Here is a 108,044-nt window from a genome sequence, read left to right as displayed (position 1 = left end):
GGGGACCCTGTGGGAGAGTAGGACACCGCCGAACAAATTTTGGGCCTCAACCCCCGAGTGGAAACTCGGGGGTTGAGGCTTTTTTTGCGTTCCCCGTTTCCTGGCCACGTCCTCGGTTTCCTATGCTGTTGGGCATGCGCTATGACCTCGTGATCTTCGACAACGACGGTGTACTTGTGGACAGCGAGCCCTTGTCGAACACGGTCCTGGCCGACTACCTCACCGAGTTGGGACACCCCACCTCCTACGCGGAATCCGTGCGCGACTACATGGGCGCCGCCGTGCACCGGGTGCATGACCTCGTCCTGGAGCGGACCGGGAAGCGGCTTCCCGACGACTTCGACGAGACACTGCACGCCCGCGTGTTCGCCGCCTTCGAGCGTGAGTTGACGCCCGTCGCAGGGGCCGTCGACGTACTGGGCAAACTCACGGCCGACGGAATGCCGTACTGCGTCGCGTCCTCCGGGAGCCACGAACGCATCCGGGTCGGGCACCGCAAGACGGGACTGGACACCTGGTTCCGCGCGGAGAACGTCTTCAGCGCCCAGGACGTGGGCCGCGGAAAGCCGGCGCCGGATCTGTTCCTCCACGCCGCCGAGCGGATGGGCGTCGCACCCGCGCGATGCGTCGTGGTCGAGGACAGCCCCCTCGGTGTCACCGCGGCCCTGGCGGCGGGGATGGACGTGTACGGCTTCACCGCGATGACGCCGGCCGCGAGGCTCGCAGGGGCGCGTGGAGTCTTCGCCGACATGGCCGAGCTCCTCGGATTGCTCGCCTGATCCGTCTACCCATGGGTAGTTGAGCGCCCTACGCTGTGCGGCCATGACGGACGCGCGGTTGCGGCATGGTCGGGCCTCGTTGGCGCTGAGTTTCTTCGTCCAGGGCGTGGCCTTCGCTCTCCTGGTGACGCGGATACCGGCCATCCAGGACCGCTACGGGATATCCGACGGGCTGCTGCCGGTCTTCCTGGCGGCCGTGCCGATCCTCGCCGGGGTCGGCAGTGTGGCGACCGAGAAGATCGTCGCGCGCCGTCCGCCGGGAGCGGTACTGCGGTGGTCGCAGCCGGTCGTGTTGCTCTCCCTGCTGGCAGTGGGCGCCGGCGGCAGGGTGTGGCAGGTCGCCCTGGCACTGGGGGTGTTCGGGCTCGCCGTCGGCGCACTGGACGCCTCGATGAACATGCTCGGCGTCAGCCTGCAGCAGTCGTACGGCCGCAGCATCATGCTCGGCTTCCACGCCGCTTACAGTTTCGGGGGGATTCTCGGTGCCTCCCTCGCCTGGGCGGGTGCCCACTGGGACCTGCCGCTCGTGGTGTCGTACCTGCCGGTGGTCCTCGTGCTGCTGCCCGCGGCGCTGTTCGGGAGCCGGTGGTACGTGGACGCCCCCGGTCCGGAGTCGGGAAGGGGCCCGGCGTCCGGAAACCGCTCGGCGGATGCGGAGGGCGCTGGAGCCGCTTTGCCGTTCAGGCTGCTCCTGCCGCTGTGCATGGTGATGGCCTTCGCCTACATCGGGGACTCCACCGTGTCGAATTGGAGCGCGAAGTACCTCCAGGACGTGCTGGGGAGTTCGGAGGAGCTGGCGACGGTCCCGTACAACGCCTACATGGTGACCACGCTGCTCGGGCGGACCGTGGGAGACCTCGGAGTCCGGCGGTTCGGGGCGGCGGCGGTCGTGCGGTGCGGGACGGTCCTGGCGGCGGGAGGCTTCGCCGTGGTGGCGGTGGCGCCCGGACCGTGGGCGGGTCTCGCCGGATTCACGCTGCTCGGTCTGGGCCTGTGCGTGATCGTGCCGCAGACGTTCGCCGCGGCGGGCCGGCGCGCTGTTGCGCACGGCGGTCCCGGGGCGAGCAACGCGGCTGTCGCACGTCTTAACGTTTTCAACTACGTGGGGTTCCTGATCGGGGCACCGTTGGTCGGAGGATTGGGGGACGCGTGGAACTACCGGGGAGCGATGCTCGTCCCGATGGTGTTGGTGCTCGTGACGTTGCTGTACGCCAGGTCGTTCGAGCCGGAGCCCGACCGATACGGTGTCGACCATGAGCGGCCGCGCACTGTTGATGTGGGACGAAGCGGTAACGAAGTATGACTTCGGGGCCAGTCATCCGATGGATCCGGTACGGCTCGCGTTGACCATGGCGTTGGTGCGAGCCTACGGGCTGGACCGCGAGGTGGACGTGGTGGCGGGCAGGCCCGCCGGCGAGTCCACGCTGCGCCTCGTCCACCGCGAGGACTATGTGGCGGCCGTGCGGTCCGCGTCCGGGAATCCGGGTGCCGCTGACCAGGCGTACGGGCTGGGAACGACGGACGACCCGGCCTTCGCGGGCATGCACGAGGTGTCCGCGACGATCGCGGGCCAGTCGGTTGGGGCGGCCGAGGCGGTGTGGCGGGGCGAGGCCCCGCACGCCGTGAACTTCGCCGGCGGGCTGCACCACGCCATGCCGGGTGCCGCCTCGGGCTTCTGCATCTACAACGACGCCTCGCTGGCGATCGCACGGCTGCTGGAGCTGGGGGCCGAGCGGGTCGCGTACGTCGATGTCGACGTGCATCACGGCGACGGTGTGCAGGCGGCCTTCTGGGACGACCCGAGGGTGCTGACGATCTCTCTGCACGAGCATCCCAGGATGCTCTTCCCGGGCACGGGATGGCCGGAGGAGACGGGCGGCCAGGGGGAGGCCGAGGGCTCCGCGGTGAACGTGGCCCTGCCCGCGGGGACCGGGGACGAGGGATGGCTGCGCGCGTTCCACGCCGTCGTACCCGAACTGCTGGCGGACTTCCGGCCGCAGGTCCTCGTGACGCAGCACGGGGCGGACACGCACTTCGAGGACCCGCTGGCGCATCTTGCGGTGTCGCTGGACGCCCAGCGGCTGGTGCAGGAGGCCTGCCACGTGCTCGCCCACGAGCACGTGGAGGACGGGCGCTGGGTGGCCCTCGGCGGAGGCGGCTACGCGGTCGTGGACGTCGTACCGAGGTCCTGGACCCATCTCGTCGGGATCGCGGCCCATGCCCCCGTGGACCCGGAGTCGGTGATCCCGTCCTCGTGGCGCGACGAGGTGTACGCGCGGACGCGGCAGTTGGGGCCCGGGCGGATGACGGACGGGCGGACTCCGACGTGGCGGTCCTGGGAGGACGGCTACGACCCGGCGGACCGGCTGGACCAAGCGGTGCTCGCGACCCGGAGGGCGGTCTTCCCGCTGCGGGGCCTGCTGCCCTGACCGGTGGGCGCGCGGCCGCGGAGGGCCATTCGCGGCCGTTACGCCGACTGTGGGGATCTGTCCGGTTTCCGGGGTGCGGTGCCGGATGCTGCGGGACCATCGTCGTTGTGTTGAGCAGAGGGGCGCTGCGGGCGCATCTGTTGTCGGCGCGGCTGGCCGGCCCCGTGGCGACGTCCCGGGAGCGGAGCCTGCGGAGCTACCGGCTGTTCGCGGCGCGGGATCCGAGGGCCACGCTCGGGCTGGATCCCGAACGGGTCTGGAGCGAGCGGGATCTGATCAGGTTGATGGCGCACAGGTGCGGGGTCTCCGGGGACCCGGCCCATGTTTCCGGTCAGGACGTCATCGACCCGGAGCGCACGTTGAGCGGGCTCGACGCGTTCGCCGGGCGGTTGGCGGCGGTCGCTGAACGGAGCGGGAGCGTGCTGTTCGGGACCGGGCATCCGCACAGGCTGCTTGGGTTCTACGCCTCGCTGGCAGACGCCCTGTCGGCGGCGGGCTGTCTGGTTCTCACACCCGCGCAGGGGCGATGTGTCGACATAACGACCCGGTTCGGTGTACGCACGCACACCATCGACTACGTACGGGGAGTCGCGATGGTGCGGGAGCCCGGAGCGCGTGAGCCGGGGAGTGCGACCGGCGTGCACACCCATTCGCCCCTGCCGGTACGGGCAGCGCTGGAGGGTGCCGCGGAGTCCGGGGGCCCTCTGCCGGAGTTGGTCGTCGGTGACCACGGCTGGGTCTGCGGTGCAGGTCAGCTCGGTTTCGAGGTCATCGGCCTGGGGGACACGGACGATCCGGCGCTGTTCGTCGGCGAGGCCGAGGGGCGTGTCTCCGTCGCCGTGCCCCTCGATGACGCTGTGCGGTCCGATTACTACCGGCCGCTTACTCGCTATGTACTCAATCGAGCGTGTCTGTCACAGTAAACGGCCGATGGCTGCTCCTCTTCCCCACTCGCACCACCCGCCCCTACTCTGGGAGTGAGCGCACCGCGACGAAGAGTCACCGGAGGGGAAGCCGGTGTGCGTCGTGTGCGGAAGGTACAGGTGGGTCATGGCTGCTGGCGAAAGGCCTCTCAACGAGGTCAAGTTCCTGACCGTGGCGGAAGTCGCCTCGGTGATGCGCGTGTCGAAGATGACCGTGTACCGCTTGGTGCACAGCGGTCATCTGCCGGCGATCCGGGTGGGCAGGTCCTTCCGGGTCCCGGAGCAAGCGGTTCACGAGTACCTCCGGGAATCCTTTGTGGGGGTCGAATCGGCCTGAGATGTCCCTCGGATTACAAGCTCGGAGCTCGGGCCGGTAGGCTAGGCCGACGTAGGTCGTGTGGGCCCAGACGCCCCGCACCGAGTGAAGAGAAGTGAGCGAGGGTAGTCGTGGGCTCTGTTATCAAGAAGCGGCGCAAGCGGATGGCGAAGAAGAAGCACCGCAAGCTGCTCAAGCGCACGCGCGTTCAGCGTCGCAACAAGAAGTAAGCGGCGGCTGTCCGCACACGTCGTGGCCCCTTCCACCTGCGCGGTGGAGGGGCCACGGTGCTTTTCCGGCCGGCCGTGTCGTGCGTTGGGATCAAAGAGCCGGGAAGAAGGCCCTGCGGTCATCACAGCGCAACGTCAACCCGCTACGGTGACGCATAGCCAGGACCGAACGGAAGGCGCTGATCTTGGGCAAGGTCGTGCTTGTCACCGGTGTGGCCCGGCAACTCGGGGGCCGCTTCGTACGCCGTATCCAGCGGGACCCCGAAGTGGCGCGGGTGGTGGGCGTCGACGCGGTGACTCCCGAGCACCGTCTCGGCGGAGCCGATTTCGTACGGGCCGACATCCGGCAGCCCGCCATAGCGCGCGTCCTTGCCGAGCACGACGTGGACACCGTGGTCCACCTCGACGTCACGGGCACACCCCTCGGGTCCGGGGGCCGTACGGCGGTCAAGGAGACCAATGTCATCGGCACCATGCAGCTGCTCGGCGCATGCCAGAAGTCGCCGACCGTCCGGCGCCTGGTCGTGAAGTCCAGTACCAGCGTGTACGGCTCCGCCTCGCGCGACCCGGCCGTCTTCACCGAGACCACGCCCCCCAAATCCCTGCCGAGCGGTGGCTTCGCCAAGGACGCGGTCGAGGTCGAGGGGTACGTACGCGGTTTCGCGCGCCGCAGGCCGGATGTGGCGGTGTGCGTGCTGCGCTTCGCCAACATCCTCGGACCGCGCGCCGATTCGCCGCTGGCGGACTACTTCTCGCTGCCCGTCATGCCGACCGTCCTGGGCTACGACCCCCGACTGCAGTTCGTCCACGAGGACGACGTCCTCGACGTGCTGCGGATCGCCTCCCACGAGCCCCGCCGCGGCACGCTGAACAGCGGCACGTTCAACATCGCGGGCGACGGCGTGCTGCTGCTGTCGCAGTGCTCGCGGAGACTCGGCCGCCCCACGGTGCCGGTGCTTCTGCCGGCCGTGACCTGGGTCGGTTCGGCGCTGCGGACGGTCGGCATCACCGACTTCTCGCCGGAGCAGATCCGGCTCCTCACACACGGCCGGGTGGTCAGCACCGTGCAGATGCGCGAGACACTGGGCTTCGACCCTGTCTACACGACCGCGGAGACGTTCGCGGACTTCGCGCGCAGCCGCGGGCCCGGTCTGCTGCCGCCGGAGACCCTGGCAAGGGCGGTCGACAAGGTCGCCGCGCTGTCGCCGGCAGGTGGCGCCACCCCTCAGAGCGCCGGATAAGGAGCGCGAGCAACGATGGCGGACGCCAAGGTCATTCCGTTCGACGACGACCGGTCGCGCAACGGCGCACCTCAGCGGTCGGTGCGGCGCCGCGCCGGATCGGGCCGGCGGAAATCCGTGGCCGAGTCGGCGCGTGAGATCCCGGTCGGTTCCGTGCCCGGGCAACTGGTTGGGGAGCGGGCGGTGCCGAAGAACGCCTCGGCCGGTGGCGGTACGGGCGCGCCCGGGGCGTCCGCGCGGCCGCCGCGCGGTTCCGGGGCTGTCGGCGCGGACGTCGGCTGGGACCAGCGCATCGCGGGCGGACTGGCGTTTCTGCGCCGCCGGCTCACCGGTGACTACGACGTCGACGAGTTCGGCTACGACGAGGAACTCACCGACCAGGTGCTGATGTCGCTGCTGCGGCCGCTGTACGCGAAGTACTTCCGGGTCGAGGTGAAGGGCATCGAGAACATCCCGTCGGACGGCGGGGCGCTGGTCGTGGCCAACCACTCGGGGACGCTGCCGCTGGACGGGCTGATGATGCAGGTCGCCGTCCACGACAACCACCCGGCCGGGAGGCATCTGCGGCTGCTCGCCGCGGACCTCGTCTTCGTGCTGCCGGTGATAAACGAACTGGCGCGCAAGGCCGGGCACACACTGGCGTGCACGGAGGACGCGGAACGCCTGCTGCAGCGCGGCGAGGTCGTCGGGGTGATGCCGGAGGGCTTCAAGGGCATCGGTAAGCCCTTCAGCGAGCGCTACAAGCTCCAGCGCTTCGGGCGCGGCGGTTTCGTCTCGACGGCGCTGCGGGCGGGCGTGCCGATCGTGCCCTGCTCGATCGTCGGGGCCGAGGAGATCTATCCGATGATCGGCAACGCGAAAACGCTCGCGCGGCTGCTGGGGTTCCCGTATTTCCCGATCACTCCGACGTTCCCGTGGCTCGGGCCGCTGGGCGCGATGCCGCTGCCGACGAAGTGGACGATTCAGTTCGGGGAACCGATTCCGACGGACGGCTATCCGCCGGAGGCGGCGGAGGACCCGATGCTGATGTTCAACCTCACCGACCAGGTGCGGGAGCAGATCCAGCACACGCTGTACAAGCTGCTGGTTCAGCGGCGTTCCGTCTTCTTCTGATTNTGATGTTCAACCTCACCGACCAGGTGCGGGAGCAGATCCAGCACACGCTGTACAAGCTGCTGGTTCAGCGGCGTTCCGTCTTCTTCTGATTTCTTCTGATCGACTGCCCGCCGGTCGCCCTGCCGGTCCCCGACAAAGGGCGGGGCCGGATACGCGCAACGCGTATCCGGCCCCGCCCTTCGCCTTTCACCGGCCTCCGGGCCGACGGGCTACGGACTGTCCTCGCTGTCGAGGCCCAGGCCGGGCAGCAGCCCCGGCAGCAACGGCGGGATCGTCACGTCCGGCACCGGCGCAGCCGGGTCGGAGAGTCCGCCGGACGGTGACGGTGAGGCGCTGTTCTGCGGGGGGCTGAGCAGCCCGCCCGTGTTGCCCCCGATCAGCTGGTCGTCCTCCACCGCGCCCGAGCCGGACGGCTGCGGCAGGTGGTCGGCGGCCGAGCTGCCGACGGACGGCAGGGAGGGCGCCGACGGGTACGTCGCCGAGGAGCTCGAGGAGTCCTGCGGGGACGATCCGGGCCGACTGGAACCCCGCCGCTCCCCCTCGGGGGCACGGGGCAACAGCGACCGGAGCGGACCGACCTCCTGGTCTATGGCGTCGAAGATTGAGCTCACCTCGTCGCCGACGTCCGTGAGCTGGGCGGGCAGCCTGTCCCGCAGCCCGTTCCACACGTCGCGGTGGCTGGTCGCGAAGGAGGAAAGGGTGGCGATGGGGTCCAGCGAGCCGTCCCGCTCGTACGCCTGGTGCAGCAGCCGGTGACCTTCGGAGGCGTCGTGGCGCATGCCGCTGAGGGTGCGTCTGACCTCGTTCATCGACTCGGTGTCCAGCTCGCCCGCGCGCCCGCGCTCCATGAGGCGGCGGGCCTCGTTCAGCCGGGTTGAGGCCTGGCCGAGGTAGAGCCCGCCGCGGTCCGCGTCGTCGTCGGCCATACCGAGTCTCAGATCCTCCATGCCCCGCTTCAGCCCGTAGAGGGAGTCACCGGGGAGGGCGTCCGAGCTGGCGGCCGCCACACCGCCGAAGGCGCCGGCGGCCACCCCCACGGTCAGTCCGCCGGCCGCGAGGCCCTTGGACCACCGGGAGCGCGGACGGAGTCTCCGGAGTGGGGAGGCCCGATGGGCACCGCGGCGGGAGCTCCGCTGCTCCGGAACGGTGGGGCTCCTGGACGCGGAGCCCTCCGCGAACATGGCTTCCATGGCGGCCACGAGCTGGGCTCGCTGCACCACCTTGACATCGGGATCCAACTCCGGCTTCGGCAGCTCGCCGAGGCCGTTCGCCAAGGCCAACAGCTGCCCCTGTTCGGCCGGCTCGGCCGAACTCTCGGGCTGCTCGGCCGCCGTGCCCCGGAGCGTCTGGTTCTCCAGGTCCTGGGCGAAGGCGTTCGCCCGCCGGTGCGCCGAAACATTCGCGATCACTGGCGGCACCTCCTCTCGTCATGACGGTCGACTCCCCGGGGGGTCCGGAAGGTTGCACGACTTGAGCACAACCACACGAAAGAGTGGGCGGTTGCACACACGACGTGACCGCAGGGAGCCTGCATTGCGCACAACGAGCGGCTCGGCAGTTGGGTTACGCGCGGAGGATGATCGGACCAGTGCGTCATCAAGTGCTCACGGATGGTGAGTTGAGGGTGGACGGGCCGGGGACGGGCGCATGGGGGGGGAGGGTGCCGGTGTGGCTGTGGTGTGGGGGACGGTTCACCGCGCTTCGGGCGCGGCGTCAGCGGGCGTCGTCGGGCAGGAGCCGTGCCAGGGTGCGCACGGCCCGGTACTGAAGGGTCTTGATCGCGCCCTCGTTCTTGCCCATCACGCGGGCGGTCTCGGCGACGGAGAGGCCCTGGAGGAAGCGGAGGGTGACGCACTCCTGCTGCTGCGGATTCAGCTTGCGGACCGCTTCGAGCAGCGCGGCGTTTGAGAGCGACTCCAGTACCGACTCCTCGGGGCTGCGCTCCACCTCGTTGGCGTCGAGCATCTCGCCGGTGGTCACTTCCAGCCGGAATCGGCTCGACTTGAAGTGGTCGGCGACCAGGTTGCGGGCGATCGTGACCAGCCAGGCGCCGAAGTCGCGGCCCTGCCAGGTGAACGTGGAGATGCGGCGCAGGGCGCGGAGGAAGGTCTCGCTGGTGAGGTCCTCCGCCGTCGCCTTTCCGCCGACCCGGTAGTAGATGTAGCGGTAGACGGTGTCGCTGTACTGGTCGTAGAGCCGGCCGAAGGCCTCGGCCTCGCCCGCCTGGGCGCGTTCGACCAGTTCCATCATTCGCGCGCTGTCGCTGTCGGCACTCGGCCGGCGGGCGGTGGTCGAGGTGGCGGCGTGCCGGCCGCCTCGTCTGCCGACCTCGCGCTCGCCCGATCGCGCGTCGACCGCACCGCTGCGGGCCGGCACCTTCTCGACGCGGTCGGCCAGGGCGTAGCAGGGACCGGCCGGGCCGAGGGCGGCAGGGCTCGCGGCGAAGGCGGGGACGGCGTACGCGGTGGGGACGAAGCCGCGCAGGTGGTCGAGGACCACTGCGCGGAGCGTAGCCAGGCCCGAGGCGTCAACCCCGACGTGTGGGTACACGGGACTCCCAGAGGCAGAGCTTCCATCACGTGCTGTGCGGGACCTTTCACTCGTCGTGGCGACGTGTGGGGGTCCATGTGCGTCTGAGGAGAATAACGCTTCGTACAGGCAGTGCTACACCCAGTTGCTCAAATCGTCGAATCCGTCGCTTCTGTTACGGCGAGGCAGCACAATCAGTCGCAGATTGTGATCGCTTGCTGATCGGATTACTTCGCCTTCTATGGGGGGGCGTGATGGGTTGTGTTCGTCCGGAGGCATCGCGACTGGCGGGCGCCGTGGAGGCGTATGGCCCCCGGAATGCCGCGTACCGCCTGCTGTGCGTCGTCACGGGACATGCGGGTGTCGAGCGTTCGGGACCGCGGCGGAGGGCCCGGACACGGGCGGTCGGATCCGTAACGCGGTCACTGATACGCAGAGTGGCGGTGGGGGGCCCGGTCGCCCGCGCGTCCGGTGCCGCCCGGGTCAGCGCCGGCGGCGGTGCAGGGCCACGGCTGCCGCCGTACCGCCCGCGAGGGCGCCGACTCCCGCCGCGGCCGGGATGCCGACCTTCGCCGCCTTGCGGCCCGTGCGGTAGTCGCGCAGCCGCCAGTCGCGCTCACGGGCGTGCTTGCGCAGTTTCGTGTCCGGGTTGATGGCGTACGGGTGTCCCACGAGGGAGAGCATCGGGATGTCGTTGTGCGAGTCGCTGTAGGCCGCACAGCGGGCGAGGTCGAGGTTCTCGGCGCTCGCGAGGGCCCGCACCGCCTCGGCCTTGGCCGGGCCGTGCAGCGGCTCGCCGACGAGCCTGCCCGTGTAGACGCCGTCGACGGACTCGGCGACCGTGCCGAGCGCGCCGGTCAGTCCGAGCCGGCGGGCGATGATCGTCGCGGTCTCCACCGGCGCGGCGGTGACCAGCCACACCTTCTGGCCCGCGTCGAGATGGGCCTGGGCGAGGGCGCGGGTGCCCGGCCAGATGCGGTCGGCCATGTACTCGTCGTAGATCTCCTCGCCGATCGACATCAGTTCGGAGACCCGGTGGCCCTTGACGATGGACAGCGCCGACTCGCGCACGTCCTGCATGTGCTCGGGGTCCTCGACGCCGGCGATCCGGAACCACGTCTGCTGCCAGGCGAACCTCGCCAGCTCCCGGCGCTGGAAGAACTTCCGCTTGTACAGCCCGCGGCCGAAGTGGAAGATCGCGGCGCCCTGCATGACGGTGTTGTCCAGGTCGAAGAACGCGGCGGCGCTGACGTCCCCGGCCACGGGGAAGTCGGGCTCGGCCGGTGCGGTGTCCGCTTCGGTCCGGGCCCGGGCGTCCGCCTCGAACTGCTGTGACGTCTTGCGTGCTGCCTCGGCAGCGGCCTCGCCGGCGAGAACGCTCCGGGCGGTCGAGGAGCGCCTGCGGGGGGTGAGCCATCCCAGTGCGGCCATGTCGTGAGCATAGCCAGTCCGTTCGGCAGTTCCCGACTCGCCGGGATGCCAAGGCGTGAACTCTCCGCGGCCGGATTGTTAAAGGGGCCATTCGGGCGCGTCGCGCGCGGGCGGAGAATGGAGGGCATGAGTCCTCTGCTGCGGCGTAGCAAGAAGAAGGCCGGTGACCGTGTGGTGACCCTGATCGGGAAGCCCGGGTGCCATCTCTGTGACGACGCGCGGTCCGTGATCCAGCAGGTGTGCGCCGAGACGGGTGCGTCCTGGGAAGAGAAGGACATCACCCAGGACGAGGAGTTGCACCGCGCCTACTGGGAGCAGATCCCCGTGGTGCTCGTGGACGGGGAACAGCACACGTTCTGGCGCGTGGACGCCGGCCGGCTCCGCCGCGAACTGGGGGCGTGACCGGAAAGGCGGCTACCATCGTGGGCGTTTTGTTGTGGTCTCGGGGGCGTGGCCGTGAGGAGTGTGTAGCGCTTTGCCCTCTTCGGATTCGCAACGGGTGCCGGTCGTCCCCGGTTCCGGAATGGCGCGATCGACTCGCGTGACCCCGGTCACTTTGCACGGACAAAGCGGACACCATCTTTGTGCACGTGTTCACAAAGACATAGCCTGCTTTCGACGGGGCGGTCCTGGGACGCATGGCCGCCAGCCTCGCTCATCCCGCAGGAGCACCGTGGCAACTGGCCGAACCCACCGACCGGCGACTCGCAGCCGAGGAATCCCCGAGGCCACCGTCGCCCGGCTTCCGCTGTATCTGCGCGCGCTGACCGCGCTGTCGGAGCGCTCCGTGCCGACCGTCTCCTCCGAGGAGCTCGCGGCCGCCGCGGGAGTCAACTCCGCGAAGCTGCGCAAGGACTTCTCGTACCTCGGCTCCTACGGGACCCGCGGCGTCGGGTACGACGTCGAGTACCTCGTCTACCAGATCTCCCGGGAGCTCGGCCTGACCCAGGACTGGCCGGTTGTGATCGTCGGCATCGGTAACCTCGGCGCCGCGCTCGCCAACTACGGCGGCTTCGCATCCCGCGGATTCCGCGTGGCCGCGCTGATCGACGCCGACCCTGCGATGGCCGGCAAGCCGGTCGCCGGCATCCCCGTCCAGCACGCGGACGAGCTGGAGAAGATCATCTCGGACAACGGCGTGTCCATCGGGGTCATCGCGACCCCCGCGGGCGCCGCCCAGCAGGTGTGCGACCGGCTCGTCGCCGCCGGTGTGACGTCGATCCTCAACTTCGCCCCCACCGTGCTCTCGGTGCCGGACGGCGTGGACGTGCGCAAGGTCGACCTCTCGATCGAGCTGCAGATCCTCGCCTTCCACGAGCAGCGCAAGGCCGGCGAGGAGACCGAGGGCGAGGCCGCCGTGCCGCCCGTCGCCCCGGCCGGCACCCCCGCCACCGCCGACGGCCGGAAGGGACCCGACGGGGACGTGCCCGCCGTGATGCCGGCATGAGTCTCCTGGTCGTCGGCCTCAGCCATCGCAGCGCCCCCGTCAGCGTCCTGGAGCGGGCCTCCCTCTCCGCGGACACCCAGGGCAAGCTGCTGCAGGACGCCCTTGCCGCGGAACCCGCGGCGGAAGCGGCCGTCCTCGCCACCTGCAACCGCATCGAGCTCTACGCCGACGTGGACAAGTTCCACGCCGGGGTCGCCGAACTGTCCACCCTGCTCTCCCAGCACAGCGGCGTCGGCCTGGAGGAGCTCACCCCCTATCTGTACGTGCACTACGAGGACCGGGCCGTCCACCACCTGTTCTCGGTGGCCTGCGGGCTGGACTCGATGGTCGTCGGCGAGGGCCAGATCCTCGGCCAGATCAAGGACTCCCTGGCGCTCGGTCAGGAGCTGCACAGCGCGGGCAGACTGCTGAACGACCTGTTCCAGCAGTCCCTGCGGGTCGGCAAGCGCGCGCACAGCGAGACCGGCATCGACCGGGCCGGGCAGTCGCTCGTCACCTTCGGCCTGGAACAGCTCGCCGACGGCACTCCCACCGGGGAGTGGGCCGCGGGCAGGAGCGCGCTCGTCATCGGTGCGGGCTCGATGTCCTCCCTCGCGGCCGCCACGCTGGCGCGAGCCGGGGTCGCCGAGATCGCCGTCGCGAACCGCACCCGTGAGCGTGCCGAGCGGTTGGTCCAGATCCTGACCGAACCCGGTGGGACGGGCGTTCGCGCCCGGGCGGTCGACATGGTCTCGGTCGGCGACGAACTGACACGTGCCGACGTCGTCGTCTCCTGCACCGGCGCGACCGGGCTGGTGCTGAGGACCGAGGCGGTCGAGGCCGCGATCGAGGGCCGTACGGGACGGCTGGCGCTGCTCGACCTCGCCATGCCCCGGGACATCGACGCCGCGGTCCACCGGCTCGACGGAGTCCGCCTCGTCGACATCGAATCGCTCGCCGAGGCGTCCGCGGGCGCCCCCATGGCCGCCGACGTCGACCGGGTGCGGACCATCGTGGCCGCCGAGGTCGCCGCGTTCGGCGCCGCCCAGCGCGCCGCGCACATCACGCCGACCGTGGTCGCCCTGCGCACCATGGCCGCCGATGTCGTCGCGAGCGAGATCGCCCGGCTTGAGGGCCGGCTGCCCGACCTCGACGAGCGCCAGCGCGCCGAGGTCTCCCAGACGGTCCGCCGGGTCGTCGACAAGCTCCTGCACGCGCCCACCGTGCGGATCAAGCAGCTCGCGGCCGAACCCGGCGGCGCCGGGTACGCGGACGCGCTGCGCACACTCTTCGACCTCGACCCGGAGACGGTCGCCTCCGTCAGCCGGGCCGACGTCACCGACGCCGACATCAAGAACCGAGGGCGAGTATGACCGAGAGGGCATCGGGGACCGAGCGGCCCCTGCGGCTCGGAACCAGGCGCAGCAAGCTCGCCATGGCCCAGTCCGGGCATGTGGCGGAGGCCGTGCGGCGGCTGACCGGCCGCCCCGTCGAGCTGGTGGAGATCACCACGTACGGCGACACCTCGCGCGAGCAGTTGGCACAGATCGGCGGCACCGGTGTGTTCGTCACCGCGCTGCGCGACGCGCTGCTCGCGGGACAGGTCGACTTCGCGGTGCACTCCCTGAAGGATCTGCCGACCACGCAGCCGGACGACCTCGTGCTGGCCGCGATCCCGCGGCGGGAGGACCCGCGTGACGTCATGGTCGCCCGGGACGGGCTGACGCTGGACCGGCTGCCGCGGGGCGCCCGGGTGGGCACCGGCTCGCCGCGCCGGATGGCGCAGCTCAACGCGTACGCCCGCTCGCACGGGCTGCAGATCGAGACCGTGCCGATCCGCGGGAACGTAGACACCCGCATCGGTTTCGTGCGGAACGGGGAACTGGACGCGGTGGTTCTCGCCGCGGCCGGCCTGAACCGTATCGGCCGGATCGAGGAGGCGACCGACTTCCTGCCGGTCGACGCGATCCTGCCCGCCCCCGGTCAGGGGGCCCTGGCGGTGGAGTGCCCGGCGGCCGACACCGCCCTCGCCGCCACGCTCGCCGAGCTCGACGACCCGTACACCCGGGCCGCCGTGACCGCCGAGCGGTCCCTGCTCGCCGCCCTGGAGGCCGGCTGCAGTGCGCCCGTGGGCGCACTGGCCGACCTGCCTGCCGGCGAACAGGCTGTTCATGAAATGCGCCTGCGGGGCGTCGTCGGTACCACCGACGGTTCCACGCTGGTGCAGCTGTCCATCACCGGTCCCGTGCCCTCTTCGCACGACGAAGCGGTGGCACTCGGGCGCGAACTCGCCTCCGAGATGCTCGCCAAGGGCGCGGCCGGTCTTATGGGGGAGCGAGCACTTTGAGCCCCACCACCTCGAACGTCCCGGCTGGTCCCGTACACGGGCAGGTCACCTTCCTCGGCGCCGGTCCCGGCGATCCGGGCCTGCTGACGCTGCGCGCCGTCGAGGCGCTGGCGGGCGCGGACGTATTGATCGCCGAGCCGGAAGTCCTCGACGTCGTGCGCGGTCACGCGCGCGCCGGAGTGAGCACGCCTGAGCTGACGGTTGTTGACGATGCCTCAACAACCGCCGGTGTCCCGGTGTTGAGGGACGCGGCCAATCTTGTCATGGAGGCCGTGCGGGGCGGCAAGCGGGTGGTCCGTGCCGTGAGCGGGGACCCCGGGCTCGACGGCGACGTGGGCGCCGAGATGCTCGCCTGCGCCGCTGAGGGCATCCCCTTCGAGGTCGTGCCGGGAGTGGCGACCGCCGTGGGCGTGCCCGCCTATGCCGGTGTGCCGCTGCGTGACGCGCAGGGCACGGACGTGCGGTTCATCGACGCCCGGACGGCGGACGCCCGCTGCTGGACCGAGGTCGGCGCCTCCGACGGCACCGTCGTCGTGTCCACGACGCTGGACGCCGTGGCGTCGGCGGCCGGAGAGCTGGTGACGGCCGGGCGCAAGCCCGACACTCCGCTGACGGTGACGGTGGCCGGTACGACGACGCGGCAGCGGACGTGGACCGCGACGCTCGGCACGATCGCCCAGGTCTTCAAGCAGGGCAAGGTGCTGCCGTCGCCCGAGGGCCACCTGCCGGTCATAGCCGTGGTCGGTGAGCGCAGCGCCGCAGCGCAGCGCGACCAGCTCGCCTGGTTCGAGTCCAAGCCGCTGTTCGGCTGGAAGGTGCTCGTGCCGCGCACGAAGGAGCAGGCCGCGTCGCTCTCCGACCAGCTCAGGTCCTACGGCGCCGTGCCGCACGAGGTCCCGACGATCGCCGTCGAGCCGCCGCGCACGCCGCAGCAGATGGAGCGCGCGGTCAAGGGACTGGTGACCGGCCGCTACGAGTGGATCGCCTTCACCTCGGTCAACGCCGTGAAGGCGGTGCGGGAGAAGTTCGAGGAGTACGGACTGGATGCTCGTGCCTTCGCCGGGATCAAGGTCGCGGCGGTGGGCGAGCAGACGGCACGCGCCCTGATCGAGTTCGGGGTCAAGCCGGATCTGGTGCCGAGTGGTGAGCAGTCGGCCGCGGGACTGCTGGAGGACTGGCCGCCGTACGACCCGGTGTTCGACCCGATCGACCGGGTGTTCCTGCCGCGGGCCGACATCGCGACCGAGACCCTGGTGGCAGGGCTGATCGAGCTGGGCTGGGAGGTCGACGACGTCACGGCCTACCGGACCGTGCGGGCCTCCCCGCCGCCGGCGGAGACCCGGGAGGCGATCAAGGGCGGCGGTTTCGACGCCGTGCTCTTCACCTCGTCGTCCACCGTGCGGAACCTGGTCGGTATCGCCGGCAAGCCGCACAACGTGACGGTGATCGCCTGTATCGGACCCGCGACCGCGAAGACGGCGGAGGAGCACGGGCTGCGGGTGGACGTGCTGTCGCCCGAGCCGTCGGTCCACAAGCTGGCCGATGCGCTCGCCGAGTTCGGTGCGAGACGCCGGGAGGCGGCTCGGGAGGCAGGCGACCCGGTGACGCGGCCGAGCGAGCGTCGTCCGGGCGCACGCAGGCGCCGTACCACGTGAAGTAGTCGGACATGATCGGAAGGGGTCGCGGGGTTGTTCCCCGCGGCCCCTTTCCGTTTGCCCCGGACCGGATCGCGCGGGGGCGGTTCGCCCGCTCCCGGGGACAACGTGTCGGCAAAAGCGGTCTCCGCACGGGCGTAGCGTGGTGGGCATGACTGTGTACGGATCCTTCCCCGGATCGCGGCCGCGACGGCTGCGGACCACCCCCGCGATGCGGCGCATGGTCGCCGAGACGAGGCTGAACCCCGCCGATCTGATCCTTCCCGCGTTCGTGCGGGAGGGCGTGAGTGAGCCCGTGCCGATCGCGGCGATGCCCGGGGTCGTGCAGCACTCGCTGGACACGCTGAGGAAGGCCGCGGTCGAGGCCCGGGAGGCCGGAGTCTCCGGGATCATGCTCTTCGGCGTGCCGGAGGACGCGAAGAAGGACGCCGCCGGGACCGCGGGCACGGACCCGGGCGGGATCCTCCAGGTCGCCGTCCGAGCGGTGAAGGAGGAGGTCGGCGACGAGCTGGTCGTCATGTCCGACCTCTGCCTGGACGAGTACACGGATCACGGCCACTGCGGGGTGCTCGACGCGGACGGCCGGGTCGACAACGACGCCACGCTGGAGCGCTACGCAGAGATGGCGCAGGTCCAGGCGGACGCCGGCGTCCATGTCGTCGGCCCCAGCGGGATGATGGACGGCCAGGTCGGGGTGATCCGGGACGCGCTCGACACCATCGGCAGGGAGGACGTGTCGATCCTCGCGTACACCGCGAAGTACTCCTCCGCGTTCTACGGGCCGTTCCGCGAGGCGGTCGCCTCCTCCCTGACGGGCGACCGCAAGACGTACCAGCAGGACCCGGCGAACCTGCGGGAGTCCCTCCGGGAACTCGCGCTCGACCTGGAGGAGGGGGCGGACATGGTGATGGTCAAGCCGGCGGGGCCCTACCTCGACGTGCTGGCGAAGGTGGCGGAGTCCGTGGACGTGCCCGTCGCCGCGTACCAGATCAGTGGGGAGTACGCGATGGTCGAGGCCGCTGCCGAGAAGGGCTGGATCGAACGCGACAAAGCCATCCTGGAGACCCTGACCGGCATCCGGCGCGCGGGCGCGCGGATGATCCTGACGTACTGGGCGACGGAGGCCGCACAGAAGCTCGGCCGCGCGTAGCGGCCCGGGAGCGAGCGGAGACCCGACGGCCGCGCGACCACAGGCCGCGCGGCCGGGGTGGGGGTCCTCAGTCCCACGAGAACGTCCAGACGGGTGCTCCGAGGAGACGCTGGGCATGGGACCCGAGGCCGGGGCGCGGTCCCTGCCGGACGCTGTCCGGGCAGAACGCGAGGTGCTCGGCCGCGAGAGCCTCGGCGTCCGCGGTCCTGGTGGGCGGCGCGGCCACGGAGAGGACCAGCCGGTCGAAGGACAGACCGACGACCCGTATGCCGTAGCGGTCCTCCCACGACCGCAGGACCGAGCAGAGGCGGGCCACGTCCTGCTCGTGGTGGAGCGGGCCGGACCAGCCGATGGCCGCCGGTATGTCGGCGCTGCGGCGGGCGCGGACCAGTGCGGGGCGGGCACCCTTCAGCACGTCGCCGCCCTCGCCGGCGGACAGCGCGTCCGCGGCCTCGGCGGCGAGCCGGTCCGGATCCTCCACGAGCGTGCCGCCCGGGGCCAGTCCGGGCCAGTCGCCGTCGGCGTCCGACTCGTCCGCCGCGCCGGAGTCCCAGAACTCCGCGAGCACCTCTTCGGCGTCATGGTCCCCCGGATACGACACCCGCCGCGGCGACAGCTCCCACTCGTGCGGGTCGCCGTCGCCGCCGATCAGCACGGGATGCAGTCCGCCCACCCGTCGGGCCGGGAGGAGCCGGTCCCAGGTGCCGGGAGCGGCGGGCTCGTCGCCGCACCAGAGGAGGGGCTCGTGCCACGGGCCGTCGACGGTGGTGTCCACCAGGCGGCCGGGAGGCAGATCGAGGCCCAGGGTCCGGCCAGAGGGATCGGTGGCCAGGGCCGGCAGAGGGTTGGGAAGCATCGCCATGGTCCGAAGGTAGAGGCCGCCACTGACAACGGAGGCCGCCGTGTGGGAACGGCGGCCTCCGGGTCCGGCGTGGGTGGCCGGCGGGCGGCGGGGCGGTCGGTGGGCGAGCGCGTCCGACACGTCGCCCTGCCAGTCGTCCCTGCCGCGTTGCCGTCCCTGCAAGCCCCCGCGGGGAGCGCGAGTTCGGCGGGGCACCGGTCGAGCCTCCGCCGTCGCGCGGGGCGGAGTGCATCGTGACCGTCGCTTCGCGGCAAGGCGTGCGAACCCGTCTCGGGCCCGGGAGCGGGGCACGACGGCGATCTCGGGGCCGTCTGCACGGATGGGGAAGGGGTGGTGATCAGCCCGTGGTCGGCGCACCCTGGGAGAAGTACCGCTGTGGAGGTGATCCGTCATGCAGACTCTCGTCGGCTGGCATGTCGAGATGGAGTTCCTCGAGGAGGGCGACAAGACCAGGGCGGCCGCGATGCTCCGGCTCGCCGACGGCACGGAAGTGCGCGGTCACGGGCACGCCAGCCGCCATCCGTCCGACCCGGCCCAACTGCGCGTCGGCGAGGAGATCGCCGGCGCCCGGGCGCTCATGGACGTCGCGCAGACACTGCTCAAGAAGGCGCACGACGAGATCGAGGAGACCACGGGAAGGTCGGCGCACCCGCTGAACCGCTGACGAGGTGACGCGAGGCGAACGGAGGACGGCCCCCGGCGGTTCGCTCGCCGAGGGCCGCCCGTGCCGGATGCGCCCGGACGCGCCGGGGCCGGGCGCCGCGCGTCAGAGGCGCGCGGGGGTGCGGATGCCCAGCAGGGCCATGCCCTGGTGGAGCGTGCGGGCGGTCAGGTCGCACAGGAACAGCCGGTTCTCCACCTGCGCAGGGGTGTCCGCCTTGAGGACCGGGCACTCCGAGTAGAACGTCGTGTACAGCGACGCCAGCTGGTAGAGGTACGCCGCCAGCTTGTGCGGCTCGTACGAGGACGCGGCCTCCTCGACCGTCTCGCCGAACCGGTCGATGTGCAGACCCAGCGCGCGCTCGGACGGGGTAAGCCCGATCTCCGCGTGGGCCTGCGGCTTCGCGTCCCCGGCCTTGCGCAGGATCGACTGGATACGGGCGTACGCGTACTGCAGGTACACCGACGTGTCGCCGTTGAGGGACACCATCTGGTCCAGGTCGAACTTGTAGTCCCGCGACGCAGACGTGGAGAGGTCCGCGTACTTCACGGCGCCGATGCCGACCTGTGCGCCCCGCTCGGCGATCTCCTCCTCCGACAGGTCCTGGGCCTTCTCCCTGACGACGGCCGCCGCCCGTTCGATCGCCTCGTCCAGCAGGTCGACCAGCCGCACCGTCTCGCCCTCACGGGTCTTGAAGGGCTTGCCGTCCTTGCCGAGGACCGTGCCGAACGCCAGCTGGACGGCCTTGACCTCGTCGTTCAGCCAGCCGGCCCGGCGAGCGGTCTCGAAGACCATCTTGAAGTGCAGGGACTGCCGGGCGTCGACGACGTAGATCAGGTTGTCGGCACCGAGGTTCTGCACCCGGTCCCGGATCGCGGAGAGGTCGGTGGCCGCGTAGCCGTAGCCGCCGTTCGACTTCCGCACGATCAGGGGGACGGGCTTGCCGTCCGGGCCCTTGACGTCGTCGAAGAACACGCACAGCGCGCCCTCGGAGCGCACGGCGACGCCGGATTCCTCGAGGATGCGGCAGGTCTCGTCGAGCATGTGGTTGTAGCCCGACTCGCCCACGACGTCGGGGTCGTGGATCTCCATGTCGAGCTTGTTGAAGACGGAGTAGAAGTAGATCTTCGACTCGTCGACGAACCTCTGCCAGAGGGCGAGGGTCTCCTCGTCGCCCGACTGGAGGTCCACCACCCGCCGCCGCGCGCGCTCCTTGAAATCCTCGTCGGAGTCGAAGAGGGCGCGCGAGGCCTTGTACAGCCGGTTCAGGTTGGACATGGCCTCCTCGCCGGAGACGGCGGCCTCGTCCTTGTGGTCCAGCTCGTGCGGGTGCTCGATCAGGAACTGGATGAGCATGCCGAACTGGGTGCCCCAGTCGCCGATGTGGTGGCGCCGGACCACCTTCTCGCCGGTGAACTCCAGGATCCGCACCATGGCGTCGCCGATCACCGCCGAACGGAGGTGGCCGACGTGCATCTCCTTGGCCACGTTCGGCTGCGCGTAGTCGATCACGGTGGTGCCCGCGGTGTCGGCGAACGGCACCCCGAGGCGGTCGTCCGCCGCGCGGGCGGCGAGCGTCTCGGCGATCGCCTCGTCGGAGACCGTGATGTTCAGGAATCCGGGGCCCGAGACCTCGATCTCCCGCAGTACGTCGTCGGCCGGCACGAACTCGACGACCTTGGTCGCGAGCTCACGCGGATTGCCCTTGAGCCTCTTGGCGAGCGCCAGGATGCCGTTGGCCTGGAAGTCGGCCCGGTCGCTGCGTCGCAACAGCGGATCCGCGGAGCCAGCCTCCGGCAGGGCTGCCGAGAGGGCGTCCGCGAGGCGCTGCTGCACGGTCGAAGCGAGGGAAGGGACCGAGGCCATGAGCTTCCGTTTCCTGTGAGTGTTCCTGCGAGTGTTTCCTGTGAGCGGGGCGTCGTGGGTCGTCGGGGTGTGATCGGCGCCGCTTTTCGGTAGTCAAGTGTCCCACGGGGGAGCAACCCGTTTCTCCCACGGACCCCGGACCTGTGGACGAAGCGGTGCCTGTGGACGACCGGGGCGGAGTTCGGGCCGAACGGCGTCGGCCTGTGGACAACCAACGGGCGCCGTGTTCCGTCTGGGAGAATGGCAGACGCCAGCTTCGACAGACTCAAGCAATCAAGGACGTGCCGATCGTGGCTCAGAGCAGCACCGAGACCGACTGGGTCTCCCGTTTCGCGGACGATGTCATCGCCGAGTCGGAACGGCGTGCGCCCGGGAAACCGGTCGTGGTTGCGTCTGGCCTGTCGCCGTCCGGGCCCATCCACCTGGGCAACCTGCGTGAGGTCATGACGCCGCACCTGGTCGCGGACGAGATCCGCCGCCGCGGGTACGAGGTGCGGCACGTGATCTCCTGGGACGACTACGACCGTTACCGCAAGGTGCCGGCCGGAGTGGAGGGCGTCGACGACACCTGGGCCGAGCACATCGGCAAGCCGCTGACCTCGGTGCCCGCGCCCGCCGGCTCCCCTTACCCGAACTGGGCGGAGCACTTCAAGGCCGCGATGGTCGAGTCGCTCGCCGAACTCCGTGTCGAGTTCGACCCGGTCAGCCAGACCGAGCAGTACACCTCGGGTGCCTACCGCGAGCAGATCCTGCACGCCATGAAGCACCGTGCCCGGATCGACGGCATCCTCGACCAGTACCGGACGAAGGCCAAGGTCCAGGCGAAGAAGCAGCAGAAGCCGGTCGACGAGGCCGAGCTGGAGGCCGCCGAGGGCTCGGGCGCGGCGTCCGAGGACGACGGCAGCGGCGGCTCCGCGGGCTACTTCCCGTACAAGCCGTACTGCGGCAACTGCGAGAAGGACCTGACGAGCGTCACGGAGTACATCGACGCCACCACGGAGCTGACGTACTCCTGCACGGCGTGCGGCTTCTCGGAAACGGTCCGGCTGAGCGAGTTCAACCGCGGCAAGCTGGTCTGGAAGGTCGACTGGCCGATGCGCTGGGCCTACGAGGGCGTGATCTTCGAGCCGAGCGGTGTCGACCACTCGTCTCCGGGGTCGTCGTTCGTCGTCGGCGGTCAGATCGTCCGCGAGGTCTTCGACGGCGTCCAGCCGATCGGCCCGATGTACGCCTTCGTGGGCATCTCCGGCATGGCCAAGATGTCGTCGTCGCGCGGTGGTGTGCCGACGCCGGCGGACGCGCTGAGGATCATGGAAGCCCCCCTGCTGCGCTGGCTGTACGCACGCCGCAGGCCCAACCAGTCCTTCAAGATCGCCTTCGACCAGGAGATCCAGCGGCTCTACGACGAGTGGGACAAGCTGGAGTCCAAGGTCGCGGAGGGTTCCGCGCTCCCGGCCGACGCCGCCGCCCACGCACGCGCGGCCCGCACCGCCGCGGGTGAGCTGCCGCGCACGCCCCGCCCGCTGCCGTACCGCACACTCGCCTCGGTCGTCGACATCACCGCCGGCCACGACGAGCAGACGTTGCGCATCCTCAGCGAGCTGGACCCGGCGAACCCGCTGTCCTCGCTCGACGAGGCCCGTCCTCGGCTGGACCGCGCGGAGAACTGGATCACGACCCAGGTCCCGGCCGACGCCCGCACCGTCGTGCGTTCCGAGCCGGACGCGGAGCTGCTCGGCTCGCTCGACGGCGAGGCGCGCGAGTCGCTGCGCCTGCTGCTGGAGGGGCTGGACACCCACTGGTCACTGGACGGTCTGACGACCCTCGTCTACGGAGTGCCGAAGGTGATGGCGGGCCTGGAGCCGGACGCCAAGCCGACGCCGGAGCTGAAGACCGCCCAGCGTTCCTTCTTCGCGCTGCTCTACCGGCTGCTGGTGAGCCGCGAGACGGGCCCGCGTCTCCCGACGCTGCTCCTGGCCGTCGGGGCCGACCGGGTGCGCAAGCTGCTGGCGGCCTGACCGGCCGGGGCCCGAGGGGTTCCGGCGGCCGGACGGAAGAAGGGCTCTCCCCCTCGGCGGGTGGGAGCCCTTCGGCGTCGCTGCGTCGTGCGGACTCGGCCGACCGGCAGTGCCGCCCGGGACCGCCGGTTCACGGTGCCCCTCGGCGCGCCGGTGTACGCGGCGTACCCGGTCCACACGGCCGTCCGGTGGCCACGTGGGCGTCCTACGCGATGTGGTCTTCCATCAGCTCGTTGTTGAAGCGGGTCGTGAACCGGTCCATGTACTGGTTCAGCTCACGGGGCTGGAGGTGCAGCCCGTACGCGGCCTCGACGTTCGACGCGAAGGCGCCGGGCGTCGGCATGCCCTCACCCTCTATCGAGCGCCGGAACACCTGGTACAGGTTCTCGTCCGAAGGCAGGGCGTCCTGCACGCCCTCCCCCAACGGCCTTATGCCGCCCGCCCCGTTCGGCACCGGGAACGTCGGCTCCGGCGCCTGGGTCCGGACAGGCACCGGTTCGGGCTCCGACGCCTGCGGCTGCGCCACCGGTTCGGCCTCCGCCGGCTGCGGCTGCGGGACGGGTCCGGGCTCGGCCGCGCGAGGCTGCGGCACCGGGATGCGCTGCGGCTGCTCGTCGTACCAGGCCCGGTGGTCCGGGCCCGGGACGTACGTGGCCGGCTCGTAGTCCGGGTCGTAGTCGCCCTTGTACTGGACACGCTGCGGAGTGGCGAACCACTGGCTCGGCTCCTCCTCGGCGGCCACCACCGGCTCCTGCGCCCGTGCGGGCCCGCTGGGCTCCAGCTCCGCCGCCGCGGGCTGCGGCGGCAGCAGCATCGGCTCGATGCCGGCCGAGGCCAGGCCCGCCGGCGCGGTCTCCGCCAACGGCACGCCGTACTTCGCGAGCCGCAGCGGCATCAGGGCTTCGACCGGGGCCTTGCGGCGCCATGCCCGTCCGAAGCGGGCCTGCAGCCGGGCCTGGTAGATCAGCCGGTCCTGCTCCAGCTTGATGACCTGCTCGTAGCTGCGCAGCTCCCACAGCTTCATCCGCCGCCACAGCCGGAACGTCGGTACCGGGGAGAGCAGCCAGCGGGTGAGGCGCACGCCCTCCATGTGCTTGTCGGCGGTGATGTCCGCGATCCTGCCCACCGCGTGGCGGGCGGCCTCGACGGACACCACGAACAGGACGGGGATGACGGCGTGCATGCCGACGCCGAGCGGGTCGGGCCAGGCGGCCGCGCCGTTGAAGGCGATCGTCGCCGCGGTGAGCAGCCAGGCCGTCTGGCGCAGCAGCGGGAAGGGGATGCGGATCCAGGTCAGCAGGAGGTCGAGTGCGAGCAGTACGCAGATGCCGGCGTCGATGCCGATGGGGAAGACCAGGGAGAACTGGCCGAAGCCCTTCTTCTCGGCGAGCTCGCGCACGGCGGCGTACGACCCGGCGAAACCGATCGCGGCGATGATCACCGCACCGGCGACCACCACGCCGATGAGTATGCGGTGCGTGCGTGTCAGCTGCATCGCGGCCACCCGCGATCCCCTCCCTCTTCTGTTCATGGCGCCCGTGGCGCGGCCCAAGCCTGGCACATGAATCCGGAGTCCGGCCCTCCGGGGAGGGCCGGACTCCGGCCGGATGCCGGGCCGACCGGGCCGATCGGCAGAGCGTGCGGGGGCCGGTCACCGTGCCGGGCGATTGGACACCGGGGCCGGGGCGGCAGGTGCGCCTGACCCCTCCCGGGCCCGGTGCCGTGACCGGATGGGTTCACCGGCTCGGCGAACCCATCCGGTCACGACACCTGGTTGGCCTTGGCGACGGAGGCGACGGCCTCCTTGGCCGCGGTCACCGCGTCCTTCATGAGCTGCGACGGGTCCGGGTTCTTGGCGCCGGCGAAGCCCGTACCGTTGTAGCCGACGGTCACCACGACATTGCCCGTGCGGGCCACGATCGTTGCGTACTTGAAGTCCTCGCCGGACTTGGTGAGGCCGTAGCTGACCGCGGTGGCATCCTCGCCGACACCCGACGCGGGCGAGGAGTTGACGCTCTCGGCCTTCTCCGTGGCCCGGACCGCGGCGACTTCCTTCTTGTAGGCGTCGCCGGCGCGGTCCTCGCCGCTGCCGATGCCCGACTCGGACTCGAAGCGCTGGAACGACACGTCGAGCCAGCGGTAGTTCGAGCCCTTGACGCCCTTGTCCTCCAGACCGTTCCAGGAGCAGCTGCCGCGGGCACCGGTGTCGTTGGAGGTGCCGGCCGTGCCGGACTTGTTCTTCACCTTCGGCACCAGCTCCTCGACCGTCTTGGAGGTCAGTGCCTTGCAGGGCTCGGGAAGCTTGGCGTACTTCGCCGGCTCCAATGCCGGCGGCGACTGCTCGCCGCCGGGGGAGGAGGTCTCGGACGAGGTGGACGAGCCGCCGTCCGAACCCGAGCCCTTGCTGTCGGAGTCCGACGAGCAGCCGGCGACGACGAGCATCACCGGGACGGCGGCGCAGGCGAGTATGCGGGTGAGTCGCGGGGCTGATCGGTGCATGGTTCCTTCAGTCGGTTGTCGTACGGTCCTCCGGAGTACCGGACGCGGACGGTCCGGTGCTCCCGGGCGGCCACGGTACGCCGACACGGTACGACGGCGGGTCGCCCGAGGGGACCGGGCGGCGGAACCGCCGGATGGCGCCGGCGGGCCGGCGGTCGTGCTACTCGTTGAACCGTTCGGCCAGCTTCCGGGCCAGTCCCCGGGCTTTTTCCTGCAGTTCCTTGCTGTCCGGGATCTCCGTCACACGGGCGGGCTGCTCGCCGTACTCGACGGTCACGATCACGTTGGATGTGCGGAACACCACGCTCACCGTGCGGTGCCGGGCGGTGGAACCGGCCCGGGTGAGGACGTCGTCGAGGAACGCGGCGTCGCCGAGCCCGTCGAGTACACGCGGTTCCAGGCCCTCAGGCGGGGTCGGGGAACCGGAGGCGGTTCCGCCGGACGGTGCGGGGGTGCCCGAGAGGGACGCGGCGCCGGTGGCGGGGGAACCCGTCACGGGGGTCCCGGTGTCGCTCTGGCCGCCTGCGGCGGGCGCCGGCAGCTGGGCCGCGTCCTGCTTCCTCGTGTACACCTCGACGGCACGCTGGTCGTCGCTGACGTCCTGGGCGTAGGACACCACGCGCTCCACGTCTACGCGGAGGTTGTGCGAGGCGTCCGGGGAGTCGGCCTTCCAGCTGCAGCCGACGCGGCGGTCCGTGTCGTAGGTGACGGCGGCCGTACCGCGGAAGACCTTCTCCTGCTGCTCCTCGGGCAGCTCGGCCGCGCCGGGCAGCAGGTCCCTGAGCATCGAGCGTTCGACGGCGCCGCAGGGCTCGTAGAGCGTGCGGTACTTGCCCGGGGTGGCGACGGGGCCGGCGGTCTCGCCGGCCTTGGCCTCGGTGGTGGCGCCGCCGTCGGTGCTTGCGCCGGTACAGCCGGTGACGAGCGCCGCGAGAAGCACCGCAACGCCGGGCACGAACCCCTTTCGCCGCACGTTCCCAGGCTCCCTTCTCTGCCGTCCTGCGCTTCCGGCCCGGTCGGGTCGCCCACTGGCTCCCGGCCCCGGCCGTGGCCGCCCGCGGCGAAAACGTGTTGCCGCCCGATGCGTGCCGGTGGACACAATGTGTATCGCACGCGCAGCTGTGAACGCCGGTTCGATATCCCTTTTCTTGAGCTTGGCGCTGGTTTTGCGTTATCAGGGTTTTCGGGGGAATCGAGGAAGTATGTCGTATGTAGAGGTGTCCGGCGCCAAGGTCCCGATCCGGATGTGGGCCGACCCCGCCACGGTCGAGGACGGCGCGATGCAGCAGCTGCGGAACGTCGCCACACTGCCCTGGATCAAGGGGCTCGCCGTGATGCCGGACGTGCACTACGGCAAGGGCGCGACGGTCGGCTCGGTCATCGCGATGCACGGCGCGGTCTGCCCGGCGGCTGTCGGCGTCGACATCGGCTGCGGGATGTCGGCCGTGAAGACCTCGCTCACCGCCAACGACCTCCCCGGCGATCTGTCCCGGCTCCGGTCCAGGATCGAGAGCGCGATCCCGGTCGGGCGCGGTATGCACGACGATCCGGTCGACACCGGGCGGGTGTACGGATTCCCGTCGACGGGGTTCGACGACTTCTGGTCCCGGTTCGACGGCGTCGCCGGCCCGGTGAAGTTCCGCCGGGAACGGGCGGCCAAGCAGATGGGGACGCTCGGCTCCGGGAACCACTTCATCGAGTTCTGCCTGGACGAGAGCGGTTCCGTCTGGCTGATGCTGCACTCCGGCTCGCGGAACATCGGCAAGGAACTCGCCGATCACCACATCGGCGAGGCCCAGAAGCTGCCGCACAACCGGGGCCTGGTCGACCGTGATCTCGCGGTGTTCGTCTCGGACACCCCGCAGATGGCGGCCTACCGGAACGACCTCTTCTGGGCGCAGGAGTACGCCAAGTACAACCGCGCGATCATGATGGGGCTGTTCCAGGAGGTCGTCCGCAGGGAGTTCAGGAAGGCGAGGGTCACGTTCGACCCGGTCATCTCCTGTCACCACAACTACGTGGCGGAGGAGCGGTACGAGGGCATGGACCTGCTCGTCACCCGCAAGGGTGCGATCCGCGCCGCGTCTGGCGACTTCGGGATCATCCCCGGCTCGATGGGCACGGGCTCCTACATCGTGAAGGGCCTCGGGAACGAGAAGTCGTTCAACTCGGCTTCGCACGGTGCCGGTCGCCGGATGAGCCGCAACGCGGCCAAGCGGCGCTTCTCGACCAGGGACCTGGAGGAACAGACGCGCGGAGTGGAGTGCAGGAAGGACTCCGGGGTCGTGGACGAGATCCCGGGCGCGTACAAGCCCATCGAGAAGGTGATCGACCAGCAGCGGGACCTCGTGGAGGTCGTCGCCAAGCTCAAGCAGGTCATCTGCGTGAAGGGCTGACCGCCCTCATGCCACCGTGGGCTGAGGGCCTCGGACTTCCGCAGTCCGGGGCCCTCAGCCGTGGGCGGCCGGTGTCGTGGGGCCGGCGCGCACCGGAGCCGCTCGGGGCCGGCGACTGCCCGGGCCGTAGGACGGCCGCCGGCTGCGCAGGGCTCAGGGAAGCGTGCCGGCCAGCCCTCCGCCGCCGGTGGCGATGCCGCCGCTCGGCCTGGGAGCGGAGAACGGGGGTGTGGTCGGGCGGCACGTCGTTCCGGCCGGAGGGAGCGTGCCCTCGATGAAGTACCGGCTTTCGTGCGCCTGCACGCAGGCGCTGGGGTTGACCAGAGCGGTGTGTCCGTATCCGTCGTGGGTGAGCAGACGGGCGTTCGCCAGCTCGTCGGCCATGGCACGCGCGTCCGCGTAGGGGGTTGCGGGGTCGTAGGTGGTGCCGACCACCAGGACGGGGTGGGCCGTCCTTCTGTTCCACGGGCCGGTGTAGCGGTTCGCGGCGACCGACGGCCAGGTGGCGCACCCCTCGGCGGCCCAGGTCCAGAAGCGGCCGGCGTGGCCCGCGCGGCGGGCGGCCGTCTCTTCCAGCGAGTGGTAGGCCCCTGGGTCACGTGGATTGGGACTGTCGCCGCAGAGGACCGCGGCGGCCTGTTCGTCGCCGAGGTACGGGTCCGGATGCGGGACCGGTGGCGCGGGCGGGAGCGGGGACGGTTCCGGAGCGCGGCCCTGCCACAGGTCCTGGAGTCTGCGGGCGAGGTCCGTCCAGCCGGGCTGGACGACGTAGAGCCCGTTCACGACGTCGCCGACCGTGCGGCCGTAGGTCCACGGGCCCACTGGACGCTCCCGGAGCCTCTCCAGAAGCCGGTCGAGCTTGCCGCGGGTCGCCTGCGGGCTCCCCGCCGAGAAGGCGCAGCGGGAGACGGTGGTGGATCCGCACAGAGTGAGGAACCTGTCCACGGTCGAGGCGGCGCTGCGGTCCGATCCCATGCGCAGGAATGTCGGGAGCCGGGCGTTGTCGGAGGCGTCGTTCGTCCACGCCCGCGGGTCGATGTTGCTGTCGAGGGTCATCGCGCGGACCTTGCCGGGGAAGAGGTTGGCGTAGGTGGCGCCGAGGATCGTCCCGTAGGAGATCCCGAGGTAGGTGAGCCGCGCGTCGCCGACGGCCTCGCGGAGCAGGTCGAGGTCGTGAGCGGTGTCGGCGGTCGACACATGGCGCAGCAGCTCGGGGTCGCGTTGCCGGCAGCGGCGGGACAGGCCCTTGTACGCGGCGATCCACTCCGTCCGCTGCTGTTCGCCGACCGGGAGGCCGGCCGGTTTGCCGGAGGCCCAGGCGTCCGCCTCCTCGCGGCTGCCGAAGCAGTTCACCGCGGTGCTGCTGCCGATCCCTCGGGGGTCCCAGCTGACGATGTCGAACCGCTCCCGTACTTTCCGGGGGAAGGCCTCGTAGTTCTGCGGCATCTGCACCGTGCCGGGCCCACCCGGGCCGCCGGGGTTGAAGAACAGGGTGCCGATACGGCGTCCGGGGTCGGTGGCCCTCCGTCTGATGACGGCCAGCTCGATGGTGCGGCCGCCCGGCTTCGCGTGGTCGAGCGGCACTCTCGCCGTCGCGCAGTCGAACGGACTGCCCTGGACGCAGGGGTTCCAGTCCAGCTTCGGGGCGCGCGCCGACGGCGGGGGCGCGCCGTCGGCCGGAGCGAGGTCCGGCCCGACGAACAGCGTCGAGCAGAACACCGTCGCGGCAAGGGCCGCCGCGTGATGCCGACGGCCCGCTTTACGTCCTGGTATGTGCATATTCCGCCCTTCCTTGAGAAGGGCTGAGCACCCGATGCCGCCCAGGTGTTGGAGGCCGGTGCACAACCGCGTCCACACCATCGCGACCTGACGGGGCACGCCAGCGGACCGCAGCCGAATGGCCGAGCCACCGGGACGGGCCGGGCCGCGGAGGCCGGCGGTCGCGAGGTCCCGGGAGCGGTCGCGAAAGCGGGGGACCACCGAGCCCGACACCGTTCGGGACACAAGGCCGAGCGCGAGTCCCGGCGACAGGTCTCACTTCCGCTCATGCCGAGGAACGGTCAGCGCTCCCGGTGGACCTTCGTGTTCGACGCCTGGGCCCGGGGGCGGACGATCAGCAGGTCGACGTTGACGTGGGGCGGGCGAGTGACCGCCCAGGTGACGGTGTCGGCGACGTCCTCGGCGGTGAGCGGTTCGGCCACGCCTTCGTAGACCTTGGCGGCCTTCTCGGTGTCGCCCCGGAAGCGCGTGGTCGCGAAACCCTCCGTCCTGACCATGCCGGGAGCGATCTCGACGACGCGGACCGGCGTGCCGACGATCTCCAGGCGGAGGGTCTCGGCGAGGACGTGCTCGGCGTGCTTCGCGGCGACGTAGCCCGCGCCGCCCTCGTACGTGCCGTGGCCGGCGGTGGACGAGAGGACGACGACCGTGCCGTCGCCGCTGGTGGTGAGCGCGGGGAGCAGGGCCTGTGTGAGGTTCAGCGTGCCGATGACGTTGACCTCGTACATCTGGCGCCACTCGGCCGGGTCGCCGGTCGCGACCGGGTCGGCGCCGAGGGCTCCGCCCGCGTTGTTGACCAGGACCTTCACCGGGCCGGTGCCGTCGAGGGAGGCCGCGAAGGCATCGACGGCGGCACGGTCGGTGACGTCGAGGGGGCGGGCGGTGGCCCGGTGCCCGGCGTCCGTCAGCTCGGCGGCGAGGGCTTCGACCCGGTCCTTGCGCCGGGCGGTGAGGACCACGTGGTAGCCGGCCGCGGCGAGACCCCGTGCGGTGGCGGCGCCGATTCCGCTGCTCGCTCCGGTGACGACGGCGATGGGCGTGGCGGTCATGACGGCTCCTCGGGCAACTGATCGATAGCAGAAGTCAGGATAGGCAGAGGTCACCGGCCGCGCGGTGCGTACATGATCACCGCCATGCCCGCCAGGCAGATCAGGGCGCCCAGGACGTCCCAGCGGTCGGGACGATAGCCGTCGGCCACCATGCCCCAGGCGATCGAGCCCACGACGAACACGCCGCCGTAGGCTGCCAGGACCCGTCCGAAGTCACCCTGCGGCTGGAACGTGGCCACGAACCCGTACGCGCCGAGCGCGAGGACGCCCGCGCCGATCCAGAGCCAGCCCCGGTGCTCCCGCATGCCCTGCCAGACCAGCCAGGCGCCGCCGATCTCGAAGACGGCGGCGACGGCGAACAGGAGGACGGAGCGGGCGACGACCATGAGGTCAGCCTGGCACGTCCGGCCGCGGTGACCGGGGCGCGGGGTCGCGTCCGCGTCGGGGCGCCGCGGCGCCGCGAGCGTCGCCGTCGTGCCGCACTCTCGGCCCCGGGCCCATTGCTCAGTCCCGGGCCCATGCGATGTATCCGTCCGGCCGGACCAGCAGGGCCGTGCGGGCCGGGCCGCGCCAGTGGGCCCTGGACACGGGGCCGGGCGCCGCCGGTGCAGGCGTGTCCGCGCCGTCCGGTGTCACCAGGACGAATTCGCCCTTGCGCAGCAGCTCGTAGAGCCGGCCCTCCCTGAGGGAGAGGTCGGGGGCGCGCCTGCCGGTCAGCCGGTGTGCGCCGCGCGGGGCGCCGTAGGAGAGACCTGTGCCCGAGATCATGCCCATCGCTCTGTCCGACGCGGGCCGGATCGTGTTGAGGAAGCTCGTCGCCAGTGCGCGGGTGAGGCGCTGGAGGGGTGAGTGCGCCATGGCGAGGCGTACGATCGCCCCGCTGCTGCGCACCACTTGGGCACCGACCGGGTGCCGCTCGGACTGGTAGGTGTCGAGGAGCCCTTCGGGGTCCGGGGCGTCGTCGCGGAGGACGGCCACGAGCTTCCAGGACAGGTTCGCCGCGTCCTGAAGGCCGGTGTTCATGCCCTGGCCGCCAGCGGGGGAGTGCACATGCGCCGCGTCCCCGGCGAGGAAGACCCTGCCCCGGCGGTACTCGGGGACCTGGCGCTCGTCACTGTGGAAGCGGGAGAGCCAGCGGGCGTCCCGCATGCCGTAGTCGGTGCCGAGGGCCTCGCGGGCGACATCGCGCACCTCGTCGAGTTCGACCGGCCGGCCGTCCGGCTGGGAGCGGTCGCGCCGCCAGCCCATCACGCGGTACCACCCGTCGCCGAACGGGGCGATGAAGGCGAAGGCCCGCCCCGTGCCGTTGACCGTCAGCAGGTTCTCCGGCTCTTCGGAGAGCCGTACGTCCGCGAGCAGGATCGAGCGGATGGCCGAGACCCCGGGGAAGGGCAGCCCGAGCGACTGCCTCACCGAGCTGCGCATCCCGTCCGTGCCGACGAGGTAGCGGGAGCTCAGCGTCGCGTCTCCGCCGTCCTCCTCGCGGAGCTCGGCGGTGACCGATCCGGCGTCCTGGCGCAGGTCGCGCAGTTCCGTGGCGTACCGGAATGCGGCCCCGGCGGCGCGCGCACGGCGCTCGAGCAGCCGCTCCACCTCGTACTGCGGGGCTATCAGCAGGTACGGGAAGCGGGAGGGCAGTCGGGAGAGATCGAGGGAGAGCCGGCGGAACAGCCGCAGGCCCGTGATGGGCGTGCCCTTCGACACCAGCTCGTCGGCGAGGTCCCGGGCGTCGAGGAGCTCGAGGGTGCGTGCGTGCACCCCGAAGGCCCGGGTCAGGTTGCTCCGCGTCGGCGGCCGGCGCTCGACGACGGTGACGCGGACGCCGGCCGCCGCGAGGTCCCCGGCGAGCAGGAGACCCGTGGGCCCCGCCCCCACGACCGTCACGTCCGTCTCCGCGGCGGCGGCGGGGGTGGTGCTGCGGTCTGCGGTCCTGTCGGTGCGGGTTCGGTCGGTCATTGCGGTGCCTCCTGTCAGCACTCGGCGCCGATAGAGCCGATGTCCATCTCGGGCCACGGGTCGACGCCTTCGGGTCAACGAATGTTGGCCAACGCTTGTGGGCAACGCTAGACGGGGGCGGGCTGGTATGTCAACGATCGTTGGCCTACATTTGTTGGCATGACCTCGGAACCACCTCCCGCCCCGCGCCGCTCCGACGCCACCCGTGCCGCGATCCTCGAAGCCGCCCGTGAACGCTTCGCCGCGGACGGGTACGAGCGCGCCACCATCCGTGCCATCGCCAAGGACGCGGGGATCGATCCGTCGATGGTCATGCGGTACTACGGCAACAAGGAGGGGCTGTTCGCCGCGGCCTCCGAGATCGACCTGCGGCTTCCCGAGCTGGGGGGGATGCCCGGACGGCACATCGGCGCCGCGCTCGTCTCCCACTTCCTCGACCGGTGGGAGCACGACGAGGTGCTGACGGCCATGCTCCGCGTCGGTGTCACCAACGCCGCCGGCGCCGAGCGCATGGCGGAGGTGTTCCGGGGACAGTTGCTGCCCATCGCCGACGGGGTGTGCCCCGTAAGGGAAGAGGTTCCGCGCCGGGCCGCGCTCGTCACCTCGCAGATCCTGGGCATGGCCCTCGCCCGCTACGTGCTGCGGATCCCGCCGGCGGTCGACATGACCCGGGACGAGGTGATCGCGTGGCTCGCACCGACGATCCAGCGGTATCTCACCGCCGAGGGCCCGTAGCGCCCGGCCACCGCCCGTCGGTGCGCCCGCGCCGACGGCCGCCTGTGGCTCCGTGGCGCGCCCGCGACCGCGACGAGGCGACCGCGACCACGGGGGCGCGAACGAGCGGATCGCGACTAGGCGATCGCGCCGCCGAACTCGCTCATCGCGCCCTCGACGATCGCCTCCAGCCGGGCGTGGTGGGCGCCGCGCCAGTAGACCCGCTCGCAGGCCGTGCACTGTGCGAACACGTCGTACGAACGCTGCGTGCCCTGCTCCAGGTGGTGCTCCACCGCTGCCTTGTCCGTGTCCGTGAGACGGCCGTTGCAGGCCGTGCAGCGGGTCCACGGCTCGAGAGCGGGTGCGAACCGCTGCAGTACGTCACGGAGCTGGTCGTCGGGTCGGTCGCTGTAGACGTACGCCCCGGCCCACAGCTCGCGGCGGCGCAGCAGTCCTCGGTCCCGGGACAGCATCACGCGCTGGTCGCGCGCCGAGAGGGCGGCCAGCGCGGCGTCACCGATGTCCTCGCTCTCGTACGCGGCGTCGACGCCCAGGAGCCGCAGCCGCCGGGCGAGGGTCCCCAGATGGACGTCGAGGAGGAAACGGAGAGGGGCGCCGGGAACCCGCTGCGGGCGTTCGACGCCCAGGACCTGGACGTGTTCGCCCACGGCGGGGACGTACGAGGTCTGCACACTGCTTCCGTCCACCAGCAGCCGCCCGGCCTCGGTGAGCGGCACCCCGAGCGACTCGACGACGTGCCCGAGGCTCGACGAACCGTCCGTGACGAGGGAGGTCCGCCCGTTCCGGCGCTCTGCCGGGACGAAGAGCCGCAGCTCTGGGGCGAAGCTGATGTGGATCTCCGGTCCGTTCACGCCGCCAGCATGCCATCGGGCAGACGCCCCCAGCCAGCGGTTTCCACCGGGTCGGCGGCGGCCGGCGCCGACCTACCCGACGCGCGCGCCCGCCAGGCGTGAGGCCGCCCGGTCCTCCCCCTGGCGAGGAACCCCGGCTGCCGTCCCGTCTCCGGCGCCCGGCCCCCGTCTCCGGCGCCCGAGCGCCCTGACTCCCGCGTCCGGACCGTGCCCCGTTTCTCCCTCGGGTCCGGCCCGTGCCGACCGCACACCGCCTCGGGACGCGTCGCCGCTCATGAACCGGTCGCCGCCTCCTTCGGATCCGACCCGTCCGCGCCCGGTTCCGACCCGCCCCCGTCCCGTTCCTGCTCCGGCCCGCCGAGGTCGAGACGCCAGTCGTTGCTGCGCAGCGGCGTGCCCGGCGGGTACTCGAAGTCGCACTCCCCGATCAGGGAGAAGCCCGCCTTGCGGCACACCGCGTTCGACGGAGCGTTGTCGACGGACGGGAAGGCGTGCAGATGGCGGTGCCTGTGCTCCGCGCGGGCCTCCGCCACGACAGCCAGCGCCGCCGCCGTCGCGATACCCCGCCCCTGGAAGCCGGGAAGGATGCTCCACCCCGTCTCGTACACCTCGCCGTCGCGCCAGGTCTTCTCCCAGAACCCGATCGATCCGACGGGTTCCCCGCCGGCCGTCAGCACCACGCGGTACATCCGCCCCGCCCCGGACCGGTCCATGCTCAGAGCCACGTAGCGCCGGTGCCGCTCGGCCAGCCCGCCCTCCGGCTCGGGTCCCCCGAGGTGCTCCGTCAACTCCGGCGCGTTCAGGGCCCGGAGCAGCTCGAAGTCGCCCTCCGACCAGGGCTCGATCCGCAGGACCGGTGTCGTGTCGTCCATGCCCCGCACGGTACGCCCCCGGACCGACAGCGCCCGGAACGCGTCCGACCGGCCGGCAACGCCCCGAGCCAGGAAGTCACCCCGGAGTCCTCGTCGCCGCGTACGCCGTGGGCGGGACACCGACCGTCGCGGTGAAGTCGCGTACGAGGTGGGCCTGGTCGCTGTAGCCGAGCTCGGCCGCGAGGGCCGACCAGTCCGGCTCGACGCCGCGGGAACGCGCGCCGGCCGCATCCGCGCCGGTACCCCCGTCCGGCACGACGGTGCGTCCTGCGTCCGCGGCCGGGCCGTCCGCCTCGGCCCGCTCGAGCGCCTCGTGGATGCGGTAGCGCAGGATGACCCACTTGGGTCCGACACCGACGTACGCGGCGAACAGCCGTTGCAGGGTACGCGCCGTCACCCCGTCCGCCGCGGCGAGTTGGGCGACCCTGCGGATCGTGCGGTCGGTGCGCACCCGCTCGACCAGGGCCATCGCGTGGTCCGCCTGCGGATCCGCCTCCGGACGCAGGGAGAGGAGGAAGGCGTCGAGGGCGTCCACTCTCGCGTTCTCCTCCTCGGGGAGGACGACGGCCGCGGCGTCCACCGACGGCGCTGCCCCCGCGGGCCCGCCGGCGGCGGTGAACACGTCGGCTGCGGGGACCCGGTGGCCCGTCCACGCCGACACCGGCCGCCCGGGCGCGAAGGGACGGAACCCGCCGGGCCGGAACTGCACACCGCAGACCCGCCCGCGCCCCCGCAGCTTCTGGGTGAAGAGCCCGAGACCGATGCCGGCGACCTCGGCCCACGGTTCCTCGTCGCCGTACCGCTGGAAGACGGCGTTCACCGACGGATGGGGCACGACGTGCGTGACGTACGGCTCGGGCAGGTCCCAGTCGAGGAGCCAGTAGTGCTCCAGGTACGGGCGCAGGGGAAGGGCCGGTTCGCGACGCCGGAACCGTACGCGTGCGAAAAGCTCCGGGGCGTCCACGATCCCCCGGGTGTCGCGCCGCGGTCCCGGCCCGCCGGCCGTAGGCGCCCCGCCGGCCACTCCGGGCTCGCTCCTGCTCGCCATGGCGGGATCCTATGTCGCGTTTCTTCAAGACGCCCGGGGTCCGGTGCCGCCACCGTTGTGGCATGAAGACCATCAGTGAACTGCTCGCCGCGACCACCGAGCGCGCCCTCCCCGTGGTGCGCGGAGTGACCGGGGACGCACTCACCGCTCCGACCCCCTGCCCCGAGTACGACGTACGCGCCCTGATCAACCACCTGCTCCAGGTCGTGGTCAACTTCCGGGCGCTGGCGGCCAAGCAGGGCACGGACTTCTCCGCGACTCCGGACCGCACGGCGGAGGGGGACTGGCGGGAGGCCTTCGCCGACGAGTGCGCGCGCCTGGTCAAGGCCTGGGCCGAGCCCGGCGCGGAGGAGGGCACCACGGGTGCGCTCGGCCTCCCCGCGAGGACCGTGGGGCACTTGGTGCTGGCCGATCTGACCGTGCACGCGTGGGACCTGGCGCGCGCGACCGGACAGGATTACGCACCGGACCCCGAGGTGATCGCGGAACTCGGTCCGGCCGTCGAGGAGATGGCGCCGCGGGCGCGCCGGTACGGTGCGTTCGGGGAGGCGGTCAGTGTTCCGGCGGACGCGTCACCGTTCGCGCGGGTGCTGGCCGTGACGGGCCGTGATCCGGGGTGGAGTCCGCGCTGACCCGACCGGCGCCGGCGCTCGTGCCGCCTTCCGCGCCGGTGCACGTGCCGTCGTACAGCCAGGCCAGCCTCGTGTAGGCCTCGTCGACGATCTCCTCCGCGGCGGCGAGCATCTCCCGCTCCGCGAGACGCGCTCCGGCGTGCGCGCGGGGGTGCTCGTAGGCGTATACGTACGAGCACACGCCCGGATACAGGTGACGCGGCGCCACCCCGCGCCTGCGGCGGCGCCACCAGCTGTCGCACACCGCGTAGAGACCGCTCGCGCAGAGCGTCAGCGGGATGCACAGGGCCAGCAGGACGTCACCCACGCCGGACCTCCTCGGGCTCGGGAGACTCGAGTCTCGTGTCAGGACCGCCACGGCACGCCGGAGCGACTCACGGCGGTCGCAGTCCGGACATCGGCAGTCGGGGCGCCCGGCTGGAGTTGGTTCACCGCTCAAAAGGATGTCCGGTAACCATGCGTGCACGGCACGAAACGCGCCGCGAACGCAGGATCGCCTCAGAGCCCTCACCGGACTTTCGCCGTCGCTCCCGTCGCCGGCCCGACGACGGCTTTCCGGCGCACGGCTGTCCCGTACCGGTTCGGGACCACCCGGCACCGGGCTCGTGCGGCGGGTGGGGGACACGGGCGCCCGGCCGTTCGCACACCCGCCGTCGTTTACAAGGGACTTCCCGTTCGGGAGGCTGGCCGGGGAAGCACCACCTGCCCGGGAGCCCGCGTTGTCGATGATCCGCACCCTCGGCCGCGCGGTGCGCCGCGTCTACCGCCGCAGGGTCGACCTCAGCCATCCGGCCCGGTCGCCCCTCGGCAGTGCCGTCGTCGACTGCGTGGGCTACGCGGACGGGGTGCGGCAGGCCGGGAGTTGTCCGGCCGCGGAGGCGTTGCGCCGGGTCCGCGAGGAGAACGGCGCCGCCCCCGCCGGCAACAGCTTCGTCTGGATCGGACTGCACGAGCCCTCCCGCGAGGAGTTCGAGGAACTCGCCGAGCTGTTCGAGCTGCACCCGCTCACGGTCGAGGACGCCGTCGACGCGCACAGCAGGGCGAAGGTCGTGTCGTACGACGACAACGTCCTCGCGGTCTTCAGGACGGTCGGCTACGCGGCGCACGCCGAGGTGACCTCCACCAGCCAGGTGGTGGAGACGGGCGAGATCACGGTGATCACGGGACGGGACTTCGTGGTGACCGTGCGGTACGGCCCGCACGGTTCGCTGGGGCCGGTCCGCGAGGCGCTCGAAGCAGCTCCGGAACAGCTCGCCAAGGGCCCGTCCTCGGTACTGCACGCCGTGGCGGACTTCGTCGTGGACGAGTACCTCGCCGTCGCGGACGCCGTCCAGCAGGACATCGACGCGGTCGAGTCGGCCGTCTTCTCGGGGCACGCCGGCCGCGGCGCCGCCGGGCGCGGCGAGGCGGGCCGGATCTACCGGCTCAAGCGGGGGCTGCTGGAGTTCAAACGGGCCATGTCACCGCTCCACCGCCCGCTGGAGGCCCTGGCCCACCAGCCCGCGTCGCTGATCGCCCCGGAGATAAGGCCCTACTTCCGTGACGTCTCCGACCACCTCGCCAGGGCCGGGGAGCAGATCCGCGGGTACGACGCGCTGCTGGACTCGATCCTGCAGGCGCACCTGGCCCAGATGACCGTCGCGCAGAACGAGGACATGCGAAAGATCACGGCGTGGGCGGCGATCGTCGCCGTGCCGACGATGATCTGCGGGGCGTACGGGATGAACTTCGAGCACATGCCGTTGACCGGCTCGGCCTGGGGCTATCCGCTCGTTCTCGCCGTCATCGCGGCCGCGTGTCACGTGATCCACAAGGGCTTCCGCCGCAACGGCTGGCTCTGAGCCGCGGCGGGGTCCACCGTGCGGCCGGGGCCCGGGGCGGTGCGCCCGCCGGGCCCCGGTCCGCGGGCCCTCGTGGTCCAGGGCCGCCGTCCCGGTCGGCGGGGACCTCGCTCAGGGCCACACCAGGCAGTACGGCTGATGTCCCGCCTCGTGCAGACGATGGCTGAAATCCTGCCACTCGTGCAGCAGCTGGTAGACGTTGAACGCGTCCCGAGGGCCACCGCGGTCCGGGACGGTGGACCAGATGAACGCGGCCGCGCCCACCGATTCCTCGCCGATGTCGCGCAGCGGGTCGACGACCGTCATCGGGAGTTTCACCACGGCGTAGTCGGGGTGGAGGACCACGAGCTCGAGCGGGGGGACCTTGTGCAGGGGCATGCCCTGGATACCCGTGAGGACCATCGCGGCTATCGTCTCGGGTTTGATCTTGGTGAACATTCCGCCCATGCCGAGCTCGTCACCGCCCAGCTCCTCCGGGCGCATCGAGATCGGCACTCGGGCGGCCGTCGCCCCGTCGGGCGCGCCGAAGTACTTGTAGGTCACCCCCATACCGCGGCCACCCCTGTTCTCCACGGGCTCGGGCGCACCCGCCTCGTGCCTCCGGTGCCTCCCACGCCGGGCAGGCTCAGGACCCAGGTCGTCAGTCCCCTCGCCCAGTCCGCCACCGCGATGCATATCTCCACCCGACTGCCTTTTAGGACGCACGGCCCCCGCCGCGCAACCCGATCATCGTGACAGTGACCTCCCCCGCGGACGTGTGGTGAAACACCTGTCCGCAAGAACGTCGCGTGCCTCTGACACCATGGATTCCGTGAGCTTTCCCTATGACGCCCCAGTTTCGCAGACGCTTTTCGACCGCGCGTCCCTCGTGACGCCCGGCGGCGTGAACTCTCCCGTCCGGGCCTTCCGCGCCGTGGGCGGTACACCCCGGTTCATGGTCTCCGGCACCGGCCCGTACCTGACGGACGCGGACGGCCGCGAGTACGTGGACCTCGTGTGCTCCTGGGGTCCGATGATCCTCGGCCATGCCCACCCCGAGGTCACCGCGGCCGTGCAGGAGGCCGTCGCGCGCGGCACCTCGTTCGGCACGCCCGGTGAGGGCGAGGTCGCGCTCGCCGAGGAGATCGTGGCCCGGGTGGCCCCGGTCGAGCAGGTGAGACTCGTCTCGTCCGGCACAGAGGCCACCATGTCGGCGATCCGGCTGGCGCGCGGGTTCACCGGGCGGGCCAAGGTGATCAAGTTCGCCGGGTGCTACCACGGGCACGTGGACGCGCTGCTGGCGGCGGCCGGCTCGGGGGTCGCGACCTTCGGGCTGCCGGACACCCCGGGTGTCACGGGAGCGCAGGCCGGCGACACGATCGTGCTGCCGTACAACGATCTGGACGCGGTCCGCGCGGCCTTCCGGGCGCACCCGGGCGGGATCGCCTGTGTGATCACGGAGGCGTCGCCGGGCAACATGGGCGTCGTCCCGCCGCTGCCCGGCTTCAACCAGGGCCTCAAGGACGCCTGCGCCGAGAACGGCGCGCTGTACATCTCCGACGAGGTCATGACCGGTTTCCGTACGTCGAAGGCCGGCTGGTACGGCGTCGACGGTGTCGTACCGGATCTGATGACCTTCGGCAAGGTCATGGGCGGCGGCTTCCCGGCGGCGGCGTTCGGCGGCCGTGCCGACGTCATGGGGCACCTCGCCCCGGCCGGGCCGGTCTACCAGGCGGGCACCCTCTCCGGGAACCCGGTCGCGACCGCCGCCGGCCTCGCCCAACTGCGACTGCTGGACGATGCCGCGTACGAGAGGGTCGACGCGGTCTCCGCGGCCGTGCGGGGCCTGGTCACGGACGCGCTGGCCAAGGAGGGCGTCGCCCACCGGCTCCAGACGGCGAGCAACATGTTCTCGGTGTTCTTCACCGACGGCGAGGTACGGGACTACGAGGACGCGAAGCGCCAGGAGGCCTTCCGCTTCAACGCCTTCTTCCACTCGATGCTCTCCCAAGGGGTCTACCTTCCGCCGTCCGCCTTCGAGTCCTGGTTCGTGTCGGCCGCCCACGACGCCGCCGCCGTCGATCGCATCGCCGCCGCACTGCCCGCTGCCGCCCGCGCCGCCGCGGAGGCCACGGCATGACCGGTACGGGGATGAATACGGAGCGGACCGTCGTCCATCTCATCCGGCACGGCGAAGTGGACAATCCGGACGGCGTTCTCTACGGGCGCCGCCCCGGCTACCACCTCTCCGAGCTGGGCCGGCGAATGGCGGACCGCGTCGCCGAGCACCTCGCCGACCGCGACGTCACCCATGTGGCGGCCTCTCCGCTGGAGCGGGCGCAGGAGACGGCCGCGCCGGTGGCCAAGTCCCACGGGCTGACCCTGGACACCGACGAGCGGCTGATCGAGGCGGCGAACGTCTTCGAGGGCAAGACCTTCGGGGTCGGCGACGGCGCGCTGCGCAAGCCGGGCAACTGGCGGCACCTGATCAACCCGTTCCGGCCGTCCTGGGGCGAGCCGTACGTGGACCAGGTGGTGCGGATGATGGGTGCGCTGGGCTCCGCCCGGGACGCCGCACGCGGCCACGAGGCGGTCCTGGTGAGCCACCAGCTGCCGATCTGGATCGTCCGAAGCTATGTGGAGCAGCGCCGGCTCTGGCACGACCCGCGCCGGCGGCAGTGCACCCTGGCGTCGCTGACAACCTTCACGTTCCAGGGCGACAGGATCGTCTCGGTCGCGTACTCGGAACCCGCACGGGACCTTGTTCCGGCGCATCTTCTCGCCGGTGCCAAACCGGTCAAGGGGAAATCGAAGGCGTTTGGCGCATAGCCGTCTGGCGCGTTCCGCACATTCCGTGCTAGCCCCGGGAACCTTCGCGTTCCGCACGCCATCTCTCTCCATACGAGTACGTGCGTGGACGCGACAGGGAAGCGGGGACGGTCGGCATGCGCAACATCACCCGAAGGAGCCTGCTGGGAGCGGGACTCGGTGCCGCCGCAGCCCTCGGTGCCGCGGGCTGCGGCGCCGGTTCGGGCGGCGGGGGGAAGCGGCGGCGGGACGGCGGTGACGACGGCAGGGCGCCCGGTCCCGGAAAGGAGCCGGTGCGTCTCATAGGCGACGGCTCGACCGCCGACACGGGAGCGCAGCCGAAGCAGCCCGAGGCCCCGGTTCCGCTCGAAGCGGGGCAGACCCCGCCGCAATTCGTGATCTTTTCCTGGGACGGCGCGGGTGAGGTCGGCAACGGGCTCTTCCCACGTTTCCTGGAACTCGCCAGGAACCACGACGCGGCGATGACGTTCTTCCTCTCCGGGCTCTATCTGCTCCCCGAGTCCAGGAAATCGCTCTACCGTCCGCCGAACAATCCGGTCGGCGCCTCCGACATCGGCTACCTCACCGACGCGCACATCAAGGACACCCTGAAGTACGTGCGGCAGGCGTGGCTCGAAGGCCACGAGATGGGCACCCACTTCAACGGACACTTCTGCGGTGGACCCGGTTCCGTGGGCAACTGGACGCCGGCCCAGTGGGAGAACGAGATCGACCAGGCCGTGTCCTTCGTCGTCCGGTGGAAGAGCAACAGCGGCTGGACGGACCTCGATCCGCTCCCCTTCGACTACCGCAAGGAACTCGTGGGCGGCCGCACTCCCTGTCTGCTCGGCCAGGACAGTCTCCTGCCGACCGCGAAGAAGCTGGGCTGGCGCTACGACGCGAGTTCCCCCGGCGGCCGCCAGAAATGGCCCGAGAAGCGCGGCGGCGTCTGGGACCTGCCGCTGCAGGCCGTGCCGTTCCCCGGCCACTCCTTCGAGGTGCTCTCGATGGACTACAACATCCTCGCCAACCAGTCGAAGAATTCGACCAACGGCATGCCTTCCCGCTACCCGGGCTGGCGCAGGCAGGCCACCGACGCCTACCTCAACGGATTCCGGCGGGCCTACGAGTCCAATCGCGCCCCGTTCTTCATCGGCAACCACTTCGAGCAGTGGAACGGCGGCATATACATGGACGCCGTCGAGGAGGCCCTGAAGTCCATGGCCGGCAAGAAGGACGTGCGGCTCGTGTCGTTCCGGCAGTTCTGCGACTGGCTGGACGTACAGGACCCGAAGATCCTCACGAAACTCCGCTCCCTCGAGGTCGGACAGTCCCCTGTGGGCGGCTGGAACGCCTTCCTCAAGAACGCCGCGTAGCCCGCACACCGGAAAGCGGCGTGCGGTGCCCCGACGCGCCATACTCCTTAACCACCCTTGACAAGGGGCGTTACGGGCAGCCAGGGGGGCGGCCAAGATCCCCTGAACCCTCATGCGAAACTTTTCACATGACATCTGCTCCCGCCTCTCGACGCACCCTGCTCGCCGTCGGCGCGCTCGCCGCCGCGCTCACGCTGTCGGCGTGCACCGGTGACGCCAACGGCAGGTCCGGGGGCGGCGGTGACACCAACTTCGTCACCGGCACGGGCGGGATCTCCACCGTCCCCAAGGGCGAGCGCATGGCGGCCCCCCAGCTGTCCGGCAAGGACATCACGGGCAAGCCGCTCGATCTGGCCGACTACAAGGGCAAGGTCGTCGTGCTGAACCTCTGGGGCTCGTGGTGCGCGCCCTGCCGCGCCGAGGCGCCCTATCTGACCAGGATCGCCGAGGAGACCCGGAGCAAGGGTGTGGAGTTCGTCGGGATCAACACCCGCGACCCGCAGACCGGCCCGGCGCTCGCCTTCGAGAAGGACTACGACGTCCGGTACCCGAGCTTCCACGACCCCATCGGCAAGCTGATCCTGAAGTTCCCCAAGGGCAGCCTCAACCCGCAGGCGATCCCGAGCACGATCGTCATCGACCGTGAGGGGAAGATCGCGGCCCGCGCCCTGACGGCACTGGACGACAAGCAGCTCCGCTCCATGATCGACCCCGTGGTCGCGGAGAAGTAGGGATGCAGAACGAGACGGTCATGAGCGGCGCGATGTTGCTCGCGCTTCCCGTCGCCGTCCTGGCGGGCCTGGTGTCCTTCTTCTCCCCCTGCGTACTGCCGCTGGTCCCGGGCTACCTGTCCTACGTGACCGGCGTCACCGGCACCGATCTGGCGGAGGCCCGCAAGGGACGGATGGCCTCCGGGGCCGCGCTCTTCGTGCTCGGCTTCTCGGCCGTCTTCGTCTCCGGAGGGGCCCTCTTCGGCTTCTTCGGCTGGACCCTCCAGGAGCACCGCGAAGTCCTCACCACGGCCCTCGGCGTCCTGATGATCGTGATGGGCGTGTTCTTCATGGGCCTGATGCCCTTCCTCACCCAGCGCGAGTTCCGCTTTCACAAGCGGCCCGCGACGGGACTCGTGGGGGCGCCGGTCCTGGGCGCGCTCTTCGGCATCGGCTGGACCCCGTGCATCGGCCCGACCCTCGCCTCGGTGACGTTCCTCTCCGCTCAGCAGGGCAGCGCCGGCCGGGGGGCGCTGCTGACCGCCGCGTACTGCCTCGGCCTCGGACTGCCGTTCGTGCTCGCGGCCATCGCCTTCCGCAAGGCCCTCGGTGCGTTCGGCTGGGTCAAGCGGCACTACGCCTGGGTGATGCGGATCGGCGGCGGCATGATGATCGCGACCGGCGTGCTGCTGCTCACAGGCGTGTGGGACATCCTCGTGCAGGAGATGCAGAGCTGGTCCAGTGGCTTCCAGGTGGGGATCTGATCGATGGGCAAGACCGACACGACGACGGCGAGCACCGACGCCGCACGGGCCGGGCAGGATGCCGGGGACCTCGGCAGGGCGGGTGAGCAGCTGTCCACCGCCCCGCGGGAGCGGGCCGTGCCCGGCTCCTTCGGCGGACGGCGCGCGCCGGGCCTCGTCGGCGCGCTCGCCTGGGGCATCCGCGAGACGGCCGGCTGGATCCGCTGGTTCTGGCGCCAGCTGACCTCCATGCGGGTGGCGCTGATCCTGCTCTTCCTGCTCTCGCTGGGCGCGATCCCCGGATCCCTCATCCCGCAGAACAGCGTGGACGAGGTGAAGGTCCGCACCTGGAAGACGAACAACGAGTTCTGGACACCGGTCTTCGAGAAGCTCCAGCTCTTCGACGTCTACAGCTCGGTGTGGTTCTCCGCGATCTACATCCTGCTGTTCGTCTCGCTGATCGGCTGCATCGTGCCCAGGACCTGGCAGTTCGCCGGCCAGCTGCGCGGCCGTCCGCCGGGTGCGCCCAAGCGCCTCACCCGGCTGCCCGTGTACACCACGTGGCGCACCGGGGCCGAGCCCGAGGCGGTCCGCGAGGCCGCCCTCGCGCTGCTCAGGAAGCGGCGGTTCAGGGCCCATGCCGCCGGGGACGCCGTGGCGTCCGAGAAGGGCTACCTCCGCGAGGTCGGCAACCTCCTCTTCCACGTCGCCCTGATCGTGATGCTCGTGGCCTTCGCCGCCGGGCAGCTCTTCAAGTCCGAGGGCGGCAAGCTGATCGTCGAGGGCGACGGCTTCGCGAACACCCTCACCCAGTACGACGACTTCAAGTCCGGGTCGTTGTTCGACATCGAGGACCTGCCTCCGTTCCACTTCACCCTGGACCAGTTCACGGGCACGTACGAGCCCAGCGGCCCCCAGAAGGGCACGGCCCGCACCTACGAGGCGGCGGTGACCTACGCCGAGGGCGCCGAGGGCAAGGAGCAGAAGGCCGTCATCCGGGTGAACGAGCCGCTGGAGATCGACGGTTCCAAGGTCTATCTGCTCGCCCACGGCTACGCGCCCGTCGTCACCGTCCGCGACGGCAGGGGCCAGATCGTCCACCAGGCCGCCGTGCCGCTGCTGCCCGTCGACAACAACGTCAGTTCCACCGGCGTCATCAAGGTGTTGGACGGCTACCGGAACAAGGACGGGCGGAAGGAACAGCTCGGCTTCCCGGCGTTCTTCGTGCCCACCTACGCCGGCAAGGGCCGCGGCCAGATGTTCTCGCAGTTCCCGGCGCTGGTCTTCCCGGCGCTCAACCTCAGCGCGTACCACGGCAGTCTCGGCGTCGACTCGGGTGTCCCGCAGAACGTGTACCAGCTGGACACCCGCAAGATGGAGCCCTTCAAGGACGGCAAGGGCGAGGTGTTCAAGCAGACCCTGCTGCCCGGCGAGACGATGAAGCTCCCCGGCGGCGCCGGCTCGATCACCTTCGAGAAGGAGATCAAGGAGTGGGCGAGCTTCCAGATCTCCCAGCAGTCGGGCAACGGACTCGCCCTCGCCGGTGCCGTCGCCGCGATCACCGGACTCGTCGGCTCCCTGTTCATCCAGCGCCGCCGCGTGTGGGTGCGTGCCGTGCGCGGTGAGGACGGCGTCACCGTCGTCGAGATGGCGGGACTGGGCCGGAGCGAGTCCGCCCGGCTCCCCGAGGAACTGGCCGAACTGGCCGCGTCGCTCAACGCCGAGGCGCCGACCGCGCCCGATCCCGAACCTGCCGAAGCTGTTCCCTCCGAAGGGGCTGAGAAGTGAATCTCGCCGCCGCCAACAACGAGAGCCTCGCCGAGTTCAGCAACGTGCTGATCTACTCGGCCATGGCCGTGTACACCCTGGCCTTCCTCGCGCACATCGCCGAGTGGACGTTCGGCAGCCGCAGCAAGGTCGGTCGCACCGCCGCCGCGCTCACGGCGGACGGCGCGTCCACCGCACCGAAGGTCCGGGTCGCCCGCAAGGGCGGCGGGACCGCGGTCCTGGAGCGCCCCAAGGTCGTCACCCGGTCGTCGGCGGGTGCCCGGGACGTGCCCGACGGCCCCGGCGCGGCCGGCGGCGACCAGCAGGGCGACATGTACGGCCGGATCGCGGTCTCGCTGACCGCCCTCGCCTTCCTGGTCGAGGCCGCCGGCGTCGTCACCCGCGCGGTCTCGGTGCAGCGCGCCCCCTGGGGCAACATGTACGAGTTCTCCACCGCCTTCTCCACGGTGGCGGTCGGCGCGTACCTCGGCTTCCTGCTCGCCAGGAAGAACGTGCGCTGGATCGGCCTGCCGCTGGTCACCACGGTCCTGCTGGACCTGGGCATCGCGGTCACCTGGCTCTACACCGAGAGCGACCAGCTCGTCCCGGCCCTGCACTCGTACTGGCTGTGGATCCACGTCTCCACCGCGATCTTCTGCGGTGCGGTCTTCTACCTGGGCGCGGTCGCCACCCTGCTGTACCTCTTCCGGGACTCCTACGAGAACAAGCTCGCCAACGGCGGCGATCCCGGCTCCTTCGCCCGCTCGGTGCTGGAGCGCCTGCCCGCAGCAGCGTCCCTGGACAAGTTCGCGTACCGCATCAACGCCGCGATCTTCCCGCTGTGGACGTTCACGATCATCGCCGGAGCGATCTGGGCGGGCGACGCCTGGGGCCGCTACTGGGGCTGGGACGCCAAGGAGGTCTGGTCCTTCATCACCTGGGTGGCGTACGCCGCGTATCTGCACGCCCGCGCCACCGCCGGCTGGAAGGGCCGCAAGGCCGCGTACATCGGGCTGATCGCCTTCGCCTGCTTCCTCTTCAACTACTACGGCGTCAACCTCTTCGTGAACAGCCTCCACGGCTACGCGGGGGTCTGAGCCGCCGCGCCGGCGCCGGGACGCCCCGGGGACGTCCCGGCAGGCGTCCGAGTGGGCGAGACGCGGTAGCGGACCCGGCCCGCGCGGGCGACGCTGGGTGCCATGACGGAAGCGATCCCGTACGGCACCAGCGAGACCCGTGCCGGCGACGACGGCCCGGTCCACGTCCTGCACTACGTGCTCCATCTGCCGCACCCGGTCGTGCGGGTCTGGGCCGCCGTGGCGACCCCCGAGGGCCTGCCGCAGTGGCTGGCCGCCGCCGACCTGCTGGAACCCCGGCTGGACGGCGCGGTGACGCTCCGTTGGCTGAACGCGGACGAGAGCGTCGACGGGGCCGTGGTCTCCGGGCGGGTCACGGCCTGGGACTGGGAGGCCGTCGCCGAGTACACCGTCGCGGCGCACGGCCGCATCCGCTTCCACATGGAGCCGGCCCCCGCCGACTCGCTCGCCACCGTGCTGCGCTTCACCAACGAGTTCTCCGGCCCGGACGGGCGGCGCCTCGACAACCTGGCCGGCTGGCACCAGCACTTCGAGTACCTGTCCGACGCGCTCGACGGCCGGCCCGCCGACTGGTCCGCCTGGACGCCGGAGCGCTTCGAGCAGCTCCGCGCGGAGTACGCCGCCCGCGCCTGACCTGCCGGCAGGGGACGGCGCCTGCGGAGGATCAGCCGTCGTCGCCGATGTCCTCGCGCCACAGGTCCGGACGGCCGTCGACGAACGCCCTCATCAGCGCCGTGCACGCGGGATCGTCCAGGAGCACGACCTCCACGCCGTGCGCCGCCAGCCAGCCGTGGGCGCCGTGGAACGTCTCCGCCTCGCCGACCACGACCCGGGAGATGCCGAACTGCCGGACCAGCCCGGCGCAGTACCAGCAGGGGGAGAGGGTGGTCACCATCGTCGTTCCCCGGTACGACCGCTGACGCCCCGCGGCGCGGAACGCGTCCGTCTCGGCGTGCACCGAGGGATCGTCGTCCTGGACCCGGCGGTTGCGTCCGCGGCCCAGCAGCGAGCCGTCCGTCCCGTACAGCGCGGCACCGATCGGGATGCCGCCCTCCGCGCGGCCGGCGCGCGCCTCCTCGTAGGCGGTGGACAGCCACCGCCGTGCCAGATCCCGGTCCACGACCCCGGCCCTCCCGTCGTCAGGACGTGCCCGGGTCCTCGTCGCGCTTCGGGTCCTTCGCCCGGTCCCCGGGCTTCCCGGGGCCGCCCTCGTCGTCGAGGGACTTCAGGAACTCGGGGTTGTCGTCGGGCGCCACCCAGCCGCCGCGTCGCGTCGAACGGGGCGCGCCGCGGTCCTTTCCGGCGATCAGCCAGGAGATCGAACCGACGAGCGGGAAGAGCAGCACGAGGATCGCCCAGAGCGGCTTGGGGATGTGCCGGATCTCCTTCTCGTCCGTGGAGATGCAGTCGATGAAGGCGTAGATGCTGAGCGCCAGCGGCACCAAGAACATGAGCACCCGAAGCATTGGCGGCCCCCTGCGTGCGGAGAACGGGGCCGTGGAACGGCCCCCGTGACGAGTCCAGCGTAGCGAGTGGCCGATACTGGACGGCATGGCTTACGACGATCTTCGCTCGCTGCTCCGGGCGCTGGAGCGCGAGGGCGACCTCAAGCGCATCAAGGCCGAAGTCGACCCGTACCTGGAGGTCGGGGAGATCGTCGACCGGGTCCAGAAGTCCGGCGGGCCCGCGCTGCTCTTCGAGAACGTGCGCGGCTCGTCGATGCCCCTCGCCATGAACGTGTACGGCACCGACCGCCGGCTGCTGAAGGCGCTGGGACTGAAGTCGTACGACGAGATCAGCACGAAGATCGGCGGACTGCTGAAGCCGGAGCTGCCGCACGGCTTCGTCGGGGTGCGCGAGGCGTTCGGCAAGCTCGGGGCGATGACGCACGTACCGCCGAAGAAGGTGAAGGACGCACCGGTGCAGGAGGTGGTGCTGCGCGGTGACGAGGTCGATCTGGACCGGCTGCCCGCGCTGTTCACCTGGCCCGACGACGGCGGCTCCTTCTTCAACCTGGGCCTCACCCACACCAAGGACCCGGACACCGGGGTGCGCAACCTCGGCCTCTACCGGCTCCAGCGCCACGACAAGCGCACCATCGGCATGCACTGGCAGATCCACAAGGACAGCCGCAACCACTACCAGGTGGCAGCGCGGCGGGGTGAGAAGCTGCCGGTCGCCATCGCCTTCGGCTGCCCGCCGGCCGTGACGTACGCCTCGACCGCGCCGCTGCCCGGGGACATCGACGAGTACCTGTTCGCCGGCTTCGTGCAGGGCAGGCGGATCGAGATGGTCGACTGCAAGACCGTGCCGCTCCAGGTGCCCGCGCAGGCGGAGGTCGTTCTGGAGGGCTGGCTGGAGCCGGGAAAGATGCTTCCCGAGGGGCCGTTCGGGGACCACACCGGCTTCTACACGCCGAAGGAGGACTTCCCCGCGCTGACGATCGACTGCGTGACGATGCGCAGGCGCCCGCTGCTCCAGTCGATCGTGGTGGGACGGCCGCCGACGGAGGACGGTCCGCTCGGCCGGGCGACGGAGCGCTTCTTCCTCCCCCTGCTCAAGATCATCGTGCCGGACATCGTGGACTACCACCTGCCCGAGTCGGGCGGCTTCCACAACTGCGCGATCGTCTCGATCGACAAGAAGTACCCGAAGCACGCGCAGAAGGTCATGCACGCCATCTGGGGCGCGCACATGATGTCGCTGACCAAACTGATCGTCGTCGTGGACGCCGACTGCGACGTCCACGACCTCCACGAGGTGTCGTGGCGGGCGCTCGGCAACACCGACTACTCCCGCGACCTGACGGTCGTCGAGGGGCCCGTGGACCATCTCGACCATTCCTCCTACCAGCAGTTCTGGGGCGGCAAGGCGGGGATCGACGCGACCCGGAAGTGGCCCGAGGAGGGCTACACCCGGGACGGAGGCTGGCCGGAGATGGTCCTCTCGGACCCGGACACGGCGGCGCTGGTCGACCGCAGGTGGAAGGAGTACGGCCTGTGAGCGCGTCCGCGGCGGCGGTGCCGGGTCCCGGCCGCACCAAGGCGTTCCTGCGGCTGGTGATGATCGAGCATTCGGTCTTCGCGCTGCCGTTCGCGTACATCGCGGCGCTCACCGCGATGTACGAGGGCGGGGGGAGCGTCGACTGGGTGACGCTGCTGCTCGTCACCGTCGCCATGGTGGGCCTTCGGACGTTCGCCATGGCCTGCAACCGGATCATCGACCGGGAGATCGACGCCCGCAACCCGCGGACGGCCGGCCGTGAACTGGTGACCGGAGCGGTGTCGGTGCGGTCCGCCTGGACCGGGGCGGGCATCGCCGTCGTGGTCTTCCTCGGCGCCGCCGCCCTGCTCAATCCGCTGTGCCTGGCGCTCGCACCGGTCGCGGTCGTTCCGATGGTGGTCTATCCGTACGGGAAGCGCTTCACGAACTTCCCGCACGCGATCCTCGGACTCGCCCAGGCCATGGGGCCCGTCGGCGCTTGGTTGGCGGTGACGGGCGCCTGGTCGTGGGACGCGGTGATCCTCGGGCTGGCGGTCGGGGTGTGGATCGGCGGCTTCGACCTGATCTTCGCCTGTCAGGACGTGCAGGCCGACCGGGCCCACGGCGTGCTGTCCGTGCCGGCCCGCTTCGGCATCCCGGCGGCTCTGTGGGGCGCCCGGGCCTGCCACGCCGTGACGACGGCCCTCTTCGTCTGGTACGCCCTCGCCTCCGGCGCAGGGCTCTTCCTCTGGCTGGGTCTGGTGATCGTCGCGGTCGCGTTCGTCTACGAGCACACGATCGTGACGCCGCACGACCTGTCCCGGCTGAACCGGGCGTTCTTCACCGTCAACGGCTTCATCGGCATTGCCCTGTTCGTGTGCGCCCTGATCGATCTGGGTGCTCGGGGCCTCACCCCGTAAATACCGTGCGGCCTACCGAGTGCTTGGACAGGGAGGCCGATCTGACCGCCACCGTCTCGGAGATCGACCGTCCGCACTCGCAGCTCAGCCGTCTCGAGGGCATGTTCCCGGGCTACCGGACGGAGATCGTCGAGGGTGCCGTCGTGATGAGTCCGGTCACACCGCGCCGCGCCAAGACGATCAGGGCGGTGTGGAATGCCCTGGAAACCCAGCTCTCCGACGAGTGGGATGTCATCAGCGACGCCGTGGAATCCCGGACCGGACGGCCATCTCGGCCGGGACACGCTCCCGTACGGCAAGACGTGGTCGTCGAGACGGGCGTCGGAAGGCTCACCCTGGACACGGGAGGACTCCCCGTGGACCCCGTCCGGAGCCTGAGCGCGCCGCCCGCGCCGGCCCGCGTCCGGACCTGAGCGGCCCCGTCAGGCGGTGATCGGGGTCGGCCTGCGGCGGCGGAACACGAAGGCCGCCACCACGCCCGCCACCAGTCCGATGAGGTGCCCCTGCCAGCTCACGCCCGTGTTGGCGGGGGAGAGGCCCAGCAGGATCGAACTGCCCCATATCGCGCCGACGAGCAGACCGACGCCGATGTCCAGCGGCCGCCGGTCCACGAAACCGCGGACCAACAGATAGCCGAAGAGGCCGAAGACGAGACCGGACGCGCCCGCCGTGATCGAGCCCGGCGGCGAGATCAGCCAGACGCCGACGCCGTCGGCGACGATGATCAGCGCGGCGACGGCCAGGAACCGGCGGACGCCGCCGAGCGCGGCGAGGAAGCCGAAGACCAGCAGCGGGACGGTGTTCGACGCCAGATGGCCGAAGCCGAAGTGGAGGAAGGACGCCGGGACGACGTCCGCCAGTTCACCGGGCTCGCGCGGTGTGATCCCGTACGCGTCGAGGCTGTTGCCCGTGGCGTGGTCGACCACCTCCAGCGCCCACAGCAGGGCCACCCAGGCAAGCACCAGCTTGCCGGCCGCCTTCGCCCGGTCTGTCCGGCTCGGCTCGAGCGAGGCTGTCGACATCGTGGCCCCCTGTGATTCCCGCGTCTCTCCCCGGAAACGTCCGGGGCACCTGACTCAGTTCCGCCACCCGGTGGCCGGATAGGCTCAATCCCATGAACGACGCCAACCGCACCCCGTGGGTTGTCGGGGTCTCCGGGGCGTCCGGGACTCCCTACGCCGCAGCCGTACTGCGCGGGCTGCTCGACGCCGGTGAGAGCGTCGACCTGGTGGTGTCGCGGGCCTCGCGGCTCACCCTGCTCGACGAGACGGGGATCGCGTTCCGGGACGCGCGCTGGCAGGACGATCTGCGCACCTGGCTGGAGCGCGGCGCGGACGGCAAGCCCGGGACCTTCCGGGTGGACGTCGGCGAGGTGCGCCACTGGGCGGCCGGTGACCTGGCCGCCGGACCGTCCTCGGGGTCGTACCCGGTGAAGGGCATGCTGATCGTGCCGGCGTCCACCGCCTGCGTCGCCGGTGTGGCGCTCGGGCTCTCCAAGGACCTGCTCCAACGGGCGGCGAGCGTCACGCTCAAGGAACGCCGGAAGCTCGTGGTGGCCGTGCGGGAGACCCCGCTGGGCGGCCAGACCCTGCGGCACCTGGTGGCGCTGGACGAGGCGGGCGCGGTGGTCCTGCCGGCGTCCCCCGCCTTCTACGCGGGAGCGACGCACATCCAGGACCTGGTGGACTTCGTGGCGGGGCGGGTGCTGGACGCGGCGGGCGTCGTGCACGACCTGTACCGCCGCTGGGAGGGAGAGCTGGGGGGCTCCAGGGCCGACTAGCCGACCGACCGGCGACGGGGCCGGGCGGCCGGTGGGACCGGCCGTCCCTGTTCCCGATCGTTCGGACACGCATGGGCAGCGCGGGGTGTTCACCCTGCGTGCCTTGGATTTCACACGTAAAATTGCGGTAGCGATGAATAATGGAAGGCTCAGGCATATGGACGCCGTGGATAGGCAGCTCATCCAGGCCCTGCGCGAGAACGGCAGGGCCTCGTACGCCGAGCTCGGCCGGCTCGTGGGACTCTCCGGTCCCTCCGTCACCGACCGCATCAACCGCCTGGAGGCCGCAGGCGTCATCACCGGCTACCGGGCGACGGTCGACGCCGCCTCGCTGGGTCTCGGCGTCACCGCGCTGATCGGGATCTCCCTCTCCGACGCCGCGGACCACGAGGACGTGGCGCACCGGCTGCGCGACCTGGCGGAGATCGAGGACTGCTGGTTCATCGCGGGCGACGACTCGTACATGCTCAAGGTCCGCGCCAGCGACGTCGACGGACTCGAGAAGACGATCCGCCGGCTGTCGGGGACGAAGGGCGTTTCGCGGACACGTACCACCATCGTGCTGTCCACGAAGTGGGAGAACCGGGTCGGGGGCCTGCCCGAGGAGGTCCAGGGGTAAGGGCTGTTCCGCAATCCCCGGCGGGCGCGCGACGACAGTTACGGCGCCTCGCCGCGGTGTCGAATCATCCGAATGCACCCGGTATGAGGACGACTCTCGGCCTTGCGATGCACCGCATCCGACGCCGCGCGCCGGTCCCCCGGGGATTGCGGGACAGCCCTTAGGCGTAACGTGGGTGGGGCCTCCGGCGACCCCGGAGGCGTTCCCGGGAGAAGGCCCCGGGACGAGCGCAGTACGAGGACATCTGGGAGGCGGCCGCATGGACGCGGGGCTCAAGCGCGAGCTGGAGGAGAAGGTCCGGGCCGGCGAGCGGCTGAGTCGCGAGGACGGCATCGCCCTGTACGCGTCGGACGACCTGGCCTGGCTGGGCGGCCTCGCGCACGAGGTGCGTACGCGCAAGAACGGTGACGTGGTTCACTTCAACGTCAACCGCCATCTCAACATGACGAACGTCTGCACGGCGTCGTGCGCGTACTGCTCGTTCCAGCGCAAGCCGGGTGAGAAGGACGCGTACACGATGCGCATCGAGGAGGCCGTCCGCCTCGCCAAGGCGATGGAGAGCGAGAACCTCACCGAGCTGCACATCGTCAACGGGCTCCACCCGAACCTCCCCTGGCGCTACTACCCCCGGTCGCTGCGCGAACTGAAGCAGGCGCTGCCGAACGTCTCACTGAAGGCCTTCACCGCGACCGAGATCCACCACTTCGAGACCATCTCGGGGCTGACCGCCTCGGAGATCCTGGACGAACTCATCGACGCCGGGCTGGAGTCGCTGACCGGCGGCGGCGCCGAGATCTTCGACTGGGAGGTCCGTCAGCACATCGTGGACCACCGTACCCACTGGGAGGACTGGTCCCGGATCCACCGCCTCGCGCACGAGAAGGGCCTGAAGACCCCGTCCACGATGCTGTACGGGCACATCGAGGAGCCCCGCCACCGCGTGGACCACGTCCTGCGGCTGCGTGAACTGCAGGACGAGACCGGCGGATTCCAGGTCTTCATCCCGCTGCGGTACCAGCACGACTTCGTCGACATGAAGGACGGCAAGGTCCGCAACCGGCTCCAGGCCCGCACGACGATGGCGACGGGCGCCGAGGCACTGAAGACGTTCGCGGTCTCCCGGCTGCTCTTCGACAACGTCCCGCACGTCAAGGTCTTCTGGGTGATGCACGGGGTGCAGACCGCGCAACTGGCGCTGCAGCACGGCGCGGACGACATGGACGGCTCGGTCGTCGAGTACAAGATCACCCATGACGCGGACAACTACGGCACGCCGAACAAGCTGACGCGCGACGACCTGCTGGAGCTCATCCGTGACGCGGGCTTCCGCCCGGTCGAGCGGAACACCCGCTACGAGGTCATCCGCGAGTACCCCGGCCCCGACGGCGACCGCCGTGAGTCGCCGCAGCCCATGCGCGTCTGACGCACCCGGCCCCGCACCATCCGGCCCGCACGGAGCCGGACCCGAAGGGGTTGCGCCCCGGTCCCACCCGCCCGCGAGGGCGTGCCCGGCCCCTTTCCCGGGGCGTCCGGGCAGGGGCCGGGGCGTTGTTATCGTCGGGCCATGGCTCTGGAATTCACGCTCGATCCGCCCGTCGACCCCGCACTCCGCGACGGGATCCTGGCGCTCTGGACCGACGTGAGCAACGCCGACGGGGCCGTCGGATTCGTACCGCCGGTGAGCACGGAGGACGTGCGGCCCGAACTGGTGCGGCACCTGGTGGCGATGGCCGAGGGGCGGTCGCGGCTGCTCGTCGGGCTCGACGAGGACGGACAGGTCGCGGCCGCCGCGTTCCTCACGTTCAACGCGCACCGGCTGATGCGCCACTGGCTCTGGCTCTACACGGTGATGGTGCACCCCCGGCACCAGGGCAAGGGGTACGGACGGGACCTGCTCGCCGCGGCCGCCGGCGCCGCACGCGGGATGAGCGGGATCGACGCGATACGGCTCACCTGCCGTGGCGGCGCCGGACTCGAGCGGTTCTACGCCTCGTGCGGCTACAAGGAGGTCGGGCGGGTGCCCGACGCGATCCGCGTCTCCGACGGCGACTACCGCGACGACATCACGATGCTGCTCCCGCTGGTGTGATCTTCTCCGGGGTGCCGTCCGGGCCCGGCCCGCCGGAGCCGCCTAAAAGACCACAGTCGGGACGTGCTTCACTGGACGGGCGACTCAGTGAAGGAAAGGGGCCGTCGTGTCCGACAGCAAGACGAGCGCCACGCTCCGGTACACCCTCATGCGGCTCGGCGTCTTCGCCGGCTGCTTCTTCGTCCTGTGGGGGCTGGTGTACCTGCGCGTACTGCCGCGCGGCCTGGGCGACTCCAACCTGCTGTGGGTGCTCGTCCTGTCCGTCCTGATCTCGGCGCCGCTGAGCTTCGTCCTGCTGCGCAAGCAGCGCGAGGCGATGTCCGCGCAGATCGTCGCGAAGGTCGACCGGGCCAAGACCCGCCTGGAGGCCAACCGCACGCGCGAGGACGTCGGGTAGCGCGAGACGGCGTCCGGTGGCCCCACCGGCGGACGTAACCTTCGTCACACCGAAACACCGAAACACCGCAACACCGAACTCCGGGGACCTCACCGTCCCGGCACGGGACCATGTGCTCCCGCGCCGGGGCGGTGCTGTTTCCGGACGTGTGATGGCGTGATCCTGACCCAAAGTCCGGCTTTGAGGATCTCAAAGTTCAAGTGTTAACGTGTGGGCCATGACGACAGCAGCGTGCCCCGAAACGGTCATGAGCCCCCCGCTCGTGACGCGCCTGTATGTCGCCCCGCGCCTCCCCCGCGCATCCCGCCGCACTCGTGCCGGGGGCTCCCCCGGTGCGTCCGCGGTCTGTTGCCGTTCGGTCTGACCCGGCATCACGCAGCGGCTCCTCCCGAGCGAACGGGTGCCGCACCCCCGTCCCCGCCTTTCCGATACGCCTCACCGGAGTGTGTCCGTGTCCGCGAACTCCGCGACGCCCACCCACGCCAGCCGCATACCGAAGGTCCCGTTCTGGGCCCAGATAGTCGCCGGTCTGATCACCGGCGTCCTGCTCGGCTGGCTGGCCCGCAGCCAGGACGTCACCTGGCTCCGCACGACCCTGGAGCAGGTCGGCGACATCTTCGTCCAGCTGCTGAAGCTGGCCGTCGCACCGCTCGTCTTCTTCGCCATCCTGGTGTCGATCACCAATCTGCGGAAGGTCAACAACGCCGCGCGGCTCGCCGGCCGCACTCTGCTGTGGTTCATGATCACCTCGCTGATCGCGGTGGCGATCGGCCTCGCGATCGGCCTGTTCACCAACCCCGGTGCGGGTACCGGTCTCACGCAGCAGGACGGCGAGAAGCCGGAGAAGGCCGGCTCCTGGATCGACTTCCTCACCGGAGTCGTGCCCACGGACGTCATCACGCCCTTCACCGAGCTGAACGTCCTTCAGATCGTCTTCATGGCCGCCGTCGCCGGTGTCGCCGCGCTCCAGCTCGGTGACCGTGCCCAGCCGATCCTCACCTTCAGCGAGTCCGTGCTGGAACTGCTCCAGAAGGCCCTGTGGTGGGTCATCCGGCTCGCCCCGATCGGTACCGTCGGTCTCATCGGGCACGCGATCGCCGACTACGGCTGGGAGCTCATCGGCAAGTACGCGACCTTCACGGCCGACGTCTACATCGGCTGCGCGCTGGTCATGTTCGTTGTGTACCCGCTGCTGCTGGCGACGGTCGCCAAGGTCAACCCGCTGCAGTTCTTCAGGGGAGCCTGGCCGGCCATCCAGCTCGCCTTCGTCTCCCGCTCCTCGGTCGGCACCATGCCGGTCACCCAGAAGGTCACCGAACGCCTCGGCGTCCCGAAGGAGTACACCTCCTTCGCCGTGCCGTTCGGTGCGACGACCAAGATGGACGGCTGCGCCGCCATCTACCCGGCGCTCGCCGCGATCTTCATCGCGCAGATCTTCGACGTGCAGCTCGGCGTCCAGGACTACCTGCTCATCGCCTTCGTCTCGGTCGTCGGGTCCGCCGCCACCGCGGGGCTCACGGGAGCGACGGTCATGCTGACGCTGACCCTCTCCACGCTGGGCCTCCCGCTGGAGGGCGTGGGTCTGCTGATGGCGATCGACCCGATCCTGGACATGATCCGTACTGCGACGAACGTGGCAGGTCAGGCTGTGGTCCCGGTGATCGTCGCGGCCCGCGAGAAGATCCTCGACCGTGACGCGTACGACTCGGCCTCGTCCTCCCCGGTGGACGACGTCGAGGTGCGCGAGCCCGGGCGGAAGGCGGCCGTCCCCGCCGCCGCGTGACGCCGTCACCTCCGTCCGGTGCCGAAGCCGTCCCGACGGGCGGTGCCGTGCCCGTCGGCGGGCCGTGGGTGCGGAGCCGGAGTGCCCGCCCTAGACTGACAAGATCATCGTTTTCGTCCGGAAGCGGGAGATTCGCACCATGTCGAAGCGAGGCAACAAGCGGCGGGCCAGGAAGAAGAGGAAGGCGAACCACGGCAAGCGCCCCAACGCCTGATTCGAAAATCCCCCGTTCCGTGTCCGTAGCCGCTGGTCAGGCAGCTCCTTCTGTTTGGAGGGTGACTTGGTAGCCGAGTTGGTTGAGCTGGCTCACCAGGCGTCGGGTCTGCCTGGCCCGGCCGGTGCGTTCGATGAAGTACTGGCCGCCGAGGTCGGCGTATTCGGCGTCGTGGGTGAACATGTGCCATACGGCGGTGAGGATCGAGTGTTCGACGGCGACGAGGGCTCTCTTCTTGCCGCGGCGGGCGGCGATGCGTCGGTAGCGGGCGGCGAGGTAGGTGTCCTTGGTCCGCGCGGCGCTGACGGCGGCCTGGCCGAGGGCGGCCTTGAGCCAGGGGTCGCCGTGGCGGGTCTTGCCGCTGCCGGTTCTGCCGCCGGACTGGTGGTTGCCCGGGCAGACGCCGGCCCAGGAGGCCAGGTCGGCCGCGCTGGGGAAGCGGGTGATGTCGGCGCCGATCTCGGCGAGGATCACCTGTGCGGCCCGGGTGTCGACGCCGGGGATGGTCACGAGGAGTTCGATGCGGCGGCGAAAGGGCTGCAGCATCACCTCGATGTGCCCGCTCAAGTGGGTCTCGGTGGCGGTGCAGGCGTCGATCCGGTCCAGCATCGCCCGGGCCAGGAAGGCGTGGTGGGCGGTGAAGTTGCCGGTCAGGGCCTCGACGAGGGCGTCGGTCTTGCGGCGCATGCTGCCTTTGGCCAGGTCGGCGAGCACGTGGGGGTCGCGTTCACCGGCGATCAGCGCCTCGAGCATCGCGCGGCCGGAGACGCCGAGGATGTTGGAGACGGTGGCGGACAGTTTGATGCCGGTGTCCTCCAGCAGCTTCTCCAGCCGCTGGGTCTCCCGGGTGCGTTCGCGGACGATCTCGGTGCGGTAGCGGGTGNCCGGCGATCAGCGCCTCGAGCATCGCGCGGCCGGAGACGCCGAGGATGTTGGAGACGGTGGCGGACAGTTTGATGCCGGTGTCCTCCAGCAGCTTCTCCAGCCGCTGGGTCTCCCGGGTGCGTTCGCGGACGATCTCGGTGCGGTAGCGGGTGACGTCCCGCAGCTGCCGGATCGGCTCCGGGGGCACGAACGAGGGGCGGACGAGGCCGTGTTCGACAAGCTTGGCGATCCACTCGGAGTCCTTCACGTCGGTCTTGCGGCCGGGCACCGACTTCATGTGCCGGGCGTTGAGCAGCCAGCACTCCATGTCGTGTTCCAGCAGGTAGAACACCGGCTTCCAGTACACGCCGGTGGCTTCCATGCCGACCACGGTGATGCCTTCGGCGAGCAGCCAGTCCCGCATCGCCANCGTCGGTCTTGCGGCCGGGCACCGACTTCATGTGCCGGGCGTTGAGCAGCCAGCACTCCATGTCGTGTTCCAGCAGGTAGAACACCGGCTTCCAGTACACGCCGGTGGCTTCCATGCCGACCACGGTGATGCCTTCGGCGAGCAGCCAGTCCCGCATCGCCAGCAGCCCCGAGGTCACCGCGGAGAAGGTCCGCACCTCACTGCGGCGCCTCTTGCCGGTGCCACTGGGCACGCGGATGCACACCTTCACGTCGACCTTGCTGATGTCGATCCCCGCGCAGCGTTCGTGGATCACTTCCATCCCGTCGGCACCCCCTCCTGGTATCGGCCGCGAGCACGCGACCGTCCGGCGGGGGTCCGGCAGGCGGAAGAGTCTGATTCACGTGCTCGGAGCAACACATCCGGGTGCCTGTCGGTGGACCCCCAGCGTCCTACTGACCCACGGGCTCGGAACGCGCCAAGGCGTCACGACGTCCGCCGGACGACCACGCACCGATTTTCACGCACACAGGGTGTCGCCGTCAGGCGACCGGATTACTGACCCCTGACGCACTGGCCGCCCGCGCCGATCCGGCGCGGTTCGCCCGAGGACCGGTCCGCGCACCGTGCGGACCGGTCCTCGGCGTTTCCGCCCGGCGGCGGGCCTTAGGCTTACCGAACGGTAGATCGGTGGGCAGGGCGGGGAGGACGTCTGACGTGGATGGTGCGGGTAGGAGCAAGCGGATGCCGCGTGCCATACGGGAGCGGCAGATGCTCGACGCTGCAGTACAGACCTTCGGGCAACGGGGGTACCGCGCGGCGTCGATGGACGAGATCGCCGAGCTCGCGGGCGTGTCCAAACCGCTCGTCTACCTCTACCTGAATTCAAAGGAAGACCTCTTCACGGCCTGCATCCGCCGGGAGTCCGCGGCGCTGGTCGCGGCCGTGCGGGCGGCGGTCGACCCGGGGCTGCCGCCGGACCGGCAGCTGTGGGAGGGCCTCGCCGCCTTCTTCCGGCACACGGCCGAGCACCCGGACGCGTGGGCAGTGCTGCACCGGCAGGCCCGTACGCACGGCGAGCCGTTCGCCGCCGAGGCGGCGGTGATGCGGGACGAGATCGTGGCGTTCGTGACGGGGCTGATCGGGGACGCGGCGCGCGGGACCCGAGGGGGCGGCGAACTTGCCGGCAAGGATGTGGCGGGGCTCGCTCAGGCCCTGGTCGGCGCCGCGGAGTCGTTGGCCGGGTGGGCCAACGACACATCTGGCGTCTCCGCGCGGGACGCGGCGGCGACGCTGATGAACTTCGCCTGGGAAGGTCTGGGCAACCTCATGAAGGGCGAACGCTGGTCGCCGTCCGCCCGATGAGGCGCCCCCCCGGCCCTCGTGGCCGGTACCGCGCAGCTCGACGAGTCCGCCGGCCCGGTTCGCGTCGCCCGTTCCGCCGGCGGCCTGCGCGACGGTTCCGGGAAGCGGCAGCGGTGCCGTCGGCTCCGGGAGGCGGCACCGGTGCCGGCCCTCGCCACGCTCCCGTCCTGGGAGGAGCAGGGGTGCGCCCCAGTGGGCCGTGCGAGGTACGAGGTTCGATGTCGCGGGCCCCAGCCCCGCGGGCCGGGGCCGTCAGCCCTGCCGGAGCCGCCACTCCCGCAGGACGTCGTCCAGGTCGTACGGCCTGCGTCCGAGCGGCGGGCCCGGGGGCGGCATCAGGAGCATCGTGGTGATCTTCTCGTTGATCTCCGTGATGATCCGGCGCACCGCGGCAGCCGAGGGCGCGCGGTACGCCTTCTCCAGTGCGTCCTCGGCCTCCTTGCGCAGGGCGAGGGCGGGAGGAAGGACGGCGATGCCTTCCTCGTGCATCTTGCCCTTGACCCACCACAGCTCGTCGTACGGCGCGAGGTCGTCGGGCAGGGGCTTGCCGAGGCCCGGCAGATCCTCGAACTCTCCGCGCTCCCGCGCGTCGCGGATCTGCTTGTCCACCCACGATTCGAAACTGACGCCCGGGGGTTTGCGCTCCGTCATGCCTCCCAGGGTACGGACGCGCCCGGCCGCCGGTCAGGGCTCTGGGACACTTGAACCGTGCTGATCAGAGAGGCGACCGGGCAGGACTGGGATCGGATATGGCCGTTCTGGCACCGGATCGTGTCCGCCGGCGACACCTACGCGTGGGACCCGGACACCTCCGAGTCCGCGGCCCGCGCCCTGTGGATGGCGCCCTCCCACCGGGTGTTCGTGGCCGAGTCCGAGGGCGGCGCGGTGGTCGCGTCGGCGTACCTACGGCCCAACTACGGCGGCCCGGCCGCGCACATCGCCAACGCGGCCTTCATGGTGGACCCGGAGCAGGCGGGACGGGGCGTGGGCCGGCGGCTGGCCGAGTACGTGATCGACCGCGCGCGGCGGGACGGCTACACCGGCATGGTCTTCAACGCGGTCGTGGATACGAATCCCGCGGCGGGCTTGTGGGAGGCGCTGGGTTTCCGCGTCCTGGGGACCGTCCCGGGTGCGTTCCGCCATCCGGAACACGGCGCGGTGGGGCTGAACATCATGTTCCGGGAGTTGTGAGCAGCCCGGGGCTTCCCCTTCTTTTCCCGTTCACCGCTCCCCGCTCCCCGCCTATTCCCCGCCGGTTTCCGGCGCCTTGTCTCCCGGTTCCGGGTTTCCGGCCGTCCGGGTGACGAAGACCCCTGGACGACGGGTTTCGGAAAAGGCAGGAGCCCCGTCCCGTACGCGAGGTACGGGCGGGGCTCCTTGGGTACTGCTAAGTCGTGCGCGATCGCCGACCCGGGCGCATTAGGCCGGGGTGACGTTCTCCGCCTGCGGGCCCTTCGGACCCTGCGTGACGTCGAAGTTCACGACCTGGTTCTCCTCGAGGGAGCGGAAGCCGGTCGCGTTGATCGCGGAGTAGTGGACGAAGACATCCGGGCCGCCGCCGTCCTGGGCGATGAAGCCGAAGCCCTTTTCAGCGTTGAACCACTTCACGGTTCCGGTAGCCATAAGCCCTCCTTGGGCCAAAGGGTTGCCCTGCTCCAGAACCTGCAAACAAGTCTGAAAACTACAAAAGCCTGCGGGTCACATGCTCCGCAGGCTCTGCACTGCAAGGGAAACCAAACTGCAACTTGCGTCGAGCCTAGCATGCACGGTGTTCTGATGGGTAGAGGGAAAGATCACGTCACCCGGACGCTTGATGCCGCCTTGACATGCTGACGCTCCAGGTGGGGTGCCCCGGCCATTCGAAGGCGTGCTCCCGGGTCTAGCCTCACGATGTGGACAGTCACGCAGAACCCGCAGAACCCGCAGAACCCGCGGAACCCGCGGAACCCGCGGAACCCGCGGAACGCGCGGAACACGCCGAGAACGCCGCCGGCCGCGGCCGCCGCAGTCGGCCCCGCGTCGGTCACATCCAGTTCCTGAACTGCCTGCCCCTGTACTGGGGCCTCGCCCGCACCGGGACGCTCCTGGATCTCGAGCTCACGAAGGACACGCCGGAGAAGCTCTCCGAGCGGCTGGTCGCCGGTGATCTCGATATCGGCCCGATCACCCTCGTGGAATATCTGCGCAACGCCGACGATCTCGTCGCTTTCCCCGATATCGCGGTCGGCTGCGACGGGCCGGTGATGTCCTGTGTGATCGTCTCGCAGCTGCCGCTGGAGCAGCTGGGCGGGGCGCGGGTCGCCCTCGGGTCCACCTCCCGCACCTCGGTGCGCCTGGCGCAGCTGCTGCTCGCCGATCAGTACGGGGTGGCGCCCGACTACTACACCTGCCCGCCCGACCTGGGCGTGATGATGCAGGAGGCGGACGCGGCCGTGCTGATCGGCGACGCCGCGTTGCGCGCGTCGCTGCACGACGCACCGAGGCTCGGGCTGCGGGTCCACGACCTGGGGCGGATGTGGAAGGACTGGACCGGTCTGCCGTTCGTCTTCGCGGTGTGGGCGGCACGCAAGGACTATCTGCGGCGGGAGCCCCGCGTCGTGCGCAAGGTCCACGAGGCGTTCCTGGCCTCCCGGGACCTCTCCCTCCAGGAGGTCACCAAGGTCGCCGAGCAGGCGGCGCGCTGGGAGGCGTTCGACGCGGCACTGCTCGAGCGCTACTTCACGACCCTCGACTTCCGCTTCGGCCCCGAGCAGCTGGCCGGGGTCCGGGAGTTCGCCCGCAGGACCGGCCCGACCACGGGGTTCGCGCCGGACGTGGCGGTCGAACTGCTCGGCGTCTGAGCTCCGCGCCGGCGCCCGGACCCCGGCGCGGGGACGGCTCCGTACCCGGGAGCCGGACGCCGGGACGTCGGGCGGGAGGGCCGGGCGGACGCGACGCCGCGGCCGCCCGGTTCGGGCCGCGACGGGCCGTGGTCAGGGCGTGGGTACGGGTCCCTGCATGTGGCGGCTGATCCACTCGATCGACCCGTCCTCCATGCCCTTCACATACGTCCTGGCGTTGTGCCCGCCGTCCTGGATGAGCTGCAGCCGGGTCTTCACGGGCCCCTTGGTGTGGTCCCGGATGAAGGCCCTTACCTTCCGCAGCGCCGACTCCCTGGTTCCCGCCTGGAACGCCAGGTAGACGTCCGTGTCCTTGCCGCCCGGCTTCGCGCCGAGTGCCCGGGCGAGCCGCTCGGGGTCGTTCGCCGCCCGCTCCGGGGCGTGCCCGGCCCACAGTGGGGAGTCCGGCACGATGTCGGGGCCGGAGGCGATCACCGCCTTGAACCGGTCGGGGTGCTTCAGCACGGACTTCAGCCCGACGAAGGCCCCCGAGGACGACCCCATGAACGCCCAGCCGTCCCGGGACGTGAACGTACGGAAATTGGCGCGGACGAAATCGGGAACGTCCTCGGTCATCCAGGTGCCCATTTTCGGCTGCCCGGGTATGTCACTTCCGTCGTAGTAGTACTTGTCATCCGGATTGAGCACCGGCATCACCACGATGAACGGAAGGCTCTTTCCTTCCTTCGACCAGCGGCTGATGCTGCTCTGCAGCTTCAGGTCGGTGCCCATCCAGTAATTGTTCGGGTAGCCGTTGCCGCCCGGGAGCGCGATCAGGACGGGGAAGCCGCTGTTCGCGTACTTCGGGTCGAAATACTGCTGTGGCGCCCACACCCAGACCTTTCCCGTGAATCCGGACTTCCTGCCTCGCAGCGTGGTGACGCCGATCCTGGTGCCGTCGTCGACGGTGTTCTGCGTGGTGAACTCGGCCTTCGGGCCGGTCGGCATCAGGGTCTTCGCGGCGGCCTCCGCGGCGGCCGCGCCGTCGTTGCCGCCATCCCGGCCGGCGGGGGCGGCGGACGGTCCGTCGAAGGTGACGGGCTCCCCTTCGGCCGAGCACCCCGACGCGAGCGCGACGGCGCCGAGGACGACGGTGGCGATGAGCGCCTTGGACGGCCGTTTCATGGCGTACTCCGTTTGTGCGGTGACAAGCGCGCTTCGCGGGGGTTGCAGGCGCGGTGAGTGGTTTACGACCAGGGAGATGAGAGCCCGAACCGATCGGTTGGTCCCGTACCGGGCCCAATCCCGGTGATCCGGCCCACGCGTTGGGCCTACGCTGCTGGACGGACCGGACGTGCCCCGCAGGCCGCCGTGAAGAGGGGGAGGGAAGCGCATGCAGCCGCTGGAAGCCGGCGAACCACGGGCCATCGGCGCCTACCGGCTGCTGGGCAGGCTCGGCGCGGGCGGAATGGGCCGGGTCTATCTCGCCCGCAGCGAGGGCGGCCGCACGGTCGCGGTGAAGGTCGTTCATCCCCACTTCGCGCTCGACGAGCAGTTCCGGGCACGGTTCCGGCGCGAGGTGGAGGCGGCGAGACGGGTGGAAGGGGCCTGGACGGCGCCCGTCCTCGACGCCGACCCCGACGCGCCCGTGCCCTGGGTGGCCACCGGTTTCGTCGCCGGGCCCGCACTCGGCGCGGCGGTGGCCGTGCACGGGCCGCTGCCCGAGCACACGGTCCGGACCCTGGGCGCCGGGCTGGCCGAGGCGCTGGCCGCCGTCCACGCGGCCGGACTCGTCCACCGCGACGTGAAGCCGTCCAACGTGCTGCTGGCCCTGGACGGTCCCCGGCTCATCGACTTCGGCATCGCCCGGGCCACCGACGGCACGGCGTCCCTCACCGCGACCGGCGTTTCCGTCGGGTCCCCCGGCTACATGGCGCCCGAGCAGATCACCGGCGGGGGAGAGGTGGCCGGCGCGGCGGACGTCTTCTCGCTCGGCGCGGTGCTCGCCTACGCGGCGACGGGCGCCGCGCCGTTCCCCGGCGAGTCCTCGGCCGCACTGCTCTACAAAGTGGTCCACGAGGAGCCCGAGCTGGGCTCCCTCACGGGTGAACTGCGGGAACTCGTCGCCGGCTGCCTCGCCAAGGACCCGGCCGCCCGCCCGGAGCCCACCGCGCTGGCCCGCCGGCTCGCGCCGGCCGGCGCCGGGGCGCTCGTGGCGGCGGGTTGGCTGCCCGGACCGCTGGTGGAGCAGGTCAGCCGGACCGCCGTCCGGCTGCTCGACCTGGAGCCGGCGTCCGCTGAGGACCCGGCGGCGTCCGGGCCCGTGCCGTTCACCAGCCACGCCCTGGGCGTGTTCGGCCCGCCGATCGAGCCCGCGCCCGCCTCGCCGCCTTCCCTGCCGACGCCTCCTCCGCAGCGGGTGCCCGCGGATGCGAAGTCCGGCGGGCGTGTGTCCCTCTCGGTCACGACCCGCCGCGAGAGCGACCGTCCGGGAGGCTCCCGCAAGGTCAGCTGCACCGTGGCCCTCGCCGTGGCCGGCGCGCTCGCCGCGGTGACGGTGGGCGCCGGGGTGCTGCTGGACCTCTTCCCCGGCGGTGGCGGCGGCCACGACGGCACCGCGGCCCGGCCGCCCGCGACCTCGGAGACCGGCGCTCCCTCCGCCGGCGGGACGGGCCCGGCCGAGGTGCCGAAGACCTTCGCGGGCACCTGGGAGGGAAGCATCACGGCGGCCGGACTTCCCGCGGGCACGATGAAGGTCACCATCGAGCCCGGCGGGCGCACCGGGGAGCGGATAGGCACGGCCGAGCAGACCGACATCCTGGGCAACTTCATCTGCGAGGACCTGCTGACCGCCACCCGCGCCGACGCCCGCACCCTCGTCGTCGACGCCCGGCGCGGGCCGCGCAGCAAGGGCATGTGCACCGAGAGCACCAAGGGCCTGCGTCTCGAACTGAGCGGTGGGACGCTGCGGTACGTCTCGGCCGACGCCCGCGCCGGCAACCCGGTCGGCGACCTCACCCGCAGCGGCGGATGAGAGCGGGCCGCCCACCGGCATGCGCGAAGTCCCGGCGGGGCCGGGCCGGGCGTGCCGCCGAGGTGCCGCCGGGGGCCGCGCACAGGCCCTGTCGTAGGCTGGCACGGTCCGGTAACGCCCTGTTCCACCACCGAAAGGTGACACCCCGGTGACCCAGAAGGCCGACCTCCAGTCCGTCCTGGACCGTGCCGCCGAGGGCGGGCGGATCACCCCCGAAGAGGCTCTCGACCTCTACCGCTCCGCGCCGCTGCACGCGCTGGGCGCCGCCGCGGACGCCGTGCGCCGCCGCCGTTACGCCGGTACCGAGCACATCGCGACGTACATCATCGAGCGCAACATCAACTACACCAACGTCTGCGTGACGGCCTGCAAGTTCTGTGCCTTCTACGCCCCGCCCAAGGACACCGCCAAGGGCTGGACCCGCGACCTCGACGACATCCTGCGGCGCTGCGCCGAGACGGTGGAACTCGGGGGCACGCAGATCATGTTCCAGGGCGGTCACCACCCGGACTACGGCGTCGAGTACTACGAGAAGCACTTCGGCGCGATCAAGAAGGAGTTCCCGCAGCTGGTCATCCACTCCCTGGGCGCGTCCGAGGTGGAGCACATGGCCAGGATCTCGGGAGTGTCCGTGGAGGAGGCCGTCCGGCGCATCAGCGCGGCCGGTCTCGACTCCTTCGCGGGTGCCGGCGCCGAACTGCTGCCGGAGCGGCCGCGCAAGGCGATCGCCCCGCTGAAGGAGTCCGGCGAGCGCTGGCTGGAGATCATGGAGGTGGCGCACGGGCTCGGTGTGGAGTCGACGTCCACGATGCTGATGGGCACCGGCGAGACCAACGCCGAGCGTATCGAGCACCTGCGGATGATCCGCGACGTTCAGGACCGGACGGGCGGCTTCCGAGCCTTCATCCCGTACACGTACCAGCCGGAGAACAACCACCTCAAGGGCCGGACCCAGGCGACGATCTTCGAGTACCTGCGGATGATCGCGATCGCCCGGCTCTTCTTCGACAACGTCGCCCACATCCAGGGCTCCTGGCTGACCACGGGCAAGGAGATCGGCCAGCTGTCGCTGCACTACGGCGCGGACGACCTGGGCTCGATCATGCTGGAGGAGAACGTCGTCTCCTCGGCGGGCGCCAGGCACCGCTCCAACCGGCAGGAGATCATCGACCTGATCCGCCGCGCGGACCGCGTCCCGGCCCAGCGCACGACGACGTACGAGCACATCGTCGTGCACGACGACCCGGCGAACGACCCGGCCGACGACCGCGTCGTGTCGCACATCTCCTCGACGGCGATCGAGGGCGGCACGGCGCACCCGGAGCTGAAACTGCTGAACGCCAACTGAGTGCGCCGTGCTGACGATTCACGCGGCGGACCTACTGCTGCCGGGCGGTCCGGAGGCTCCCGTGCCGGGCGGCGCGGTCGCCGTCCGGGGGAGCGCGATCGTCGCCGTGGGTCCCTACGAGGCAGTGGCCGCCGCCCATCCGGGGGCCCGTGTGCGGCGCTGGCCCGGGGTGCTCACGCCGGGCCTGTGCAATCCGTACGGGCCTGAACTGCTGGAGCGGGCCTACCACCCCGACCCTCGCGAGTCCGGCGAGCTGGGCGCCGAGCCGCTCACCGGCGCCGCGCCGGCCGCGCTGGAGATGACGGATGCCCGGTGGGGAGCCAGTGCACGGCGCGGTGCGCAGCGGATGCTGGCGCACGGAACGGTGGCGGTGGCCGGGGACCTCTGGCGCGGCGCGGTGCTCGACGCGGTGACCCGAGCCGGGCTCAGGTGCGTGGAGCGCCTCACGGAGCGGGGAGGACCGCCGTCCCTGGACCCGTTCGCGGGCGGCTCCGTGGCTGAGGCGTTCCTGGTGCCGCTGGGCCCCGAGGGCGGGGAAGCGGACTTCGCCGTCTTCGACGTACCGGTGGGCGGTGACCCCTGCGCCGCCCTGCTCGAGCACGGCGCCCGCACCTGCGTCGCCACCGTCCTCCGCGGCCGGCTGGTGTACCGGCGGCGCTAGTGCTGTGGCCGGTAAGGTTCGCCGGGAAGCTCGCGGCGTACGGTGCGGTGCATCGCAAGGCGGAGGTTCGCCCTCGTACCGGGCGTACTCGGGCGACTCCGACAACGCCGCGAGGTGCCGTGCCGGGCGTCGCGAGCCGGTGACCCCTTCCGGTCACAGCACTAGGTGCTGGGGCGTGCTTCGAAGGTCCCGTCCGGCCGGGGGTGTCCGGCAGGCCCCTCTCGGGCGTTGCCGGTCGTCGGCGCGGCCCCGCTGCGCTCTCCTCCCTCCGCTTTGCGATCGCACGCACCGGATGTCCCCGCCCCGCCCTGCGGGCGGGCGACGCACTCTCGGAACACGCCCTGGGCCGGGTCCGGAACCCATCGGCACGCCCCCGCCGGGCCCGCCGTGGTGTGCCTGAGACAATGGCCGCCGTACCGTCCGCACCCGACACTGCGAGGCCGAACGCCAGTGACCCGCGCTTCCCTGGACAAGCAGCCGCACGAAGTCGCCTCGATGTTCGACGATGTCGCGGCGAACTACGACCTCACCAACGACGTGCTCTCGCTCGGCCAGGACCGGCGCTGGCGCCGGGAGGTCGCCCAGGCGGTCGGGGCACGGCCCGCCGAGCGCGTCCTCGACCTGGCGGCCGGGACCGGCACGTCCTCGCTGCCCTTCACCCGCACCGGCGCGTACGTCGTGCCCTGCGACTTCTCGCTCGGCATGCTGCGCGAGGGCAAGAAGCGGCACCCGTGGCTGCCGCTGACCGCCGGTGACGCGACGAAGCTCCCCTTCCGGGACGACTCCTTCGACGCCGTGACGATCAGCTTCGGCCTGCGCAACGTCCAGGACACCGACCGGGCCCTTCGGGAGCTGTACCGCGTGACGAAGCCGGGCGGCCGTGTGGTCATCTGCGAGTTCTCGCACCCGACATGGGCGCCGTTCCGGACCGTGTACGAGGAGTACCTGATGCGGGCCCTGCCGCCCGTCGCCCGCGCGGTCTCGTCCAACCCCGACGCGTACGTCTACCTCGCCGAGTCGATCCGGTGCTGGCCCGAGCAGGCGGAGCTCGCCGGGATGCTCCAGAAGGCCGGCTGGTCGAAGGTGGCCTGGCGCAATCTGAGCGGCGGGATCGTCGCGCTGCACCGCGGCACCAAGTCCCAGTAAGCCCCCGGGGACCGCACCATGGATTACCAGGCGATCCTCGAGCGGATCGAGCAGGACGTCGCACCGCTGGTCGGCAGCGGCACCCCGGCCGAGTACATCCCGGCCCTGGCCGCCGTCGACCCGCGGCACTTCGGCATGGCCATCGCCGACCTGGACGGAAAGGTCCACGGCGTCGGCGACTGGGAGCGGCCCTTCTCCACCCAGTCGGTCACCAAGGTCTTCGCCCTGGCCCTCGCGCTCTCCCTGGGCGGCGACGGCCTCTGGGAGCACGTGGGCCGGGAGCCCTCCGGCAATCCGTTCAACTCCCTGGTGCAGTTGGAGTACGAGAACGGCATCCCGCGCAATCCCTTCATCAACGCCGGAGCGCTCGTCGTCACCGACCGGCTGCTGACCCTGACCGGGGACGCGAGCAGCGAGGTGCTGGAGTTCCTGCGGCAGGAGAGCGGCAACCCGGAGCTGGCCTTCGACCCGGAGGTCGCCGGGTCCGAGTCCGCGCACGGCGATCGCAATGCCGCGCTGGCCCACTTCATGGCCTCGTACGGCAACATCGCCAATTCCGTTCCGGCGTTGCTCGACCACTACTTCTGGCAGTGCTCGATCGAGATGAACTGCGCCGATCTCGCCCGTGCGGCCCGTTTCCTGGCCCGTCACGGGCTGCGGGCCGACGGCAGCCGGCTGCTTACCCGCAGCGAGGCGAAGCAGGTCAACGCGGTGATGCTCACCTGCGGTACCTACGACGCCGCGGGCGAGTTCGCCTACCGGGTCGGGCTGCCCGGCAAGAGCGGGGTCGGCGGCGGGATCGTGGCGGTCGTGCCGGGGCGGTGCACGCTGTGCGTGTGGAGCCCGGGGCTGGACGGGCAGGGCAACTCGGTGGCGGGCGTGGCGGCGCTGGACCGGTTCACGACGCTGACCGGGCTGTCGGTGTTCTGACCGTACGGGAGTACGTCGCGGGTGGTCGCCGGCCTCGTCCTCAAGGGGCAACCGCTCTGTGGTGAAAGCGCGTTGACGGGAACCGGCGGGTGGGCAAGATGGGTCGTTCACACCGACCGGATCCGATTTCCCCCTGGAGCTCCCCTTGGCGTCGAACTGCCCGTACTGCGGGAACACCTCCCCGGCCGAGGCACGCTTCTGCATGACGTGCGGACGGGAGCGCCCGCAGCCGGCCGCGGCGGCCTCGTACAGCCCCACCTGGGTGGGCCCCGGAGCTCCGCCCCCGGCCGCGTCGCCCGCCGCGGGGCCGGGGCGCAGCCGCGCGCTCGTGTGGGGCGGGACCCTGACGGCGGCACTCGTGCTCGGCGCGGGCACCACCGCGGGCGTGCTGCTGCTCAAGGACGAGGGTTCCGGGCCCGGACCGGGGGAGCGGCCCGCGGCGGCCGTCCCGGCGCGGCCTTCACCGGCCGCCACGAGCCACACGGGTGCACCGCTCGCCAGCCCCGCGCCCGCCCGGACGCCTCCGCCCGCGGCCACGCCCGCCCGGCCCGGGACGCCCCGCACCGGCGCGCCGGGCGGCGGTGACCCCGGTGTGCCCGAGGGCTTCAGGCGCGTGAACGACCCGGCCGGCTTCTCGTTCGCGATCCCGTCCGTCTGGTACCGCCAGAAGGAGGTGAACGGGCAGATCACCTACGCCGGTTCCACGGGGATGTCCCACATCCTCGTCGGCGTGGTGCGGTCCGCCCCGTACACATCCCTGGAGAACCTCACCTCCATCGAGGCCGGGTCCCGTTCGAAGAACGCCGACTACCGGCGGCTGCGGCTGGAGACGAACACCTTCCACGGACGCCCGGGGGCGGTCTGGGAGTACACCTACACGCACGCCGAGTCGGGCGAGACGATCCGCGGCATCGACCAGTCGTACATCGCCGAGGACGGCACCGAGTACGCGATCTACTTCACGGAACGCGACCTGTACTGGGCGGACGCCGCGCACGTCTTCGAGACGGCCCTGTCCACCTGGACCGCGGACCCGGTGTTCGCTACAGGTTGAGCCGGAAGCAGAGCCCCTTGCGTTCGGAGTCCGGAACGGCGTACGTCTCGGAGAGCTCCATGCCCAGGCGCCGGGTCACGGCGATCGACCGCTGGTTGCGGGAGTCGACCATGGCGACCACGGAGGGAACGCCGGCCGCGCGCAGCCGGTCCAGGGCCGTCCGGGCGGCGGCGGTCGCATAGCCGCGGCCCCAGTACGGCCGCGCGAGACGCCAGCCGATCTCGATCTCGCCGACCGGCCCGAACGACTCGTGCGGCCAGGGCTGCGCGCCCGTGAAGCCGAGGACCTCGCCCGCCTCGTCGAACAGCGTCCACAGGCAGAAGCCCCGTTCCGCGTCGTGCCGCCGCTGCCGGGCGGTGAGCTCCTCGTACACGGACACCTCGGCGGACCTGCCCCCGTGGAACTCCATCACCTCGGGGTCGTCGAAGACGCGGTGCCAGGCGAACGTGTCCTCCTCGGTGGGCACACGGAGCTGTACGACGGGGAGAGACGCTGCGGTCATCGCGGGGGAGCCCTTCGGTCGCCGGTCGGTACGCCCCCATAGACTGCACACGACCTGTGCCGCACGGCACGCGAATTCGAGTCTTCGGGAGAACCCGCCGTGACCGAGACGACCCCCTCCGAGCACACCGCAGATGTGATCGTCGTCGGGGCAGGCCCGGCCGGTTCGACGACCGCCTACTACCTGGCCAAGTCCGGCCTGGACGTACTGCTGCTGGAGAAGACGGCGTTCCCCCGTGAGAAGGTCTGTGGCGACGGGCTCACCCCCCGCGCCACCAAGCAGCTGGTCGCCATGGGCATCGACGTCTCCGAAGAGGCCGGCTGGCTGCGCAACAAGGGCCTGCGGATCATCGGCGGCGGTGTCCGGCTGCAGCTGGACTGGCCGGAGCTGGCCAGCTACCCGGACTACGGACTCGTCCGCAAGCGGGACGACTTCGACGAGCAGCTGGCGCGGCAGGCGCAGAAGGCCGGCGCGCGGCTGTACGAGCGCTGCAACGTCGGCGCGCCCGTCATCGACGACCGGACCGGCCGGATCACCGGCGTCCACGCCAAGCTCGGTGAGGAGAAGCGGGAGGTCACCTTCCACGCCCCGCTGGTCGTCGCCGCCGACGGCAACTCCTCCCGGATCTCCCTCGCCATGGGACTGCACCGGCGTGAGGACCGCCCCATGGGCGTCGCCGTCCGCACGTACTTCACCAGCCCGCGGCACGACGACGACTACCTGGAGTCCTGGCTGGAGCTGTGGGACCGTCGCGGCCCCGGGGAGGACCGGCTGCTGCCCGGCTACGGCTGGATCTTCGGCATGGGCGACGGCACCTCCAACGTCGGCCTCGGGGTCCTGAACACCTCGGCGTCGTTCAAGGAGCTCGACTGGCGCGAGGTCCTGAAGGCCTGGTGCGCCTCGATGCCGGAGGACTGGGGTTACGTGCCGGACAACATGACCGGCCCGATCCGGGGCGCCGCACTCCCCATGGCGTTCAACCGACAGCCGCACTACACCAAGGGCCTGCTGCTCGTCGGCGACGCGGGCGGTCTGGTCAACCCGTTCAACGGCGAGGGCATCGCCTACGCCATGGAGTCCGGCCAGATCGCCGCCGACGTCATCGTGCAGGCCCACGCCCGGGCCACCCCCGCCCAGCGGGAACTGGCCCTGCACAACTACCCGAAGGTCCTGAAGGACACCTACGGCGGCTACTACACGCTGGGCCGGGCGTTCGTGAAGCTCATCGGCAACCCGAGGGTCATGAAGATCGCCACGCAGCGGGGGCTGACGCACCCGCTGCTGATGAAGTTCACGCTGAAGATGCTGGCGAACCTCACGGACCCGTCAGGCGGCGACGCGATGGACCGGATCATCAACGGTCTCTCCAAGGTGGCCCCGAAGGCCTGACACGCGGAGCCCGGGGGAGGGCGGGCGTCCTCCCCCGGGCCCCACCCCGGCAGCCTCCCGAGGGGCCGTGAGGGCCGCCCGGAGGGACGGCGAAAAGGCCACCGGCCCCCCTGGACGGGGAGACGGTGGCCTCGTGCGGCTGCGGCCCGGAACGAACCGGGCGTGCCGGGGGAACCGCTTCGAGAAGCGCTCAGAGGACGCGAACGGCGCCGCTCGCCGGGTAGCCCGACAGCTCCTGGATGACGACGCCCTTGCTCGGGTTGGCGGCGTCGAGGTACTTGCCGTCGCCGATGTAGACACCCGTGTGGTACGCGGAACCGGCGCCGCCCCAGTAGAGGATGTCGCCGACCTGGATGTTGTTCAGGGAGACCTGGGTGCCGGCCACCGACTGGTCCTGGGAGACGCGCGGCAGGTCGATGCCGACCTGGCGGAACGCGGCCTGGACGAGGCTGGAGCAGTCCCAAGAGTTGGGGCCGGTGGCGCCCAGGACGTAGGCGTCACCGAGCTGCGCCTTGAGGAAGGCGACGACGGTCGCGGCGGAGCCGGACGCGTTGGAGACGCTCTGCGAGGCGCTGGAGAGGGTGGTGCGCTCGGACGAGCGGGAGGAACGCTCCTCGACCGCGGCGCGGGCGGCCTCCTCGGCCTTGCGCTCGGCCTCCGCCTTGCGCTCGGCCTCGGCCTTGGCCTTCTTCGCGGCCTTCGCGGCCTTGGCCGCGGCGGCGTCCTCCTGGGTCTGCAGATCGAGGTCCAGGGCTGCCTGCTGGGTCGCCTCGGCGGAGAGGGCGACCGCGCCGGCGAGCTCCGGGCCGTCGAAGGTGAGCGCGGGCATCTCGATGGTCTCGGTCACCGGCTCGGCGTTCGCCGGCCCGGCGCTTCCGGCCACCGCGATGGTGCTGAGGACGCCACCGGCAACTCCGGCGCGCAGCGCGAGCTTCGAGGAGCTGCGGCGGGGCTTCCGGTGGCTACGTATGTGAGCGGTGTGGGACATGGGTACAACCGCTATCAGGGCTCTACGGTTCCCATCAAGAAACGTGGTTTCCACCACAGTTGCCGCCGAGGGGGCCCGAATCCGCCCGTGTGCCACCTTTATTGACGCCGTAACGGACAAAACGGGCAGACGTGATCAGGGCTGTGGACACGGGCTTTCGTGAAAAGGTCCGTATTGCCCGTCGCTTACCACCCCTTCACACCGATGGCCAAGCCCCGGTTTTTCGGGCGGTGGCTCGAGTGGCGCAGGTCACAGAATGGTCACCGTGGTCCACCCTCGGGGCGCTCGTGAACAAGTGCACGTGTCCACTTCCGTCCGCCCCGCCCCTCGCGTGAGTGAAGGTCGTCCTTTATCACCCGGTCCGGTCCATCGCCAATTTGCCTGGACGGCGTCGCCCCTGCTAGTGACCCCCACCTCTGACCAGCGGCAACGATCGAAATGGTCACGTTTTGTAGCCGCTCGTGCGCTTCCCGTATGAAGATCACCGCTCATCCGACTTCATGATCCTTCGTCAGGTGGTGGAGATCACAAAGTCGTTGCCGTACCCCGTGTCGCAGATCACAGACCAGCGGGCATAGGATGCGGAGCAGTCGGGCTTGTGAACTGCCTCACATGAGCGTGATCTTCGCGGGGCGGCGAGGCGAGACCCGGTGCGGTCCAACGGTCAAGGACGACTGGAAGGAGCGAGGAGCGTGAATGCCTACGCGCCCATCCTCGTGCTCGGCGCCCTAGGGGCAGGCTTTGCGATCTTCTCCGTGGTCATGGCCACGCTCGTCGGCCCGAAGCGGTACAACCGCGCGAAGCTCGAGGCCTACGAGTGCGGTATCGAGCCGACGCCGACGCCGGCCGGAGGGGGCCGCTTCCCGATCAAGTACTACCTGACGGCGATGCTCTTCATCATCTTCGATATCGAGATCGTCTTCCTCTATCCATGGGCCGTCACGTTCGACGCCCTGGGGATCTTCGGGCTCGTGGAGATGCTGCTCTTCGTGCTCACCGTCTTCGTCGCCTACGCCTACGTCTGGCGGCGCGGCGGCCTGGAATGGGACTGAGGGGCTGAGGAGCAATGGGACTCGAAGAGAAACTGCCGAGCGGCTTCCTGCTGACCACCGTCGAGCAGGCCGCGGGCTGGGTGCGCAAGGCGTCCGTCTTCCCCGCGACCTTCGGCCTCGCCTGCTGCGCCATCGAGATGATGACGACCGGCGCCGGCCGCTACGACCTGGCCCGCTTCGGTATGGAGGTCTTCCGCGGATCGCCCCGGCAGGCCGACCTGATGATCGTGGCCGGCCGGGTGAGCCAGAAGATGGCGCCCGTCCTGCGCCAGGTCTACGACCAGATGCCCAATCCCAAGTGGGTGATTTCCATGGGGGTTTGCGCATCATCGGGCGGAATGTTCAACAATTACGCGATTGTGCAGGGTGTTGACCACATTGTTCCCGTTGACATCTATCTGCCCGGCTGCCCCCCTCGGCCGGAGATGCTGATGGACGCCATCCTCAAGCTCCACCAGAAGATCCAGAGCTCGAAGCTCGGTGTGAACGCGGAGGAAGCGGCCCGCGAGGCGGAGGAAGCGGCACTCAAGGCGCTCCCGACGATCGAGATGAAGGGCCTGCTCCGGTGAGCGGCGCGCACACGGCCGCCGGGCCGCAGACGACGAAACCCGCACCCCTGTGCCGGACGGGCGGGGAAGCGATCAAGGGGGTGCACAAGTGACCGACCAGCCGAACCCGGAGAAGGAGCTCTCCGAGCAGAACCTGCCGGGCCAGCGCGGTGAGCACGGCGAGGAGATCCGCGTCCAGCGCGGCATGTTCGGCGCCGGCGACGGCGGCGACACCTCCGGCTACGGCGGACTCGTCCGCTCCGTCCGGCTGCCCGGCGCCGCCACCCGCCCCTACGGCGGCTGGTTCGATGAGGTCGCCGACGAGCTCGAGGGCGCCCTGGAGGAGCAGGACCTCCTCCCGGAGAACGCGATCGAGAAGACCGTCGTCGACCGCGACGAACTCACCTTCCACATCGCGCGCGAGCACCTCGTCCGGGTCGCCAGGACGCTGCGCGACGACCCGGCGCTCCGCTTCGAGCTGTGCACGGGGGTCAGCGGCGTCCACTATCCCGGTGACCAGGGGCGCGAGCTGCACGCCGTCTACCACCTGCGTTCGCTCACCCACGGCCGGCTGATCCGGCTGGAGGTCAGCGCCCCGGACACGGACCCGCACGTCCCGTCGCTCGTCGAGGTCTATCCGACCAACGACTGGCACGAGCGCGAGACCTACGACTTCTTCGGTCTGGTCTTCGACGGCCACCCCGCCCTCACCCGGATCATGATGCCGGACGACTGGCAGGGCTTCCCGCAGCGCAAGGACTACCCCCTCGGCGGCATCCCCGTCGAGTACAAGGGCGCCCAGATCCCGGCTCCTGACCAGCGGAGGTCGTACTCGTGACCACCTCATCGGCAAGCTCGCGCGAGACCACCGAGGGAACCGTCCACACGGTCACCGGCGGGGACTGGGACGAGGTCGTGGAGACCGCGGCCAAGGCCGACGACGAGCGCATCGTCGTCAACATGGGACCCCAGCACCCCTCCACCCACGGAGTGCTCCGGCTGATCCTCGAGATCGACGGCGAGACCGTCACCGAGGCCCGCTGCGGCATCGGGTACCTGCACACCGGGATCGAGAAGAACCTCGAGTACCGGACGTGGACGCAGGGAACCACCTTCGTCACGCGCATGGACTACCTGACGCCGTTCTTCAACGAGACGGCGTACTGCCTCGCCGTCGAGCGACTCCTCGGCATCGAGGACCAGATCCCCGACCGTGCCTCGGTCATCCGGGTGCTCCTGATGGAGCTCAACCGGCTCTCCTCGCACCTGGTGTGCATCGCCACCGGCGGCATGGAGCTGGGCGCGACCACGGTCATGATCTACGGATTCCGTGATCGTGAACTCATTCTCGACATCTACGAACTGATCACCGGCCTGCGGATGAACCACGCGTACATCCGCCCCGGCGGTCTCGCCCAGGACCTGCCCCCGGGCGCGGTCGACCAGATCCGCGAGTTCGTGAAGACGATGAAGAAGAACCTTCCCGAGTACGACAAGCTCGCCACCGGGAACCCCATCTTCAAGGCCCGGATGCAGGACATCGGCTATCTCGACCTCGCCGGCTGCATGGCACTCGGCGCGACGGGCCCGATCCTGCGCTCCACCGGCCTCCCGCACGACCTGCGCAAGTCCGATCCGTACTGCGGGTACGAGAACTACGAGTTCGACGTCCCGACCGCGGACACCTGCGACGCCTACGGCCGCTTCCTCATCCGGCTGGAGGAGATGCGGCAGTCGCTGCGGATCGTCGAGCAGTGCCTGGACCGGCTCGCCCCAGGACCGGTGATGGTCGAGGACAAGAAGATCGCCTGGCCCGCGCAGCTCGCGCTCGGCCCGGACGGCCTCGGCAACTCCCTCGACCACATCAAGAAGATCATGGGCACCTCCATGGAGGCCCTGATCCACCACTTCAAGCTGGTGACCGAGGGCTTCCGGGTTCCGGCAGGACAGGCGTACGCGGCCGTCGAATCCCCCAAGGGCGAGCTCGGCGTCCATGTCGTCTCGGACGGCGGCACCCGCCCCTACCGGGTCCACTTCCGCGACCCGTCCTTCACCAATCTGCAGGCCATGGCGGCGATGTGCGAGGGCGGCCAGGTCGCCGACGTGATCGTCGCCGTCGCGTCCATCGACCCCGTGATGGGAGGCGTCGACCGGTGACAGACGTATCGCTCGGCATGCCCCAGCTCCCCGCCCCCGACTATCCGGCGGAGGTGCGCACGAGGCTGGAGACGGACGCCCGGCAGATCATCGGCCGCTACCCGGACAGCCGGTCCGCGCTGCTGCCGCTGCTGCACCTCGTGCAGTCGGAGGAGGGCCACGTCACCCGCACCGGCATGCGGTTCTGCGCGGAGGTCCTGGACCTGACGACGGCCGAGGTCACCGCGGTCGCGACCTTCTACTCGATGTACCGCCGCAAGCCGTCCGGCGAGTACCAGGTCGGCGTCTGCACCAACACCCTCTGCGCCGTGATGGGCGGCGACGCGATCTTCGACGGGCTCAAGGAGCACCTCGGCGTCGGCAACGGCGGGACCACCGAGGACGGCAAGGTCACCCTCGAGCACATCGAGTGCAACGCGGCCTGCGACTTCGCCCCCGTCGTGATGGTCAACTGGGAGTTCTTCGACAACCAGACCCCCGAGTCGGCCCGACGGCTCGTCGACGACCTGAGGGCCGGGCGTAGCGTCGAACCCACCCGCGGCGCCCCGCTGTGCACGTTCAAGGAGACCGCCCGCATCCTGGCCGGCTTCCCCGACGAGCGCCCCGGAGCCGTCGAGGCCACCGGCGGCGCCGGCCCCGCCTCCCTCGTCGGCCTCCGGCTGGCCAAGGGCGAGGCCCCCCAGCCGCGGGTCGTCCACCCGCGCGGCGCCGCTCCGCAGGACGAGCCCCCGGGCGAGCACCTCAGCTCGCACGCGAGCCCGTCGCCCGACCACCACCCCTCGACGAGTCCCTCCGGGACGCAGAACGACTCACAGGCCACATCGGCGTCGGACCCGGCCCACCCGGCCGGCCCGGTATCCGAGGAGGGGGAGTGATGACCGTGTCCACCGAGTACGGGCCGGAGGCAGGCGGCGGGACCAGCCCCGAGAAGCTGCTCATGCCCGTCCTTTCCGCCTTCTGGGACCAGCCCGAGTCCTGGACCCTGCAGACCTACCGCGAGCACGAGGGCTACGAGGGACTGCGCAAGGCCCTCGCCATGGCCCCCGACGACCTGATCGCGTACGTGAAGGACTCCGGGCTGCGCGGCCGCGGCGGCGCCGGCTTCCCCACCGGGATGAAGTGGCAGTTCATCCCGCAGGGCGACGGCAAGCCGCACTACCTCGTCGTCAACGCCGACGAGTCGGAGCCGGGCACCTGCAAGGACATCCCGCTGCTCTTCGCCAACCCCCACTCCCTCATCGAGGGCATCGTGATCGCCTGCTACGCGATCCGGTCCAGCCACGCCTTCGTCTATCTGCGCGGTGAGGTCGTCCCCGTACTGCGCAGGCTGCACGAGGCCGTCCGCGAGGCGTACGACGCCGGCTACCTCGGCAAGAACATCCTCGGCAGCGGACTCGACGTCGAACTCACCGTGCACGCCGGCGCCGGCGCGTACATCTGCGGTGAGGAGACCGCCCTGCTGGACTCGCTGGAGGGCCGGCGCGGACAGCCCCGGCTGCGGCCGCCCTTCCCCGCGGTCGCCGGTCTGTACGCCTGCCCCACCGTGGTGAACAACGTCGAGTCCATCGCGTCCGTTCCCGCGATCCTCAACAAGGGCAAGGAGTGGTTCCGCTCCATGGGCAGCGAGAAGTCCCCCGGCTTCACGCTGTACTCGCTGAGCGGCCACGTCGCGCGCCCCGGTCAGTACGAGGCCCCGCTCGGCATCACGCTGCGCCAACTGCTCGACATGGGCGGCGGCATGCGCCCCGGCCACCGGCTGAAGTTCTGGACGCCCGGCGGCTCCTCCACCCCGATGTTCACCGACGAGCACCTCGACGTGCCGCTGGACTACGAGGGCGTGGGCGCCGCCGGTTCCATGCTCGGAACCAAGGCGCTCCAGTGCTTCGACGAGACGACCTGCGTGGTCCGGGCCGTGACCCGCTGGACCGAGTTCTACGCCCACGAGTCCTGCGGCAAGTGCACGCCCTGCCGCGAAGGCACCTACTGGCTGGTCCAGTTGCTGCGCGACATCGAGGCGGGCAAGGGCTCGGCGGAGGACCTCGACAAGCTGAACGACATCGCCGACAACATCAACGGCAAGTCGTTCTGCGCCCTCGGTGACGGCGCCGCGGCGCCGATCTTCTCCTCGCTGAAGTACTTCCGCGACGAGTACGAGCAGCACATCACCGGCCGGGGCTGCCCCTTCGACCCCGCGAAGTCCACGGCCTGGGCCGTGTCGAACCTGGAGGTGGACGCATGACCGTCACCACGTCCGCCGCGAACACCGGCGGCGGGAGCGCCGCGGTCCCGCCGGAGGACCTGGTCACGCTGACCATCGACGGGGTCGAGATCTCCGTACCGAAGGGCACCCTGGTCATCCGGGCCGCCGAACAGCTCGGCATCGAGATCCCCCGGTTCTGCGACCACCCGCTCCTCGACCCGGCCGGCGCCTGCCGTCAGTGCATCGTCGAGGTCGAGGGCCAGCGCAAGCCGATGGCCTCCTGCACCATCACCTGCACCGACGGCATGGTCGTCAGGTCCCAGCTCACCTCGCCCGTCGCCGAGAAGGCGCAGCAGGGCGTGATGGAGCTGCTGCTCATCAACCACCCGCTCGACTGCCCCGTCTGCGACAAGGGCGGCGAATGCCCGCTGCAGAACCAGGCCGTCTCGCACGGTCAGGCGGAGTCCCGCTTCGAGGGCAGGAAGCGGACGTACGAGAAGCCGATCAACATCTCCACCCAGGTGCTGCTCGACCGCGAGCGGTGCGTGCTGTGCGCGCGATGCACCCGCTTCTCCAACCAGATCGCCGGCGACCCGATGATCGAACTCCTGGAACGCGGCGCGCTCCAGCAGGTCGGCACGGGCGAGGGCGACCCCTTCGAGTCCTACTTCTCCGGGAACACCATCCAGATCTGCCCGGTCGGCGCGCTGACCTCGGCGGCCTACCGGTTCCGCTCCCGGCCCTTCGACCTCGTCTCGTCGCCGTCCGTCTGCGAGCACTGCGCGGGTGGCTGCGCGACCCGCACCGACCACCGGCGCGGAAAGGTCATGCGGCGGCTCGCCGCCGAGGACCCCGAGGTCAACGAGGAGTGGATCTGCGACAAGGGGCGGTTCGCCTTCCGCTACGCCCAGCAGCGCGACCGGCTCACCACGCCGCTCGTCCGCAACAGGGAGACCGGCGAGCTGGAGACCGCGAGCTGGCCGGAGGCGCTGGAGGCGGCGGCCACCGGACTCGCGGCGGCACGCGGCCGGGCCGCGGTGCTCACCGGCGGTCGGCTGACCTTCGAGGACGCCTACGCGTACGCCAAGTTCGCCCGGATCGCCCTCGACACCAACGACATCGACTTCCGGGCCCGGGTCCACTCCTCGGAGGAGGCCGACTTCCTCGCCGCCCGGGTCGCCGGCCGCGGCCGGGACCTCGACCGCGCGGGCGTCTCCTACGCCTCGCTGGAGAAGGCCCCGGCGGTGCTGCTCGTGGGCTTCGAGGCGGAGGAGGAGGCTCCGGGGGTCTTCCTCCGGCTGCGCAAGGCCGCGCGCAAGCACGGCCAGCGGACGTTCGCCCTCGCCACGCACGCCACCCGCGGGCTCACGAAGGCCGGGGGCGTGCTGCTTCCGGCGGCTCCCGGCACCGAGGCCGAATGGCTGGACGCGCTGGCGTCGGGCACCGGGCTCGAGGGGGACGGCGCCACGGCCGCCGAGGCGCTGCGGGCAGAAGGCGCCGTGATCGTCGTCGGTGAGCGGCTGGCCGGAGTACCGGGCGCTCTGAGCGCGGTCGCGCGCACCGCCACGGCGACCGGCGCCGAGCTGGTCTGGATCCCGCGCCGCGCCGGCGAGCGCGGCGCCGTCGAGGCCGGCGCCCTGCCGTCCCTGCTGCCCGGCGGTCGCCCCGCCACCGACCCGCGGGCCCGCGAGGAGACCGCGGCGGCCTGGGGCGTACGCGAACTGCCGCACCGCTACGGCCGGGACACCGGGCAGATCGTGGAGGCCGCCGCCAACGGCGAACTGGCCGCCCTGGTCGTCGCCGGCGTCGAGGTCGCCGACCTGCCCCACCCGGCACGTGCCCGGGAGGCGCTCGACTCGGTCGGCTTCCTGGTCTCGCTGGAACTGCGGCCCTCCGAGGTCACCTCGCGGGCCGACGTGGTCTTCCCGGTCGCGGCCGTGGCCGAGAAGCCGGGCACGTTCCTCAACTGGGAGGGCAGGGCACGGCTCTTCGAGGCCGCGCTCAAGCCGGACCAGATGACCCGCCCGCTGCCGCCGGCGGACGCGCGGGTGCTGCACATGCTCGCCGACGCGCTCGACGTGCACCTCGCCCTGCCCGACCTCCGTTCCGTACGGCGCGAGATGGACCGGCTCGGCGGCTGGACCGGCCCCCGGGCGGACCAGCCCGCCGAGTCCGCCCGGCCGCTGCCCCGCCCCGGCGAGGGCGAGGCGGTCCTGGCCGGTCACCGGCTCCTGCTCGACCAGGGGCTCCTCCAGGAGGGCGACGAGGCGCTGGCCGGCACCCGGCACGCGGCCGTCGCCCGGCTCTCCGCCGCCACCGCGGCCGAGACCGGGGTCAAGGACGGCGATCTGCTCGCCGTCAGCGGTCCCTCCGGTTCCGTGCAACTCCCGCTCCAGGTGACCGAGATGCCCGACCACGTGGTGTGGCTCCCGCTCAACTCGGCCGGCGGCGGCGTGCTGAGCGACACGGGCGTGACGCCCGGCCGGCTCGTCCGCGTCGGCCCGGCGGCAACGGCCGGCCACGGGACCGCCGGCCCCGACGACGTACCGGAGGTGCGCGCGTGAACCCGGCACTCCTCGACCAGACGCTGCTCGCGGCGGAGGACCTCTCGCTGTTCGGGCGGGACCCCTGGTGGCTCGTCGTCGTCAAGGCGGTCTTCTGCTTCGCCTTCCTGATGGTGACCGTGCTGTTCTCCATCGTGTGGGAGCGCAAGGTCGTCGCGTGGATGCAGTTGCGCATCGGCCCCAACCGGCACGGTCCGTGGGGCCTCCTCCAGTCCCTCGCGGACGGCGTCAAGCTGATGCTCAAGGAGGACGTGATCGTCAAGCGCGCGGACAAGGTGGTCTACGTCCTCGCGCCGGTCGTCGCGGCCATCCCGGCCTTCATGGCGATCGCCGTGATCCCGTTCGGCCCGGCCGGCAACGAGATCTCGATCTTCGGCCAGCGGACCACGATGCAGCTCACCGACCTGCCGATCGCGATGCTCTACATCCTCGCGGTGGCCTCGGTCGGCATCTACGGCATCGTGCTCGCCGGCTGGTCGTCCGGCTCGACGTACCCGCTGCTCGGCGGACTGCGCTCCTGCGCCCAGATGATCTCGTACGAGATCGCCATGGGCGCCGCGTTCGCCTCCGTCTTCCTCTATTCCGGCTCGATGTCGACCTCGACGATCGTGGAGGCACAGGCGGACCGCTGGTACGTCCTGCTGCTGCCGGTCTCGTTCCTCATCTACATCGTGACGATGGTCGGTGAGACCAACCGGGCGCCGTTCGACATGCCGGAGTCCGAGGGCGACCTCGTCGGCGGCTTCAACACCGAGTACTCGTCGATCAAGTTCGCGATGTTCATGCTCGCCGAGTACGTGAACATGGTCACCGTCGCGGCGGTCTCCGTCACCCTCTTCCTGGGCGGCTGGCGGGCCCCGTGGCCGGTCAGCACCTTCTGGGAGGGCGCGAACCACGGCTGGTGGCCGATGCTCTGGTTCGTCATCAAGGTGCAGTTGCTGCTCTTCTTCTTCATCTGGCTGCGCGGCACGCTCCCGCGCGTCCGCTACGACCAGCTGATGAAACTCGGCTGGAAGGTGCTCATCCCGGTCTCGGTCGTCTGGCTGATGCTCGTCGCCACCGTGCGGGCGCTGCGCAACGACGGCCGCGACTTCTCACAGATCGTGCTGTACGTCGGCGGTGCGGTCCTCGCCGTCCTGCTGTTGTCCTTCGTCGCGGACCTCTTCCGCGGCCGCAGGGAACGGGCCGAGGCGGAGGCGGCCGAGGAGGCGGAGGCCGAACAGGGCGGTGCGCCCGGGGCGTTCGACCCGATGGCCGGCGGTTTCCCGGTGCCCCCGCTGCCCGGACAGGTGCTGCCGCAGGTTCCGCGAAGGCGGCCCCGTCGCGACCGCGAGCTGATTGTCAGTGGCGGCGCGAATACTGACAGTGACGGACCTCGTGACGGAAAGGAGGCTGACGGTGTCTGAGCGACCCGAGGATTCCGGGAGCGCGTTCCAGAACCCGGTCGCCGGCTTCGGCGTGACCTTCAAGGCCATGTTCAAGAAGCGGCTGACCGAGCAGTACCCGGAGCAGCAGAAGACGACGGCGCCGCGCTTCCACGGCCGGCACCAGCTCAACCGGCACCCGGACGGGCTGGAGAAGTGCGTCGGTTGCGAGCTGTGCGCCTGGGCCTGTCCGGCCGACGCGATCTACGTGGAGGGCGCGGACAACACCGAGGAGGAGCGGTACTCGCCCGGCGAGCGGTACGGCCGCGTCTACCAGATCAACTACGCCCGCTGCATCCTCTGCGGGCTGTGCATCGAGGCGTGCCCGACCCGGGCGCTCACGATGACCAACGAGTTCGAGCTGGCCGACAGCTCCCGCGAGAACCTGATCTACACCAAGGAGCAGCTGCTGGCGGGCCTCGAGCCCGGCATGGTCGACACCCCGCACGCGATCCACCCCGGCACGGACGAGCAGGACTACTACCGGGGGCTGGTCACCGAGGCCGCCCCCGGCACCGAGCGCCAGGTCGCCGTGTCCAAGGGGGAGAAGCCGCAGGACGCCGGCTCCGGGCCGGAGGGGCCGGCGGCGAAGAAGGAGGTCGACGCATGAGCGCGCTGGCCGCCGCGACCTCCACCGGCGAGGCCGTCCAGTTCTGGGTCCTCGGCACCGTCGCCGTCGTCGGGGCGCTGTGCACCATCCTGATGAAGAAGGCCGTGCACAGCGCGCTGTGCCTCGCCGGGACCATGATCGTCCTGGCGGTCTTCTACCTCGCCAACGGCGCGTACTTCCTGGGCGTCGTCCAGATCGTCGTCTACACCGGCGCGATCATGATGCTCTTCCTGTTCGTCGTCATGCTGGTCGGTGTCACGGCCGCGGACTCCCTCAAGGAGACCCTGAAGGGCCAGCGCTGGTGGGCGGCCCTCTGCGGCATCGGCTTCGGCGTCCTGATGATCGCGGGCATCGGCCACGCCTCGCTGGGCCCGGGGTCCTTCATCGGACTCGGCGAGGCCAACGCGGCGGGCAACGTCGAGGGCCTGGCGGCGCTGATCTTCACCAAGTACGTCTTCGCGTTCGAGATCACCGGCGCCCTGCTCATCACGGCGGCGGTCGGCGCGATGGTGCTCACCCACCGGGAGCGCACGGAGCGCGCGAGGACCCAGCGGGAACTGGCCGAGCAGCGCGTGCGCGAGGCGAGCGCCCTCCCGTCGCCCGACCGCCACCCCTCGTCGGCGGCCTACGGCTGGAAGCTCCCGACTCCGCTGCCCGCCCCGGGCGTGTACGCACGCCACAACGCGGTGGACATCCCCGGTCTGCTCCCCGACGGCACCCCGTCGGAGCTCACCGTCAGCAAGACGCTGCGCTCCCGCGGCCAGGTCCGGGACGTGTCCCGTGAGGCACTGAACGACCTCAAGGCGCTGGAGCGCCGCTCCGAGGAACGCCTCGACCGGGACCAGGACGAACGCGGCCGGGACGGCCGCCGCGACGGACAGGAGGCCAAGCGGTGAACCCCGTCAACTATCTCTACCTCGCCGCCCTGTTGTTCACCATCGGCGCGGCCGGCGTACTGATCAGGCGGAACGCGATCGTCGTCTTCATGTGCATCGAGCTCATGCTCAACGCCTGCAACCTCGCGCTCGTCGCCTTCTCCCGGATGCACGGCAATCTCGACGGCCAGATCATCGCCTTCTTCACGATGGTCGTCGCCGCCGCCGAGGTCGTGGTCGGGCTCGCGATCATCGTGTCGCTGTTCCGTTCCCGCCACTCGGCCTCGGTCGACGACGCCAGTCTGATGAAGCTGTAAGGGGTCGCAGACTCGTGGACAACGCAGAGAACCTGATCGCGCTGCTGGTCGCGGCGCCCTTGCTCGGCGCGGCCGTGCTGCTGCTCGGCGGGCGCCGGCTCGACCGCTCGGGCCACTGGATCGGCACCGCGCTCGCCGCCGCCTCCTTCGTCGTCGCCGTCGTGCTGTTCGCCGACATGCTCGGCCGGCCCGGCGACGACCGCACTCTCCACCAGCACCTGTTCAGCTGGATCCCGGTCGGCGGCTTCCAGGCGGACGTCGCCTTCCAGCTCGACCAGCTGTCGATGACCTTCGTCCTGCTGATCACCGGCGTCGGCTCGCTCATCCATCTGTACTCGGTGGGGTACATGGAGCACGACGAGCGCCGCCGCCGCTTCTTCGGCTACCTCAACCTGTTCCTCGCGGCGATGCTCCTGCTCGTGCTCGCCGACAACTACCTGCTGCTGTACGTCGGGTGGGAGGGCGTCGGCCTCGCCTCGTACCTGCTCATCGGCTTCTGGCAGCACAAGCCCAGCGCGGCGACGGCGGCGAAGAAGGCCTTCCTGGTCAACCGGGTCGGCGACATGGGACTGTCCATCGCCATCATGCTGATGTTCACCACCTTCGGCACCTTCGCCTTCGGGCCGGTGCTGGGGTCCACGGGCAGGGCGTCCGAGGGCACGCTGACCGCCCTTGGCCTGCTCCTGCTGCTCGCCGCCTGCGGCAAGTCCGCCCAGGTGCCACTGCAGTCCTGGCTCGGGGACGCCATGGAGGGTCCGACCCCGGTCTCGGCCCTGATCCACGCGGCGACGATGGTCACCGCCGGCGTCTACCTGATCACCCGCTCCGGGGCGATCTTCAACGCCGCCCCGGACGCCCAGCTCGCCGTCGTCACGGTCGGCGCGGTCACGCTCCTCTTCGGTGCGATCGTCGGTTGTGCGAAGGACGACATCAAGAAGGCGCTGGCCGGTTCGACGATGTCGCAGATCGGCTACATGATCCTGGCGGCGGGCCTCGGGCCGATCGGATACGCCTTCGCGATCATGCATCTGGTCACCCACGGATTCTTCAAGGCCGGGCTCTTCCTCGGTGCCGGTTCGGTCATGCACGGCATGAACGACGAGGTGGACATGAGGAAGTACGGCGGCCTGCGGAAGTACATGCCGATCACCTTCGTCACCTTCGGCCTCGGCTACCTCGCCATCATCGGTTTCCCGGGCCTGTCCGGCTTCTTCTCCAAGGACAAGATCATCGAGGCGGCCTTCGCCAAGGGCGGCACCGAGGGCTGGATCCTCGGCGGCGCGGCCCTGCTGGGCGCCGCCATCACCGCCTTCTACATGACGCGTGTGATGCTGATGACCTTCTTCGGCGAGAAGCGCTGGCAGCCCGACGACAAGGGCGAACCGCCGCATCCGCACGAGTCGCCGAGGACGATGACGATCCCGATGATCGTGCTCGCCTTCGGCTCGGTCTTCGCCGGCGGGCTGTTCTCCTGGCACGAGTCGTTCGTGAAGTGGCTGGAGCCGGTCACCAGCTTCGAACACGGCCATTCGCCGCTCAGCGCCGCCACGGTCACGACCGCGACGGTCGCGGTGATGGTCCTCGGCGTCGCACTCGCCTATCTCCAGTACGGCCGCCGCCCGGTGCCGGTCACCCCGCCGCGCGGTTCGCTGCTCACCCGGGCCGCCCGCCGCGACCTCCTCCAGGACGACTTCAACCACGTGGTCCTGGTCCGGGGCGGCGAGCACCTGACCCGGTCGCTCGTGTACGTGGACCACAGCCTGGTCGACGGGGTCGTCAACGGCACGGCGGCCTCGTTCGGCGGCCTCTCCGGCCGGCTCCGCAAGCTGCAGAACGGCTACGCCCGCACCTACGCGGTCACGATGTTCGGAGGTACGGCGGTGCTGATCGCCGCGACCCTGCTGATGAGGGCGGTGTAACCGACATGTCCTTCCCGCTCCTCACCGCGGCGGCGGCGCTCCCGGCGCTCGGCGCGATCGCCACCGCCGCCGTCCCGGCCGGCCGGCGCACGGCCGCCAAGTGGCTGGCGCTGCTGGTCTCCCTGGGCACGCTCGTGCTCGCGGCGGTGATCGCCGTACGGTTCGAGCCCGGCGGCGACCGCTACCAGCTCACCGAGTCCCACGCCTGGATCGCGGACTTCGGGGTCCGCTACGAACTGGGCGTGGACGGGATCGCGGTGGCATTGATCGCGCTGACCGCCGTTTTGATCCCGCCGATCATTCTGGCGGGTTGGCACGATGCCGACCCCTCCCCCGCCTCCGGCGGGGACACCCCTGCCGAGACGAAGAACTACAGGTGGCGGCCGACCCAGGGATTCTTCGCCCTGATCCTGTCGGTCGAGGCGATGGTGATCCTCTCCTTCGAGGCCACCGACGTCTTCCTCTTCTACATCCTCTTCGAAGCCATGCTCATCCCGATGTACTTCCTCATCGGCGGCTTCGGTGACCGTGCCGCACCTGCTCGACAGGCCGCTGCCGCGGCGGGGGGCCGCGACGAGAACGCGGCGGCCCAGCGTTCCTACGCCGCGGTGAAGTTCCTCCTCTACAACCTGGTCGGCGGCCTCATCATGCTGGCCGCGGTCATCGGGCTCTACGTGGTCGCGGGGAACTTCTCGCTGACGGAGATCGCCGAGGCCCGTGCCAACGGCACGCTGGAGATGGCCACCAACACCGAGCGGCTGCTGTTCCTCGGCTTCTTCTTCGCCTTCGCGGTGAAGGCGCCGCTCTGGCCGCTGCACACCTGGCTGCCCAACGCGATGGGCGAGTCGACCGCCCCGGTCGCCGTGCTGATCACGGCCGTGGTCGACAAGGTCGGCACGTTCGCGATGCTGCGCTTCTGCCTGGGCCTGTTCCCGGAGGCGTCCGAGTGGGCGACCCCGGTGATCCTGGCCCTGGCCCTGGTCAGCATCGTCTACGGCGCGCTGCTCGCCGTCGGGCAGCGCGACATCAAGCGCCTGATCGCCTATGCGTCGATCTCCCACTTCGGCTTCATCATCATGGGCATCTTCGCGATGACCACCCAGGGGCAGTCCGGGGCGACGCTCTACATGGTGAACCACGGGATCTCGACCGCCGCGCTGATGCTGGTGGCCGGCTTCCTGATCTCGCGGCGCGGCTCCCGGCTCATCGCCGACTACGGCGGAGTGCAGAAGGTCGCTCCGGTCCTCGCCGGCACCTTCCTCATCGGCGGCCTGGCGACCCTGTCGCTGCCGGGACTCGCGCCGTTCGTCAGTGAGTTCCTGGTCCTCGTCGGGACGTTCGCGCGCTATCCGGTCGTCGGCATCATCGCGACCTTCGGCATCGTGCTCGCCGCGCTCTACACGCTGGTGCTGTACCAGCGGACGATGACCGGACCGGTGAAGGAGGAGGTGCGGAGCCTTCCGGATCTCCGGCTGCGCGAGCTGGTCGTGGTCACGCCGCTGATCGCGCTGCTCGTTTTCCTCGGCGTCTTTCCGAAGCCGCTGACGGACATCGTCAACCCGGCCGTCGAACACACCATGTCCGACGTCCAGAAGAAGGACCCCCAGCCCGAGGTGGAGGCGGCCAAGTGAGCACGACAGCTGTCCACAACCTGTGGACGACGGCAGCCCAGCCGCTGGACAGGATCCCGGCGCCGCACATCGAGTACGCACAGCTCGCGCCCATGCTGATCGTGGTCGGCGCGGCGATCCTCGGTGTGCTGGTCGAGGCCTTCGTCCCGCGCAGGAGCCGCCACTACACACAGGTGTTCCTCGCCGTCGTGGCCCTGGCCGCCGCGTTCGCCGCGGTGGTCGGCTTGGCCGTCGGCGGCTACGGCACGACCAAGGCGCACATCGCGGCGATGGGCGCCATCGCGGTCGACGGCCCCGCCCTGTTCCTGCAGGGCACGATCCTACTGGCGTCGCTGGTCGCGGTGTTCACCTTCGCCGAGCGCCGGCTCGACCCCGCGGCGCACGGCGAGCGCGTCGACTCCTTCGCCGCACAGGCCGGCTCGGTACCGGGCAGCGACAGCGAGAAGGCCGCGGTCAAGGCGGGGTTCACCACAACCGAGGTGTTCCCGCTGGCCCTCTTCGCCGTTGCCGGGATGCTGGTCTTCCCCGCGGCGAACGATCTGCTGACACTGTTCATCGCCCTGGAGGTCTTCTCCCTCCCGCTGTACCTGCTGTGCGCGCTGGCCCGGCGCAAGCGGCTCATGTCGCAGGAGGCCGCGGTGAAGTACTTCCTCCTCGGCGCCTTCTCCTCCGCGTTCCTGCTCTTCGGCATCGCCCTGCTGTACGGCTACGCGGGCTCGGTCGCGTACGCGCGCATCGCCGACGTCGTCGACGGCACCGTCCAGACCATCGACCCCGCGCTCGCCGGCACGATGGGCAACGACGCCCTGCTGCTCATCGGCGGGGCGCTGATCCTTACGGGGCTGCTCTTCAAGGTGGGCGCGGTGCCGTTCCACATGTGGACCCCGGACGTCTACCAGGGCGCACCGACCCCGGTCACCGGCTTCATGGCGGCGGCCACCAAGGTCGCGGCCTTCGGCGCACTGCTCCGGCTGCTGTACGTGGTGCTGCCCGGGCTGCGCTGGGACTGGCGGCCGGTCATGTGGGCGATCGCCATCGTCACCATGCTGGGCGGCGCGATCGTCGCCATCACCCAGACCGACATCAAGCGGCTTCTGGCGTACTCCTCGATCGCACACGCCGGCTTCATCCTCGCCGGTGTCATCGCGGTGACGCCGGACGGTGTCTCGTCGGTGCTCTTCTACCTGCTCGCGTACTCCTTCGTCACCATCGGCGCGTTCGCGGTGGTCACGCTGGTGCGCGACGCCGGCGGCGAGGCCACCCACCTGTCCAAGTGGGCGGGCCTCGGCAGGCGGTCGCCGCTGGTCGCGGCCGTCTTCGCGGTGTTCCTGCTGGCCTTCGCGGGCATCCCGCTGACCTCTGGCTTCTCCGGGAAGTTCGCCGTGTTCCGGGCGGCGGCGGAGGGAGGCGCCGGGGTGCTGGTCGTGATCGGTGTGATCTCGTCCGCGATCGCCGCGTTCTTCTACATCCGGGTCATCGTGCTGATGTTCTTCAGCGAGCCGAAGCCGGAGGGCCCGACGGTCGCCGTCCCCTCCCCGCTGACGACGACGGCGATCGCGGTCGGCGTCGCGGTCACCCTGGTGCTCGGCGTGGCACCGCAGTACTTCCTGGACCTGGCCGGCCAGGCGAGCGTGTTCGTGCGGTAGGCGGTGGTCCGCGGGGGCGTCCCCGCACGGTCGGCGCAGGGCCCGGCACTTCTCGGAGGGGTGCCGGGCCCTCGCGCTGCACACGCCCACCCGGCCGGGCGGTCCGAATGCGACTACGCTCGATCACGGGGCGAGGCCGTCGGGTCGAGGAGGATCGTCATGATCGACCAGTACCAGGAGCCCGAGTACACCACCCCCTCCCAGGCCGAGGGCGAGGACCGGGAGTCGACCGAGGAGCAGCACCCCGACGTCGACCGGACCACGCCGTCCCAGGCCGAGGGGGAGCGCGTCACGGACGACAGGACCTGACCGCAGCCCGGACCGGTCCGGCGGTCAGGTGTCCGCACGGCCCGGTTCCGGTCCCCGTCCGGCTTCGACCGGTTCCGGTCCGGCCCTCGGCGCGTTTCCGTCCCCTTCCCGGGCGAGGTCATGCCCGGCCCCGGGCAACCCGCGATCAAGGCCCGGCGTCCTCCAGGGAGCCGGACCTTGATCGTGGACACGGGGGGACATCGTGGGCGCTTCAGCAGAGCAGCCGCAGCGGACCGGGGATCCGGAACGTCCGGACCGGCCACAGGATCCCGGCCGACGGGAGGAGCCGAAGCAACCGAGCAGCGCAGACACCTGGCCGACTGCGGCACTGCTCCCGGCCCTCCTGCTGCTGAGATTCTTCGGAGAACAGGGATGGGCCTACTGGACGGGGGCCGTCATCGGGGTGCTGGGCATGGCCGGCGTCACCGTCGAGGGCACAGCGGCGGTACGGCATCTGCTGAACGGCCGCAGGCCGTGGGTCGCCGCCTGGGTCCTCCTGGCCCTGGGATCGGGGTCGCTGGTCCTGGTGCTCGGACTGGCCGAGCACTGGTGACACCACGGGCCGCGCAGGCCGCGTGCCGGCTTCCGCGGGACTCCGCGAGGCCCCGGGCCGCTCGCGGGACCGTGGCGGTACGTGTGGGGACCACGACGGCGCCGAGGCCGGTCGCCGTCCACGAGCCGCTCGGCGCACGGGACCGTGGTGCCGGCGCCGGCACCACGGCGGTCAGAGGCCCGAGCAGGGCCCCTGACCCGAGGCCACGGGGTCGTGCGGGAAGCCATCGGGCCATCCCGACCCGACGGAGTCCTACTCGTCGGCGGCGGGCGCGATCCGGCCGGTGACCTCGCCGAGGCCGACCTTCACGCCGTCGGGGCCCGGTGCCCACGCGGTGAGGGTGACCTCGTCGCCGTCCTCCAGGAACGTCCGCTTCCCGTACGGCAGGTCCAGCGGGTCACGGCCGTTCCAGGTGAGTTCGAGGAGCGAGCCGCGCTGGTGCACGTCGGGGCCGCTGACCGTGCCGGAGCCGTACAGGTCCCCGGTGCGCAGCGAGGCGCCGTTGACGGTCATGTGGGCCAGTTGCTGGGCCGCGGTCCAGTACATGGTGGCGAACGGCGGCTCGGACACGATCTGCCCGTTGACGGCGACGGAGATACGCAGGTCGAAGCCGCCCGGCTCCTCGTCGCCGGAGTCGTCGAGGTAGGGCAGCAGGCCGAAGTCCCGGGCGGGCGGGGAGACCCGGGCGGCGTCGAGGGCCTCCAGCGGGGTGACCCAGGCGGACACGGACGTGGCGAACGACTTGCCGAGGAACGGGCCGAGGGGCACGTACTCCCAGGCCTGGATGTCGCGCGCGGACCAGTCGTTGAGCAACTGGAGCCCGAAGACATGGTCGCGGAAACCGTTCAGCGGGACGGGTCGGCCCAGTTCGGAGGGGGTGCCGACGACGAAGCCGACCTCCGCCTCGATGTCCAGCTTGACCGACGGGCCGAAGACGGGAGCCGGGTCGGCGGGGGCCTTCCGCTGTCCGGAGGGGCGGACGACCTCCGTGCCGGAGACGACGACGGTACCGGAGCGGCCGTGGTAACCGATCGGAAGATGCTTCCAGTTGGGCGTGAGCGGCTCGCCGTCCGGGCGGAAGATGCGGCCGACGTTGGTGGCGTGGTGCTCGCTGGCGTAGAAGTCGACGTAGTCGGCCACGTCGTAGGGGAGATGGAGCGTCACCGAGTCGAGCGGGTGGAGCAGCGGCTCGATGTCCCGGCGGTGGGCCGGCACCGTCACCCACGCGGTGAGCGCACGCCGCACGTCCCGCCAGGCGGTGCGGCCGGCGGCGAGCAGCGGTCCCAGGCCGGGCTGGGCGAGCAGCGCGGCGTACGGGGAGCCGAGGGTGTGCGCCGCGGCGCCGGCGTCGAGCACGTGGCCGCCGATCCGGACCCCGAGCCGGCGCCGGTCCGGCTCGTCCGCCGTGGTGAAGACGCCGTACGGGAGGTTGTGCGGGCCGAAGGGATCGCCCTCGGCCAGATCGAGCGGGCTCTGCTCGGGCATCGGTGCTTGCCTCGCTTTCCACGTGTGTGGAGGACACGTTACGTGGACAGTGCAGTCGGCGTCAGGGCCCACTCGGACACCCGGCGAACGCCCGGCGCGCCGGTCCCGTCAGTCCGCGCTCCTCGGGATCCGCCTCTGCCAGGTGCGGTGGAAGACCACCTCGCGGCCGTGCCGGCACACCACCTCGTCGGTGGTGAGGAAGTGCTCCTCGTCGCAGCCGATGTCGGAGCTGGTCTCGACCGTGGTGTCCCACGCCTGCTCCGGGCGATGGAGGCGGATCGTCCATTCGCACCGGGTCCTCGCGGACAGCGGGTCCCGTTCCCGGATCGTGTACGACTCCGCGCTCCGCTCCGTGAGTTCGAGGCCGTCCGGGTGGACGCGGGTGCCGCAGTCGCCGGAGAGTTCCAGCCGCCATTCACCCTTGGCGACATCTCGGACGATCAGCCGCCCGGGGCGCGGCGGATCAAGTGTGACGGGGGTGACGACGCCGAGCGGCTCGGCGTGCTCGGGTGCCTCGAAGGCGATGGTGCCGCACGTCCCGGGGCCTTCGGGGGCACTGCGCACGGGGAGTTCGAGGAAGGAGCCGTCCGGGTCCAGGGTGAAGCCCGCGGAGTCCGCACGGGGCCAGATCCAGGGCCAGTAGGCGGAGGAGACGGCCAGCCGGATGCGATGGCCGGGGGCGAAGGCGTGGCCGGCGGCGGCGAGCTCGAAGGAGACGGCGTCGGTGGCCCCGGCCGGCCAGCCGAGCGAGCGGTCCCGTCCGGCCCGGGCCGAGAGGTCGAGCGCGCCCCGTGTGACGAGCGTCGACGAGCCGTCGGGTGCCACGTCGCACAGCCGGGCGACGGCCAGTCCGTGCGGTACGTCCAGGCGCAGCCGCAGGATCACACGCGGACGTCCCAGGATCTCCGTCCGCTTCGCGACCGCGAACTCGAAGCTCACGGACTTGGCGTCCTCGTCCCGCTGGTCGGGCGGAAGATCGGCGTCCTCGCCCAAGGGCGTGAAGCTCCCGGCGTCGAGCCCGGTCTGCTGCGGTGAGTCGACGACCAGCGGCGGTCCCTGGAGGGCGTACGCCACCGGGGTGACCCGGGGGGACGGCCAGTCGGGCTCGCCGTCCCAGCGGCCGGGCAGTTCGTCGTACGCCGTGGCGGGCGGGTGTGACTCGGTGATCCAGACGCGGAGCAGCGGTTCCGCCATTACGCCGGTGGCGGCGCCCTCACCGGTTGCGGCGCCCGTGCCCGCACCGGTGGAGGTGCCGGCGGCGCTCGGCCGTTCCGTGCCGCCGTGCCCGGAGCGCTCCGGGGCGTCGTCCCGCAGCCAGTGGTCCCACCAGCGCAGCGTCTCCTGGAGGAAGCCGATCGCGGGGCCCGGCGGCCGCTCCTGGTCCGGGTACTCGTGCGGCCAGGGACCGATGATCCCTCGCGTCCGTGCCGGGTCCAGTTCACGGACCAGCCGCAGCACGGTGTCCCGGTGCGGGTCCTGCCAGCCGCCGACGGCGAGCACCGCCGCCCGGATCGCGCCGTAGTCCTCGCACACGCTGCCCTGCTCCCAGTACGCGTCCCGTATGGGGTGGGCCAGCCAGGTGTGGTGGAGGGGTTCGAGGGCCTCCAGCCGGGTCTGCCACAGCCGGCCCCAGTCCTCTCCGGCGTAGAGCGGGTCGGGCGGCCGGGCGCCGAAGGCGAGCAGGGTCGCGGCCCGGGAGGCGGTGCCTGCGGCGGCGACCGCGCCGCCGATGCGGTGCACGTCGTTGTCGTACCGGTCGTCGGTGGAGCAGACCGCGACGACGGCCTTCAGCGGCTCCGGCGCGAGCGCCGCGATCTGCAGGGCGCTGGTGCCGCCCCAGGACACCCCGAACATGCCCACGCGGCCCGAGCACCACGGCTCCCGGGCGAGCCATTCGACGACGGCCGCCCCGTCCGCCGGCCCGGCCGCCGCGTACTCGTCGCCGGGCACGCCCCCGCTGTTGCCGTGGCCGCGGACGTCGACGCGTACGGAGGCGTAGCCGTGCCCCGCGTACCAGGGGTGGCGCTGCCGGTCCGAGGCCGCGGTCCGGTCGCTCAGCCCGTAGGGGAGGTATTCGAGCAGGGCGGGGACGGGCTCGTCGGTGACCGGCCGCCAGACGCGGCCGTAGAGCAGGGTGGTGCCCCCGGAGACGCCGGGCACCGGAATGCGTACGTCGTCCCGGCGGGTCTCGTACGGGTAGTCGGTGCGGATCCTCATGACGCAGGCCCCGGCGGATCCGGCACACCCCTCCGGGTGTCCGCGCCCGCCGGGAGGAAGGGGGCGCGGTGGGCTTCGGCGGGCCGGTGTGCGCTCGTCCCGGCTGGCACGACCGAGATTCCAGACAAAACTCTCACATCCAGTCATATTGGCTGATCACGAACATACCGGGGGAGGCGGGAAGGCGCCCATGGTGATCGAAAGGCGACCGGATACGCTGACTTGAGTGGGGACAGCGACACATCGACAATCCGTGTGATCGTCAGCAGACAGGAGTACCTCTCGTGACCGTCGTCGGGCCGTTCGGGCTGAGCGTGCGGGACCAGGCTCTTGAGGCCGATGTCCAGACCGGATTGGCGGCTGTCGAGTCGGGGTTGCTCGACGCCACCAAGAGCGAGGTGCCCTTCATCACGGAGGCCGCGCAGCACCTCGTCCGGGCCGGCGGGAAGCGGTTCCGGCCGCTCCTGGTGATGTTGGCCGCCCAGTTCGGCGACCCGGACGCACCGGGGATCGTGCCCTCGGCCGTCGTCGTCGAGCTCACCCACCTGGCGACGCTGTACCACGACGACGTGATGGACGAGGCCGAGGTGCGCCGTGGGGTGCCCAGCGCCAACGTCCGCTGGGGGAACTCCCTGGCCGTCCTCACCGGCGACTTCCTCTTCGCCCGCGCCTCGCACATCCTGGCCGACCTCGGCCCCGAGGCCGTCCGTATCCAGGCCGAGGCGTTCGAGCGTCTCGTGACCGGCCAGATCCTGGAGACGGCCGGTCCCCGCGACGGCCGCGACCCGGTCGAGCACTACCTTGACGTCCTCCGGGGCAAGACGGGATCGCTGGTCGCCGTGTCCTGCCGTTTCGGCGCGATGATGTCGGGCGCCGACGAGCGGATCACCGACGTCCTCACCCAGTACGGCGAGCGCCTCGGCGTCGCCTTCCAGCTCGCCGACGACGTCCTCGACATCGCGTCCGACTCCCACGAGTCCGGGAAGACCCCCGGCACCGATCTGCGCGAGGGCATCGCCACCCTGCCGGTGCTCCGGCTGCAGGAGCAGGCGGCCGCGCACGGCCGGCCCGAGGACCTTGAGCTCCTCGAACTGCTCGCCGGCGACCTGACGGACGACGCCCGGCACGCCGAGGCACTGGCGGGGCTGCGCGTCCACTCGGCTCTCGAGCAGGCCCGGCGCGACACCGTTCGGTACGCGCAGGAGGCCCGCGCGATGCTGGCGGCGCTCCCCGAGTGCACCGCGAGGGCCGCGCTGGAGGAGCTGTGCGACGCGGTGGTCCACCGCGCGGGCTGAGGCCCCGCCTCCTCCGACCCCTACTGGACGGGTGACGGAACCGGCCCTCGGGTCATACCGCAGCAGTACGCGGAGTTGATCCCGGGGGCTGACGCGTGCGACGGCCCCATTTGGTCAGATGGAGACAACCACTCCTCACCGAACCGACCGATACGGGTGAGAATGGCGGCGCGGGGTGGACTCGTGCACTGGACGGACGACGCCGCCGATCACGGAGGTAGGGCACACCATGGCACCGAACGACACCGCACGGACCACCGACGAGGCCGGGGAGGGCAGCGTCGTCCGCCGCAAGGCGGCGCGCTACGCCGTCCCGGTCGCGGTGGCGGGAGTCGCCGCGGCGACCATCGGGCTCGTCCCGGCGCTCGCCGCGTCCGGCGACCCCGATCTGCCGGACATCACGGCACAGGAACTCATCGCGAGGATCGCGGCGTCGGACACCGAGCAGCTGTCCGGCACGGTCAAGATCAGCACCGACCTGGGACTCCCGTCGCTCGGCGGGCTGGTCGGCGGCGCCGCGGGCAGCCTCGTCCCCGGGGGCGGCGACGGCGGTTCGTCCGCCTCACCCGAGGCCAGGCTGATGGAACTGGCGTCCGGCACCCACACACTGCGGATCGCGGCCGACGGCCCCGACCGGCAGAAGCTGTCGATCCTGGGCGAGGTCGCGGAGTACAGCGTCATCCACAACGGCGACGACGTCTGGGCGTACGACAGCGGGTCCGACGAGGTCTTCCACGGCAAGGACGCCGGGGCGGGCGCCGAGCGGGAGCAGCGGGTCCCGAAGGAGCCGCCCGCCACCCCGAAGGACCTCGCCGACGAGGTGCTGAAGGCGGCCGGCGACACCACCTCGGTGACCGTCGACGGCACGGCCCGGATCGCGGGCCGCGACGCGTACCAGCTGCTCGTCGAGCCCAAGCAGAGCGGCTCGACCGTCGACTCCGTCAGGATCGCGGTGGACGCGGAGAACGGCGTGCCGCTGAAGTTCACCCTGCTGCCCAGCGGCGGCGGCAAGGCCGTGGTCGACGCGGGCTTCACCAAGGTCGACTTCTCCCGGCCCGCCGCGTCGACCTTCGACTTCACCCCGCCGAAGGGCGCGAAGGTCACCGAGGCGGACGAGCTCAACAGCCGCGAGAAAGGTGAGCCCAAGCACGCCGAGGGCCTGAAGGCCATCGAGGGCCTGGGACCGGCCGGTCTGGCCGGCGACGACGGCCGGGGGGTGAACGTCATCGGTGAGGGCTGGACCGCCATCGCCGAGATCACCACCTCGGGCGGCAAGGGCTCCACCGCCCCGAAGCCGGGCGACGCCCCGCCGGAGGCCCAGCAGTTCCTGGACGCCCTCGGCGACCGGATCGAGGGCGACTTCGGCACCGGCACGGTCTTCAAGACCCGTCTGGTCAACGCCCTGATGACCGACGACGGCAAGGTGTACGTCGGCGCGGTCACCCAGGACGCCCTCGTCAAGGCGGCGAACGCGGCGAAGTAGCACGGCCCGGGTGCGGGGTGCTCCACGGTCCCCCCGCACCCTGGTACGTGCCCCGGCCCCGCGGACGACCGCATGCGCACACGGTGTCCGCGTGCGCATGGGGCCTGTGGGGGGTGGGTCCGCCGGTGCCGCCGGCTCAGAAGGTGAGCCGCCAGCTGTCNCGCAGGTTCCAGGTGCCGTTGGCCACCTCGCTGGAGGCGTTCACGGTGTACGTGGCGATGACGTTGTCCGCGGAGTCGCTGCCGCTGGAGTTCTTCAGGCGGTACGCGGTGCCGTCCGGTGCCAGCAGGTCGACGACGAGGTCACCGCGCCAGGTGTGCTTGATGTCCACGCCCACCTTGAGGGTGGCCGGCGCGTTGCCCGTGCGGCCGGAGACGGTGACGGACGAGGTCACGGCGGCGCCGTTGTCCGGGATGGCGACGTCAGCGGTGGACTCGTAGACGTCGCCGGGCGGAACGGTCGACCCGGCGGACAGGGTCCAGACGGCGTGTGCGATGGCGTCGCTGTTCCGGTCGAGCGCCGTGTCGTTGATGTTCGACGTGGTGTCGCAGGACGAGTGGTAGCAGCGGTCGAAGGCCTGTCCGGCCGTACCGCCCCACTTCTGGGCCTGCGCGCTCGACTTGGTGCGGCTGGCGCCGGTGAACAGACCGCCCACCGCTATCCCGACGTTCTTGAACGAGGCGTGGTCCGAACGGCCGTCGCCCTCGGTCTCGATCTCGGTCGGTACACCGAGCCCGGCGTAGAAGTCCTTGAAGGTCTGCTCGATCGTCGGGTCGTCGTCGTAGACGAAGTAGCCGGGGTTCGGTGACCCGATCATGTCGAAGTTGAGATAGCCGGAGACCTTCGAACGCTCGGCGGAGGGGAGGTTGTTGACGTAGTACCGGGAGCCGACGAGCCCCAGCTCCTCCGCTCCCCACCAGGCGAAGCGCAGATGCTTCGCCGGTTGCAGCTGGGCCCTGGAGACGGCAAGGGCGGTCTCCAGCACACCGGCCGAACCGGAGCCGTTGTCGTTCATTCCCGGTCCCGAGCTCACGGAGTCGAGGTGGGCCCCGGCCATCAGCACCTGGTTGGGATCGCCGCCGGGCCAGTCGGCGATCAGGTTGTAGCCGGTGGCGCCCGAGGAGGTGAACTGCTGGACGGTGGTGGTGAATCCGGCCGCGTCCAGCTTGGCCTTCACATAGTCGATCGACGCCTTGTAGCCGGGGCGGCCGTGGGCGCGGTTGCCGCCGTTGGCACCGGCGATGGACTGCAGTTCGGACAGATGGGCCTTGACGTTGGCGAGTGGTATGTCCGGCGCGGCGAGCGCCGCCGGGGAAGTGGCGGCGCTCGCCCGGGAGTCGGGTGCGGAGGCGGGTGGTCCACCGGGTGCCGCGGTCGCCGGAACGGCCGCGGTGAGCAGCCCGGCGAGGGCCAGTGCCGCGGCGGCGGCGGTACGTCTGTGCGCGGAGTGACTCATGTGGGGGCTCCGGATTCCGTACGGGGACAGGACGGAACGTGCGGGACTCCCCGCGACGACGGCGTCGCAGGGTGCTGGAGCTGTGCGCGGTACGGCAGTGTGCGGTGCGGCTGTGTGCTGAATGTTCAGTGAGATGATGACTGACCGTCAAGGGCGGAAACCGGTCAGTCGGGTTCGATAGGCGGACATCTCGGAACGGTCAAGTCCACAAGGCTTCTGAGCAAGCGCAGTCCGCTGCCTCCCCGCCGCAAGCACTGTGCCCCCGTGGTCGCGCGGGTGCATGGACATCGGCAAGGGAGCCCTGGAGCTGCCCGAGCCGGGCGCGTGGGGTGCGGCGTCCTTCGTCGCGTGGGTGCCGGTGTGCCCGACGCTGGGCGCCGTCCGGTTTCTGGCGCGGTCCCTCCGACGCGGGAAGGGCGTCGTCGAGCCGGCTGTGGAGGCCGTGTCGCTCGGGGACTTCCTACGCCCTAGTGGACGCAGAACTCGTTGCCCTCCGGGTCCTGCATCATGCACCACTCCCCGCCCGGTTCCTCCACCCTGCGCAGCACGCTCGCGCCGAGCTCCTCCAGCCGGGACACCTCCTCGTCACGCCGGCCCGGGCCGGGGTGGAGGTCGAGGTGGAGGCGGTTCTTGGCCGTCTTGGCCTCCGGCACCCGCTGGAAGAGCAGCCGCCTGCCGAGTCCCGTGCCTGTCGCCTCCTCGTACGGGTCGTCCGGATGCCGGACGGCGGCCAGATCCCGCCATGCGCGGCGGCCGTGCCACTCGGTGGTCAGGGCCTCGGGAACGGCGCCCCGCTCCAGCAGACCCTCGATCAGGGCGCTGTTGTCCTCCGTCCGGTAGCCGAGGGCCCTGGACCAGAAGTCGGCCTGGGCGAGCGGATCGGTCGCGTCGATCACGAGCTTCCAGTGCAGTGTCATGCAACCTTTGTAGAGGAGCGGCGTGGGCACTGGCGGGCGGTCGTGGAACGGGTGGCGAACGCATCACTCCTCGGAGGGGGCTGACGCGTTGCCGGCACGGCCGGCGGCGCGGACTCTCCGTCCGTCGTCAGGCGGCAGGCTCCGGCCGCCGCACGGTCGCGGATTCCGGGGAAGCCGGTGCCCGGGGTGCCGCGCCCGCCGCGGCCCGGGCCTCGGCCGCGAGGCGCGCCGCCTCGGCCCGGGTGCGACGGGCGTTGCGCAGCGCGTCCCAGGTGAGGATCGTCAGCGCCAGCCACACCAGCGAGAAGCCGGCCCATCGCTCGGCGGGCATGGCCTCGTGGAAGTAGAGGACGCCCAGCAGGAACTGGAAGACCGGCGCCAGGTACTGCAGGAGCCCCAGCGTCGACAGCGGCACCCGGATCGCGGCCGCGCCGAAGCAGATCAGCGGTACGGCGGTGACGACTCCGGTGGCGGCGAGCAGTGCCGCGTGGCCGGCGCCGTGCGCGCCGAAGTCGGCCGCGCCACGGGAGCCCAGCCACAGCAGATAGGCGAGGGCCGGCAGGAACTGCACCGCGGTCTCGGCGGCCAGCGACTCCAGGCCGCCGATGTTGGTCTTCTTCTTCAGCAGCCCGTAGACGGCGAACGAGAAGGCCAGGACCAGTGAGATCCACGGCGGCCGTCCGTACCCGACCGTGAGTACGAGCACCGCGGCCAGGCCGATGCCGACGGCCGTCCACTGCGCGGGCCGCAGCCGCTCCTTCAGCAGCAGCACGCCCATGGCGATGGTGACCAGAGGGTTGATGAAGTAGCCGAGCGACGCCTCCACCACCTGGCCCGCGTTGACGGCCCAGATGTAGACGCCCCAGTTGACCGTGATCACGGCGGCGGCGACGGTGATCAGGCCCAGCTTGCGCGGGTCGCGCAGCAGGGGGCGCAGCCATTCCCAGCGGCGCAGCACCAGCAGGGCGACGCCGACGACCGCCAGCGACCAGACCATGCGATGGGCGAGGATCTCGACGGCGCCGGCCGGCTTCAGCAGCGGCCAGAAGAGCGGGACCAGCCCCCACATCCCGTAGGCGCCCATCCCGTACAGCAGGCCCATGCGCTGCTCGTTGTCCGTCTTCACTTGCCCTCCCGCCGCCCTGCACCGCGCTGTCCTGGTCGAAGGTAGCGCCGAGCAGGGCGGGCTGTCATGTCCGTATCGCCATACGGTCATGACGTGACGGTCAGTGGTGCGCCAGGGCCGTCGCGACGGTCTCCGCGAGCGGGGTGGTCGGCCGGCCGATGAGGCGGGCGAGGTCGCCGTCGCCGCGGGCCAGCAGGCCCCGTTCGACGGCGCGGTCCACGTCGACGAGGATCGCGGCGAAGGACGCGGGCACACCGGCGCCGGTGAGGAGCTCCAGATGCGTCTCGGCGGGGACGTTCCGGTGGGCGATCTCCCTGCCCGACTGCTTCGCGACCTCGGCCGCGTACTCGGCCAGCGACCAGGCGGTGTCACCGCTGAGCTCGTAGGCCCGGCCGAGATGGCCCTCCCCGGTGAGGACGGCGGCCGCCGCGGCGGCGTAGTCGGCGCGCGCGGCGGAGGCGATCCTGCCCTCGCCCGCGTTGGCGACGACCGCGCCGTGCTCCAGGACCGGGGCGAGCTGCTCCGTGTAGTTCTCGGTGTACCAGCCGTTGCGCAGGAAGGTGTACGGCAGACCGGAGTCGAGGATCGCCTGCTCGGTGGCCTTGTGCTCGGCCGCGAGCTCGAAGTCCGCCTCGGGACCGCCCAGGATGCCCGTGTACGCGAGCTGTGCGACGTCCGCCGCCCGCGCGGCGGCGACGACGGCCGCGTGCTGCGGGACGCGCCGTCCCACCTCGTTCCCGGAGACCAGCAGGACCCGGTCGCCGGTGCGGAAGGCAGCCGCGAGCGTCGCGGGGGCGTCGTAGTCTGCGACGCGCAGCTCGATCCCGTGTGCCGCGAGGTCCCCGGCCTTGTCCTTGTCGCGTACCACCGCGGCGATGCCGGCGGCCGGTAGGCCCGTCTCCAGGAGGCGTTCGACGACGAGGCGGCCGAGGCGTCCGGTGGCTCCGGTGACGACGATGCTCATGTGGGTTCTCCGTTCGCTGGGGCTTTGGCACCGACGCTACGGCTAGCGCTATCTATTCGAAAGTACCCACTTTGAAGTAAGGTACTGATATGAGCGTGAGCCCGCAGGTCGCAGGCAGTCCCGCGTGGAGGCCCGACGTCAACGAGAAGCTGTGTCCGTCCCGCGTGGTGCTGGAGCACGTCACGAGCCGGTGGGGCGTCCTGGTGCTGGCCGCGCTGCTGGAGCGCTCGTACCGCTTCAGCGAACTGCGCCGCGCCATCGGCGGCGTCAGCGAGAAGATGCTGGCGCAGACCCTGCAGACGCTGGAACGCGACGGGTTCGTGCACCGCGACGCCAAGCCCGTCATCCCGCCGCGCGTCGACTACTCCCTCACGGACCTCGGCCGCGAGGCCGGCGGGCAGGTGTGGGCGCTGGCGCGGTGGACCGAGCGGCGGCTCGGCGACGTGGAGCGGGCACGCGCGGAGTACGACGGGGCCCGGACCTCCTGAGTGGAGGTCCGGGCCCCGTGTCCGCAGGGGGAGCCGTGTCAGCCGACGACGGTCCAGGTGTCGTTGCCCGAGAGCAGGGCCCCCAGATCGCCCTTGCCGTTCTGCTCGATCGCGGCATCGAGCTGGTCGGCCATCAGGGTGTCGTAGACGGGGCGCTCGACGCTGCGGAACACCCCGATGGGCGTCTGGTGCAGCGTGTCCGGGTCGGCCAGCCGGGACAGCGCGAACGCGGTCGTCGGACTGGCGCTGTGGGCGTCGTGGACCAGGATCTGCGACTCGTTCTCGGGGGTGACCGTGACGACCTTGAGATCGCCGGTGGCCTGGTCCCGCACCACGCCCTTGGAGCCGCCGCCGAAGCGGATCGGCTGTCCGTGCTCCAGCCGGATCACCGCCTCCTCGGCCTGTTCCTTGTCCTTCAGGACCTCGAAGGCGCCGTCGTTGAAGATGTTGCAGTTCTGGTAGATCTCCACCAGAGCCGTGCCCGCGTGGTCCGCCGCCGCGCGCAACACCTCGGTGAGGTGCTTGCGGTCGGAGTCGATCGTGCGGGCGACGAACGACGCCTCGGCGCCGATGGCCAGTGACACCGGGTTGAACGGTGCGTCCAGCGAGCCCATCGGGGTCGATTTGGTGATCTTGCCGAGCTCGGAGGTGGGGGAGTACTGGCCCTTCGTCAGACCGTAGATCCGGTTGTTGAACAGCAGGATCTTGAGGTTGACGTTGCGGCGGAGGGCGTGGATGAGGTGGTTGCCGCCGATGGACAGCGCGTCCCCGTCACCCGTGACGACCCACACGCTGAGGTCGCGGCGGGAGGAGGCGAGGCCGGTCGCGATCGCGGGGGCGCGGCCGTGGATCGAGTGCATCCCGTAGGTGTTCATGTAGTACGGGAAGCGGGAGGAGCAGCCGATGCCGGAGACGAAGACGATGTTCTCCTTCGCCAGGCCGAGCTCGGGCATGAACCCCTGCACGGCGGCGAGGATCGCGTAGTCACCGCAGCCCGGACACCAGCGGACCTCCTGGTCCGACTTGAAGTCCTTCATGGACTGCTTGGCCTCGGCCTTGGGAACCAGGGACAGCAGTGTGGACGCTGTCTCAGTCATCGATGGCCTCCTTGAGAGCCGCCGCGAGCTGCTCGGCCTTGAACGGCATTCCGTTGACCTGGTTGTACGAGTGCGCGTCGACCAGGAACCTCGCCCGGATCAGTGCCGCGAGCTGGCCGAGGTTCATCTCCGGCACCACTACCTTGCCGTAACGCCCGAGGACCTCCCCGAGATTCCTGGGGAACGGGTTGAGGTGCCGCAGATGGGCCTGCGCGACGGCGCCGCCCTCCCGGCGGATGCGGCGGACCGCCGCGGTGATCGGCCCGTACGTGGAACCCCAGCCGAGGACCAGCGTCCTCGCGCCGTCCGGGTCGTCGACCTCGACGTCCGGGACCTCGATGCCGTCGATCTTGGCCTGCCGGGTGCGGACCATGAGGTCGTGGTTCGCCGGGTCGTAGGAGATGTTTCCGGTGCCGTCCTGCTTCTCGATGCCGCCGATCCGGTGCTCCAGCCCCGGCGTGCCGGGCACCGCCCAAGGGCGGGCCAGCGTCTGCGGGTCCCGTTTGTAGGGCCAGAACACCTCGGTGCCGTCGTCGAGGGTGTGGTTCGGGCCCGTGGCGAACTGGGTCCGCAGGTCCGGCAGCTCGTCGAGGTCCGGGATCCGCCACGGCTCGGAGCCGTTGGCGAGGTACCCGTCGGACAGCAGGAGCACCGGGGTGCGGTACGTCAGCGCGATCCGGGCCGCGTCCAGCGCCGCGTCGAAGCAGTCCGCCGGGGTGCGGGGTGCGACCACCGGGACCGGAGCCTCGCCGTTGCGGCCGTACATCGCCTGCAGCAGGTCGGCCTGCTCGGTCTTGGTCGGAAGACCTGTCGAGGGCCCGCCGCGCTGGATGTCGACGACCAGCAGCGGCAGCTCCAGCGACACCGCCAGGCCGATGGTCTCCGACTTCAGCGCCACACCGGGGCCGGACGTGGTGGTCACGGCGAGCGAGCCGCCGAACGCGGCACCGAGCGCCGCGCCGATGCCGGCGATCTCGTCCTCCGCCTGGAAGGTGCGCACGCCGAAGTTCTTGTGCCGGGACAGCTCGTGCAGGATGTCCGAGGCCGGGGTGATCGGGTACGAGCCCAGGTACAGCGGCAGGTCGGCCTGCCGGGACGCGGCGATCAGCCCGTAGGACAGGGCCAGGTTCCCGGAGATGTTGCGGTACGTGCCGGTCGGGAACGCGGTGTCGGCGGGCGCGACCTCGTAGGAGACGGCGAAGTCCTCGGTCGTCTCCCCGAAGTTCCAGCCGGCCCGGAACGCCGCCACGTTCGCCTCGGCGATCTGCGGCTTCTTCGCGAACTTGGCTCTCAGGAACTTCTCGGTGCCCTCGGTCGGCCGGTGGTACATCCACGACAGGAGGCCGAGCGCGAACATGTTCTTGGAGCGCTCGGCCTCCTTGCGGGAGAGGCCGAACTCCTTGAGCGCCTCGATCGTGAGCGTGGTCAGGGGGACGGGGTGCACGCTGTAGCCGTCCAGCGAGCCGTCCTCGAGGGGGGAGGTCTCGTAGCCGACCTTGGCCATCGCGCGCTTGGCGAATTCGTCGGTGTTGACGATGATCTCGCCGCCGCGCGGCACGTCGGCGATGTTGGCCTTCAGCGCGGCGGGGTTCATCGCCACCAGCACATTGGGTGCGTCGCCGGGGGTGAGGATGTCGTGGTCGGCGAAATGCACCTGGAAGCTGGACACGCCCGGAAGGGTGCCGGCGGGCGCCCGGATCTCGGCCGGGAAGTTGGGCAGGGTCGACAGGTCGTTCCCGTACGACGCCGTCTCCGAAGTGAAACGGTCACCCGTCAGCTGCATACCGTCACCGGAGTCACCCGCGAAGCGAATGATCACCCGGTCCAGTTGGCGTACTTCCTTCTCGCCGGGAGGCCGTCGCTGCCCCCCGACGAGGGCGTCCCCGGCCTCGTCTGCCTCGTCCGCGTGTTCTGCTGGGCTGCTGACCTGGCTGGTCACTGAACTGGACCTCCCTCGAGGCGGCTGGGCTGCGGCCGGCGCACCGGTCGCTCCAAGGTCAACCCTACGTCCGTGAGCATCGCCTTCTCCGGACCGCTCACATGTCGGACGTCGATCTGAGATGCCGCCGTGTCCTGGTTTGCCATGTTCCCTTCGCCCCCCCGGTTCGTTCGGTAAGACGCTCCCCCGCGATCGATCGTTGCTGTCTGACAGAGTGTCAGGTATTCAGGAATCCAGATAGGTGAGCACGGCCAGTACACGCCGATGGTCACCGTCACTGGGGGACAGTCCGAGCTTCAGGAAGATGTTGCTCACGTGCTTCTCCACGGCGCCGCCGCTCACCACGAGCTGCCGTGCGATCGCCGAGTTCGTCCTGCCCTCCGCCATCAGGCCCAGCACCTCGCGCTCCCGGGGAGTGAGGCCGGCGAGCACGTCCTGCTTCCGGCTCCGCCCCAGCAGCTGCGCCACGACCTCCGGGTCCAGCGCCGTCCCGCCGCCGGCCACCCGGACGACCGCGTCCACGAACTCCGCGACCTCGGCGACCCGGTCCTTCAGCAGATAGCCCACACCGCGGCTGTTCCCCGCGAGCAGCTCCGTGGCGTACCGCTCCTCCACGTACTGCGACAGCACCAGCACACCCAGGCCCGGGTGGTCCCCGCGCAGCCGGACGGCCGCGCGGACGCCCTCGTCCGTGTGCGTGGGCGGCATCCGCACGTCCGCGACGACGACGTCGGGAAGGTCGTCCTGCGCGGCCAGGTCCCCGATGGTCCTGATCAGCGCGTCGGCGTCCCCGACGCCCGCGACGACGTGGTGGCCGCGGTCGGTGAGCAACCGGGTGAGCCCTTCGCGGAGCAGCACCGAGTCCTCGGCGATGACGACGCGGACGGTGCGCGCTCCGGTCGCGGCTGTCCCGGGGGGCGCGGCGTGCCTCGCGAGGGCGTCGGTCTCGTGCTCCACGGCGGTGCGTCCCCCTGCGGTCGTTGTACGCGGTCCTCGGCCTGCGTCCGGCGGTCGCCCCCAGCATCGCACCGTTCGCACGGCCGGGCGGGCGTTTCGCCCCCGCGGCGGCGCGGGTCGGGGCCGGGTGCCGGTCCTCGGGCGTGGAGTGAGGTCCGGGCGAGCGGCCCGTGTCCGTGCCCGGATCCGGTGGGGTCCCGTCCGGATGCGCCGCGTCCGCCCGGCCGGAGGCGTCACGCGCGCCAGGGGAGTTCCGCGGTGACGGTTGTGGGTCCGCCGGTGGGGGAGTCGATGACGAGGAGGCCGTCGACGGCTCGGAGTCTTTCGGCCAGGCCTCCGAGGCCGCCGCCCGTTGCGTCTGCTCCGCCGTGCCCGTCGTCGGTGACCTGGATCAGCAGGCGGGTG

General features: G+C 71.0%; 101 protein-coding genes and 4 pseudogenes. 67 read left to right on the top strand and 38 right to left on the bottom strand.

All coding sequences use genetic code 11. The annotated features are described in order from the left end of the window. The first annotated feature begins 134 nt into the window (after positions 1–134). The 8 genes from QMZ92_RS28720 to QMZ92_RS28685 all read left to right on the top strand — a co-directional run bounded on the left by QMZ92_RS28720 (position 135) and on the right by QMZ92_RS28685 (position 7,031). Complete coding sequence (locus QMZ92_RS28720; protein WP_283300427.1) at positions 135–779, top strand: HAD family hydrolase; 645 nt, start codon at positions 135–137, stop codon at positions 777–779. Positions 780–822: 43 nt separating this feature from the next. Further along, complete coding sequence (locus QMZ92_RS28715) at positions 823–2,082, top strand: MFS transporter (RefSeq protein ID WP_283300426.1); 1,260 nt, start codon at positions 823–825, stop codon at positions 2,080–2,082. Continuing rightward, a complete protein-coding gene (locus tag QMZ92_RS28710) occupies positions 2,033–3,208 on the top strand; it encodes an acetoin utilization protein AcuC (protein WP_283300425.1) in 1,176 nt (391 codons plus the stop codon). Before QMZ92_RS28715 ends, QMZ92_RS28710 begins: the two co-directional genes overlap by 50 nt. A gap of 107 nt (positions 3,209–3,315) precedes the next feature. Further along, positions 3,316–4,131 carry a phosphatase gene (locus QMZ92_RS28705; protein WP_283300423.1) on the top strand — a complete coding sequence of 272 codons (816 nt, stop codon included), beginning with the start codon at positions 3,316–3,318 and terminating at the stop codon, positions 4,129–4,131. A 127-nt stretch (positions 4,132–4,258) separates the two neighbouring features. After that, on the top strand, positions 4,259–4,468 hold the full coding sequence (locus QMZ92_RS28700) for a helix-turn-helix domain-containing protein (protein WP_158687078.1): 210 nt from the start codon (positions 4,259–4,261) through the stop codon (positions 4,466–4,468). Between the two features lie 110 nt (positions 4,469–4,578). After that, a complete protein-coding gene (locus tag QMZ92_RS28695; protein ID WP_003948845.1) occupies positions 4,579–4,677 on the top strand; it encodes a 30S ribosomal protein bS22 in 99 nt (32 codons plus the stop codon). Between the two features lie 185 nt (positions 4,678–4,862). Then, positions 4,863–5,918, top strand: coding sequence for an NAD-dependent epimerase/dehydratase family protein (locus tag QMZ92_RS28690; RefSeq protein ID WP_283300421.1), 1,056 nt, complete (start codon positions 4,863–4,865; stop codon positions 5,916–5,918). Positions 5,919–5,933: 15 nt separating this feature from the next. After that, the gene (locus QMZ92_RS28685; RefSeq protein WP_283300419.1) at positions 5,934–7,031 is read left to right on the top strand and encodes a lysophospholipid acyltransferase family protein; all 1,098 of its coding nucleotides are present in this window, start codon (positions 5,934–5,936) and stop codon (positions 7,029–7,031) included. 212 nt (positions 7,032–7,243) lie between these two features. Here the strand turns inward: QMZ92_RS28685 and QMZ92_RS28680 are convergent, their stop codons facing one another. The 3 genes from QMZ92_RS28680 to QMZ92_RS28670 all read right to left on the bottom strand — a co-directional run bounded on the left by QMZ92_RS28680 (position 7,244) and on the right by QMZ92_RS28670 (position 10,994). Next, a complete protein-coding gene (locus QMZ92_RS28680; protein WP_283300418.1) occupies positions 7,244–8,443 on the bottom strand; it encodes a DUF5667 domain-containing protein in 1,200 nt (399 codons plus the stop codon). 304 nt (positions 8,444–8,747) lie between these two features. After that, positions 8,748–9,584 (bottom strand): ECF subfamily RNA polymerase sigma factor, BldN family, encoded by an 837-nt coding sequence (locus tag QMZ92_RS28675; RefSeq protein WP_283300417.1) that lies wholly within the window; start codon positions 9,582–9,584, stop codon positions 8,748–8,750. A 462-nt stretch (positions 9,585–10,046) separates the two neighbouring features. Further along, positions 10,047–10,994 carry an HAD family hydrolase gene (locus QMZ92_RS28670; protein WP_283300416.1) on the bottom strand — a complete coding sequence of 316 codons (948 nt, stop codon included), beginning with the start codon at positions 10,992–10,994 and terminating at the stop codon, positions 10,047–10,049. A 126-nt stretch (positions 10,995–11,120) separates the two neighbouring features. Between QMZ92_RS28670 and QMZ92_RS28665 the strand changes: the two genes are divergently transcribed. The 6 genes from QMZ92_RS28665 to hemB all read left to right on the top strand — a co-directional run bounded on the left by QMZ92_RS28665 (position 11,121) and on the right by hemB (position 17,572). Further along, on the top strand, positions 11,121–11,396 hold the full coding sequence (locus tag QMZ92_RS28665; RefSeq protein WP_283300415.1) for a glutaredoxin family protein: 276 nt from the start codon (positions 11,121–11,123) through the stop codon (positions 11,394–11,396). Positions 11,397–11,667: 271 nt separating this feature from the next. Further along, positions 11,668–12,441, top strand: a complete 774-nt coding sequence (locus tag QMZ92_RS28660; protein WP_283300414.1) for a redox-sensing transcriptional repressor Rex — start codon at positions 11,668–11,670, stop codon at positions 12,439–12,441. Beyond that, positions 12,438–13,793: a glutamyl-tRNA reductase gene (locus QMZ92_RS28655; RefSeq protein WP_283300413.1), complete on the top strand. Its 1,356-nt coding sequence runs from the start codon at positions 12,438–12,440 to the stop codon at positions 13,791–13,793. The genes QMZ92_RS28660 and QMZ92_RS28655 overlap by 4 nt, the downstream gene beginning before the upstream one ends. Beyond that, complete coding sequence (hemC, locus tag QMZ92_RS28650; RefSeq protein ID WP_283300412.1) at positions 13,790–14,767, top strand: hydroxymethylbilane synthase; 978 nt, start codon at positions 13,790–13,792, stop codon at positions 14,765–14,767. Before QMZ92_RS28655 ends, hemC begins: the two co-directional genes overlap by 4 nt. Further along, positions 14,764–16,422 (top strand): bifunctional uroporphyrinogen-III C-methyltransferase/uroporphyrinogen-III synthase, encoded by a 1,659-nt coding sequence (locus QMZ92_RS28645; protein ID WP_283300411.1) that lies wholly within the window; start codon positions 14,764–14,766, stop codon positions 16,420–16,422. Before hemC ends, QMZ92_RS28645 begins: the two co-directional genes overlap by 4 nt. 151 nt (positions 16,423–16,573) lie before the next feature. After that, positions 16,574–17,572 (top strand): porphobilinogen synthase, encoded by a 999-nt coding sequence (gene hemB / locus QMZ92_RS28640; RefSeq protein ID WP_283300410.1) that lies wholly within the window; start codon positions 16,574–16,576, stop codon positions 17,570–17,572. A 67-nt stretch (positions 17,573–17,639) separates the two neighbouring features. On the opposite strand, the gene QMZ92_RS28635 is transcribed toward hemB, so the two are convergent. After that, on the bottom strand, positions 17,640–18,434 hold the full coding sequence (locus QMZ92_RS28635) for a DUF4253 domain-containing protein (protein WP_283300409.1): 795 nt from the start codon (positions 18,432–18,434) through the stop codon (positions 17,640–17,642). 391 nt (positions 18,435–18,825) lie between these two features. Between QMZ92_RS28635 and QMZ92_RS28630 the strand changes: the two genes are divergently transcribed. Beyond that, on the top strand, positions 18,826–19,098 hold the full coding sequence (locus QMZ92_RS28630; protein ID WP_283300408.1) for a DUF1876 domain-containing protein: 273 nt from the start codon (positions 18,826–18,828) through the stop codon (positions 19,096–19,098). Positions 19,099–19,200: 102 nt separating this feature from the next. On the opposite strand, the gene argS is transcribed toward QMZ92_RS28630, so the two are convergent. After that, positions 19,201–20,961, bottom strand: coding sequence for an arginine--tRNA ligase (argS, locus tag QMZ92_RS28625; RefSeq protein ID WP_283300407.1), 1,761 nt, complete (start codon positions 20,959–20,961; stop codon positions 19,201–19,203). Positions 20,962–21,242: 281 nt separating this feature from the next. On the opposite strand from argS, the gene lysS reads away from it, so the two are divergent. Then, positions 21,243–22,979 (top strand): lysine--tRNA ligase, encoded by a 1,737-nt coding sequence (gene lysS, locus QMZ92_RS28620; protein ID WP_283300406.1) that lies wholly within the window; start codon positions 21,243–21,245, stop codon positions 22,977–22,979. A 205-nt stretch (positions 22,980–23,184) separates the two neighbouring features. On the opposite strand, the gene QMZ92_RS28615 is transcribed toward lysS, so the two are convergent. From QMZ92_RS28615 to QMZ92_RS28605, 3 genes are all read right to left on the bottom strand, one after another. Next, positions 23,185–24,474, bottom strand: a complete 1,290-nt coding sequence (locus tag QMZ92_RS28615; protein ID WP_283300405.1) for a DUF2637 domain-containing protein — start codon at positions 24,472–24,474, stop codon at positions 23,185–23,187. A gap of 266 nt (positions 24,475–24,740) precedes the next feature. Then, complete coding sequence (locus QMZ92_RS28610) at positions 24,741–25,478, bottom strand: DUF3558 family protein (protein WP_283300404.1); 738 nt, start codon at positions 25,476–25,478, stop codon at positions 24,741–24,743. A 160-nt stretch (positions 25,479–25,638) separates the two neighbouring features. After that, positions 25,639–26,451, bottom strand: a complete 813-nt coding sequence (locus tag QMZ92_RS28605) for a histone H3 family protein (RefSeq protein WP_283300403.1) — start codon at positions 26,449–26,451, stop codon at positions 25,639–25,641. A 229-nt stretch (positions 26,452–26,680) separates the two neighbouring features. Between QMZ92_RS28605 and QMZ92_RS28600 the strand changes: the two genes are divergently transcribed. Further along, on the top strand, positions 26,681–27,874 hold the full coding sequence (locus QMZ92_RS28600; RefSeq protein ID WP_283300402.1) for an RtcB family protein: 1,194 nt from the start codon (positions 26,681–26,683) through the stop codon (positions 27,872–27,874). A 153-nt stretch (positions 27,875–28,027) separates the two neighbouring features. Here QMZ92_RS28600 and QMZ92_RS28595 read toward each other — a convergent pair whose 3' ends face one another. The 4 genes from QMZ92_RS28595 to QMZ92_RS28580 form a co-directional block, all read right to left on the bottom strand. Next, positions 28,028–29,653 carry an alpha/beta hydrolase gene (locus QMZ92_RS28595; protein ID WP_283300401.1) on the bottom strand — a complete coding sequence of 542 codons (1,626 nt, stop codon included), beginning with the start codon at positions 29,651–29,653 and terminating at the stop codon, positions 28,028–28,030. A gap of 281 nt (positions 29,654–29,934) precedes the next feature. Beyond that, complete coding sequence (locus QMZ92_RS28590; protein WP_283300400.1) at positions 29,935–30,702, bottom strand: SDR family NAD(P)-dependent oxidoreductase; 768 nt, start codon at positions 30,700–30,702, stop codon at positions 29,935–29,937. A 50-nt stretch (positions 30,703–30,752) separates the two neighbouring features. Next, a complete protein-coding gene (locus QMZ92_RS28585) occupies positions 30,753–31,088 on the bottom strand; it encodes a YnfA family protein (RefSeq protein WP_283300399.1) in 336 nt (111 codons plus the stop codon). A gap of 118 nt (positions 31,089–31,206) precedes the next feature. Continuing rightward, entirely contained in the window at positions 31,207–32,658 is a 1,452-nt protein-coding gene (locus QMZ92_RS28580; protein ID WP_283300398.1) for an FAD-dependent monooxygenase, read from the bottom strand. Between the two features lie 159 nt (positions 32,659–32,817). On the opposite strand from QMZ92_RS28580, the gene QMZ92_RS28575 reads away from it, so the two are divergent. Then, positions 32,818–33,393, top strand: coding sequence for a TetR/AcrR family transcriptional regulator (locus QMZ92_RS28575; RefSeq protein WP_283300397.1), 576 nt, complete (start codon positions 32,818–32,820; stop codon positions 33,391–33,393). 116 nt (positions 33,394–33,509) lie between these two features. Here the strand turns inward: QMZ92_RS28575 and QMZ92_RS28570 are convergent, their stop codons facing one another. The 3 genes from QMZ92_RS28570 to QMZ92_RS28560 all read right to left on the bottom strand — a co-directional run bounded on the left by QMZ92_RS28570 (position 33,510) and on the right by QMZ92_RS28560 (position 36,164). Next, positions 33,510–34,244: a Mut7-C RNAse domain-containing protein gene (locus QMZ92_RS28570; protein ID WP_283300396.1), complete on the bottom strand. Its 735-nt coding sequence runs from the start codon at positions 34,242–34,244 to the stop codon at positions 33,510–33,512. Between the two features lie 272 nt (positions 34,245–34,516). After that, positions 34,517–35,116: a GNAT family N-acetyltransferase gene (locus tag QMZ92_RS28565; protein WP_283300395.1), complete on the bottom strand. Its 600-nt coding sequence runs from the start codon at positions 35,114–35,116 to the stop codon at positions 34,517–34,519. Positions 35,117–35,192: 76 nt separating this feature from the next. Further along, entirely contained in the window at positions 35,193–36,164 is a 972-nt protein-coding gene (locus QMZ92_RS28560) for a helix-turn-helix domain-containing protein (protein ID WP_283300394.1), read from the bottom strand. 62 nt (positions 36,165–36,226) lie between these two features. Here QMZ92_RS28560 and QMZ92_RS28555 point away from each other — a divergent pair, with 62 nt between their 5' ends. Continuing rightward, positions 36,227–36,796 (top strand): TIGR03086 family metal-binding protein, encoded by a 570-nt coding sequence (locus QMZ92_RS28555; protein WP_283300393.1) that lies wholly within the window; start codon positions 36,227–36,229, stop codon positions 36,794–36,796. On the opposite strand, the gene QMZ92_RS28550 is transcribed toward QMZ92_RS28555, so the two are convergent. Continuing rightward, on the bottom strand, positions 36,717–37,103 hold the full coding sequence (locus tag QMZ92_RS28550) for a hypothetical protein (protein WP_283300392.1): 387 nt from the start codon (positions 37,101–37,103) through the stop codon (positions 36,717–36,719). The two genes, QMZ92_RS28555 and QMZ92_RS28550, sit on opposite strands and share 80 nt — an antisense overlap. A gap of 418 nt (positions 37,104–37,521) precedes the next feature. On the opposite strand from QMZ92_RS28550, the gene QMZ92_RS28545 reads away from it, so the two are divergent. After that, positions 37,522–38,637, top strand: coding sequence for a magnesium and cobalt transport protein CorA (locus tag QMZ92_RS28545; RefSeq protein ID WP_283300391.1), 1,116 nt, complete (start codon positions 37,522–37,524; stop codon positions 38,635–38,637). A 111-nt stretch (positions 38,638–38,748) separates the two neighbouring features. Here QMZ92_RS28545 and QMZ92_RS28540 read toward each other — a convergent pair whose 3' ends face one another. Continuing rightward, positions 38,749–39,312, bottom strand: a complete 564-nt coding sequence (locus QMZ92_RS28540) for a hypothetical protein (protein ID WP_138053771.1) — start codon at positions 39,310–39,312, stop codon at positions 38,749–38,751. A 127-nt stretch (positions 39,313–39,439) separates the two neighbouring features. On the opposite strand from QMZ92_RS28540, the gene hemL reads away from it, so the two are divergent. The 8 genes from hemL to QMZ92_RS28500 all read left to right on the top strand — a co-directional run bounded on the left by hemL (position 39,440) and on the right by QMZ92_RS28500 (position 47,750). After that, entirely contained in the window at positions 39,440–40,756 is a 1,317-nt protein-coding gene (hemL, locus tag QMZ92_RS28535) for a glutamate-1-semialdehyde 2,1-aminomutase (RefSeq protein WP_283300390.1), read from the top strand. After that, positions 40,753–41,445: a histidine phosphatase family protein gene (locus QMZ92_RS28530; protein WP_283300389.1), complete on the top strand. Its 693-nt coding sequence runs from the start codon at positions 40,753–40,755 to the stop codon at positions 41,443–41,445. Before hemL ends, QMZ92_RS28530 begins: the two co-directional genes overlap by 4 nt. 116 nt (positions 41,446–41,561) lie before the next feature. Next, positions 41,562–42,800 (top strand): polysaccharide deacetylase family protein, encoded by a 1,239-nt coding sequence (locus tag QMZ92_RS28525; protein WP_283300388.1) that lies wholly within the window; start codon positions 41,562–41,564, stop codon positions 42,798–42,800. Positions 42,801–42,928: 128 nt separating this feature from the next. Further along, on the top strand, positions 42,929–43,531 hold the full coding sequence (locus tag QMZ92_RS28520) for a TlpA family protein disulfide reductase (RefSeq protein WP_283300387.1): 603 nt from the start codon (positions 42,929–42,931) through the stop codon (positions 43,529–43,531). Positions 43,532–43,533: 2 nt separating this feature from the next. Continuing rightward, positions 43,534–44,274 carry a cytochrome c biogenesis CcdA family protein gene (locus tag QMZ92_RS28515; RefSeq protein WP_283300386.1) on the top strand — a complete coding sequence of 247 codons (741 nt, stop codon included), beginning with the start codon at positions 43,534–43,536 and terminating at the stop codon, positions 44,272–44,274. A gap of 3 nt (positions 44,275–44,277) precedes the next feature. Next, complete coding sequence (resB, locus tag QMZ92_RS28510) at positions 44,278–46,041, top strand: cytochrome c biogenesis protein ResB (RefSeq protein WP_283300385.1); 1,764 nt, start codon at positions 44,278–44,280, stop codon at positions 46,039–46,041. Continuing rightward, entirely contained in the window at positions 46,038–47,117 is a 1,080-nt protein-coding gene (ccsB, locus tag QMZ92_RS28505) for a c-type cytochrome biogenesis protein CcsB (RefSeq protein WP_283300384.1), read from the top strand. Before resB ends, ccsB begins: the two co-directional genes overlap by 4 nt. Positions 47,118–47,219: 102 nt before the next feature. Beyond that, positions 47,220–47,750 (top strand): SRPBCC domain-containing protein, encoded by a 531-nt coding sequence (locus tag QMZ92_RS28500; protein ID WP_283300383.1) that lies wholly within the window; start codon positions 47,220–47,222, stop codon positions 47,748–47,750. Positions 47,751–47,781: 31 nt separating this feature from the next. Here the strand turns inward: QMZ92_RS28500 and QMZ92_RS28495 are convergent, their stop codons facing one another. Then, positions 47,782–48,237: a nucleoside deaminase gene (locus QMZ92_RS28495; protein WP_283300382.1), complete on the bottom strand. Its 456-nt coding sequence runs from the start codon at positions 48,235–48,237 to the stop codon at positions 47,782–47,784. 19 nt (positions 48,238–48,256) lie between these two features. Next, positions 48,257–48,583, bottom strand: coding sequence for a PLD nuclease N-terminal domain-containing protein (locus tag QMZ92_RS28490; RefSeq protein WP_349307773.1), 327 nt, complete (start codon positions 48,581–48,583; stop codon positions 48,257–48,259). A gap of 85 nt (positions 48,584–48,668) precedes the next feature. On the opposite strand from QMZ92_RS28490, the gene QMZ92_RS28485 reads away from it, so the two are divergent. From QMZ92_RS28485 to QMZ92_RS28475, 3 genes are read left to right on the top strand one after another with little or no spacing between them, the layout of a single operon-like run. Further along, the gene (locus QMZ92_RS28485; protein WP_283300381.1) at positions 48,669–50,120 is read left to right on the top strand and encodes a menaquinone biosynthesis decarboxylase; all 1,452 of its coding nucleotides are present in this window, start codon (positions 48,669–48,671) and stop codon (positions 50,118–50,120) included. Beyond that, positions 50,117–51,019, top strand: a complete 903-nt coding sequence (mqnP, locus tag QMZ92_RS28480) for a menaquinone biosynthesis prenyltransferase MqnP (RefSeq protein ID WP_283300380.1) — start codon at positions 50,117–50,119, stop codon at positions 51,017–51,019. The genes QMZ92_RS28485 and mqnP overlap by 4 nt, the downstream gene beginning before the upstream one ends. A 23-nt stretch (positions 51,020–51,042) precedes the next feature. Next, the gene (locus QMZ92_RS28475; RefSeq protein WP_283300379.1) at positions 51,043–51,432 is read left to right on the top strand and encodes a hypothetical protein; all 390 of its coding nucleotides are present in this window, start codon (positions 51,043–51,045) and stop codon (positions 51,430–51,432) included. A gap of 9 nt (positions 51,433–51,441) precedes the next feature. On the opposite strand, the gene QMZ92_RS28470 is transcribed toward QMZ92_RS28475, so the two are convergent. Next, positions 51,442–52,041, bottom strand: a complete 600-nt coding sequence (locus tag QMZ92_RS28470) for a rhomboid family intramembrane serine protease (RefSeq protein ID WP_283300378.1) — start codon at positions 52,039–52,041, stop codon at positions 51,442–51,444. 92 nt (positions 52,042–52,133) lie between these two features. Between QMZ92_RS28470 and QMZ92_RS28465 the strand changes: the two genes are divergently transcribed. The 7 genes from QMZ92_RS28465 (at position 52,134) to QMZ92_RS36560 (ending at position 57,901) form a co-directional block, all read left to right on the top strand. Further along, complete coding sequence (locus QMZ92_RS28465; RefSeq protein ID WP_283300377.1) at positions 52,134–52,799, top strand: UbiX family flavin prenyltransferase; 666 nt, start codon at positions 52,134–52,136, stop codon at positions 52,797–52,799. A gap of 157 nt (positions 52,800–52,956) precedes the next feature. Then, complete coding sequence (locus QMZ92_RS28460; protein ID WP_283300375.1) at positions 52,957–53,418, top strand: Lrp/AsnC family transcriptional regulator; 462 nt, start codon at positions 52,957–52,959, stop codon at positions 53,416–53,418. Positions 53,419–53,677: 259 nt separating this feature from the next. Further along, the gene (gene mqnE, locus QMZ92_RS28455) at positions 53,678–54,841 is read left to right on the top strand and encodes an aminofutalosine synthase MqnE (protein WP_283300374.1); all 1,164 of its coding nucleotides are present in this window, start codon (positions 53,678–53,680) and stop codon (positions 54,839–54,841) included. Between the two features lie 141 nt (positions 54,842–54,982). After that, on the top strand, positions 54,983–55,507 hold the full coding sequence (locus QMZ92_RS28450; protein ID WP_283300373.1) for a GNAT family N-acetyltransferase: 525 nt from the start codon (positions 54,983–54,985) through the stop codon (positions 55,505–55,507). Positions 55,508–55,613: 106 nt separating this feature from the next. Then, positions 55,614–55,904 carry a DUF4229 domain-containing protein gene (locus QMZ92_RS28445; protein WP_138053752.1) on the top strand — a complete coding sequence of 97 codons (291 nt, stop codon included), beginning with the start codon at positions 55,614–55,616 and terminating at the stop codon, positions 55,902–55,904. Between the two features lie 451 nt (positions 55,905–56,355). After that, a complete protein-coding gene (locus tag QMZ92_RS28440; RefSeq protein ID WP_283300372.1) occupies positions 56,356–57,687 on the top strand; it encodes a dicarboxylate/amino acid:cation symporter in 1,332 nt (443 codons plus the stop codon). Between the two features lie 139 nt (positions 57,688–57,826). Further along, positions 57,827–57,901 carry a 50S ribosomal protein bL37 gene (locus QMZ92_RS36560; RefSeq protein ID WP_106430099.1) on the top strand — a complete coding sequence of 25 codons (75 nt, stop codon included), beginning with the start codon at positions 57,827–57,829 and terminating at the stop codon, positions 57,899–57,901. A 36-nt stretch (positions 57,902–57,937) separates the two neighbouring features. Here the strand turns inward: QMZ92_RS36560 and QMZ92_RS28435 are convergent. From QMZ92_RS28435 to QMZ92_RS36550, 3 pseudogenes are all read right to left on the bottom strand, one after another. Then, a pseudogene (locus QMZ92_RS28435) lies at positions 57,938–58,783 on the bottom strand (IS110 family RNA-guided transposase); the annotation flags it as partial. Positions 58,784–58,922: 139 nt separating this feature from the next. Continuing rightward, positions 58,923–59,189, bottom strand: a pseudogene (locus tag QMZ92_RS36555) (IS110 family transposase); the annotation flags it as partial. 166 nt (positions 59,190–59,355) lie between these two features. Then, a pseudogene (locus QMZ92_RS36550) lies at positions 59,356–59,496 on the bottom strand (IS110 family transposase); the annotation flags it as partial. Between the two features lie 422 nt (positions 59,497–59,918). Between QMZ92_RS36550 and QMZ92_RS28420 the strand changes: the two are divergent. Beyond that, the gene (locus tag QMZ92_RS28420) at positions 59,919–60,539 is read left to right on the top strand and encodes a TetR/AcrR family transcriptional regulator (protein WP_283300371.1); all 621 of its coding nucleotides are present in this window, start codon (positions 59,919–59,921) and stop codon (positions 60,537–60,539) included. 252 nt (positions 60,540–60,791) lie between these two features. On the opposite strand, the gene QMZ92_RS28415 is transcribed toward QMZ92_RS28420, so the two are convergent. Next, entirely contained in the window at positions 60,792–61,190 is a 399-nt protein-coding gene (locus QMZ92_RS28415) for a DnaJ family domain-containing protein (protein ID WP_283300370.1), read from the bottom strand. Between the two features lie 57 nt (positions 61,191–61,247). Here QMZ92_RS28415 and QMZ92_RS28410 point away from each other — a divergent pair, with 57 nt between their 5' ends. Beyond that, positions 61,248–61,730, top strand: coding sequence for a GNAT family N-acetyltransferase (locus QMZ92_RS28410; protein WP_283300369.1), 483 nt, complete (start codon positions 61,248–61,250; stop codon positions 61,728–61,730). Positions 61,731–61,958: 228 nt separating this feature from the next. On the opposite strand, the gene QMZ92_RS28405 is transcribed toward QMZ92_RS28410, so the two are convergent. Continuing rightward, a complete protein-coding gene (locus QMZ92_RS28405; RefSeq protein ID WP_017948713.1) occupies positions 61,959–62,162 on the bottom strand; it encodes a cold-shock protein in 204 nt (67 codons plus the stop codon). Positions 62,163–62,566: 404 nt separating this feature from the next. On the opposite strand from QMZ92_RS28405, the gene QMZ92_RS28400 reads away from it, so the two are divergent. After that, positions 62,567–63,379, top strand: a complete 813-nt coding sequence (locus tag QMZ92_RS28400) for a menaquinone biosynthetic enzyme MqnA/MqnD family protein (protein WP_283300430.1) — start codon at positions 62,567–62,569, stop codon at positions 63,377–63,379. A gap of 132 nt (positions 63,380–63,511) precedes the next feature. On the opposite strand, the gene QMZ92_RS28395 is transcribed toward QMZ92_RS28400, so the two are convergent. Continuing rightward, positions 63,512–64,543 carry an alpha/beta hydrolase gene (locus QMZ92_RS28395; protein ID WP_283300367.1) on the bottom strand — a complete coding sequence of 344 codons (1,032 nt, stop codon included), beginning with the start codon at positions 64,541–64,543 and terminating at the stop codon, positions 63,512–63,514. A gap of 208 nt (positions 64,544–64,751) precedes the next feature. Here QMZ92_RS28395 and QMZ92_RS28390 point away from each other — a divergent pair, with 208 nt between their 5' ends. From QMZ92_RS28390 to QMZ92_RS28365, 6 genes are all read left to right on the top strand, one after another. Beyond that, a complete protein-coding gene (locus QMZ92_RS28390) occupies positions 64,752–66,392 on the top strand; it encodes a serine/threonine-protein kinase (RefSeq protein WP_283300366.1) in 1,641 nt (546 codons plus the stop codon). A 148-nt stretch (positions 66,393–66,540) separates the two neighbouring features. Next, the gene (gene mqnC / locus QMZ92_RS28385) at positions 66,541–67,740 is read left to right on the top strand and encodes a cyclic dehypoxanthinyl futalosine synthase (RefSeq protein WP_283300365.1); all 1,200 of its coding nucleotides are present in this window, start codon (positions 66,541–66,543) and stop codon (positions 67,738–67,740) included. A 7-nt stretch (positions 67,741–67,747) separates the two neighbouring features. Continuing rightward, the gene (locus QMZ92_RS28380; protein ID WP_283300364.1) at positions 67,748–68,401 is read left to right on the top strand and encodes an amidohydrolase family protein; all 654 of its coding nucleotides are present in this window, start codon (positions 67,748–67,750) and stop codon (positions 68,399–68,401) included. A 450-nt stretch (positions 68,402–68,851) separates the two neighbouring features. Then, the gene (locus QMZ92_RS28375; RefSeq protein WP_283300363.1) at positions 68,852–69,547 is read left to right on the top strand and encodes a demethylmenaquinone methyltransferase; all 696 of its coding nucleotides are present in this window, start codon (positions 68,852–68,854) and stop codon (positions 69,545–69,547) included. Positions 69,548–69,565: 18 nt separating this feature from the next. Continuing rightward, positions 69,566–70,477 carry a glutaminase gene (locus QMZ92_RS28370; protein ID WP_138053743.1) on the top strand — a complete coding sequence of 304 codons (912 nt, stop codon included), beginning with the start codon at positions 69,566–69,568 and terminating at the stop codon, positions 70,475–70,477. 145 nt (positions 70,478–70,622) lie between these two features. Next, on the top strand, positions 70,623–71,531 hold the full coding sequence (locus QMZ92_RS28365) for a zinc ribbon domain-containing protein (RefSeq protein ID WP_283300362.1): 909 nt from the start codon (positions 70,623–70,625) through the stop codon (positions 71,529–71,531). On the opposite strand, the gene QMZ92_RS28360 is transcribed toward QMZ92_RS28365, so the two are convergent. Beyond that, positions 71,521–72,033, bottom strand: a complete 513-nt coding sequence (locus QMZ92_RS28360) for a GNAT family N-acetyltransferase (RefSeq protein WP_283300361.1) — start codon at positions 72,031–72,033, stop codon at positions 71,521–71,523. The two genes, QMZ92_RS28365 and QMZ92_RS28360, sit on opposite strands and share 11 nt — an antisense overlap. A gap of 99 nt (positions 72,034–72,132) precedes the next feature. Between QMZ92_RS28360 and QMZ92_RS28355 the strand changes: the two genes are divergently transcribed. Beyond that, entirely contained in the window at positions 72,133–73,422 is a 1,290-nt protein-coding gene (locus QMZ92_RS28355; RefSeq protein ID WP_283300360.1) for a geranylgeranyl reductase family protein, read from the top strand. Between the two features lie 190 nt (positions 73,423–73,612). Here QMZ92_RS28355 and QMZ92_RS28350 read toward each other — a convergent pair whose 3' ends face one another. After that, positions 73,613–74,410 carry a C40 family peptidase gene (locus tag QMZ92_RS28350; protein ID WP_283300359.1) on the bottom strand — a complete coding sequence of 266 codons (798 nt, stop codon included), beginning with the start codon at positions 74,408–74,410 and terminating at the stop codon, positions 73,613–73,615. Between the two features lie 692 nt (positions 74,411–75,102). Between QMZ92_RS28350 and QMZ92_RS28345 the strand changes: the two genes are divergently transcribed. The 16 genes from QMZ92_RS28345 to QMZ92_RS28270 all read left to right on the top strand — a co-directional run bounded on the left by QMZ92_RS28345 (position 75,103) and on the right by QMZ92_RS28270 (position 92,215). Continuing rightward, positions 75,103–75,462, top strand: coding sequence for an NADH-quinone oxidoreductase subunit A (locus tag QMZ92_RS28345; RefSeq protein ID WP_093661633.1), 360 nt, complete (start codon positions 75,103–75,105; stop codon positions 75,460–75,462). Between the two features lie 14 nt (positions 75,463–75,476). Next, the gene (locus QMZ92_RS28340) at positions 75,477–76,031 is read left to right on the top strand and encodes a NuoB/complex I 20 kDa subunit family protein (RefSeq protein WP_007383964.1); all 555 of its coding nucleotides are present in this window, start codon (positions 75,477–75,479) and stop codon (positions 76,029–76,031) included. Positions 76,032–76,119: 88 nt separating this feature from the next. Continuing rightward, positions 76,120–76,848 (top strand): NADH-quinone oxidoreductase subunit C, encoded by a 729-nt coding sequence (locus tag QMZ92_RS28335; RefSeq protein WP_138053739.1) that lies wholly within the window; start codon positions 76,120–76,122, stop codon positions 76,846–76,848. Continuing rightward, the gene (locus QMZ92_RS28330; protein ID WP_283300357.1) at positions 76,845–78,167 is read left to right on the top strand and encodes an NADH-quinone oxidoreductase subunit D; all 1,323 of its coding nucleotides are present in this window, start codon (positions 76,845–76,847) and stop codon (positions 78,165–78,167) included. Before QMZ92_RS28335 ends, QMZ92_RS28330 begins: the two co-directional genes overlap by 4 nt. Before the next feature lie 17 nt (positions 78,168–78,184). Beyond that, on the top strand, positions 78,185–79,042 hold the full coding sequence (nuoE, locus tag QMZ92_RS28325; RefSeq protein ID WP_283300429.1) for an NADH-quinone oxidoreductase subunit NuoE: 858 nt from the start codon (positions 78,185–78,187) through the stop codon (positions 79,040–79,042). Continuing rightward, positions 79,042–80,406, top strand: coding sequence for an NADH-quinone oxidoreductase subunit NuoF (gene nuoF / locus QMZ92_RS28320; RefSeq protein WP_283300356.1), 1,365 nt, complete (start codon positions 79,042–79,044; stop codon positions 80,404–80,406). The genes nuoE and nuoF overlap by 1 nt, the downstream gene beginning before the upstream one ends. Beyond that, positions 80,403–82,931 carry an NADH-quinone oxidoreductase subunit G gene (locus QMZ92_RS28315; RefSeq protein WP_283300355.1) on the top strand — a complete coding sequence of 843 codons (2,529 nt, stop codon included), beginning with the start codon at positions 80,403–80,405 and terminating at the stop codon, positions 82,929–82,931. The genes nuoF and QMZ92_RS28315 overlap by 4 nt, the downstream gene beginning before the upstream one ends. Beyond that, the gene (gene nuoH / locus QMZ92_RS28310) at positions 82,928–84,337 is read left to right on the top strand and encodes an NADH-quinone oxidoreductase subunit NuoH (RefSeq protein WP_283300354.1); all 1,410 of its coding nucleotides are present in this window, start codon (positions 82,928–82,930) and stop codon (positions 84,335–84,337) included. The genes QMZ92_RS28315 and nuoH overlap by 4 nt, the downstream gene beginning before the upstream one ends. Continuing rightward, positions 84,330–84,965: an NADH-quinone oxidoreductase subunit NuoI gene (gene nuoI / locus QMZ92_RS28305; protein WP_283300353.1), complete on the top strand. Its 636-nt coding sequence runs from the start codon at positions 84,330–84,332 to the stop codon at positions 84,963–84,965. Before nuoH ends, nuoI begins: the two co-directional genes overlap by 8 nt. After that, positions 84,962–85,861, top strand: a complete 900-nt coding sequence (locus QMZ92_RS28300; RefSeq protein ID WP_283300351.1) for an NADH-quinone oxidoreductase subunit J — start codon at positions 84,962–84,964, stop codon at positions 85,859–85,861. Before nuoI ends, QMZ92_RS28300 begins: the two co-directional genes overlap by 4 nt. Further along, complete coding sequence (nuoK, locus tag QMZ92_RS28295; protein WP_093661653.1) at positions 85,858–86,157, top strand: NADH-quinone oxidoreductase subunit NuoK; 300 nt, start codon at positions 85,858–85,860, stop codon at positions 86,155–86,157. Before QMZ92_RS28300 ends, nuoK begins: the two co-directional genes overlap by 4 nt. A gap of 14 nt (positions 86,158–86,171) precedes the next feature. Then, positions 86,172–88,076 (top strand): NADH-quinone oxidoreductase subunit L, encoded by a 1,905-nt coding sequence (gene nuoL / locus QMZ92_RS28290; protein ID WP_283300349.1) that lies wholly within the window; start codon positions 86,172–86,174, stop codon positions 88,074–88,076. Between the two features lie 5 nt (positions 88,077–88,081). Further along, positions 88,082–89,707: an NADH-quinone oxidoreductase subunit M gene (locus QMZ92_RS28285; protein WP_283300348.1), complete on the top strand. Its 1,626-nt coding sequence runs from the start codon at positions 88,082–88,084 to the stop codon at positions 89,705–89,707. Continuing rightward, complete coding sequence (gene nuoN, locus QMZ92_RS28280) at positions 89,704–91,353, top strand: NADH-quinone oxidoreductase subunit NuoN (RefSeq protein WP_283300346.1); 1,650 nt, start codon at positions 89,704–89,706, stop codon at positions 91,351–91,353. The genes QMZ92_RS28285 and nuoN overlap by 4 nt, the downstream gene beginning before the upstream one ends. A gap of 159 nt (positions 91,354–91,512) precedes the next feature. After that, complete coding sequence (locus QMZ92_RS28275; RefSeq protein WP_283300345.1) at positions 91,513–91,662, top strand: hypothetical protein; 150 nt, start codon at positions 91,513–91,515, stop codon at positions 91,660–91,662. A gap of 202 nt (positions 91,663–91,864) precedes the next feature. Then, positions 91,865–92,215: a hypothetical protein gene (locus tag QMZ92_RS28270; protein WP_283300344.1), complete on the top strand. Its 351-nt coding sequence runs from the start codon at positions 91,865–91,867 to the stop codon at positions 92,213–92,215. Positions 92,216–92,467: 252 nt separating this feature from the next. Here QMZ92_RS28270 and fahA read toward each other — a convergent pair whose 3' ends face one another. Together fahA and QMZ92_RS28260 are read right to left on the bottom strand one after the other, a co-directional pair. Next, complete coding sequence (fahA, locus tag QMZ92_RS28265) at positions 92,468–93,700, bottom strand: fumarylacetoacetase (RefSeq protein ID WP_283300342.1); 1,233 nt, start codon at positions 93,698–93,700, stop codon at positions 92,468–92,470. 108 nt (positions 93,701–93,808) lie between these two features. Further along, entirely contained in the window at positions 93,809–95,917 is a 2,109-nt protein-coding gene (locus QMZ92_RS28260; protein WP_283300341.1) for a CocE/NonD family hydrolase, read from the bottom strand. Positions 95,918–96,201: 284 nt separating this feature from the next. Here QMZ92_RS28260 and QMZ92_RS28255 point away from each other — a divergent pair, with 284 nt between their 5' ends. After that, entirely contained in the window at positions 96,202–97,212 is a 1,011-nt protein-coding gene (locus QMZ92_RS28255) for a polyprenyl synthetase family protein (protein WP_283300340.1), read from the top strand. 229 nt (positions 97,213–97,441) lie between these two features. Beyond that, positions 97,442–98,695: a LolA family protein gene (locus QMZ92_RS28250; RefSeq protein ID WP_283300339.1), complete on the top strand. Its 1,254-nt coding sequence runs from the start codon at positions 97,442–97,444 to the stop codon at positions 98,693–98,695. Between the two features lie 136 nt (positions 98,696–98,831). Here the strand turns inward: QMZ92_RS28250 and QMZ92_RS28245 are convergent, their stop codons facing one another. The 4 genes from QMZ92_RS28245 to QMZ92_RS28230 all read right to left on the bottom strand — a co-directional run bounded on the left by QMZ92_RS28245 (position 98,832) and on the right by QMZ92_RS28230 (position 103,158). After that, on the bottom strand, positions 98,832–100,151 hold the full coding sequence (locus QMZ92_RS28245) for a M28 family peptidase (protein WP_283300338.1): 1,320 nt from the start codon (positions 100,149–100,151) through the stop codon (positions 98,832–98,834). 467 nt (positions 100,152–100,618) lie between these two features. Beyond that, a complete protein-coding gene (locus QMZ92_RS28240; protein ID WP_283300336.1) occupies positions 100,619–101,068 on the bottom strand; it encodes a VOC family protein in 450 nt (149 codons plus the stop codon). 127 nt (positions 101,069–101,195) lie between these two features. Beyond that, positions 101,196–102,194, bottom strand: a complete 999-nt coding sequence (rarD, locus tag QMZ92_RS28235; protein ID WP_283300335.1) for an EamA family transporter RarD — start codon at positions 102,192–102,194, stop codon at positions 101,196–101,198. A gap of 100 nt (positions 102,195–102,294) precedes the next feature. Beyond that, positions 102,295–103,158 (bottom strand): NAD(P)H-binding protein, encoded by an 864-nt coding sequence (locus tag QMZ92_RS28230; RefSeq protein WP_283300334.1) that lies wholly within the window; start codon positions 103,156–103,158, stop codon positions 102,295–102,297. Positions 103,159–103,247: 89 nt separating this feature from the next. Here QMZ92_RS28230 and QMZ92_RS28225 point away from each other — a divergent pair, with 89 nt between their 5' ends. Next, positions 103,248–103,646: a winged helix-turn-helix transcriptional regulator gene (locus QMZ92_RS28225; protein WP_283300333.1), complete on the top strand. Its 399-nt coding sequence runs from the start codon at positions 103,248–103,250 to the stop codon at positions 103,644–103,646. Positions 103,647–103,684: 38 nt separating this feature from the next. Here the strand turns inward: QMZ92_RS28225 and QMZ92_RS28220 are convergent, their stop codons facing one another. The 4 genes and pseudogenes from QMZ92_RS28220 to QMZ92_RS28205 all read right to left on the bottom strand — a co-directional run. Next, the gene (locus tag QMZ92_RS28220; RefSeq protein WP_283300332.1) at positions 103,685–104,743 is read right to left on the bottom strand and encodes a 2-oxoacid:ferredoxin oxidoreductase subunit beta; all 1,059 of its coding nucleotides are present in this window, start codon (positions 104,741–104,743) and stop codon (positions 103,685–103,687) included. Continuing rightward, positions 104,736–106,682, bottom strand: coding sequence for a 2-oxoacid:acceptor oxidoreductase subunit alpha (locus QMZ92_RS28215; RefSeq protein ID WP_283300331.1), 1,947 nt, complete (start codon positions 106,680–106,682; stop codon positions 104,736–104,738). Before QMZ92_RS28215 ends, QMZ92_RS28220 begins: the two co-directional genes overlap by 8 nt. A gap of 225 nt (positions 106,683–106,907) precedes the next feature. Beyond that, positions 106,908–107,555 (bottom strand): response regulator transcription factor, encoded by a 648-nt coding sequence (locus QMZ92_RS28210; RefSeq protein ID WP_283300428.1) that lies wholly within the window; start codon positions 107,553–107,555, stop codon positions 106,908–106,910. Between the two features lie 317 nt (positions 107,556–107,872). Beyond that, a pseudogene (locus QMZ92_RS28205) lies at positions 107,873–108,044 on the bottom strand (sensor histidine kinase); the annotation flags it as partial.

Origin of the sequence: Streptomyces sp. HNM0645 (assembly GCF_030056615.1) — a bacterium.
GTDB lineage: Bacteria > Actinomycetota > Actinomycetes > Streptomycetales > Streptomycetaceae > Streptomyces > Streptomyces marianii.
This window is presented reverse-complemented; position numbering and strand designations above follow the sequence as displayed.

What these genes read in the sequence shown, in the direction of transcription:
- QMZ92_RS28225 (WP_283300333.1), top strand. Translation starts at nt 103,248, where the DNA reads ATGAGCGTGAGCCCGCAGGTCGCAGGCAGTCCCGCGTGGAGGCCCGAC.
- QMZ92_RS28610 (WP_283300404.1), bottom strand. Translation starts at nt 25,478, where the DNA reads ATGCACCGATCAGCCCCGCGACTCACCCGCATACTCGCCTGCGCCGCC.
- hemL (WP_283300390.1), top strand. Translation starts at nt 39,440, where the DNA reads ATGGATTCCGTGAGCTTTCCCTATGACGCCCCAGTTTCGCAGACGCTT.
- QMZ92_RS28595 (WP_283300401.1), bottom strand. Translation starts at nt 29,653, where the DNA reads ATGCACATACCAGGACGTAAAGCGGGCCGTCGGCATCACGCGGCGGCC.
- QMZ92_RS28405 (WP_017948713.1), bottom strand. Translation starts at nt 62,162, where the DNA reads ATGGCTACCGGAACCGTGAAGTGGTTCAACGCTGAAAAGGGCTTCGGC.
- QMZ92_RS28370 (WP_138053743.1), top strand. Translation starts at nt 69,566, where the DNA reads ATGGATTACCAGGCGATCCTCGAGCGGATCGAGCAGGACGTCGCACCG.
- QMZ92_RS28230 (WP_283300334.1), bottom strand. Translation starts at nt 103,158, where the DNA reads ATGAGCATCGTCGTCACCGGAGCCACCGGACGCCTCGGCCGCCTCGTC.
- resB (WP_283300385.1), top strand. Translation starts at nt 44,278, where the DNA reads ATGGGCAAGACCGACACGACGACGGCGAGCACCGACGCCGCACGGGCC.
- QMZ92_RS28450 (WP_283300373.1), top strand. Translation starts at nt 54,983, where the DNA reads ATGGCTCTGGAATTCACGCTCGATCCGCCCGTCGACCCCGCACTCCGC.
- QMZ92_RS28300 (WP_283300351.1), top strand. Translation starts at nt 84,962, where the DNA reads ATGAGCGCGCTGGCCGCCGCGACCTCCACCGGCGAGGCCGTCCAGTTC.
- QMZ92_RS28575 (WP_283300397.1), top strand. Translation starts at nt 32,818, where the DNA reads ATGACCTCGGAACCACCTCCCGCCCCGCGCCGCTCCGACGCCACCCGT.
- QMZ92_RS28390 (WP_283300366.1), top strand. Translation starts at nt 64,752, where the DNA reads ATGCAGCCGCTGGAAGCCGGCGAACCACGGGCCATCGGCGCCTACCGG.
- QMZ92_RS28600 (WP_283300402.1), top strand. Translation starts at nt 26,681, where the DNA reads ATGTCGTATGTAGAGGTGTCCGGCGCCAAGGTCCCGATCCGGATGTGG.
- QMZ92_RS28470 (WP_283300378.1), bottom strand. Translation starts at nt 52,041, where the DNA reads ATGTCGACAGCCTCGCTCGAGCCGAGCCGGACAGACCGGGCGAAGGCG.
- QMZ92_RS28545 (WP_283300391.1), top strand. Translation starts at nt 37,522, where the DNA reads ATGATCCGCACCCTCGGCCGCGCGGTGCGCCGCGTCTACCGCCGCAGG.
- QMZ92_RS28415 (WP_283300370.1), bottom strand. Translation starts at nt 61,190, where the DNA reads ATGACGGAGCGCAAACCCCCGGGCGTCAGTTTCGAATCGTGGGTGGAC.
- QMZ92_RS28490 (WP_349307773.1), bottom strand. Translation starts at nt 48,583, where the DNA reads ATGCTTCGGGTGCTCATGTTCTTGGTGCCGCTGGCGCTCAGCATCTAC.
- QMZ92_RS28590 (WP_283300400.1), bottom strand. Translation starts at nt 30,702, where the DNA reads ATGACCGCCACGCCCATCGCCGTCGTCACCGGAGCGAGCAGCGGAATC.
- QMZ92_RS28720 (WP_283300427.1), top strand. Translation starts at nt 135, where the DNA reads ATGCGCTATGACCTCGTGATCTTCGACAACGACGGTGTACTTGTGGAC.
- hemB (WP_283300410.1), top strand. Translation starts at nt 16,574, where the DNA reads ATGACTGTGTACGGATCCTTCCCCGGATCGCGGCCGCGACGGCTGCGG.
- QMZ92_RS28555 (WP_283300393.1), top strand. Translation starts at nt 36,227, where the DNA reads ATGAAGACCATCAGTGAACTGCTCGCCGCGACCACCGAGCGCGCCCTC.
- QMZ92_RS28630 (WP_283300408.1), top strand. Translation starts at nt 18,826, where the DNA reads ATGCAGACTCTCGTCGGCTGGCATGTCGAGATGGAGTTCCTCGAGGAG.
- QMZ92_RS28525 (WP_283300388.1), top strand. Translation starts at nt 41,562, where the DNA reads ATGCGCAACATCACCCGAAGGAGCCTGCTGGGAGCGGGACTCGGTGCC.
- QMZ92_RS28515 (WP_283300386.1), top strand. Translation starts at nt 43,534, where the DNA reads ATGCAGAACGAGACGGTCATGAGCGGCGCGATGTTGCTCGCGCTTCCC.
- argS (WP_283300407.1), bottom strand. Translation starts at nt 20,961, where the DNA reads ATGGCCTCGGTCCCTTCCCTCGCTTCGACCGTGCAGCAGCGCCTCGCG.
- QMZ92_RS28530 (WP_283300389.1), top strand. Translation starts at nt 40,753, where the DNA reads ATGACCGGTACGGGGATGAATACGGAGCGGACCGTCGTCCATCTCATC.
- fahA (WP_283300342.1), bottom strand. Translation starts at nt 93,700, where the DNA reads ATGCCCGAGCAGAGCCCGCTCGATCTGGCCGAGGGCGATCCCTTCGGC.
- QMZ92_RS28485 (WP_283300381.1), top strand. Translation starts at nt 48,669, where the DNA reads ATGGCTTACGACGATCTTCGCTCGCTGCTCCGGGCGCTGGAGCGCGAG.
- QMZ92_RS28275 (WP_283300345.1), top strand. Translation starts at nt 91,513, where the DNA reads ATGATCGACCAGTACCAGGAGCCCGAGTACACCACCCCCTCCCAGGCC.
- nuoE (WP_283300429.1), top strand. Translation starts at nt 78,185, where the DNA reads ATGCCCCAGCTCCCCGCCCCCGACTATCCGGCGGAGGTGCGCACGAGG.
- QMZ92_RS28540 (WP_138053771.1), bottom strand. Translation starts at nt 39,312, where the DNA reads ATGCATCGCGGTGGCGGACTGGGCGAGGGGACTGACGACCTGGGTCCT.
- QMZ92_RS28565 (WP_283300395.1), bottom strand. Translation starts at nt 35,116, where the DNA reads ATGGACGACACGACACCGGTCCTGCGGATCGAGCCCTGGTCGGAGGGC.
- QMZ92_RS28340 (WP_007383964.1), top strand. Translation starts at nt 75,477, where the DNA reads ATGGGACTCGAAGAGAAACTGCCGAGCGGCTTCCTGCTGACCACCGTC.
- QMZ92_RS28460 (WP_283300375.1), top strand. Translation starts at nt 52,957, where the DNA reads ATGGACGCCGTGGATAGGCAGCTCATCCAGGCCCTGCGCGAGAACGGC.
- QMZ92_RS28635 (WP_283300409.1), bottom strand. Translation starts at nt 18,434, where the DNA reads ATGGCGATGCTTCCCAACCCTCTGCCGGCCCTGGCCACCGATCCCTCT.
- QMZ92_RS28710 (WP_283300425.1), top strand. Translation starts at nt 2,033, where the DNA reads ATGAGCGGCCGCGCACTGTTGATGTGGGACGAAGCGGTAACGAAGTAT.
- QMZ92_RS28395 (WP_283300367.1), bottom strand. Translation starts at nt 64,543, where the DNA reads ATGAAACGGCCGTCCAAGGCGCTCATCGCCACCGTCGTCCTCGGCGCC.
- QMZ92_RS28685 (WP_283300419.1), top strand. Translation starts at nt 5,934, where the DNA reads ATGGCGGACGCCAAGGTCATTCCGTTCGACGACGACCGGTCGCGCAAC.
- QMZ92_RS28580 (WP_283300398.1), bottom strand. Translation starts at nt 32,658, where the DNA reads ATGACCGACCGAACCCGCACCGACAGGACCGCAGACCGCAGCACCACC.
- QMZ92_RS28700 (WP_158687078.1), top strand. Translation starts at nt 4,259, where the DNA reads ATGGCTGCTGGCGAAAGGCCTCTCAACGAGGTCAAGTTCCTGACCGTG.
- QMZ92_RS28260 (WP_283300341.1), bottom strand. Translation starts at nt 95,917, where the DNA reads ATGAGGATCCGCACCGACTACCCGTACGAGACCCGCCGGGACGACGTA.
- QMZ92_RS28250 (WP_283300339.1), top strand. Translation starts at nt 97,442, where the DNA reads ATGGCACCGAACGACACCGCACGGACCACCGACGAGGCCGGGGAGGGC.
- QMZ92_RS28220 (WP_283300332.1), bottom strand. Translation starts at nt 104,743, where the DNA reads ATGACTGAGACAGCGTCCACACTGCTGTCCCTGGTTCCCAAGGCCGAG.
- hemC (WP_283300412.1), top strand. Translation starts at nt 13,790, where the DNA reads ATGACCGAGAGGGCATCGGGGACCGAGCGGCCCCTGCGGCTCGGAACC.
- QMZ92_RS28240 (WP_283300336.1), bottom strand. Translation starts at nt 101,068, where the DNA reads ATGACACTGCACTGGAAGCTCGTGATCGACGCGACCGATCCGCTCGCC.
- QMZ92_RS28585 (WP_283300399.1), bottom strand. Translation starts at nt 31,088, where the DNA reads ATGGTCGTCGCCCGCTCCGTCCTCCTGTTCGCCGTCGCCGCCGTCTTC.
- QMZ92_RS28315 (WP_283300355.1), top strand. Translation starts at nt 80,403, where the DNA reads ATGACCGTCACCACGTCCGCCGCGAACACCGGCGGCGGGAGCGCCGCG.
- QMZ92_RS28285 (WP_283300348.1), top strand. Translation starts at nt 88,082, where the DNA reads ATGTCCTTCCCGCTCCTCACCGCGGCGGCGGCGCTCCCGGCGCTCGGC.
- QMZ92_RS28665 (WP_283300415.1), top strand. Translation starts at nt 11,121, where the DNA reads ATGAGTCCTCTGCTGCGGCGTAGCAAGAAGAAGGCCGGTGACCGTGTG.
- QMZ92_RS28655 (WP_283300413.1), top strand. Translation starts at nt 12,438, where the DNA reads ATGAGTCTCCTGGTCGTCGGCCTCAGCCATCGCAGCGCCCCCGTCAGC.
- nuoF (WP_283300356.1), top strand. Translation starts at nt 79,042, where the DNA reads ATGACCGTGTCCACCGAGTACGGGCCGGAGGCAGGCGGCGGGACCAGC.
- QMZ92_RS28465 (WP_283300377.1), top strand. Translation starts at nt 52,134, where the DNA reads ATGAACGACGCCAACCGCACCCCGTGGGTTGTCGGGGTCTCCGGGGCG.
- mqnE (WP_283300374.1), top strand. Translation starts at nt 53,678, where the DNA reads ATGGACGCGGGGCTCAAGCGCGAGCTGGAGGAGAAGGTCCGGGCCGGC.
- QMZ92_RS28520 (WP_283300387.1), top strand. Translation starts at nt 42,929, where the DNA reads ATGACATCTGCTCCCGCCTCTCGACGCACCCTGCTCGCCGTCGGCGCG.
- QMZ92_RS28500 (WP_283300383.1), top strand. Translation starts at nt 47,220, where the DNA reads ATGACGGAAGCGATCCCGTACGGCACCAGCGAGACCCGTGCCGGCGAC.
- QMZ92_RS28350 (WP_283300359.1), bottom strand. Translation starts at nt 74,410, where the DNA reads ATGTCCCACACCGCTCACATACGTAGCCACCGGAAGCCCCGCCGCAGC.
- QMZ92_RS28560 (WP_283300394.1), bottom strand. Translation starts at nt 36,164, where the DNA reads ATGGCGAGCAGGAGCGAGCCCGGAGTGGCCGGCGGGGCGCCTACGGCC.
- QMZ92_RS28670 (WP_283300416.1), bottom strand. Translation starts at nt 10,994, where the DNA reads ATGGCCGCACTGGGATGGCTCACCCCCCGCAGGCGCTCCTCGACCGCC.
- QMZ92_RS28715 (WP_283300426.1), top strand. Translation starts at nt 823, where the DNA reads ATGACGGACGCGCGGTTGCGGCATGGTCGGGCCTCGTTGGCGCTGAGT.
- QMZ92_RS28420 (WP_283300371.1), top strand. Translation starts at nt 59,919, where the DNA reads ATGCCGCGTGCCATACGGGAGCGGCAGATGCTCGACGCTGCAGTACAG.
- QMZ92_RS28360 (WP_283300361.1), bottom strand. Translation starts at nt 72,033, where the DNA reads ATGACCGCAGCGTCTCTCCCCGTCGTACAGCTCCGTGTGCCCACCGAG.
- QMZ92_RS28615 (WP_283300405.1), bottom strand. Translation starts at nt 24,474, where the DNA reads ATGCAGCTGACACGCACGCACCGCATACTCATCGGCGTGGTGGTCGCC.